Here is a 99,148-nt window from a genome sequence, read left to right on the forward strand (position 1 = left end):
ATTCGCAGCGAGAATCCTCGCCGCAGTCAGGCAGAAAATCCACTCAAGCCACTGTCCGAATTTCCGAGGCCGGCTCTACATCGCGCCCCACGGCATCCCGACCCGCCGATCATATACCATCGCTTCTCCGCCGAATTGGCGCGACCGGATCGAGATTACGGTGAAGCGTGAGGAGCACGGCTTGGTGTCTCGCTGGCTCCACGACGAGCTGCAACCTGGCGACCGCATCAAGGTCGAGGCGCCAAGCGGCACGCGCTGGACGAGGTCGATGGCCAGTCGCCTCGGCCTGCGGCTCCCCTCGAGTTTGCGCCGCGATCTCACGCTCTGTCCACTGTGATTTTCGAGGCTGACGCCGCCTCGATCCTTATGCGGCCCTTATGCCCGACGGGGCAAATCCGAATAGCCTCCTTACACGCTCTGCAGGCATATCCCCACGCATTGTCGATAGGGAGACTGACCATGCTCGACCTCGTCTATCTCGGCCTCGGCGCCTTTCTCTTCGCGCTGATGGGCCTTTATGCGCGCGCCTGCGGGCGGCTCTGAAAAGGACGCGAATAATGTTCGAACCGATCGTCGGCTTGGGCGTCGCCGTGCTGCTCGGCGCCTATCTCGTCTACACGCTCCTTCATCCCGAGAAATTCTGAGCCGAACGTCTCGGGCTCCGTAAAGGAAACGATCATGAACGCCTTTGGTTTGGCGCAAATCGCCCTCGTGCTGGCGGCCGTCGTCTTCGCCGCTGTGCCGCTCAGCGCTTTCATCGCGCGCGTCCTCGCCGGCGAGCGCAATTTTCTGACGCCCGTTCTGCTTCCCGTGGAGCGCGTCTTCTACAAGCTCTCCGGCGTCGATCCAGCGCGTGAGCAGAGCTGGCTCGTCTATACGATCGCCATGCTCGCCTTCAGCGTCGTCGGCTTCTTGTCGCTCTACGCGCTGCAGCGGCTGCAGAATGTGCTGCCGCTCGATCCGCAGGGCTTCGATCCCGTGCCGCCGGATCTCGCCTTCAACACGTCGATCAGCTTCATCACCAACACCAATTGGCAGAATTACTCCGGCGAGACCACGATGAGCCATCTCGTGCAGATGCTCGGGCTCACCGTTCACAACTTCCTCTCGGCGGCGACCGGCCTCGCAATGGCCTTCGCGCTGGTGCGCGGATTCGCGCGCGCGGAATCGCCGACGGTCGGCAATTTCTGGGTCGATCTCACGCGCGGAACGCTCTATGTGCTGTTGCCGCTGTCGATCGTCTTCGCGCTCGCGCTCGTGGCGCTCGGCGTTCCGCAGACGCTTTCCGGCTCTGTGGAAGCGACGACTCTCGAGGGCGCCAAGCAGGCGATCTCGATCGGTCCGATCGCGAGCCAGGAGGCGATCAAGGAGCTCGGCACCAATGGCGGCGGCTTTTTCAACGCCAATTCGGCGCATCCGTACGAAAGCCCCAACGCCATCTCCAACCTTCTGGAGATATGGGCGCTGCTCGTCATTCCCTTCGCGCTCGCTTTCGCCTTCGGCCGCGCCGTGCTCGATTTTCGTCAAGGCCGCGCGATCGCCATCACCATGCTCATCGTGCTCGTCGCGGGCGTTCTCATCGCCTATTGGGCCGAGGCCGGCGGCAATCCGCTGCTGACGTCGATCGGCGTCGATCCCTCGCCCGGCAATATGGAAGGCAAGGAGGTGCGCTTCGGCGTCGCCACCAGCGCGCTCTTCGCCGCAGCGACGACGGGCACCAGCACAGGCGCCGTCAATGCGATGCATGATTCCTTCATGCCGATCGGCGGCCTCGTGCCCTTGTTCAACATGCTGATGGGCTCGATCGCGCCGGGCGGCGTCGGCGCGGGCCTCTATGGCTTTCTCGTGCTCGCCGTCGTCGCCGTCTTCGTCGCCGGCCTCATGGTCGGACGCACGCCGGAATATCTCGGCAAGAAGATCGAGGCCCGCGAGATGAAGCTCGCCATGCTCGCTGTGCTGATCTATCCGCTCTGCGTGCTCGGCTTCTCCGCGGCCTCCGTGCTGCTTCCGGGCGCGCTCGCGAGCCTCAACAACGCCGGGCCGCACGGGCTGTCGGAGATCGTCTACGCCTTCGCCTCGACGACCGACAATAATGGCTCGGCCTTCGCCGGATTGTCCGGCAACACGCCTTGGTACAATACGACGCTCGGCGTTGCGATGGCGCTCGGCCGCTTCGCCTATGTCATTCCCGTGCTGGCGATGGCGGGCTCCTTCGCGGCGAAGAAAAAGGCGCCGGCGTCGCGCGGGACCTTCCCGACACATGGGCCGCTGTTCATCGGCCTGCTGCTCGGCGTCATCGTCGTGCTCTATCTGCTGCAATATTTCCCGGCGCTCGCGCTCGGTCCCGTCGTCGAGCATCTTCTGCTCGCCGCCGGCAAGACCTTCTGACCGGAGATCAACGCAAATGTCGTCCAAAGTCGCTGCTCCTGGCCTGCTCGATCGGGCCATTATCGGCCGCGCGGCGATCGACGCTCTCATCAAGCTCGATCCGCGCCAGCTGGCGCGCAATCCGGTGATTTTCGTCACCGAGGCCGTCTCGGCCGTCGTCACGCTCTTATTCGTGCGCGATCTTTTCGCGCATGACGGAACCGCGCTCTTCTCTGGGCAGATCGCGGCTTGGCTGTGGTTCACGGTCCTCTTCGCCAATTTCGCGGAAGCGGTGGCGGAGGGGCGCGGCAAGGCGCAGGCCGATGCGCTGCGTCGCACGCGCACGGACACGAAAGCCAAGCGAACCAAAGGCGGATCGCGTGACTACGACCTCGTCTCCGCGCTCGAGCTGAAGATCGGCGATGTCGTGCTCGTCGAGGCCGGCGAGCTCATTCCCGGCGATGGCGAGGTCGTCGAAGGCGTCGCTTCCGTCAACGAGTCGGCGATCACCGGCGAGTCGGCGCCGGTCATTCGCGAGGCGGGCGGCGATCGTTCCGCCGTCACCGGCGGCACGACTGTGCTGTCCGATTGGGTGAGGGTGAAGATCACCGCCGCGCCCGGCTCCACCTTCATCGATCGCATGATCGCGCTGGTCGAAGGCGCCGAGCGGCAGAAGACGCCGAACGAGCTCGCTCTCTCCATCCTGCTGTCAGGCTTGACGATCATCTTTCTGATCGTCTGCACGACGCTGTGGCCGCTCGCCAATTATTCGGGAACCGTGCTGCCGCTCACCGTGCTCATCGCTCTGCTCGTCTGCCTCATACCGACGACGATCGGCGGGCTCCTGTCGGCGATCGGCATCGCCGGAATGGATCGCCTCATCCGTTTCAATGTCATCGCGACGTCCGGCCGCGCCGTGGAGGCGGCCGGCGACGTGGACACGCTGCTGCTCGACAAGACCGGCACGATCACTTTCGGCAATCGCATGGCGGATGAGCTTCTCCCCGTCGGCGGCGTCGGCGAGCATGAGCTCGCGGAGGCCGTGCTGCTCGCCTCTCTCGCGGACGAGACGCCGGAGGGGCGCTCCATCGTCGCTCTGGCCAAAAGCCGCTATGGCCTCGCCGCTCCCGATATCGGCGCCGATGCGCGCGTCGTCCCCTTCTCGGCGCATACGCGAATCTCGGGCGTCGATCTGCCCGGCCGCGCATTGCGCAAGGGCGCCGTCGACGCCATTCTCGTGCAGACGCAGTCCATAACGGGCCATGCCGACATCGGCGGCGCGGGCGCCGAAATTCTCGAGCGCGCGGCCGTCGCGACATTGCGCGCGCCGGAGGATTTCACCCGCGCGGTGGAGCGCATCTCGCGCGCCGGCGGCACGCCGCTCGCCGTCAGCGAGAACGGCCGTCTGCTCGGCGTCGTGCATTTGAAGGACATCATCAAGCCCGATATAAAGGCGCGCTTCGCCGAGCTGCGCGCCATGGGCATAAAGACGGTGATGGTGACGGGCGACAATCCGGTCACGGCGGCGGCCATCGCCTCGGAAGCGGGCGTCGACGACTTCATCGCGCAGGCGACGCCGGAGGACAAGCTCACCTACATCCGCAAGGAGCAGCAGGGCGGCCGCCTCATTGCAATGTGCGGCGACGGCACCAATGACGCGCCGGCGCTGGCGCAGGCGGATGTCGGCGTGGCCATGCAAACCGGCACGCAAGCGGCGCGCGAGGCGGGCAATATGGTCGATCTCGACAGCGATCCGACCAAGCTCATCGAGATCGTCGCCATCGGCAAGCAGCTGCTGATGACGCGCGGCTCGCTGACGACCTTCTCCATCGCCAATGACGTCGCCAAATATTTCGCCATCATTCCTGCGCTGTTCGTGGCGACTTATCCCGAGCTCGGCGCGCTCAATGTGATGAAGCTCGTCTCGCCGCAATCGGCCATTCTTTCCGCGGTGATCTTCAACGCGCTGATCATCATCGCGCTGATCCCGTTGGCGCTCAAAGGCGTCGCCTATCGGCCGGTCGGCGCTGACGCCTTGCTGCGGCGGAATCTGCTGATCTACGGCCTTGGCGGCGTCATCATTCCCTTCGTCGGCATCAAGCTGATCGACATCATCGTGTCGATCCTGCATCTCGCATGAAGGAGCTTCTCATGCTCTCCCAAATTCGTCCTGCGATCGTGATGATCGTTCTCTTCACCCTTCTCACCGGCCTCGCCTATCCTCTCGCGATCACTGGACTGGCGCAGCTCGCTTTCCACGATGCGGCCAATGGCAGCCTCATAGAGCGTCAGGGCGTCATCGTCGGCTCGCGTCTGATCGGCCAGAACTTCGTGGCGGATCATTACTTCCACGGCCGCCCTTCGGCGACGAGCGCGCCCGACCCCAATGATGCGAGCAAGACGATCGACGCGCCTTACAATGCGGCGAATTCCGGCGGCTCCAATCTCGGCCCGACCTCGCAAAAGCTCGTCGATCGCGTGAACGCCGCGATCGAGGCGGAGTTCGCCGCCGGCCGCATCGACATGGTCGCGGCGGATGCGGTGACGACATCCGCTTCCGGTCTCGATCCGCACGTCTCGCCGCAATATGCGCTGGCGCAGGCGCCCGCCGTCGCAGCGGCGCGCAAGCTTCCCGTGAGCCGCGTGCGCGCGCTGGTGGAGAGCCAGATCGAGCAGCGCATGGCCGGATTCATCGGAGAGCCGCGCGTCAATGTGCTGGAGCTCAATCTGGCCTTGGACGAGCTGCGCTGACGCCCGTTTCCGAGAGGCGTCGATAATCTCTCTATTCGAGGCGCGACGGCTCGTCGCGCCTCGCGCATTTTTCACATTGGCTCCGCCACAATCGCCGCTTCATCATGAGCGTCGGATCGCGCGTCTCATCGATCGCGACGCGCGTTGCTGCGTGGCGGTTTGCTCAGAGCGTATCCGCGTCGGCGAGAATCCGGGCGATCGGATGTGGCGTCTCCGAGCGTCACCAAAAGACCTGTGCGCGCGCCAGAAACAGGCTCGGATGATCGCCGTTGAGAAAGGCGCGATCGGCGGGCGCGATCAGCGTCATGGCGCGCGTCCAATTGGCCTGCAGGCGCACGCCGCGAACCGGATACCAGTTCAGCGCCACCGTGAGATTCTCTTGCCTGCCGCCGAGCGTCGCCGTATTGGCGACGGCTTTTTGCGCAGCAGAGCCCGTGGCTGTCGCCAAATAGACGAAGCTCGCAGGGACAAGCCCCCCATTGTTCAGATCGATCCCCTCATAGCGCGCCGCCACCTCGACGGCGCCATAGCCGCCTTTGCTCAGAGGGCTCTTGATCTTCACATCGGCGAACGTGCCGGGCGCGCTCCAATTCTTGTCATAGCCTTCATAAGATGCGGCGCGCGATTCCCCAGTCAGGAACAGAGATGCGGCGACATGATAGGCGCTGTAATGCAGCTGCGCGCCGCCGCCATTGGCGTAGAGGAAGGCGAGCGTTGCGTCGCGTTGATATTGGGCGCCGACATATTCCGCCTCGACGGAGACCGGACCATAGGCGGCGGCGGCCTCAAAGCCATAATTATAGGAATATTTCAGGCAGCTCGGCCGCTGCACGAAAGGAGCTACCAGCTGGCCGGCGCCGGTCGTCGCGACGTTGAGCGTCGCGGCCGATGCGGCGCAGGAGAGATCCTGCGCCGCCGGCACGCGGACCGTCGCCCCGCCCGCGCCGAGAATTCCAGTGAGCTCGCGCTCGAAGCCCGAGGCGCCGGGCGTCAGATTTGTGGCGTCGGTGGCAGCGGTCGTCCCATTGGGACGATGATAGACGAAGGAGCCGCCGAGGTGGAGCAGCGCATCCTCTTCGTGGATCGGCGCATAGACGGCGCGCGCCGAGGCGTCCCAATATTGCGCATTTCCAACGGGCGGGGCGGTCGCCGTATCCTGCGGGCTGGTCGAGAAAATGCCGCCCTTGAGCGCCCAGCTCGCATCGCCGACGCCGACGGCGGCGCCAATGTGGCGGGCAGGGCCGAGATTGGCCGTCAAGCTGCGCTCGAGGAAGGTGATGTGCTTGTCCGAATCCAGCGTTTCGCGGCCGAATGGCTCATGGAAATTGCCGATCTGGAAGGAAGCCGGCTGCGCGACGATCCACTCGGGCAAGACTCTCGCGCGATAGGCGAGATAGGCGTCGCGAATGCCGGCGACGCCGCCGGCGGTGGTGGCGAAATCATATTGGAAGCGATAGATCCAATTGCCATAGGCGCGTCCCGTGACCTCGAGCTCGGCGCGGCGGAACCCGACATTGCTGCGCCTTATCGTATCCGCCGAGCTGGCGAAGCCGCCGTCCGTGTGGATGCGTCCGCCGAGCTTGAAATCGAAGCTCTTGTCCTCGCTCTCGACATAGAGGCCGTTCTTGAAGCTGACGAAAACGGCCGGCGGGACCGCAGCCGCCTGGGGAGCCTTCGCCGAATCGTCGCGCTCCTTTGTCGCGCGACCCGCTCTGGATTGGGCGTCGAGCCGGGCCTCCAGACGTTTCAGTTCCGCTTTCAAAGCTTTGATCTCACGCGCCGTATCGGCGAGGCTCGGGGAGGGGCCGCCCAATGCCGCAATGAGCATTGCGCCTGCGACGCCTTTTCGATCGGTACGACTCCCGCCTTTGCCGAACATTCGCATTTCCTCCAGCAGCCCGAACCGCCAGTTGATCACGACTTGCTCGAGCAAGCCTTGCGTCGGTCGGCGGAAGGAGGAATGCCGCGCTCTTCACGCTTCGATGATCGACGTTGGGGGCCGTCGGAGAAGCCGCGCCGCCGCCCGATGCGAGCGGGGCTGTCGGCCTCGACCGAAACAATGGTTTTTTAGTTCGAGGCGCGAGGATTTTTGCATTGCATTAGCCCGCGCTCGTCTCCTCGCCTGGCTGTCCGGGGAAAATCCGGCGTAGGCGTTTCTGGCGCGCGCGAAATCAATGTACGCTAAAGCCGAGCTGGGCAAAAAGTGAAAGAGAAACAGTACAAATTCAAGAGCGTCCATCTCGCGAATGAGCGGGCGGTGTGGGTGCGTGAGCCGGAGCATAGGGCCACGAATGTGACGGTGTTTCTGGATGCGGAACTTTATCGAGACCGCGTCGGCGCGACCTCGATCATCGACGCCCTCGACGCCAATGGCGACATTGATCCTACGCTTTTTGTCTTCGTCTCTATGGAAAGCGCCGCCTCCCGGTGGGTAGAGTGTCCCTGCTATTTTCCATTCGCTCGGTTCATCGAAGAAGAATTATTTCCCTGGCTGGAAAGCGCCTATCCCTGCGCGCTCGAAGCCCAGGAACGTGTGATCGTCGGTCTCAGCTATACCGGGTTGGCCGCGGCTTATGTTTCGATGATCAATCCCTCCAGATTCACGAAGGTGATCGCCCAGTCCGGCTCGTTCTGGTCGAACGATTGCTGGATTATCGGCTATTTCGAAAAACTGGCCCCCAAGCCGAAAGCCGAATTTTACTTGGATGTGGGTTTGCAGGAGACGCAGGACAACGTTCTGCACAAAGAAGACGTTTTGCAGACGATCTCCCAGATCGAGGCGGTGAAGAAATTTCGAGACGCGCTGCTTCGGCACGGCTACCAACCTCATTATGTCGAATTCGACGGAGGACACGATTTCACAGCTTGGCGAATTATGCTGCCAGATGCATTGCGATGGGCTCTGCCTTCTACAAAGGAGCGAGCCTGACTTGCCGCTATCGATGCAGTCCAGTTGCAGCGATAGCGGCCGCCTCTCAACGGGCGTCCGTTCATAGGCCAGCAGATCCGTGTGGTTCCGAGGGCGCTCAGCTCCGGGCTTCGAGCGGCTGCGCTTGGCTACTCGGCAGGCATCGCCTCCAATGACGCGCCGGTCCTCGCGGCGCGCGCCTTGTGAGTCAGCCGCGCTTTGCGCCCCTCGTGCGATGACAAAGCGGGAAGGACAATGTCTGTCGGTTCGATTTCAGCGCCACCAAATTTTGGTGAGCTCGGAGGAGCGATCGCCGCGTATCGCTTTTTGCCGGCCTTCGTCACGGCGGCGAAATCCTCTCGATTACGCGATTTTGCGGAAAATCTTTCGGACGAAATGGTTGAGAATTCTTCGCGAGCGCTTGGTAAGTGATCTTATAATCGAGTTATATTCAATATGTTGGCTGGGCTCTCCGGCGCATGGTTTATGTTTCCTTGCCGATGCCGCTCGAGTTGCATTACCGCGGCTTAATGGCCGTTAGAGCGTCGCCGGCAATCTGATCCTCAACGACGAGGCCGAGCCCGATAACCAGGGCTGCCTCGTCAGACCAGAGAGAGGATCAGACCCATGTTCTCCGCTTCGCTCGGCGCCTTCGTCGCTCCCCGCATCGCCAAGCGCGCCGCCATCCTCGGCCTCGCGGGCTTCGCCGCTTTCGCCTCGGCGCCCGCCAAGGCCGATCTCTTCTCCGATTTGTTCGGCTCCTTCGACAATGGCTATTCGAGCCGGGGAGCCAGCTCGAGCCGCCACAGTTATTCCCGCCGCGCCGATCTCGCTGGCGGCTACACGCCGCGCGCCGATCATTCGAGCTATGACCGCGGCGGCAATGTCCTCGACTATTATGAGCAGGTCCGCTCGGCCAATGTGACGCGGCGGACAGTCGCCATCGACGGCTACTGCGCGTCCGCCTGCACGATGAAGCTCGGCGCGCGCCATGCCTGCGTCTCGCCGGAGGCGACGTTGCGCTTCCATTCGGCGCGGACGAGCGAGGGGGAGACGTCCTGGGGTGGCAACACGATTATGATGAGCGTTTATCCGCCGGCGATCCAAGCCTGGGTGCGGCGTCATCAAGCCTTGGACAGCCTGGCCTTCACGGAAATGTCCGGCCGCGAGGCCATCGGCCTCGGCATCCGCGCCTGCGCATAGGCAATGAGCGATTGTCGTTCGGAAGCGTCCGCGGACGATCAGCGACGCCGGCGCTTCCGCCAATAGCCGAACGCCTCCTCGTGGATCTCGACATCCAGCTCGGCTATGCGGGCGTGTAGCCTTTGCTGCACATCCTCGACCGCCTTGTTGTAGACAATCGGCCCGATCTCTTCCACGAAGAATTGGAGCAGGCCTTCCGCTGCGAGATTGCCGATCTCATTGTCCATATTCTCTTTGAAGTAGCGTTGAAGCGACAAGACCGCTTCCTTCGCAGAATCCTTCGGTATATCGATCGGCATCGCGGTCCTTTCGTCGCAGGCGATTAGCCATCGATCAGCGCGCTGCAGGCCCTGCGAGCTGGCCGATCTCGCGTGTGAACACCTTGCGCAGGAAAGGGCGCGGCGCCGTCAGCTCAGAAATTTCGCGCTCTTCGAGCAATAGCGGCGATCGATCTCAGCGTCTATCGATGTGAAAATTTGACGTCGTAGCTCGACGCTATTTCCAGCGATGACGATCGAAATCGCGCGCGTAATCGAACTCATGCGACTGTCGCCAACTCCAGTGCGGGAGAGACGCTTTTATTCTCGAGGAACCAGCGATAGGAGCCCGCAATTCCGTCGTCCAGCGGGATTTCAGGCTCCCATCCGAGTGCTCGAATGCGGCCCGAGTCCATCAGCTTGCGGGGCGTGCCATCCGGCTTCGACGTGTCGAACACGAGTTCGCCGGAAAATCCGACTGCTCTCTGCACGGTTTCCGCGAGCTCGCGGATCGTGATCTCCGAACCTGCGCCGCAATTGATGTGCTCATAGCCGTCGTAATTGTCGAGGCAGAAGACGACGCCGCGCGCGAGGTCGTCGACATGCAGGAATTCTCGAAGCGGCGTGCCGGTTCCCCATACGACGACTTCCGCCTTCCTCGACTCCTTCGCTTCATGGAATTTGCGAATGAGCGCGGGCAGCACATGGCTCGTCTGGAGATCGAAATTATCGTTCGGGCCATAGAGATTGCAAGGCATCACCGAGATGTAACGCCGGCCATATTGCTTGCGATAGGCTTGGCATAGCTTGATGCCGGCGATCTTTGCGATCGCATACCATTCATTGGTCGGCTCGAGCGGACCGGTGAGCAGCGAGTCCTCGCGGATGGGCTGAGGCGCGAATTTCGGATAAATGCAGGAAGACCCGAGAAAGACGAGACGGTCGACATCCGCGGCGTGGGCCGAATGGATGATATTCGTCTCGATCGCCAGATTGTCATAGATGAAATCTGCGGGATAAGTGTCGTTCGCATAGATGCCGCCGACTTTCGCCGCGGCGAAGATGATGGCGTCGGGCCGATTTTGTTTCAGCCAGACTTCGACGGCGATCTGATTGCGGAGGTCGACGACCGAGCGATCGGCTTTCAATACTTTGTCGCCTCGCGCCTCGAGATAACGTGTGACGGCCGAACCGACCATGCCTCTATGACCGGCGACCCAAATACGACGAGTGCTCATGGACATAATACCACTTCTCGAGACAATGCTTTGGCCCCGCATTGCGAGGCCTGAGCGGTAATTAGGACTTATTTTTTGCAATGTGCAACAAAATATTTAGATTTATGCCTTGCGCGGGCCTTCGATGGTAAACGCGGGTTGCTGAGGGGCGGTTGCGGTTCGAAGAACTGGTTGGGCTGGCTGATATTTAGACGGATGCCGAAGACATCGGCGCTGCATTTCTCAGAACCTTCTCACGATGTCGGCTCTACCTGACAGTCGCCGCAGAGCGGGCGTCGCCAGCGTCACGGAGCCGACGCCGATGACATCGTCGCCGAAACTGAAGAAGATTCCACCGCCGTTGCTGTAGACATTATTCGCCGCATTGCCGATCGCAACCGAGCGCGTCAGAGATATTGTCCCCGCGGAGACAAATCCACGGCCGCCATTTTGGCTGACGTTGACGTTTTTGGCGAGCCGTGTCGCGCCATTGTCGCCATAGACGAGTCGGGCGCGGGGAGGCGGCTTTTGCATTCCGCTCGCCCTCCGGCGCAATTCCTTCTTGACGCTTGCGCTTTCGCCTGTCTCCTATGGCGTCATGGCTTCGTCACCGGCGCAATTCATCAGGCTGCGGACCGCTCTCGCCGCGCTGCTCGGCGCATGGCTGGCGCTCGTCTCGCTTCCCTTTATGGCGCCGAGCCACGGATGGACCGCGGCCTTCTCGGCATACGGCCTGTCGATCAACGGGGACGGCGGTCCGCTATGCGATGCGCGTGGCGACGATGGCGCGCCCGTGAAGCACGGCGGCGAGCATTCGCATTGCGCGCTCTGCGCCTGTCCTCGAGATTCGGCGTCTCTCGCATTCCTCGCCATGTTCTTTACGGCGCTCGCGCCGCGCTTCGACTCGGGGCGAGTTTCGTCGGTCGATCGCGAGCAAGCCCGCGCGCTCATCGGCCGTCCGAGCTATTCGTCCTCCCGCGCGCCCCCGTCGATCGGCTGATCGCTCCTTTCACCCTCATTTTTCACCTCCGGTCTCGACGGGCGCGCGTCGCGCGTCGCGATCGTCGCGGGCGCCGGCGAATGTCGGAAAAGAAAACGCGTTTCATTCGCGACCTGTTCGAGCGCAACAGGCGCGCGCTGACGGCCTATCTGACGCGTCGCGTCGGCGCGGAAGACGCGTCCGACCTGCTTCAGGAGACCTTCGTGCGCGCGCTGCGGCACGAGCGCCTCGACGATGTCGCCGATCCGCCGGCCTTTCTCCAGCAGATCGCCGCCAATCTCACGCGCGACCTGGCCCGGCGCCGGCGGACGGAGCACAAATATCTCGCCTTCGATCAGCTCCTCGGCGAGCGGCCGAGCAGCGAGGCGCGGCAGGACGAGATCGTCGACTATGAGCGCCGGGCGCGCCGCCTCCGCGAGGCGATCGAGGCGCTGCCGCCCCGATGTCGCGAGGTCTTCGAGCTCTGCGCTTTCGAGGATCTCTCCTTTCGCGAGATCGCCCTGCGCCTCGGCGTCACCGAGCGCATGGTGCGCCAGCATATGAGCATCGCCATGCAGCGCTGCTGGGCGGCGCTGGGATGAAAGATTTTTCGCCGCGCGACCTTCCTTTTTCCCCTATTGGCGCGTCGTATTCGGCGGACGCGGAGGGCGATCCGCATGCAGGGAGCGACGGTGCGATGGGAATGGGGGAGGGCGACGCCGCCCATGCGGCGGCGATCGACTGGTGGATCAGGGAGAAGGCGGGCGACCTCGACCAGGATCGCGCGGCCTTCGACGCCTGGCTCGCCGCCGATCCGGCCCATCGCCGCGCCTATGCCGATGTCGCCGGAATGTTCGAGGAGGCGCGCGCGCTGCGCCCGGCGCGCCGTTCTCGCTCCCGGGGCGCGGCGTCGCGACGAGTGGCGACGGTGGGATTATCGGCCGCCGCCTCCTTGGCCTTTCTCTTCTTCCTCGGCGATCTCGCCCAGGTCTGGCGGTCGAACTTTGCGACGGGCGTCGGGGAGCGCCGAACGGCGACCCTCGCGGACGGCTCGCGCGTGGAGCTCGACGGCGGCTCGGCGATCGAGGTCCATTTCGAAGCCGGGCGCCGGCGCGTGCGCCTGCTGTCCGGGGAGGTATGGTTCGAGGTCGCGCCCGATCCCGCGCGTCCCTTCGTGGTCGAGGCGGCGGGCGGCGAGGTGACGGCGCTCGGCACCGCCTTCGACGTCGCGCTCACCGAGGAAGGCGGCGCGCGCGTGGCGGTCGGCGAGCATTCGGTCGCTGTCGCCAGCGGCGGCGCGCGCGTTATCGTCGAGGAGCGGCAGCAGACATTCTATGAGGCGAACGCCGCCGCGCGGCCTCCGGCGAGCGCCGCCGCGGAAACGATCGCCGCTTGGCGACGCGGCGCGCTGGTCGTGGAGGACAGGCCGCTCGGCGAGGCGCTGGCGACGCTCGGCCGTCATCGCCATGGCTATGTCTTCTGCCTGCGCGCGTCGACTTGCGCGCGGCGGGTGAGCGGCGTCTTCTCGACCGCGGAGCCGCTCACCTCTCTGCGCGAGATCGAATATTTCCTCGGCCTGCATTCGATCCATCTGACTGACTATCTCATTCTGCTCACGGAATGACGGGCGGCGCCGGCCACATCTTCCCACGCAATTTTTTTCGCATTGGACATTCCGAATTCGACGCGAGGGCGTCGAGTTGGTCACGGACGCCGTCTCGCGTCCGAGAATCCAATTCGACGGAAAGCGGCGATGGCGAAAAGAGGTCTGCGTTACGAGGGTGCGGCTATGGGCTCGACGGTTGCTGCGATGGCGTTCGGCGCCTTTGCGATGGGAGGAACGCCAGCCGAGGCGTCCCTCTCGCCGCAAGAGCGCAGCGGCGTCGTCATGGTCTATGACATACCGGCCGGATCGGTGGCGACGGCGCTCAACGCCTTCGCCGTGAAGAATGGACTCCATCTTCTCTATCAAGCGCATGTGACGCGCAGCTTGCGGACGACTGGACTTTCTGGAGCCTTCTCGGTGCGCGATGGGTTGGATCGCCTTCTCGACGGCACCGGGCTCTCTTATCGCTTCGGCGGTCCAGACGCGAAAGCCGTGTCGATTATTTTGGCGCAGAACGATACGGGCGTGCGCAGCGACGCGGGCGGCGCGGAGGCGCTGCCGCGAATCGACATCGGCGCTGAAAAGCGTGACGAAAAGAAAGCCTATAGCGCCGATCGCGGCGCCATAACGGAAGGCACGGGCTCCTATACGACGCCGCTCGTGACCGTCGCCGGCAAGGTTCCGCTGCCGCGCAAGGAGGTGCCGCAGTCTGTCTCCGTGATGACGCGCGCGCAGATCAACGACATGCAGCTCAACACGGTTCAGGACGCTATGTTCTGGATTCCGGGCGTCTCCGCCATTTCCAACGACGTGACGCAAGGGCAGCCGGCGTCGCGCGGCTATTTCCTCGATGTCGCCTATGACGGCGTTCCGACCTATAGCGGCCTTGGCGGCTATCAGCAGCTCGATCTCGCCGTCTACGACCGTCTCGAAGTTCTCAAAGGCCCCGCGGGCTTGCTCTCCGGCTCGGGAAGCCCCGGCGGCATCGTCAATGTGGTCCGCAAGCGGCCACAGGATGAATTCAAGCTGCGAACGGAATTCAACGCCGGCTCGTGGGACAATTACCGCGGCATGATCGACGTCACCGGGCCGATCAATGAAGAGCGGACATTGCGCTATCGCGCGCTCGTGCTGCACCAGGACAAGCACTTCTTCTTCACGCCGGCGCAGCCCGAGAACAAATGGCTCGGCTATGGCTCTCTCGAATACGACATCACGCCGAACACTCTGGTGAATGTCGCCTACACGCGCCAGAGAACGAGCGACCCCGATTACACCGGGCAGCCGGTCGCCGCCATTTCCTATTTCGGCAACACCAGTCCTTATTTCCTGAACGTGTCCAGGTCATGGAATCCCTATCCAGATTGGACGCAATACAAATGGGATACGGAAGATAAGAATGTTCGCCTCGAGCATCGCTTCGGCGACGACTGGGTTGCGAAAATCAACTTCAATCGACGTGACATAGAAAATGAGTTCAGCGACGCCTATCCGAACAGCGGCGTCAGCCCTTCTGATTGGACGGCGCGGTATGCTCGCCGCCACTTCTTGTACTATTATCATCGAACCGGCATAGACTCCTATCTTTCCGGCACGTTGCCCTTTGTCCCGATCAAGAACACATTGACTGTCGGCTATAACTATGACCGCTTCACATATGAATATAAGCGTGCGCCAGCGGTCAATGTGAATAATATCCCGGTCTTTTGGCCAAATGCGATCGGTCCCAATCTAAACCCCTTCACGGTGGGCGGCCAAAATCAGACCTTGCAGCATGGGGCCTATAGCCAGCTCCGATTGACGCCGGTTGATCCGCTGACTTTCGTACTCGGCGGACGGCTGACGAATTTCTTCGCGAAGAGTCGCGCGGTCCTGCCGAGCATGCCCGCGAACTGGTCTTATGGCGCGAAATCCAGCCATCGCTTCACGCCCTATCTCGCAGGCATCTTTCGCCTCACCGAGGAGATCAATCTCTATGGCAGCTACTCCGACATTTTCATTCCGCAGACGGACCAGAAGGCTGACGGAACGACGCTCGATCCAGAGGTGGGCGGACAATTCGAAGCCGGCGTCAAAGGCGAGTTCCTCGACAAAAAGCTCAACGCATCAGTGGCGTGGTTCGATATCAAGGATCGTAATCGCTCTTACGCCGATGCCGCAAATCCAGGTTACTATCTCCAAGCTGGAAAGGCCGAGTCCCACGGCGTCGAGGTCGAGTTCTCCGGCAAGCCCTTCGCCGATCTCGATCTCCCGTTGGTCTCGCGTGCTCTACCGGGGCTCGATATCGTCGGCGGCTACACCTATCTCAAGACCGCGCTGCTGGCCGATAAGAACAATCAGGGCCGCTCGATCAATTCCTGGTATCCGACCCATTTGTTCAAGATCTGGGGCAAATACGACTTCGACGGCTTTCTGCAAGGCCTGACTGTCGGCGCCGGCGTCGTCGCGCAGAGCGGCCTCTCCGGCCCGGTCAACTCCTGGAACGAAGCGCGGCATGCGTCGGCCTATGCCGTTCTCGATGCGATGGCGTCCTACAAGATCAATGAAAATCTGAGCTTGCAGGTGAATATCAACAACATCGCCGACCAGAAATATTACACGCGCGTCGGCGGCGCCAACACCTACAACACGCCGGGGGATCCGCGGAACTTCATGGTGACGTTGCGCGGCGAATTGTGATCGCTCGCGATCGCGGTAAGAAGCGCCGCCGCGCCGATGAGGCGCGACGTTCGCATCCGGGATCTGCGATCCGCGGCGCCGATTTGTTCTACGAACGCTGCGACCCCGCAGCGCGGGGGCGGCGCTGTCGCCTGCAACAGATGCGCGGCGATCGCCGAGAGGAAATCGCAGGCCGCCTTTGCTCCCTCGGCGGCGATGTGGCTCGAATGGGCGTTCGGCGCGCCTTCGCCTTCTGGTGAAAGGAGAGGCCGGGCTTTTCCAACTCCTCCTCTATGAGATTTCGCTCGATCGGCGCGAACTCTCGATTTTCGAGTGGATGATTTGCGGCGTTTCAGGCTGAGCAGGGAGGATTCTGAGCCAAGCCGCAGCCGATTCGCAACCTTCTGAAAATGCCCAACGTCTCTTTGCACTCTTTTCGCTGTGTAACACCCATGTGTGGCGCCCAGCAAGCACAGGGCGAGTCGCTTCTCGCGGGACGAGGAGGGAGGGGCGGCTAGCGATCTCTCGAGGCGCCGAGACGCTCACGGCCCATTCGGGCGCGAGGCAGCCGCTGTCGCCTCCGCTCCGGTGAGACATCGCCTCTCCTGCAATCGGTCGGCGATCATGAGCACGGCGTCCCGTCGCTCGCGAATGAGATCGAGCGCGTGATCATAGATGCGGGCAAGATCCTGCTCCACGGCGGCGCGGAGCGCGCCGTCGCACGCCAGCAGCGTCTCGATCGGCTCGCCGCGGTGGAGGAGGCTGTCGCCGAGCCCCTGCCGCGCCCGCGCCTCGGCGAGCAGCCGCGTCGCCTGGGCGAGATCGCCGACGGCGCCGGCGGACGCCTCGCCGAGCAATTCCTGCTCGGCGGCGCGCCCAGCCAGCATGGCGAGGGCGATATCGTCTATATCCCGCCGCCTCGGCGCGATGGTCGGCGCATGCGCGATCGTGCGTCCGCCGGATTCTCCGCGCGCGATCAGCGAGACCTGCGTGACCTCGCGCCCAGCGGCCAGATGCGCGACGACGTGTCCGGCCTCGTGGATGGCGGCGATCCGCAGATCCTCCGGCGACCGGTCGTCCTCGGGCGCGACGACGGCGAGGAGATCGTCGAGCTTCAGCGGCCGTCCGGCCGCGCGGGCGCGGCCCGTCGCGGCCTTGGCCCAGCCGGCGGCGTCGGCGGGAGTGGAGCCCGGTGCCAGACGAGCGACGGTCTCGAGATCGGCGTCGGCGAGCGCCGCGCCGAGATGATAGCGCAGCACGCGTCCGAGGACGGCGGCGTCCGGCGGCACCAGCGGGATGATGCGGTCGAAGCGTCCGGGCCGGATGAGCGCCGGATCGAGAGATTCGGGGTGATTGGTCGCCCCGATGACGATGATTCCTTCGCGGGGCGTCGCCGCGCCGTCGAGGAGCGTTAGCAGGAAATTGACGATCGGCTGCCACCAGTCGCGCCCGCGCGACGACAGACTGCGGCGATCGGGAATTCCGTCCAGCTCATCGATGAACAGCAGGGTCGGAGGCTGCGCTCGGGCCGCGTCGAAGGCAGCCTGAGCAGCCTGAATGACGTCGCCGAGATTGCCGTCGCGCGCGGTGAACCATTCGCCACAGGAAGTCGACACGATCCGCACATCGAGGGTTCTGGCGATGGCCCGTGCGAGCAGCGTCTTGCCGGTTCCGGGCGGACCGCTCAGAACAATGGAGGAGGCGATGCTGCCCCACGGCAGGCTTTTCGCGCGCCAGGCGGCGACATCCGCGACGAGGCCGAGCGCCCAGTCGCGCGCCGGTCCCTCATAGCCGGGGAGCTCCGCCAGGCTCGGCGTATCGTCCACCGCGCCGCCGCGCGCCTTCGCCGCCGCGAAGGAGGCGAGATTTTCCAGGAACTGCGCGGCACCGACATCCGGTCGGAAGGCGGCGACGATTTCCGAAAAGCTCAGCGTGTCGGCGACGCCGGGCGGAATGCGCCCGCGCAGAGGCCGACCGCGGAGGCTGCGAAAGACCCGCCGCAACACGGCGGCATCGGGCGGCGCCACGTCGAGACGCGTATCGGCGACGGTCAGAAGCGTGGCGGGCAGATATCGCTCCGGCTCCTGCGAGACGCCGATCGCACAGTGTCCTTCGGACAGCGCCTCGGCGATGTCGGCGCCAGCCGAGTGCGGCCGCTTCGCATGTTTGGAGCCGCCGCCATCGGTGAAAATCTCCGCATCCGTGACGAGCCGCCTGGCCGCGCCGGCGAGGGGCGCGATCCAATCGGCGCCCGGAGCCTTTATGATGAGCGTGAATGTGTCGCCGCGTCGGATGCGCTTACGCAGCCGCAGCGTCAAAGCCGCGTCGAGGCAGGCCGTGGCCAGCACATCCGCGGTCGATGGGCGGCCATCCAGCAGATTTCCGAAGCGATCGTTTTCCGTATCATAGGGGTCGCCGTCGGCGATCGTTGTCGCGGCGAGCTTCTTCCTGCTCATGGCAAAATTCCTTCGTTCGCGCCCTATGCAGGCGCGCTGGCTCGCGAGGGAAGGGGGAGCGCGGGCGTCGATAACGACGGACGCCCGCGCGCTGCGTCAGAACAGGGGGAGGCGGCCCCGAGATTCTTCACCTACATCGCGCCAGAAGCGCGTGAGCGAGGATCTATTGCCCACGACGAATTTGGCCGCCGCGTCGAGCGAGGTGACGCGCAGGTCGCAGAGCAGCACCATTGCGCCCGGATGATCGGGAGACGGCTTCAACAGGCCGGAGCGCAGCAGCCTCGCTCGAGTCGTGACATCGGAGCGTCGCGCCGACGGTTGCGTCCTGTCGCGGATTTCCGAGCCCGCGAGCAAAATCCACTCGCCATCGACGAGGGCGGCCGCCGCACGCAAGGCGCCCTTCTCGAAGACGGCGATGCGCTGGGCGCCCTCAGGCGCCTCATAGGGCGCCAAAGGATCATCGTCTTCCTTATGACGGTCGACGTCGCGATCCTCGAACCAATCCTCGCCGAGCGCGCTGACCAGAAGGCGTATCTGCTCAAAGAGGGGGCGGGACTTCGTCAGCACGGAGCGCGCCGGCGACTCGGCGTCGGCGCCGGAGCCGAGCCGACAGCGCTTGAGCTTCAACAGGCGCTCATGCGCGAAATATTGAAGAGCGAGCGCGCGCGTCTTGTCGATTCCCGCGCCATAGACGATCAGCGCTCGATCGCACCAGTGGAGATTGGCGTCATGCAGATGCGTGCGCATGCGTCCTTCGACGTCGCAGGTCTCGCCGGGCCGCAAAATGGGCGTCGTCGCATGCGAGCCGATCAGCACGTAGAACGCCGGCGTCCGCAGCGGCAGCCTGCGGCAGAGCGTCGACAGGTCGGATCGATCGCACATAATGGCCGTGGGGCCATCATTTCCAAAGCCGACGATTTTGAACTTGAAGACTTCCGGAGCCGGCTCAACCGGACGGAGGCGCATCATGGTTTTGATATTCAAAGTAAAAACTCCCCTAGCTTGCCGAGGCGGCGCCAAGCGCCAGCGACAATCGGCGTCGATGTGCAGGTTCGGATGGCAGGCGCAGGCGATCAGCCGGCGCGACGCTTTCGGGCCTGGAACGGGCTAGGGGAGGGTGCGCGCAATCTGGTGGGGCGCGGGGATTCCGCCGGGGACGGCGGCATGATAGTGACGTCGATAGCCATGGTTGATCCTCCTACGATCGCTGTGGTCAGGCCGTCGTTCGGGAGCGGCAACTCCCTGCGACGGCCGCGCGCTCGATCAGTCGAGCGAATGTTATGAAGCATTTCGAGCCCGCGTCGTTTGGTCAAGGCGGTTCAATCAGTCATAGTAAACGGCCGATTCAGATCTTTCGCTTGCCGTCGCCGCAGGAGCGAAATCCTCTCGATTACGCGGTTTTGCGGAAAATGTTTCGGACGGGATGGTTGAGAATTCCCTGCGACCGCTTGGTAAATAGTCTTATAATCGAATTATATTCAATATGTTGTCCGGGCTGTCCGGCATATGGTTTCCATATTCTTGTCGATACCGCTCGAGTTGCATTACCGCGGCTTAATGGCCGTTAGAGCGTCGCCGGCAATCTGATCCTCACTGAAGAGGTCGAGCCCCTCTACTCCATGGGGCCGCCTCATCTGACTAGAGAGAGGATCATCCCATGTTCTCCGCTTCGCTCGGCGCCTTCGTCGCTCCCCGCATCGCCAAGCGCGCCGCCATCATCGGCCTCGCCGGCTTCGCCGCTTTCGCCTCGGCGCCCGCCAAGGCCGATCTCTTCTCCGATTTGTTCGGTTCCTTCGACAATGGCTATTCGAGCCGGGGAGCCAGCTCGAGCCGCCACAGTTATTCCCGCCGCGCCGATCTCGCTGGCGGCTACACGCCGCGCGCCGATCATTCGAGCTATGACCGCGGCGGCAATGTCCTCGACTATTACGAGCAGGTCCGGTCGGCGAATGTGACGCGGCGGACTGTCGCCATAGACGGCTACTGCGCTTCGGCCTGCACGATGAAGCTGGGCGCGCGCCATGCCTGCGTCTCGCCGGAGGCGACGTTGCGCTTCCATTCGGCGCGGACGAGCGAGGGGGAGACGTCCTGGGGAGGCAACACGATCATGATGAGCGTCTATCCGCCGGCGATCCAGGCGTGGGTGCGGCGTCATCAGGCTCTCGACAGTCTGGCCTTCACCGACATGTCCGGCCGCGAGGCCATCGGCCTCGGCATACGCGCCTGCGCATAGGGCGCGGGGAGCATTCGCCGAGGACCCAGGCTCGGCAAGACGCGGCGTCGCGCCCTCTCTCGCGACGCCGCGTCTTTTCCGCGAGAGAGGAGTGTATGTCGATTGGCCGATTTCCGAAAAGTCAGAGCGCTTTTCATGTCGCCATCGCGCCCGAATCCAGGTTGTATCAGCTCGACCTTTGCGATATTGCTCGTTCAAATAGAATTGAACGGCAAATAGTTGCGGTCGATCGTGTCTTTGATCGAGCCGATGCGTCGGAAGCGAAATGCGGGATCGGCACGATCATAAAATTTCTGGCCAGCACGGCAGGGCTCGAAGCGAGAGAACCCCTTGGCTCGCGCCTTCCCCCGAAGAGGGCGACAGCGAAGAAGCATCGCCAGAAACCGCGGCTCCGAGAGAATCCGAACGGCGCCTGTCGCGCGTCTCGGCTGCGCTGAACGACCTAATCTTCTTTCTCTTTCTCGCCGCTCTCGGCTGGGCGCCATACTGGTTCGGTTCCGATCGCTCATTGGCATGGGGCGTCAATGCAATCTGGTTCGGCGGGCTGGTGATCGCATTCGAGCTGGTTCGAATTATTTCTGGACGGCGCCATCCTGTCGCGCTTTACCGAATCTGGTTTCCGGCGACGGCCTGCTTGGTCGTTTTCGGATGGACGCTGATCCAGATCGCCCATTGGATCCCGGCCGGCTATCACAATCCGATCTGGCAAATGGCGCGCGAGGCCTCGGGGCGCGACATTGCGGGGAGCATCACGGTCAATCGTGACGCCACCGTCCTCGCGGCGACGCGTTTCCTCACCTGCTGCGCCGCCTTCTGGCTCGCTCTCCAACTCTGCCGCTCCTCGGCGCGGGCGCAATCGCTAGTCCGCTTTCTGGCGCTGGCGGGGTCGGCTTATTCGGCTTACGGAATCGTCGCATTTTTCGTCTTTCCGAACACGATCTTGTGGTTCGACAAGGTCACCTACAATGATTCCCTCACCTCGACCTTCGTGAATCGCAACAGCTATGCGACCTATGCGGGGCTCGGTTTGATGAGCGCCCTCGGGATCCTGCTGAACTTCTATATTTCCCGGGGGGAGGGGAAGGCCGCAGCAATCTCACGTCGCCTCGCCGGACTATTGGCGCTGACCGTCGCAGGTGGGGCGCTGTGGATCGCCGTCGTTCTGGTCATCGGAGCAGCGCTCGTCATGACGGGGTCGCGCGGCGGAGTATCGGCGAGCCTCGGCGGTCTGCTGACGATCCTCGTGCTCGCTGGCGTGCGTGGACGTAAGAACGCGATAGGTGCAGGCTTCGGTTTACTGATCGGCGGCCTTGCTATGGGCGTCACGCTGTTCAATTACGGCGACTTTCTCGCCGATCGCCTTACCATCAATGGATTTGCATCGGATGACCGTCTGGCAGTCTATGGATTGACGTGGCGTTCTATCCTCGACGCGCCACTGTTCGGCTTCGGCGACGGAACATTCTCGGAAGTGTTCCCGATGTATCGGGATAGCACGATAGGTCCTTTCGGCGTCTGGGACATGGCGCACAATAGCTATCTGGAAGCCTTGCAAGGCCTGGGCTTGCCGGTCGCTGTTCTGTTGTTTCTAGGGTTAGGCTTGCTGTTCGTGCGCTGCGTTCTCGGAGCGATCGCCAGGCGACGCGCCGCGTCGGCCCCTCTCGTCGCCTGCGCCGCCACAGTGATCGTGGCGCTCCACGCCTTCGTGGACTTCAGCGTGCAGATGCAAGCAGTCGCTCTGACTTGGGTCGCGCTGCTGGGAGCGGGGGTCGCACAATCGTGGAGCGGATCGGTCGCAACGGATCGCTGAGGAGGTTTCGCGAGCGAGCGGCTTCGCAAACGGCTACGAATATGCTAGGCCTTGAAACATCTAAACCTGTGCGTTGGCCCTATAGGGATATTCAATTCATGCATGGCCAGATTTCCAAGGCTTTGATGCAAGTGAACGCAGACGGTGGGGAGAGTGACGCCATTGATCTTCGTAAATTGCAGGATTTTTTCTGGCGCCGCTGGAAGGTGATAGTCGCCACGGCCTTCGTCGTCATGGCGGTGGTGTTCCTCGCGCTTTTGATGGTCACCCCGCGTTTCACGGCTACTGCGCAGATCCTTCTTGAGCCGCGGAAAGAAAAAATCTTTGGCGCGGAGCAGATCCTCCCGGAGCTCAATCTCGAGACCTCCAACGTCGATAGTCAGGTCTCTGTCATCCAGTCGATCAATCTGCTTCGAAGGGTCGTCGAGAAGGAGAAACTGACGCAGGATAAGGAATTTGGACAGTCGCAAAAAATCGGGCTCTTCGGTTTCCTGACGGGGCTTTTTTCTACGTCCGAGCCACCGAGCAAAGTCGAGCCTCAAGCGGGCGATCCGATCCCGCCCGATGTCTTGGCCTCTATCAAGAGACTTCGCGATGCGCTCGATGTCCAGCGCGTGAACAGAACCTTCGTCCTTTCAGTTTCTGTAACCTCTGATGACCCGGGAAAGGCGGTCCGGCTGACAAACGCCGTCGCCGACGCTTTTGTCGTCGATCGGCTTGACGCCCGCTATGACGCCGCCAAGCGTGCTTCCAGTTGGCTGGCCGAACGTATGGAGTCGATGCGCGAAACGCTGCGACATTCGGAGGAGGCGGTCGCCGACTTCCGCAAGGAGCACAACCTCGTCACCACCAATGCGGACGCCAAGGTCACCATTTCTGAGCAGCAGCTGTCGGAGCTGAATGGAAAACTCATCACCGCTCGCGCCGAAACCGCCGAGAAGCGCGCCAAATATGAGCAGGTCGCCCAAGTAATGCAGAAGGGCGGAAATTTGCAAGCCATCCCGGACGTCGTTCGTTCCACCGTGATTGCCGAGTTACGAAAGCAACAAGCCGAAGTCGCGAGAAAGGAGGCCGATCTCATCGCACGCTACGATGTTCAGCATCCCTCGCTGATCAACACGCGCTCGGAAAAGCGGGACATCGAGCGCTCAATCGCCGCGGAAGTGCAGCGTATTCTGGCGAATCTGAAGAATGATTACGACGTCGCAAAGTCCCGCGAGGAGTCGCTTGAAGTGAGCTTGAAACAGGTCAGTGGCGAAACCGGTATCGACGGCGGCATCGGTGTGAGGCTACGCGAGCTCGAACGGATCAACGCCGCGAATAAGACACTGTTCGAAAACTTCCTGTCGCGCGCCAAGATCACCCAGGAGCAGTCGACCTTCGAAGAGAATGAAGCCAGAGTCATTTCTCCCGCGATCAAGCCGGGAGCGCCGTCTTTCCCGAAAAAAGGGCTTGTTCTTTCTCTCGCAGGCGTCGTCGGTTTTCTGATCGGCATTGGCGGCGCCGTCGCTCTCGATATGCTGAATTCCGGCTTCCTCTCTTCGCGCGAGATCGAGGAAAAGCTCGGCACGCCGGTGCTCGCGTCGCTTCCGCTGCTCAGCGCCAAGGATCGGGAAGTCGAAGGCAAGGTGTTGGAGCCGGCGCGCTATGTCGTCGCCAAGCCACTGTCTCGCTACGCCGAGTCGATCCGAAACATTAGGGTCGGCATACAAATGGCCGATGTTGACAATCCGGCTAAGGTGATCCTGGTGACCTCTTCCTTCCCCAGCGAAGGCAAATCGACGCTCGCCCAGTCGCTCGCTTGGTCCGCTGTGAAAGCTGGAATGCGCGTCATGTTGATCGACGGGGACCTGCGCCATCCATCCATCAGCAAGCAGTTCGGCGCGGAGGCGAAGCCGGGCTTGGTGGATTTCTTGACGAGTGCCGTTCCGTTGGAACGAGCCGTCATTCGTCTCGATGACCTCGCAGTTCTGCCGGCCGGTTCGAAATCGCAGAATCCGCCGGATCTCCTAGGGTCGGAACGCATGCGCCAGCTCATCGAAAAGCTGCGTGATCTCTTCGATTATATCGTCGTCGATTCACCGCCGGTCGGTCCGGTCATCGATGCGAAGGTCTTGGCCAGTCTCGCCGATAAGGTGGTCTTTTCCGTGCGCTGGCGCATGACTCCGCGGGAAACCGTCGCGGAACACATCCAATATTTTATGCAGCAGCATAAGCTGGCCGGTGCCGCCTTGAGCCTGGTGGACGAGAGCCAGGCGCCGAGATACGGGGCCTATAGCCAGTACTATGGGCACTATTACAAGAAATACTACCAGAATTGAGTTCTGCGGCATGCGGTTCCGTTCGATTGCAATATCTGTCTGCGCGATCGGCCTTTCGACTATTCTCATTCGGCAGGGCTTCATCCTCCTTGAGGGGGAGCGGGTCGTCGACCGCTTTGATAAGCAAATGGAAGCCAAGGCACGTTCGGCGCCCGAGCCCACGCATCAGCGCGCCGACGAAGAGCTGCTCGCCGAGCTCGCGACGTTCCAAGACTTAGATGGCGTCGCGACGAGATTGCTCGATCTCCGAGCGACGCTGCTCGGAAATGTGGAAGATGACGATCGTTTTTCCAGAGGCATTGTCGATCTCCTCGGCCGGGTTCCGACGTCCGGAAAGGCGTGGATGGAACTCGCAAAATTTCGATGGCGGCGCGGCGCGCCTCTAGAACGAACGCTCGAGGCATTGGAAATGTCGAAAGTCACCGCGCCGCATGAAGCGCGCATCATCGAAAGCCGAGTTTTATTCTCGAGCGCGATTTGGGAGTTTCTTCCACCGGAAGGGAAACGTTCGGTCGTCAGCCAGTTGATCGAGCTGAATGGACGGATGGATGAACGTATTCGACGCCGACTCGTGGTTGTTCTCGGGACGAAGCCGGAAGCGACTCGGGAAGCGATCGTCAATGATCTGCGGATGCGTGGGGCAGCGGGCTCCGCCTGGGTCCGCGCAATTGGGCTCGGGCTATGACGATCAAGACCGAGTCCTCCTCGTTCGAGACGTTTCTGGCGTGCTGCTAGTCTGTGCTCGGAGTGCGCAGCGTGGCGGGCCGGGGCGAACGCCGTGAAAAACTTTTGGTGGGGTAATCGGAATGGACGGCGGCGACAAAGCTCGTCTCAGGGACGACCTCGAACTGGCGCACGGAGAGCGCTGGTACCTGGCTCATACGCTGCCGCATAAGGAGAGTTCGGTGGAGCAGCGCCTCAGAGTGCAGGGGTTTCGTCATTTCATGCCGAGGCGGATCAAAACAGTTCGTCATGCGCGACGAATGCGCAATGTGCTCGCGCCCGTATTTCCGCGCTACATTTTCGTGGCGCTCGATCTCGATCGCGACCGATGGCGCAGTGTCAACGGCACGATCGGGATAGCGAATCTTTTCATGGCGCAGGATCGTCCGGTTCCGGTGCCTCACGGTGTTGTCGAGGCGCTGATCCAATCCTCCGACGATCGCGACCAACTTCGCTTCGAACATAATTTGCAGCTTGGTCAAAAAGTGAGGCTCATCAGTGGCCCATTTTCCGAGGCGCTCGGCCTGCTCGAACGCCTGGACGACTCGGGTCGCATAGAGGTGCTGCTCGAAATTATGGGGGGACATGTTCGCGCAAAGCTCAGACGAGAACAGGTCGAACGGGTCGGATGAGCAGGGCTCACACCGAAACGGCTGTCACCTTCTCGAAAGCCTCACAACACAGCGAGTATTTCAAAGGGGGCGCTGAGCGATCAGGATACGCCTTTCGAAACCATATCAGTTCGTGCCCCTCTAGATGCTGTAATGGCCCCCGACCCGAGCCTGACGGCGAAGGACAGCGGCTTGTCTTCCGTATCATGGTGGGGCGGGGCTTTGGCCGCGGCCGGCCCCCGGGCATGCGGGGCGGAGACAGGATATGGAACATTATGTCGGAATTGACGTGTCTTTGGAACTCTCGAGCGTTTGCATCGTCGATGTCGGCGGCAAGATCGTTTCGGAGGCGAAGGTCGAAAGCCATCCAGATGCGATCGTCGCTTTCTTGCGTAAGCTCGGGCATTCGATCGAGCGTATCGGGCTGGAGGCCGGGCCGCTGTCGCAGTGGCTTCACGCTGGCCTGACCAAAGGCGGTTTCGAGACGGTGTTGCTGGAGACCCGTCACGTGAAGGCTGCGCTTTCGGCTATGACGGTCAAGACGGATCGTCGTGACGCGCGGGGCATCGCGCAGCTTCTGAGGATGGGCTGGTCCCGCCCCGTCCATTGCAAATCGCCGGGATCTCAGGAAGTGCGAGCATTGCTCGTGGCGCGAAAGGAGCTGCTCGGTAAGCTGTTGGATATCGAGTTCAGCATCCGCGGCATTCTTCGCGGCTTCGGGCTGAAGATGGGCGTGGTGACGCGCACCGGCTTCGTGGCGCGCGTTCGGGAGCTGTGCGCCGGCCAAGTATGTTGGAACAGATCGCCGACGCGGTCCTGGCTGCTCGCACCGCTCTGCGTAGGGAATATTAGAAGTTGCACAAGGCGATGCTGGCGATCGTCCGGCGGGACGAGGTTTGCCGCCGGCTGATGAGCGCGCCGGGCGTCGGCCCGCTGGTAACGATCACCTTCAAGACGGTGACCTGCTCCCGAAGTTTCATCCAGCGATGTCTTCGGAAGAACTCCCGCAATTCACGAAGAGTCGATCGAGTCCTCTCTCAAGATGTCCTCACTAGCTTCGTGCATATGTCGGCATCCGTCCCCTCATGTCAAAATCCAAGAAAACCCGTACCGAGGCTGCTGCCTGCTTGAAGCGCGCCGAACTTTCGTGTCTGGCCGAATCTGTGATCCCAATTCGCGACTCGTCGACCATCCATCTGATTCATCACGACAATCGAGCGAGAGTATAGCCGATGTTGCTAAGGACTGAAAGCGATAGAATGAACTCTCTCTGGGAGCATGGGTTTGCCTTGCCGTTAACGGTGCATCGCAGGCAAGACCACCTTTTTCTTGTCGTCCAAGTTAGCGGTGATTATAAGATGCACCTGTAGCTTGTCGGAGTCGGGCGGCGAGAGCGAATCCGATTCCGCGTTCAATTTGGGCCGAATCGAGCGATTCACCCGAAGTGCGGCAGCTATTCAAGAGGTGAGCCGCCGAGGGCGCCACTCGTTCCCTTTTGTTGAGAAAGATAAGAGATTTCTGGACTGTCCGAAATGCGGCGGTCAGGCAGCCCGATCAGTGTTTCATAGAGCATCGTCCGAGCATGGCGATTCACTAAAGCGGGACGGATTCCCATATCTCGAGCGGAGCGCTGATCGGGATTGAGCGGCGCGAGCGGCTGGGAGGGGATCATGGCGCTGTCGATGGATCTTCGCGAGAAGGTGATGAAGGCGATCCGGGGCGGGATGTCGCGACGACAGGCGGCCGCGCGGTTCGATATCGGTCCGGCGACCACCGTGCGCTGGGCCAAGCGGGTCGAGATCACCGGCGAGGTGGCCCGACGCTCTGCGCAGGAGAGATCGTGGCGCTGGACAATGTGAGCACCCATAAGGTCGTGGGCGTGCGGGAGGCAATCGAAGCGAAAGGCGCGAAGCTTCTTTATCTTCCGCCGTATTCGCCGGACTTCAATCCGATCGAAAAATCCTTCTCGAAGATCAAGTCGGTTCTCCAGCGCATCGCGGCGCGCACTGTCGATGCGCTCGACGCGGCGGTCGCCCAGGCCCTGCGAAGCGTCACGCCGAGCGAATGCACGAATTACTTCGCGGCGTCCGGCTATGACGCAGCTTGATCGGATTCCGCTCTAATGTCCACCTTTGGGTTTTAAAAAGAGCCGTTGCGATGAATAGGGTTGGTCCGGCCTTTGAAAGGAAAAGCGCTTCTAAATTAGAAGTCGAAGATAGATTATATAATAGTATGTGCTGCTATGATGTTGCACATACAGAATCGGCCCTAAAAATCTTGATTCATGCCATCAATTTCACGCCGGAATTGATTGGGTGTGGAAAATACACCACCGAGTTGGCTCAGTTTCTCGAATCGAGAGGCCACGAGATCGAGGTCGTCACCGCTCCGCCTCACTATCCTGGCTGGTTCGTGCGCGCACCTTATCGTGCGGGTGTTTACGCAAAGGAATTTGTCGGATCGATCCGAGTGACGCGATGTCCGATCGCGACGAGGGCAGGGGCTCCCGGTCTGTGGCGACTGTTGGCTCCGCTGAGTTTTGCCGTGGCTGCGGCGCCGGCGGTCGCATGGCGAATCTTTTGCTTCCGACCGGATGTCGTGATTTGTGTCGAACCGACGCTGATGTCTGCGCCGGTCGCCCTGCTGGCGGCAAAACTCGTCGGAGCGCGTAGCCTGCTCCATGTCCAAGACCTCGAAGTAGATGCGGCATTCGAAGTCGGCCCCCTGAAAGGCGGCGCCGTTCGGAAACTGGCAAATGGGGTCGAGCGTTGGCTTCTGGACGGGTTCGACAAAATTATAACGATTTCCCACAAGATGAACGAGGCGCTAGTCGTCAAACGACTGTCGCCGGGAAAAATATCGGTCTTGCGCAATTGGGTCGACACCACGGCTATTTCGCCGGCGGCGGAGACTTGCAGTCCTTTTCGTGAGGAACTCGCTCTACCTGTAAACGCTTTCGTCGTGCTCTACGCTGGCAACCTAGGTTCCAAACAGGGGCTTGAGGTCCTGATCGCGGCGGCGCGAAGGCTCGTATTAGAACATGATATATATTGCGTCTTCGCGGGCGCTGGTCCTATGCGTGAGACGCTGCAACGACAATCTGCCGACCTCCCCAATGTTCGCTTCCTACCAATTCAACCGGTAGAGAGAATGAATGAATTGCTTGCTCTTGCCAATTTGCATGTGTTGCCGCAGTCGAAGGGGGCTGCCGACCTCGTCCTGCCATCCAAGCTTGGCGGCATGTTGGCGAGCGGCCGCCCTATTATCGCAACCGCCGATTCCGACACGGAATTGCATGACCTGCTCTCGGACATCGCGCTATTGACGCCGGCCGGCGATAGTGACGCCCTTGCCGACGGCATACTGGCTGCTCGCGAGCTCGATTGGACGCAACGCGTTGAAAGAGGATTGCGCCTCGTCGAGACCATGAGCGCGCGAACGCTGCTGCCGCAATATGAAGCTTTGATGTTGGCCCGCTGACTTTTTGGCGATGCTACCCGAATAATCTATTGACTACGGCAACGGGTGTTTGTGGGTGCGATAATGGGCGTTGTCGCACGACGGTCGCATAGCGGTTGAGCCAAGTAATTCGTCGCGTGGAACGGCGATGATGGCGAATCGAATCTAGCAAATTGATGACGCTCCGGGTGTCTAAGTATCTCTTCAAAAACCGTTGTGGATCTAGCTCCAATGCCGATGATGGAAAAGGTTTCTCTGGCCATTGAGGAGCGTGTGGGTGGCTCATCAGAGCGAGACGCCTCACGCGAACATCGCGCTTTGGCGTCGGCGGCCGCCGCGGCATTTGCGAAGTTGGTCACGGTAGGGACAATGCTCGTCTCGGTCCCATTGACCCTCCGCTATCTCGGCCCGGAGCGCTACGGTCTCTGGATAGCGATGAGTTCCGTGATCTTTGCTCTTTCCTTCGCCGACCTTGGCACAGGAAGCGCCCTGCTGACTGTTGTCGCGGACGCTCATGGGCGTAGCGACTTCCGAACCATTCGAGAGGCGGTCTCCACGGCGATAGCTATTTTCATAGCCCTCGGCCTTGCGATATTGATCACGTTTTTGACAATTTTCCCCGTCGCACCGTGGGAAGCGGTTTTCAATGTTCAGTCGCAAACGGTGCACTCAGAGTTGAGGCTGAGTCTGCTTGTACTCGTCTCGTGCTTCGCTCTTTCTGTGCCATTGAGCGTGACGCCACGACTCCAGGGTGCTTTGCAGGAGGGTTACCGGGCCAACCTCTGGAGCACGCTCGGCGCCCTCCTGGGCCTCGTTGGGGTTTTGCTGGCCATTTCCTTTGATGCGGGATTACCCTGGCTAGTGTTTGCTGTCTCGGGGGCACCGCTTGCAGCCAATCTCATCAACGCGATCGTCTTCTTTGGGGAGAGAGGGCGGGGTCTTATCCCCAGCCCGCGCCTTGTCTCCATTTCCGTCGGTAGGCGCATTTTTCGGCAAGGGTTCGCGTTTCTCGGGCTGCAAATCATCGTCGCGATAAATGTCGCATCCGACAACCTCATCATCTCTCACCTCCTCGGTCCCCATGCAGTGACGGATTTTTCGATACCGGAGCGGATGTTCGGCTTAATTCCAATGCTCATCCATCTTGCGCTACAGCCACTTTGGCCAGCTTACGCCGAAGCTCGGGCGCGGAACGATCACGATTGGGTGAAAAAGACGCTTCAGCGCTCCTTCACGACCGCGCTGGCCGTCTCGACGACTTTCTGCGTGGGACTTGTTTTCGTCGGAGGCTGGGCTGTTGAGCTGTGGTCGGGCGGTGAAGTCGTCCCTGGAGTGGCGTTGCTTACCGGCCTGGCGCTGTGGAAGGTCGTCGATGCGGTAGAGTATTCTCTGACCCTTTTCTTAAACGGCACGGGCACTTTGAGACCGCAAGTCCAATTCGGTTTTTTGGCCATGGTGGCTTCGTTTTCAGGCAAGATGCTCCTGATACCGCTCGCGGGCCTGTACGTCGTTCCATGGGTTAGTGCGACCGCGAGAATTTCATTGAGCTTGATACCACTATATTTGTTCGTTGTTTATCGAAACAAAGCAGACAGCTAACCGCGGAATAGCTGATAAGGTCGGAGTCTTTCTTTGTCTATCTCGACACAGAACAGAACAGCTGGTACAAATATAACACCTGTGTTCATAATGTACTTGATAATGTTCGCCGCAACCTTCAAGCCTGTAGTGTTGCGCTTTGAGGGGCAAGAGTTCTCACTTGACATTCCGACCTCAGCGCCGATCGAGTTTCTTGAGAAAAGCTCATATCTTCTATTGCCGCTCGCGACCGCTGTATTCTTTTATCATCTTGTTAAAATGCGTCGGTGGCAGATGCTATTTATGCCGATATCGTCAATTATGTTGATAATGTCTATCTACACAGCGATCCGAGCCATCGCATACGATATAAACGACGGAATAAGGTTTGGGTTTCAATCAATCCTATATGCAATGCTATATGTGTATATTTCAATTATAGAAAGAAGAGCGCGTGGGTGCGCAAAACGATATATATCCAAAGCTTTGCTGGCAACATCGGTGACAATCGTTTTATTTAATGCATATAACTATGGTGCCGGGTTCGGATTTGCAGAAAATGTTCCAAGATATTTTGGAACTACGAACCATCCAAATTTTATGGGGACACAACTTTCTTTGGCCATTATTTCCATATTTTTTGCTGTCGAACACAAGGTGTTTTCAGGGCATTATTCTCTGCTAAGGTTTTTATCTTTAGGTGCGTGTCTACTTTGTGGCGCTTTTTTGCTTTACAATACGGGGTCTCGAACAGGACTTCTGATCGCATTGGTTGGCCTCTCAACATTTGTGTTAGTTACAAGAAACGTCACGCAGATTGTTTCGGCGGCTGTTTTTGGTGGCTTGGTAGGCTTGTATCGACTGAGCTTCGATAATGGATATGACACGTATTCGGACGTGTACGACCGCGGAGGCCAAAACACTAGATACGAGGCATGGAATACAATGTTCAATGAAATAATGGAGTCTCCGGTATTTGGTGCTGGGCACTTTCCGTCATTTTCAGAAAACTCATACCTGCGAGGCTGGGCTGCATTTGGAATATTATTTCTCATCGCAATGGTATTTGTGGAAGTAGCAATGCTTGTAATTATAGTCTCGCATTCAGTTGGCGGGAAATGTGAGAGAGAAGATGCATTGGTATGCTCTTTAGCTATTGGGCTATTTTTAGGAAGTTTGCTAGAGGGATTTCTCTTGGATGCATTCAGTCTTCCTGGCGTCGTCAATTTTTGTCTAGCTATGGCCTTCGATTGCATCGTCAAAGAGAAACAGCGGAGAGAAATTGGCCTGAATCAAGTGGCTGTTGCCGGAGATGCAGACTCATGATCGAACGCTCCGTTTGGCTTCCCCGATCTCGCGTCACATGTACCGTGGCGGTCTCGATTTGCGTTTTCTGCGGGCCTGCGTCTTCCGCCCCCGCTATCTTCTGGGTTAGCAATCCGGTCGCCCCAACGGAGACCGCTCTGATCGTCGGCCACGAACTCGACACGGTAAAAAGCGTTGAATTCGAATTGCTGCACGATTTGCCAATGGCCCCGAGCCGGGAGGTCGAAAGGCGAACAACCATCGTTCCGTTGCGCCAGTCGCCACAGACCCTCTATTTTGCACTACCACCCGATTGGCGCATGGGAGTCTATCGTTATGAGTTGAGCGGTCCCAACGGCACGGCCGTTGGACTGCTTAACCGCCCGATCCTTTACTGGGTGCAGGGAGAGGGGGGCGCTCGGCCCACAATGGGAGGCGAGCTACGGCTCTTCGGGCGTAACCTTGGGCTTGCGCCGCGCGCGCTGATCGAGTTCAAGACGCCCGACGGGCACGTGGTCGCGCGTCAGCCTTTGCAGAGGGCGTCCCTTTGGGCGGCGCAGACGATCGCGCCTCCCACACTCGCTCCGGGACCCTACGTGGTTTCGGTCTGGAACGGGCGCGGCGATGCGACGGCTTGGTCTGAAGGGCTGCCGATCGAAATTGCGCCGCCTCCGGCGTCCACATCAAAGCTGCAACTGTCGGCGAAGGATTTTGGCGCAAAGGGAGACGGTGCGACCGACGATGCTGCTGCGATAGAGACTGGTTTGGCCGAGGCCGGCAAGAAGGGCGGGGTGCTCTTGCTGCCCCCAGGGCGCTATCTGCTGAAGCGAGCGATTCGGCTCCCTGAAGGTGCGACGCTGCGCGGCACCGACCGCGATCTTTCAAGCCTACTTTGGCCCGATTTCGAATTCCCTCCCGAAAGCCTGATTCGCGGGGCCGGTCATTTCAGCGTTGAGGATTTGACGCTTTACGCTTCTAATCACCAGCATGTGCTGAGCGGGGGCTTCGACCCGGGAATCGCCGCCAAAGGCGACATTCACATCCGCCGCATTCGGATCCGCGCCTCCGCCTATCGGGGCCACATCGACGTGGACGAGGTTCATCGGCGCGAAGCGGCACTTGCGGCTCGCGGTGGCGGCCCCAATGGCGGTGCCGGCATCCGCCTCCGAGGCGATAATCTCGAAATCACGGACAGCGATGTTTACGCTTCGTCAAGTGCACTCTTCGTGCTCGATTCCCAGAACGTTTCGATCACCGGCAACCGACTGTATAACGGCCGCGGCGGCTGGTATTCATTCTCGGGCTGCAAAGAAGCGATCATCGAGGGCAACGAGTTTGTCGGCGCGGATCTCGGGGCTTCCGGCGGAGGCGTAAACACTCTCTTTTCTTCACGCGGCGCATCGGAAAACATCTGGCTCGCCAACAATAAGTTCAGGTTGATGCATGGCTGGGATCGCGAGGCGATGACCGCCGATGGCCCGGGCGGAAGCTTTTACGGGCATGTTGTCGAGGTTTCAGGACGCCATTTGAAGCTCGATGGCGCGTTGATGCCCCACACGCATTCCCCAATCGGCCAGGGCGTGTTCATATTGGATGGGCGGGGGGCCGGGGAATTCGCGCAGATCGCGAAGGCCGAGAACAGTACCGTCATGCTCGATCGGGACTGGAGCGTGCTGCCTGATAACGGTTCATTAATTACGATCGTTCCAATGGCCCAGCACTATCTGATCGTGGGCAATGAATTTTCCGACGCCGGCGCCGCGGTGCAGTTCTATGGAACTTCGGTCGAACATGTGGTCGCCGAAAACACTTCGGCGCGAACGGCCGGTTTCATCAATCAGGGCCGCTGGTACCACCATTTCCAACCGAGCTGGTATATTCAATATCTGAACAATCGCATCAACGATGGAACCGTCTATCGTGGCGGTCCTGACAATTCGATCTTTTCCGGCGAGGCAGTGATCGGTGCCTATGGCTTGCGGCAAAAGGAAAACTCCCCGCCGTTGGCGCTCGGCGTCGTGATGCGAGGCAATTTCCTTGCCGAAAATGCGCACGTCGAAATCGGCGGCTGCGGTGGCGCGGCACCGATGATGCGCGGGGTACTGGTTGAAAGCAACAGTATCTCAGACAGCAGCGCGCCTATCCGAGGTGCCGAGGACGATTGTGACGCGGTCGTGCGGGCCAACGGCAGTGCGGCCAAGTGAGGCGCTTCCCCCCCTGTACCATGCGAAGAGCGCCGGACAGCCTCTGGGCTGGTTAGGTTAGTTTTTCAGAATTGAACCGTCGGTACCGCATAGCTCCTTCACGAAAGCGCAATCGCGCGGGTTAAAGAAAGCCACTCTTCTTATAGTATAGCCTACTATGAAGCATAGAGGTGGCCGCTTCAAAATTAAAGGAGATGAGAGTGAGTTCAAAAGAGAGGTTTTACGACGAATATCGTGATTTCAAGAGCTGGGGTGAGGAGCCTTCCAGATCAGATGAATTTAATGGTATTTTCAAAAACATTCTAGATAAAACATCTAGCAAGATACTCGAAATCGGGTTCGGACCTGGATATTTTTTGGATTGGGCTCGTGAAAGAGGGCACACTGTATGTGGTATCGAAATTATTTTGGAGGCAATCTATTCCGCAAATAAACGTGGACACAGCGTTTACACTTGGAGTGAATGGAACTCGATATCCGTGCCGTTTGATATTATCGTTGCACTAGATGTATTTGAGCACATTGAACCTTTTAAGCTTCAAGAAATACTTGAAAAACTGAAAGAAGCGTTGACTGATGACGGGAAAATGGTAATAAAAATTCCAAATGGAGAAAGTCCATTCGCCGGAAAATATTTGTATACAGATATGACTCACGAAAGACCTATGACTGCCGACTCTCTACGTCAAATTGGACAAACGTGCGGTCTAAAGCTGCATTCAGTATACAACGCTCGCGCTCGGCCTAAAAAATTAAAAAGGCGATTCGTTAAGTTTCTAGTGCATTTTTTAAGGGACATAATCGAAATTATATTTGGATATTTGTATTTTGGGTGTAGATCTCCTCTTGACCCAAGTATTGTTGTGGTTATGATCAAAAAAGGTTGACGCAAATGGAGCACTTTGTTGCTTTTGAAAGGCAGAAAAAATTGGGAGATAGTCCTTGGACGTTTCGGCAGCGCTTTCTCATGGCCTCCTGGCTTTTTGCCTGGGCCGTGCTCTGTTCGTGGACGCCAAAGCCGTTAAACTCATGGCGCATTCTTATACTGAAATTGTTCGGAGCTCGGATTCACGGAAAGCCATTTGTGCATGCGGGGGCCCGTATCTACATACCGTGGAACCTCATTTTACGGGATGGCGCATGTATTGGTGATCGTGCAAATGCTTATTCTCTTGGAGAGATTGAGCTAATGGAATTAGCTACCGTTGCACAGGAAGCCTACTTGTGCACAGGGACTCACGCGTTCGATATGCCTTCTCAAAAATTGATCGTAGAAAAAATAACAATAGGGCCAGGATCATTTATTGGAGCGCGGGCATTTCTGATGCCGGGAGTGCAAATAGGGAAAAAAGCAATCATTGGAGCCTGTGCAGTTGTTACTAAAGATGTGGGCGATTATGATATGGTTGCTGGAAACCCTGCAAAGTCCATAAAACAAAATCTGCATCAGGGTTTGCGACCAGATGGCGGAGATCAGCTCTCGTTTTCTCCAAGGTGATTGTTAGAGCGTCATCCGAGCATGGCGATTCAATAAAGCGGGACGGATTCCCATATCTCGAGCGGAGCGCTGATCGGGATTGAGCGGCGCGAGCGGCTGGGAGGGGATCATGGCGCTGTCGATGGATCTTCGTGAGAAGGTGATGAAGGCGATCCGGGGCGGGATGTCGCGATGACAGGCGGCCGCACGGTTCGATATCGGTCCGGCGACGGCCGTGCGCTGGGCCAAGCGGGTCGAGATCACCGGCGAGGTGGCGCCGGGCAAGATGGGCGGCGCCGCCGCTCGCAGCGCATCGAGGCGCACGCCGATTTCATCCTCGCGCAGATAAAGGACAAGCCCGACATGACGGTCATGGAGCTGCGCGACAAGATCAGGGAGAGCCATGGCCTCGCCGTCGGCTATGGGACGGTGTGGCGGTTCCTCGCGCGCCATGGGATCACGCGCAAGAAGAAGACCGGCCATGCCGCGGAGCAGGACAGGGAGGACGTCGCCGAGGCCCGAGAGGAATGGTTCGAGGGGGAACTCGATCTCGACCCGGAAAAGCTGGTTTTCCTCGACGAGACGAGCGTCTCGACGAACATGGCGCGGCGCTTCGGCCGGGCGCCGCGCGGCGAGCGTTGCCGTGCGTCGGTCCCGTTCGGACATTGGGAGACGACGACGCTGATCGACGGCGCGCTCGATGGACGCTCGTTCCTGGCCTATGTCGAGCAGGTTCTGGCGCCGACGCTCTGCGCAGGAGAGATCGTGGTGCTGGACAATGTGAGCACCCACAAGATCGTGGGCAGGCGGGAGGCGATCGAAGCGAAAGGCGCGAAGGTCCTTTATCTTCCGCCCTATTCGCCGGACTTCAATCCGATCGAAAAATCCTTCTCGAAGATCAAGTCGGTTCTCCAGCGCATCGCGGCGCGCACTGTCGATGCGCTCGACGCGGCGGTCGCCCAGGCCCTGCGAAGCGTCACGCCGAGCGAATGCGCGAATTACTTTGCGGCGTCCGGCTATGATGCAGCTTGATCGGATTCCGCTCTAACACGCACGAGTTCATTCGCGCTCATCGCCTGCAAATAAACCGCGCTGGCCTGAAGTTGCCCTGCACGCCGTCCTAATCGGGACTGTGGAGGAGATTCTGCATGGGATCGATTCGACCGCCTTGGAGGCGCCGTTTTGACGCTACGCCGCGAGCATGCCGAAGCCGCTCGACGTGGAAGGACTGCCCCGATTGCCGGCGACGGGAAAACGCTGCGCGGTAGCTTCGACGGATTCAGCGATCGCAAGGCCGCGCATATGATGTCGGCGCTGCGCCACGCTGAACGAATTGTACTTGCACATATGACGGTCGCCGAAAAGAGCAACGAGATTCCCACCGCGCTGGAGTTGATCGAAGTGCTGAGATTGAAGGCATGCCTGTTCACGCTCGACGCCGAACATTGTCCAATAAACTGTTCGAAGGCGTGATCGCGTCCGGCAATCACCTGCTGACCCAGTTGGAGGACAATCAGCGGCGCCTGCGTCGCCTGCTCGAGTTCGGCCCGGCGGGCCGGAAGCCGAGTGGCTCCGCGTCGGGGCGGTTGAAAGGTCGCGCCCGCTGGGAGACACGAAAACTCTCGGTTTTTCCAGTGAAGGCCAGGTTCAACTATATGCCGTGGGAGCCGCTCATCAGGACCGCGCTGTGGCTGGAGCGCGCGATCTGCCGCCGCGATCCGGTGACCAGTCTGCAAGATTGCGACCGTCTATTGGGTATCCTCGGCGGCCGGCCCGCCGCCAGAACGCGCGCTGCTCTCGATATCCAAGGTGTCCTCGAAATATCTGCGGTTCATTAAGAACTGAACAGGCCTGACTGAACGCCTCCGCGGTGATGGCGTCATTCTCGCCGTGCTCGACATAACGCTCTATGCGGGACGCGCCGAGCGGCAAGCCTCCATGCCCCGTGCATTTGCGAGCGTCTGATCTCACACGTCACGGCCGCTCAGTCTTCGACGAGGCAGCCAGTTCGCCTCGAAATAGTACGTGGCCAAGTCGACGGCGGCCCTCATAAACTCTCCCTCTTTGTTCCGCTCTCGGCAGCCGCGTTCCAATGCGCCGAGGAGAGGCCGACCCCTATATCCTTCGCCGGTGACAATTTTCGCCGCCTGCTGGCTTGGCTCGTACTTGTAGGCAGGGCTGTTTAGTTCTCTGATCTTTGGTGGCGGCTTTGCGATTCCCATCACGGCAGATGTGTGAATCTATAGGTGACAACCCGAATCAGAGGTTGTCGCATGCAGGTGTCGCTGCTGGAGATTTTGCAGGAAATTCCTGACCATCGTCGTCTGGAGGGCAAGCGGTTCGATCTTTCGACCGTGCTGCTCTACGCGATCCTCGCCATGGTCGCCGGGGCCAATTCCTATCGGCAGATGCATGAGTTCATTCGCGTGCATCGTCTTCGATTGAACGACGCCTTCGGCCTGAAGCTGCCCTACACGCCGTCTTACACCGGCCTGCGGCTGATCCTGCAAGGCGTCGACCCGGCAGCGTTGGAGGCGGCGTTTCAACGTCATGCCGCGAGCATGCCGGCGCCGCCCGCCCTGGAGGGGCTGACGGCGATCGCCGTCGATGGAAAGACGCTGCGCGGCAGCTTCGACGCATTCAACGACAGGAAAGCCGCGCATATGATGTCGGCTCTGCGCCACGCCGATCGGATCGTGCTCGCGCATGTGATGGTCGCCGAAAAGAGCAATGAGATTCCCACCGCGCCGGAACTGATCGAAGCGCTGGGATTGAAGAGCTGCCTATTCACGCTCGACGCCGAACATTGCCAAAAAAACTTTTCGAACGCGTGATCGCGTCCGGCAATCATTTGCTGACGCAGGTGAAAGACAATCAGCCGGGCCTGCGTCGCCTGCTCGAACTGGGCGCGGCGGGCCGCAAGCCGAGAGGTTGTGCAATGAGCCGGTCGAAAGGCCGCAATCGCTGGGAGACGCGCAAGCTGATGGTCTTTCCGGCGAAGGCGTGGTTCCGCCATACGGCGTGGGAGCCCTTCATCAAGACCGTGCTTCGGCTGGAGCGCACAATCTACCGCCGGGATCCGGCGACCGGTCTTTTGAAGCAGACGATCGAGGTTGTCTATTGGGTGTCCTCGGCGGCCGGTCCGACGCCCGAGCGCTGGAACGAATGGCTCAGGGGCCCATTGGCGCATCGAGAACGGCAGCCATTACGTGCGCGACGTGGCGTTCGCGGAGGACGCTTCACGCATTCGCAAGAACCCCGACATCGTCGCGCGGTTGCGTTCCTTCGCCTATAATCTCCTGCGCGCCGACGGCTGCCACAACATCAAGAACGCCAGATGGCGCGCCGCTCTCGATATCCGATTCGCCTTAGAAACAGCAGGGTTTTATTGAGAACTCAACAGCCCTGTACTTGTAGGCCCTCTCGCTCGCCGACCACCTTCCGTGCAAGCCGATAAAAAATCAAAGCTTTACCGCCTGAACGGCGTTCTTCACGCGCGACTTATGCGAATTCTGAGTGAATGGCAGGTCGCACGTTATAGACGTAACTACGGAGTTGCCCCGATGAGGCGTCCTCTAAAAATTGCGATCGTCGACACATATATTCCAGACAAAAGATTTAGCATGCAATTATTTGCGCGCCTCCTTGGCTCCGAGCTTCCAAAGCACCATGGGATCGAGACTGTTTTGATATCTCCGAATCAGAACCGATGTCATCTGGGGCTGAAAATTATCCGAAAATATGTATCGTTTCCAGCTAAAATATTGTATGCATCATTATTTACAGATATAGTTCATTTTTCTGATACATCTCACGCTATTTTTTTGAATTTTCTTCCATTAAAAGCGATCGTAACCGTGCATGACCTCGGAGGATTAAACGATCCTACCAATTCTCATTCTTTTTTGAAATCAGTATGGCAAAAGTTAATCGCAAGGGGACTAGGAAAGGCCACTAAGTTGGTATGCGTAAGTTCGCAGTCTGCGGATGAAGCAAGAAAGCATGTAAATATATCTGACGAACGTATTAGTGTAATACTGAATTCAACATATCAGTTGTTTCCGTGCCTATCAGATTCAAGTGCTGCAAATATTTTAGATAAATACGACAAAAATATAAGAAATAGACCATATATACTACATATCGGCTCGAATGAGCGCCGAAAAAATCGGATCAGTGTTGTAAAAACGTTACTCGAATTAAGGAAATTCGGGGATTACCAATTGGTTCTTGCTGGATACCTCCCGAACGAGGAGCTGCGTGACTTTATTTATCAGAATCAATTAGGTAATCATGTTATTTCTGTCGAGATGCCGTGCATTGATGCTGTTGCTGCGCTCTACAAATTTGCAGAAGCGCTTGTCTTTCCTTCGTATTACGAGGGATTTGGTATTCCAGTGGCGGAAGCACAGATGAATGGATGTCCTGTTGTCTGCAGTAATATTTCGCCACATTTGGAAATATTAAATGGAACTGGAATGGTTGCGGAGCCAGAAGATGCAGTGAAAATGTCACGGTTTGTTGCATCTCTAAGTGATCAAACGGTTAGAAATAGAATCATTCGTAAAGGTATCGAAAATGGTAAACGATTTACAATTGAACGAGCGTTGTCCGAATATGCTCAGCTTTATCGGAATCTCGACGAGTTACATTTCTAAACAATATTATAAATAAGTCAGGAAAATGCGATGCGCATAACTTGTGTGCTTGGACCTTACTTGCCGGTTCCACCACTTCGTGGCGGTGCTGTCGAGCGCATCTGGCTGAACTTGTGCGATGAGTTCGCTCGTCAAGGCCATGAGATAACGATTATTTCTCGTCGTTTCGGAACCTTGCCGAAGGAGGAAACGCGCGACGGTGTGAAACATATCCGACTACCCTCGATCGATGCGCCGCGATCGAGGATATTGTATCGGCTGTTCGATCTCATTTATGCGGTGCGCGTCAGCTTGGTTCTGCCCCGTTCCGACGTCACTGTAACGAACAGCGTCTCCTTGCCAATCATTATTCCGCGTAGCCGTGCCAACAAGATTTACGTCAGCGTTGCGCGTTTCCCCAAAAATCAAATGGCATTGTATTGGCGAGCAGATCGGCTTCAGGCCGTGTCCAGCGTTGTTGCCTCGGCAATCGGGGAACAATCACCGGGATGCGCCAAACTCGTTAAAGTAATTCCGAATTGTTTGCCGCTCAGCTTCACAGAACGCCGGACGACCGCGCGCGGCCCGCGGGACAAGGAAATTCTTTTCGTAGGTCGGATTGCGCGCGAAAAAGGGCTCGATCTTCTCGTCCGTGCATTTTCGCGCCTAAAAGCGAATGACGAATGGCGGCTGACTTTGCTGGGGCCTAGTGAGATTTCACATGGCGGTGACGGCTCCGCTTATCGCGATGAGCTTTTGGAGATAGCTGAGCAAGCGCGCGTCGTCATCCGCATCGAGGAACCAATATTCGACGAACAGCGTCTCATTGAGCGCTATCGCGCGGCGGACATATTTGTGTATCCCTCGGTATCCGAAACGGGAGAGTCGTTCGGCATGGCGCCGCTGGAGGCGATGAGTTGCGGGTGTGCGGTAATCGTTTCTAAACTCCCGTGTTTTGAAGATTTTCTTAAGGATGGCGTGAATGGCTTCGTTTTCGACCACCGGGAGGGCGATGGAGAGGCGCTTCAAGGCTTACTTACCATGTTGATCGAAAATGAAAGTTTGAGGGAGACCGCGGCAATGGAAGCAATCAACACAACAAAACGCTTTGACGTAGAACTGGTTGCTCAAGAGTTCATCGAGGATTTCGCCTCTTTAACGTCTTAAGTGATACAGGCGGGCAATGACAGAAACCCAGCACATGTCGAATTTGACTATCATCATTCTGACCTTCAATGAAAGCACGCACATTGAAAGGATTCTCAGGAATATACGGCCGTTGTGCGCGAGAGTTTTCATCGTGGATTCCTTTTCAACCGATCGAACAGTCGAACTTGCCCGCGCCACCGGGGCCCTTATCGTTCAACATGAATTCTCGCATCAGGCCCAGCAATTCCAGTGGGCGTTGGACAATCTGCCGATCGAAACCGAGTGGGTGATGCGGCTCGACGCCGATGAGACTTTGACATCGGATCTTATTGAAGAGATTAAACAAAAACTGCCACTGCTTCCGCGGGGCGTGAACGGTGTCCATCTCAAACGCCGGCATATCTTTATGGACCGCTGGATCAAGCACGGTGGACGCTATCCGCTCACTCTCTTGCGCATCTGGTGCAAGGACTCCGCGACGATCGAAGAGCGTTGGATGGACGAGCATATGGTGCTACTGCATGGCCGAGCCGTGACTTTCGAACATGACTTTTGTGACCACAATGTCAACAATCTTGCCTTCTTTACCGACAAACACAATAAGTATGCAACGCGCGAAGCGATTGACCGGCTGAACGCCGAATTCTGCCTCATTCCGCGCGACGAAGCGGTGGTGGAGGGCGCGAGCAGTCCCCAGGCGCGGTTGAAGCGCCTGATCAAGGAGCGGCTCTACAATCATTTGCCTTTCGGCCTTGGTCCACTGGCCTATTTTGTCTGGCGCTACTTCTTCCAGCTTGGTTTTCTCGACGGGCGTGAGGGTCTGATCTATCACTTTTTGCAAGGCTTTTGGTATCGCTTCCTTGTGGAAGCGCGCGTGTTGGAGTTGCGTCGCGCAATTGCTAATCTCCACGAAAAGGAAGCCATCAAGTCCGAACTGAGCCGACTGACCGGGCTTGCCATCAAATAGCCTCGGCCGATATCGGCTGTCACTGCGCCGGCTCGTGCGCGCACGTCCATAGAAATATCCTTGTGCACGCCAACGTCGGTCAACGAGATTCGGGCTCGCTTATGACCCCTGAAAAACTCCACCAGCATCGATTGGAGTCCGGCCGATTGCAGGACGGACACGATGAAGAAGAAACGGTTCACGGAAGAGCAGATCATCGGGATTTTGCGGGAGCAGGAAGACGGCGCGAAGGCGGCCTACCTGGCGCGCAAATACGCGGTTTCGGAGACGACTACAATTGGAAGGCCAAATTCGGCGGCATGGACGTTTCCGAGGCCAAGCAGCTGAAGGCGCTGGAGGAGGTAAACGTGCGTCTGAAGAAGCTCTTGGTCGATCAGATGCTCGATGCGGCGGCGCTTCGCGAGTTCCTGGCAGAAAATGGTAGGGCTCGCCGTCAAGCGCGAAGCCGTCGCGCACCTCCAGGCCGTCATTGGTCTGTCGGAACGTCGGGCCTGCCGGATTGTCGCGATCGATCGCAAGACGGCGCGCTACACGTCGACGCGCCCGACCGACGCCAAGCTTCGACCTGAGGTGCGCGATCCTGCCAATGCGCGGCGACGCTTCGGCTACCGGCGGCTGTTCGTCTTGCTTCGTCAGCGGGGCGATGGCTCGGGCAAGAATCGCATCTATCGGCTCTACCGCGAGGAAGGGCTGACGGGGAGGAAGGGGAGTGTCAGGAATTTCGTGTGTGGGCGGGCGGGTTGAACATCGTCAGACCATCGCTCTTGTGAAGCGCTCGCCGAAGAGGATGGCGAATTGCGCCTTGGCCAGGCTCCACTCACGAGCCGGCATCGTCCACTCTTTCTCGGTCCGGTTCAAGACCAAGAACAGCAGCTTCAGCGCGGCCTCGTCGGTGGGGAAGTGTCCCCGGGCGCGGACGGCGCGCCGCAGCTTCGCATTCAGCGCCTCGATGGCATTCGTGGTGTAGATGAGCCGACGGACCTCCTTCGGGAAGGCGAAGAACGGGACGACCTCGCCCCAGGCGCGGCGCCAACTCTGGGCGATCGCCGGATATTTCCGCCCCCATTCGCTCGCTTCGAAGGCGCCGAGGGCCGCAACGCAGGCCTCGTCGTCGAGCGCCTGGTAGATCGGCTTCAACTCGGCGACCACGGCCTTGCGATCCTTCCAGGATACGAAATCGAGGCTGAGCCGCAGCAGGTGGACGATGCAGGTCTGGACCGTCGTCTCGGGAAAGACCGCCAGGAACGCATCGGGAAAGCCCTTCAAACCGTCGACGACGGCGATCAGGATGTCCTCGACGCCACGATTGCGCAGTTCGTTCATGACCCGCAGCCAGAATTTGGCGCCCTCGTTCTGCTCCAGCCACAGCCCGAGGATCTCCTTGACGCCGTCGGCCCGTACGCCGAGGGCGACGTGGACCGCCTTGTTGCGGACCAGGCCCTCGTCGCGGATCTTCACTCGGATCGCGTCGAAGAAGACCAGCGGATAGGTCGTCTCCAGCGGTCGCGCCTGCCAGACGGCGACTTCGTCGAGAACGGCGTCGGTCACCGCGCTGATCAGGTCGGGCGAGACGTCGACGCCGTAGAGTTCGCGCAAATGGCCGACGATCTCCCGCGTGCTCATGCGGCGCGCATACATCGAGATGATCTTGTCGTCGAAGCCGGGGAACCGCCTCTGGTATTTGGCGATCAACTGCGGATCGAAGGTCGCCTGCCGATCCCGAGGTATCTCCAAATCGATCTTGCCGGTGTCGGTCACCACCGACTTCCGACCGTAGCCGTTCCGGCTGTTTGCCGCCTCGCCGGTCGCAAGGTGGTGATCCATCTCGGCGTTGAGGGCGCGCTCGGCCAACGCCTTCTTCAGATCGTCGAGCAGGCCGTTCGGGTCGAAGGCCGTCTTGGGATCGGCCCCGGCCAGCAACTGGTCCAGAAGCGCGTCAGGGATGCGGGGCTCTTTGCGTCGGGCCATGGAAGATCTCCTTCTTCTCCATCATGCCCGCCCACACACGAAATTTTTGACACTCCCGGAGGAAGCGCCGCGCGTGCCGCCGCGCTGTGGGAACACGGGCGCCGATTCTCGTCGAGGCGAAGCCGAATGCCCGATGGTCTCTCGACTTCGCGCACGACCAGCTCGCCAGCGGCCGACGATTCTGCATCCTGAACATCGTCAACGACGCGACGCGCGAATGCCTGGCGGCGATCCCGGACACGTCGATCTCCGGCAAGCGGGTGGCGCGTGGTAAGCGTTCGCCCGGCGCCATTCTGGCGGCGCGTATCGTGGAAGTGGTAGCGGTTGCACATGCATAGCAACATCTATGTCTTCGCCTATGCGCAGAACTGACACGAACCAGTTCATCGAGGTCCGCGCCGAACGTCTCGAAGGAGCGCCGGTCGGAGAACGCCGACGTTGGTCGGAGGAATTCAAGGACCGAGCGATCACCGCGTCGCTGGAGCCCGGCACGAATGTCTCGGCGCTAGCGCGTTCGCTGGATATCACACCGTCGCAACTTTTCGGATGGCGACGCGCTGCCGCTCTCCGCGCGGAAAAGATCGAGCGTCAGGCGCTGGCGGAGCCGCTCCCGTCCAAGTGCGATAACGTCAGTTAGGGCAGCCGGACTCGTGCACAACGCTACTTGAATGACTCTCTCCGCTAACCTCCCATGCCAACAAATTCAATAGGTCTATCGCGTTTTTTTCGAGATCGTAGCGGGTGAGAAAGCTGCTGCGTCCTTGCGCTCCCATGGCGTCGCGTTGCGCCGGCGTGAGCGCCAGCATCTGCTTGAGGCCGATCGCGACCGCCTCAGCGTCGTCATTGACCACGATTCCACCCGCGTCGGCTTTGACCTCCCGCCAAATATTCACCTTGTTGGTGATCAGCACCGGTCGCGACAGTGCCATCGCCTCGGCGACGACAATGCCGAAATTTTCCTGATGCGACGGCAGCACGAAGAGCTCCGCCGCGCGAAAGGCGCCCCATTTGGCGTCGCCGCTCAACATGCCCGGCCAATGCACACGCTTGTCGAGGCCTAGATCTTCCGTGCGCTTTTTCAAGGTTGCCTTAAGGCCGACCTGATCCGGCCCGGCGATCACGAGGTCGAATTGGGGAAATTCATCCGCTACACTCGCAAAGGCGTCGATCAGCAGATCGACGCCTTTTTTTTCGTGAATACGGCTCAAGAACAGTATGAGCTTCCGCCCGCGCGCCGTCGGGAGCACTTCGAAAAAAGCGGCGCGCTGCGCTTTGGGGTCGCCTGAGATATCACGCGTCCCATATCCGACGACGAATTCCCGCGCCTTGTAAGGCGAGAACGACTCCGCCGCCAATTGTCGCTCCTCCTCGCAAGTGAAGAGGACCCCGCGCGCATCGCGTAACACCCTATTTTCGAACAGCTTCCAAAAGATCGATTTGAAAATTGTCTTTCTGGGATAGGTGTGGTTGAACCACGGATCGAGCATGCCGTGCGTGAATACGAAATACGGAACCGTCAAACCATGCAGGGCGCGCCAGCTTCCAAAGGAAGCGTAATTCCATAAGCCATTGATGATGATCGCGTCGTAATTATTGCCGTAGCACCTCAGCCATTTCACGAGATACGGCGAGTAACCATAGCCGAGCCAGGGAATGAGCCGGCGAAGAAAGGCTTGGCCGCGGCCTGGAACCCCGACAGCAAAGGTCGTCACTGGCGATTGGGCGACCCAAGGGGCGTCTGGCGGATCGAGACAGAGAATGTGCCGTTGATGGCCATGACGAAGCCAAACCTGGGAACTTGAGAATACGCCTTGAATCGGACCGCCGCCGCGCGGGTCGACGGATGCAATGACATGTAGAACTCTCACGGATGGTTATCCTTGTGCAGGGAAGAGGTCTATGGAATGAAAAGGCGTAACCGGCTGTAATCCACGCGCATTGAGAATTTTCATGACTGAGTCAAGGGCAAACTGTCCATTTTGCGGAGCGTCGCTTCGTGTTGCACAAACAACGTGTTCCGATTGTCATCTTGTTTTCCCAACCTACCGCGAGGCCGATGGCGTATCGACGGTCGAGATTGCCCGGCGCTCCGCAAAATGGTACGTCTCAGACGCCGCTTTAGTATGGCTGACGGTTCTATCCACAACGATGGTGGCGTTTCGCCTCTTGATTGATGCTCGAGAAGTCTTCGTGGTCAATTCCTTTGTGACGGTATCGTTGATGGTGCTCGCCGTGAGGTGGGGCGGAGCCATCGCGTTGGCGATCACTATACTCACTCTGCTCGCCACCGATTTTTTTCTCGTGGATCCGGTTTACAATTTCGGCGTGAGCACTTGGCACGGCGCACTATCGATTGCCGAACTTGGGGCAACGGCGGCATTGGTAGGTATCCTCGTTTCTCGCCTCGTGTTTAACCGACACAGGCTTCGTAATCGGTAGTAATGTCTTGCCCAATGGCATAATAGCGCCGACGCGAGATCTTTTCCGGTCTCCCGCTGACGCTTGCACCAATGGCGCCGAGTCGTTCTCTTCACGAATGCGCCGCGGCGAGCTCGGGCATCGTCACCATATGCCGGTATCTAATTCGCCAGATATGCCCTGGAAGCGGCGTGGCGTGAAGATCACCGCCGCATCGGCAAAGGCGACCAAGCGGAAGGCGTCATCGGATTGGCGATGGGTCTTGGACCATCCATCGACTTTTGCCGCTATTGGCAGCGGGCGAGGGCTGGCTAAATCTCTCGCCATATCGCGATCCCGGCCGCATCGCTTCGTTCGATCGTATCCTTCGCCTGGTTCGATGAGCAGAGCACGGTCTTGGGAATCAAGTCGCGGGTAAGAACGTCGCGTCCGGTAGACGCTTCGCCTTCATTACTCCTACGACGACCTCGAACGTCGTCATCGGCACCGTCGCATCACGCAGAACGTTGCGGACGCGCTGGCGGCAACCGCCTGGACGAAACCCTAGTTGTTGTGCGTTCGTGGCACGGTCTAGCGGCTCGCCTCGTCTTCGATGCTTGGGTCGAACAGCCGTATCGTCGCGTCGAAATGCCCGAGATCGGCGTGCTGTCGATCGACTTGACTCTCCAACTGCGCGATGGCGTCAACGAGTTCCGATCTCTTGCATCCTAGGCCGAGATGATTTCCGTCGCGCTCATAGGGGCTTCCGTCATCGAAAAATGATGAGCCGCAAGCATAGCAGCTCAGCATCCGCGCCAGTAGAGGAAGCCGATGGTTGCTGCCAAATATAACGCAATCAATGCCCGCTGACGCTGCCGCCGCCCGAGCCGCCGCCGTAATTGCCACCGTTGCCGAAACCGCCGCGACCACCCCGTCCGCCGCCTTCTCCGCCGTCGTCCGAGGCGACCACCTGGCTCCTCTCGGTCTGGTAGGCCGCCAGCGTTTGCTCGTCTGACGCGTCTGCGGCACTCTTCACCTTATTGGCTGCGGACGTGTTACCAGCGTCCGTCAGGGCCTTCTCTGCCTGCGCTAGCGCCTTGCCGGCGGCGACCTTTTGGTCCTGATTTGCGTTTTTGGACGCTGCCGTGACGTCGGCTGCGAGTTCCGGATTCGTCGTAAGAAGCGCCTTTAATTCGGCGGTCATTGCGTCGCCGCCATTCGCATTCGCAGATTTCGAGAAGATCGCTGTGACGCGCGAGTCGATCGACTGTTGAGTGGTTGTTCCCTGCGACTGGTTGGCAACGCCACTATTGGGGTTGGGGACTGCCATCGCAGCTGTTGTCCCGCTCAAAAGGACAGTCGCCGCAAAAATCGAGAGCTTTTTCATTTTCGTTGCTCCTGTCGGAATTTCAATATTTGTAGGTAGCGCCGAGCGTGAAGACATTGCGCGTAAAGGCCGCGCCATCCGAGTTGGAGAATACGCGCGTGAACGCATATTCGAAAGTCGCATTCAAATTGCGCCATATCTCATAGTTCAGAGTGGCACCGGAATTCCAACGGCTATCGTGACGACCGCCTGAGATGTAGGCGACGTCCGTATACTGCCCATTGACCGTCGCGGACCAACTCCGGGCGAGCTTATAGCCGATCCTCAAATTCGCCGAGGTGGCGCGCGCCGCGCTTCCTGACGCATTGCCCACCGTCGATAAGGCGGAGTCCTGGAAGGTTTCGTCGAGGCCCGCCTCGATCGTCCATGCGCGCGTCGGATACCAGTAAAGCTTGCCGCCATACACCGGGCTGTTTGCGGATGGGAACAAGCCGCTGAAGTAGAATTGGCTCTGATAGCCTCCGAAAATCTCGCCACGAATTAGCCCGATGCGGTCGGTTCCGACGCCGCCGACGAAGCGATAGCCTTCCGAATTATAGGTCGGGTCTCGGAAGTCCCGGAAGTTTCCGCTGGCCTCGGTGAAGACGAAGACCAGCGGCGTCGCATAATAGCCTAACCGCCCGGTCACGCCGGTCACGAGATTGTTGCGATAGGTCTGACCTAGGGCGCCAGTCGATGTGTAGAGCGTGTCATATGTCGTCGCCCGGGCGGTGCTCGACAGGCCAATGAAGAGACGGTCAAAGGATTTCTGTGCAGCCACCGAACCGATGAATTCATTGTAGCGCTGTGGGCTGGCTTGCGTCCCGCGATAGGTGACGCCGCCGAGCACGAACGGGTTTATCACCTGCCCGGTGTTGTACATGTCCGTTCGGCGCGTGTATTCGCCGCTCGCCGAAATGACGAGGTCCTTGCGCGCTTCCCAGGTATGATTGAAGCCAGTATCTACATTAACCGTATTGCCGGTGGCGAGGTCCGGGTAGATGCGGAAATCGCCGATCGTATAGACCGTCGTGTGATGGAGGCCATTGTCCCGGTCAGCGATTACGCTCGGGCGCAAATGCGTGCCAGCGGCGCCCTTTCGGTCTGACGGCGCCTGGAAAGGGTTGTCGTCATAAGTTCCCGCGACGAGAAGGCTCGGATAGAGCACCCAGCCGCCCAGAAGCAGGCCTTGATATTCTCGCGTCGGAGTGTCGCGCAGACTTCTGACGCCAAAACTATTGGGAGTTACGACGGTTTGAACTTCGCTCGGGACATTCTGCGCGAAGGATGGCGCAATTTGAAGCGCGCCCAGTCCTGCGAAAAGGAATGTCAGGGACGGTCCACGAACAAAGGGCTTTCTCGACCGCGACATCAAACCGACCTCGAACAGCAACCGGCAGTAAAATTACGCCCGTAATTGCCGAAAACTCTAGCCGAGCTTTTCTTCCGCCACAAGCCTGATTGTAAACGGGGGATGAACCAATTTTTGAGTGTTGCTGCGGCGCAACAGTGATTCGACTGCTGTCGCGCGCTCTCAGAAATAGCGTTCAGGAACGCGGATCAGATCGCCGGGGAAGACGAAGACATTGGGGGAGAACGGATATTCTTTGAAACCGTGCTCTCCGGCGCGCTGTATCAGCACGCGAGACAGGCTCGATCGGTAGGTGTTGCCGCCCGCCACGGCGACGGCGCTGACGACATTCAGCCCGCTCTCATAGGGATATTTGCCGGGCTTCTCGACCTCTCCGAGCACATAGAAGGGGCGGAAATTGGCGATGTCGACGGTAACTTTCGCGTTACGGAGATATTGCTCGGCGCGGAATTTCTTCGTCAGCGCCTGCTCGAGCTCCAATTTCGTGAGACCGGCGGCCTGAACAGTGCCCGCGAGGGGCAGGGAGACATAGCCGGCGGGGTCGATTTCATATTCGCCGCTCAGCTTGTCTTCGCCGAAGACGGAGACTTTCAGCTTGTCGCCCGCCTGTAGGCGCAATCCGCCGCCAGCGGTGGAAATGGGGGCGGAGTCGGCTCCGCCGATCGATGTCGAGCCTGCTGGGAAACTGTCGCACCCGCTGAGGCCGAGGGCGCAGGACGTCGCGATAACCAATGCAAAAACAGCCTTCGAATACATGAACCTATTCCCGACGCGCACGCTTTCTTTTTTGTATGCCACTAGACGATTTCGAATTCAAGATTGCACGTAGGGGCCAATAGAATATGATTAATCCCGGTTCGGAATTCCGGCGCGGATCGCCGAACGTCTTTCTTCCACGATTCGTCAGGAAAGCGCCGCGGAACGAATTCGATGAGACGTCCATTTTTCTGCGGGATCGAAAGCCCTTGATGCGCCCGTCATTATGGAGGCGTCTCGTCTTCCCGGCGATTTTCGTGGCGCAGGCGAGCATCGCTGCTGCCGAATCGAGTCGTGGAGCCTATGTTTATTCGGACGAGAAAAGTTGCCTGGCCGGCGGGCGGGTCGACGCGCTGATCTGCGCCAATGCCGCCGCCAATGCGCGCGCCGAGTTCGACGAGAAGGCGCCGCGCTATCCGACACGGGAGGCTTGTGACCGCGTTTTCCCACGCGATCGTTGCAGTCTGGGCTTTTCCGGCGCGGATGGTTGGGCGGGCAAACGATCCGCCATTTATTTTTCGCCGCGCATGTTCGGTTTCCGCGTCAATATTCTCTCGGAGCGCGAAGCCTATGTCACTCCGATGATCACGGGCCCCGGAATCTCCTTTTCTCGGCGGACGGCGATGCGGCGCGACACGGGCGTCGATTTTACTTTGGCGCGTCAGGCGCGACGCAATTGGCGACCCGACGCCCAACCGGCGAGCGGGGGAGGGGAGAGCTTCGGCGTCGACACCCCTCCGCCTGGAGACGGTTCTGGACCCGTTCCGCGCCCTCCGATCGATCCGAATTTCGATTGCGCCGCAGTCCTGGAGCCCAATGCGCGCGGCGACGCGGCGACGGGCTGCTATCCCGTGCCCGGTCGACACAGGTGATCGGCTCCGGGTTTCAGGTCGACAGAAAGCGGCGCGTCGCGCCCTCCAAGACTAGGCCCGTGAGCCGTCCGGTCGCATAGGCTCCTGTGTCGAGATTGATTCGATGCGGCAGCTCTTCCGGCTCCGGCGCCGGAGTATGGCCATGGACGACCACTTTGTCCCATGAGCCCGAGAAAGAGAGAAACTCTTCCCGGATCCAAAGCAGAGCGCCTTCCTGCTGGCGCGCGAGCGGCACATTCGGTCGGCATCCGGCATGGCAGAAAAAATAATCGCCGAGCGACCAGGACAGTTTCGTATCTTCGAAGAATCGTCGATGCGCCGCCGGCAGCTTCTCTCGCAATTCCGCTTGTGCGGCGCCGAAGCCGCGGCCGCGCAGCACCTCTTTGATGTCGACGCCATATGAAAGAAGAGTCTCCATCGCGCCATAGCGTCGCCAGCTGTCGAGGACATTCTCGTCCTCGAGGAATTGCAGCAAGATCGCCTCGTGATTGCCTCGGAGCGCGATGACAGGAGCCGGCGTCCTTCCAGACACGATCCTCTCGACGACATCGGCGGATCGAAGGCCGCGATCGATATAGTCGCCGAGAAAAACGACGCTCGTGCGCTCGCTGGGCGTTTCAGCCATATCCTTTACGATGGCGCCGCAAAGGACATCGAGGAGATCGTCTCGACCATGCACGTCGCCTATGACGTAGAGTCTCGTTCCGTCGGGAATGCGGGGCTCCGCTCGCTTCTGCTCCGGTCTCGGCTTGCGAAAGCTTGAGAAAAACATGCGGTCCCTGGGTTTTCGAGCGCTCTTTTCCAGCAAATCCCATTCCATGGCAATCGATGCTCCGACGCTCCGTTCGAGAGACGAAGCTGCGTCGCGCGCCGATCTCCGTATCAATTCGTAGAAATTTTTGTGGAAATGCGGTTGAGAATTCCCTGCGACCCGCAGTGAACAGAGCTATAAAATTTTCAGATTCAATCTGTTGGCTGGACGCTTCAGCCTATGGTTCAAATTTTCTTGCCAATGCTGCTCGAGTTGCATTGCCGCGGCTCAATGGCCGTTAGAGCGTCGCCGTCAATTTGATCCTCAACGACGAGGCCGAGCCCGACCGCTCCCCTGGGCCGTTTCGTCCGACTAGAGAGAGGATCTATTCATGTTCTCCGCATCGCTCGGCGCCTTTGCCGCTCCTCGCACCGCCAAGCGCGTCGCCATCCTCGGCTTCGCCGCCTTCGTCGCCTTCGCCTCGGCGTCGGCCCAGGCGGACCTCTTCTCCGATCTCTTTGGCGCCTTCGACGACGGCTATTCGAGCCAGGGAGCCAGCTCCAGCCGCTACGGCTATTCCCGCCGCGCCGATCTCGTCGGCGGCTACACGCCGCGCGCCGATCATTCGCTATGACCGCGGTGGGAACGTTCTCGACTATTACGAGCAGGTCCGGTCGGCCAATGTGTCGCGGCGGACTGTCGCCATAGATGGGAACTGCGCCTCGGCCTGCACGATGTAGTGGGGCGCGCGCCACGCCTGCGCTTCGCCGGACGGAGGCGACGCTGCGCTTCCATTCGGCGAGCGCGGACACGGGGGAATCGGCTCGACGCTTTGACGCTCCTTATCGGCAAGGGGTTACAAAACTAAGTCATTGATTGTTCGTGAATACGCTTGCGGGTTCAGCGCCGATCCCGGGGCAATTCGCCGCGCCGAACAAAATTCAGCGTGACGAACAGCGCAACTTCAAATGCAAAAGCAGACATATCAATGGATATAAGACATGCGCATTTCGCACGCCCGTTCCCGCGCTCGGATGACGCTGCCGAGGCGGCCCTCTGGCAGCCCGGTGGCGAAACATTCTACCCCGAGGCGTTCGCCGATATGGTCTCGCGGGATGCGGCGCTAGGGCCGTGCGGCCGATGGACGACCTTCATTCCGACGACGTGGTCGGAGGCCGAAATCGGCGGCTTTTCTAGCGCCAGTGTCGCGGTGGGCCACTCTATCGATGACCCGCGTTTTTCGGCGATCGCGGAGCCGGTGATCGAGGCGGCCGTCGCCCAGATGATCGAGAACCGGTCCTCGCACGGACGCATCGTGATCGCACGAGTGGTATATGAGTTTCACGTCCGCGATGGCGGGCGTCTCGAAGTGGCCGGTGGTTGCGCGACGTTCGGAGCGCAGGTCGACGAGGCTTTGTCGGATCGGACGCTCGACTGGCTTTATCGCGAACTCGTCGATCGCGTCGGGGCGCTTGTCGGTTGAATCGCCATTCTCGACATCCGAGATTGGAGCGCGAGCCGATGCCGTGAACTTTTCTCGGATTTGATCAGAACAAAGACGCGCGCGGCAAGCGCGCGTCTTTGTCGCCTCGCAGGGTAGGAGCCGATAGGGCGGCCCTGGAAAAGATCATGCCCCGTTCGAGCACGTCAAAGCCCGGCCGAACCTCCTTCGCGTCGAAGAAAGGCGTGGTCGGGCCGCCGCCAAGATGCTCCGCGAGGCGGCGCGCGACGCGGGCTGCGACATTCATCTCTCGCTGCTTACATTGAGGAGAGCGGCTGGCTATTTGTCTCGCCGCCGCCGGGGCCTCGGGCAAGGGCCTGAATTCGAAGACCACTGCTGGTCGACGCGACGAACGCGGCGCTCGAACGGCTCGCTGCGCGCGGAGTCGCGCCGGGCCGGGCCGGAAGAGACGCCGGGCGGGGGACCTTCGGACAGTCGTTCGGTCGGCTCGGCGCCGCCGCCCGTCGAGAAATTCTCCGGGCGCCTCGGCCGGCTGCTCGTCGCGTGCCGGGAGAATGGCGCTTTCTCGGAATGGCGGCTCGCTGGAGATGCGGACTATGGGACATCCTTCGGCTTCGGCTCGACTTCGGATGTGCTGTCCGACGCAGAGTCGACCGCGTCGGCTTCGTGAACGGAGCCTTTTTTCTTGTGCGTGGTTTTGGAGGGCAGGGCGGCGGCGAATGATTTGCGCTGCTCCTCTTGAAATGCTCGCCAGATGCGCCCGCCTTCCTCTCGTGCCTCCTTCGTCGCGTCCGCCTTCCGTGGAGGTTCGGGAAAGCGATCGAGCGTCGGCCCCTCGGACGACGCAGGGACGTCAGCGTCCTCCGCGGCCTTGTGATCGGCGATCGAGCGTTCGGCGGGTGGCGTCGCCGCGGCCGGAGCCGTGTCGTGCGGATCGTCACGCTCGGTCGACCGAGGCGCTCTTTCGGCGTCTTCATGCGCTCGAGAAAGGACCGTGGGTCGCGGCGCGATGATCTCGTGCATACGAGCGACATCGCCACAATCCGGGCTAGCCCGCTCGTCTAGAGACCCTATCGGGAGGGGCTCGCCTTCGTCCGACGTCCCCTTCTCATCGACCTCATTCGCCGGAGGCCTTGGATTTGCGGCGATTGTCGGACCCTCGATGGAGGCGGCGGGGCCCGTGTCGAGCGTGATGGACGGCGCGTCGGCGTCGTCGCTCTCGGCCGATCGCGGCGACTCCTCGGCCGCGTCCGCGTGATCTGTGATCGTGGTCTCCGCGAATTCCGCGGCCGGAGTCGCGTCATGGAAGCATTCGAGCTCGCGCGAGGGAGCTTCTTTGCTGGCCTTCTCTTTGGCGGCCTCCTCGTGCACCCGTGACAACGCCGCAAGTCGCGGCGCGACGATCGCGCGCACACGAGCCACGTCTCCAGGATCCGGGGTCGGCAGCGAGATGTCGCGCGCGCCTGATTTCGTGACTCGGCCGTAATGGGACTGCGCCGTCCTGTCGACGCTGTGGCCGACGAGCGCCGCGATTTCGACGGGCGAATAGGCCCTTTTCGCTTGGGCGATGAATTCGCGCCGGCATGAATAGAGCGCGAAATGCTTGGCGCGATCAGGCCACAGGCGACGGCTCACGGAGCCGAGCAAATTTTGCAGGGCTTTGCGATGGGCTTCGTATTCGGCCGCGGAAGGGGATTTCCGCGCGATCGCAATGGTCCGCGAAATCGCGCCCAATGTCTCCGGCGGCAGATGGCGCCAATGGAGCGTCCGGTGTGGGCCATGCGCGCGGCCGTTCGTGGCCTTTGCATTAGTGACGACCAGTCGGACAGAGCCGTCCGAGGACACCTCCAGAACGGCGCCGCGCCACTCGGTCGGGCGCAGGCCCGTCGTGCATGTCGCGCGTATAAAGTCGACGAGCTCCAGCGCCCGGTTGGATCGCCCGAGTCGGAGATCCGCGAAAATCCGCTCTCGCTCATTGGCCCCGAAGCGCGTCGCCTTGGCCGCCGACGTCTGGTCGGTCTTTTTTCTCGCGCCGGTCTGTGTCGCTGCGCCCAGCTCCGCCATCGCGCCGCACTCGTCCGGGTGCTCCCGCTTCATGACCTCGATGACCGAGCGCTTGTAGGTCCGCCATGTCGACCGGCTCCACCGAGGTCGCTGCGCAATGAGCCACTCGACGAGACGCGGCCAGGTCAGCGTGGCGAGGTCGATCATGAGCATGCTGGCGCATTGCCACCGCAATTGCGCCGTGCGGACCGTATAGGCGGAGATAGTCTGCTCGCTGACCGCCACGCCGATTTTCCTATTTCAATGTCGCGCCGCCATTGGCGCGATCGGATCTACGACGACGACCGCGGCGCGGTTCGGGAATAGGGGTTGCGTCCATGGATCCGGCCAAAAATAAAGTCAGTGATGCTAAATATCATATGATTAAATGTGTTTAATTTGTGTTCAGTTTTGTGCTTTGTGCCGACGAAAATCAAAAAAATCAACGTTTCGATGGTGGCTCGATTCGTGGAGATCGAGGAGGAAAAGTCATGTTATGTAACGGATTTGTCCGCGGACAATTCCGTTACATAAACGGATAAATCCGTTTCATAGCCATGGAGTAACACGGCACCGACAGGTCCATGTGGAGCGGTCTCCATAACCGTCCTGTAAATTTCTCTCGAGGTCTGATCCCCTAGCAGAGCCGTTATGCGAGATCGATCACGTAATCAGTAGCGCTATTGCCGGGACAGTTCGAATCTTGGCGATTTGGCGCCTTTGGAGCGCTCCAGTTTCAGCGTGTCCGTAAATCTAGATGGCGCCTAGAGGAACGAATGAATCTTGCAATTCGAGGGGGCCAGCGCTTTCTGATAGCTACCTCGAACAACGGTGGTGGGATTCCATAGCTCTTATGTGCGCATGCGTACACATTTCGAAATCATGTCGGGGTTGTCGTCGGGATTATCGCTCATAGCTCGGGAAAATCCTTGTGAAAGTCGTATGAAAAATTCGCTTGACAAATGTAAATGCTCGAGTGAGCCTGTGATATAGCTTAATCGTTCAGCTTAGCGAGGTGCGTGATGATCATCCCCGATTTGGCCACGTTCGCCCAGGTGTCCACCGAATATCACGCTGCGCTCGCCTCGGTGACGAAAGCTGAAAAGACGGCTTGGCGCCAGACGTTGCAACTCGCGATCAAATCGCATCTCGCGGAGCCGCTGTCGGACGTGACCCCCCAAATGCTCTATGGCGGGTGCGACCTGCTGGCCGAATTGCTGGCGGACCCGAATCAGCGCCGTATGCTCCATCAGCGAGGCGCTGCGACGTTGGAGTTCGCGAAAGCGCCCGACATGCGGCCTCGCGATCTGTTCGTGATGCTTCGGGAGCGAGAGCCGGAGCTCGAGCAGGCGCTCACGGCGCAGGGGCTCATTCGTCACACGGATACACGGAGACGTGGCATCGTCTGCTGGATTTGGCACGGCGTCGCGGCGCCCTCGGTTATCCGCGCCATCGTCGGAGCTTCCGGCCAGGTCATGGTGACTCCGGACGCGGACTCCTCGGGCGCTGGCAATGGAAAAGGCGCCGAGACCACGCAAAGCGGCGACGACGCGAGCGCACACGACCAGGAGACGGAGCCGAGCGCCGCCGCCCCTTCGGCCGCGATGGCCGCGTCGGAGACGGTCAGCGAGGAAGCCAAAGCGAAGGTCGATCACGATGCCGAGCCCGACAGACCGCCGCTCGATGGCGCGGACAAGCGTGGGAGGGCTTCTTCGGGCGCGCCGACGCGCGGACGCAGCTCTCCCCTGCGTGGTCATTCCGCGGCGCCTCAGCAGGCGGAGGGTGAGCTGAAGGCGGGGCCGGAAGAGCAGAAGGCGGAATTGAAGGAGGATGGTCCGGCCGAGCGCGTGACGGAGGGAGCGGCCCAGGACGCCGAGGCCTCGACCGCGGAGAGCCTCGTGTCGAATCTGGACATTCCGGCGTCCGGCGCGCCGGACGGGGGCGCCGGAAGAGGCGACGACAACGCCGCCGATCTCCCCGAGTTCCTCCGCGGGGACTGAGCGACGCATCGAAATCTGACGCCGCGCAGACCGGAGACGAGGAGATCGTGCGCATTTTCGATAAGGGCGTACGTGCCCGGGCGATTCGCTCGAAGTGTCCGAAGCGGATGGGCGCCGAGGACGCGATCGCCTGATTCTCGCTTCGTGACTTAATAACCGATCCGCGGCGGCGACCTTCTTATCCAATATCGCAGGATCGAGGCCGGTCTGCGGCGGATGTTGCGTCCCGTGTCGCGCGCGGACGCCTTGCGTCGCTCGCTCCGGTTTTCACAAAGTATGCCCCTCTCGTGAATCCAATCTTCAAACGACCGTGCCGAAAATTTTCCCGATGCCGGCGGTGAGGGCCATCGCCAACGCGCCCCAGAATGTCACTCGAGCCGTCGCGCGCAGAACATCGGCGCCGCCTGCTCTTGCCCCGATGGCGCCCAAGAGCGCGAGGAAGGCCAAAGACGCGACGGACACGATGGGGACAAGCGCGCCGACAGGCGCCACGACGACCATGAGCAAGGGCATGGCGGCGCCCAGCGAAAACGTCGCTGCCGATGTCAGCGCCGCTTGCACCGGACGGGCGGTGGTGATCTCTGAAATTCCGAGTTCATCGCGCGCGTGGGCACAGGGCGTCTTTCGCCATCATTTGCTCGGCGACTCGAAGCGCAAGCGCTCGATCGACGCCGCGTGTGACATAGACGTCGGCGAGCTCATCGAGTTCCAACTCGACGTTGTCGCTCAACTCTTTACGTTCACGCTTGAGATCTGCTCGCTCGGTGTCGGATTGCGAGCTGACGGAAACATATTCGCCAGCGGCCATCGACATGGCTCCGGCCACCAGTCCGGCGACGCCAGCGATTAAAATATCGTTTCCGCGGCGCGGTCGCCGCGGCTACGCCGACGATCAGGCTCGCGGTCGAGACGATCCCATCATTGGCGCCGAGCACTGCGGCTCTCAGCCAACCGATGCGATCGACGAGGTGCTTCTCAGCGTGCAGGCGAAGACGACTCATCCGCCCCCATTCTCGCGACGTCTGAGCTGGCGCGAACAAGTCGTCGCACGCTTCCGTTCATGTGGCGCCGATCGATTTGCGGTAATCGGCGGTCTCGATCAAAGCCGTCCTGTCATTTGATCCACCCGAGGCTCAGAACTCCCGATACGATCAGAAAGATCGCGACGATGTAGTTGAGGAGCCGAGGGATGATCAGAATGAGAACGCCGGCGAGCAGCGAGACGATCGGCTGGAGGTGCGCGATGCTGATGTTCATAGGCCTACTTGTCGATTTCCGTCGAGATTTGACCCAGGATTTCCATTGAGAAGTGACCCGGGTTGAAGATGGCTTGCGGGTCAGTCGGTCGTCAAGTTTTGGTCTTCTCCTTTGCTGGTTTGTCCGCCTTCGCCGAGCTGTCCTTGAACCGGAAGCTGTCGTTCCCGGTTTCGAGGATGTGGCAGCGGTGAGTGAGGCGATCGAGCAGAGCCGTCGTCATCTTGGCGTCCCCGAAGACGGCGGCCCATTCGCCGAAGCTCAGATTCGTCGTGATGATGACGCTGGTTCGCTCGTAGAGCTTGCTCAGCAGATGGAACAGCAGCGCCCCGCCGGAGCCGCTGAACGGCAGGTAGCCGAGCTCATCGAGGATGACGAGATCGGAATGAACGAGCCGCGCCACGACTTGGCCCGACTTGCCTTGGTGCTTTTCGGCTTCGAGCGCGTTTACGAGCTCGACGGTGGAGAAGAACCGGACGCGCTTTCTGTGATGCTGGATCGCCTGGACGCCGATTGCTGTCGCCAGATGCGTCTTGCCCGTACCAGGTCCCCCGACCAGGACGGCGTTATGCGCATCCTCGAGGAACTCGCAGCGATGAAGCTGGCGCGCGAGCGCCTCGTTGACCTCACTGCTGGCGAAGTCGAAGCCGGCGAGATCGCGATAGTTCGGGAACCGCGCGGACTTGAGCTGGTAGGCGATCGATCTCACCTCCCGGTCGGCGGTTTCCGCCTTCAAGAGTTGCGACAGGATCGGCAGCGCGGCCTCGAAGGCCGGGGAGCCTTGCTCGGTCAGCTCGCTGACGGCTTGCGCCATGCCGTGCATTTTGAGACTGCGCAGCATGATGACGATGGCGCCGGCGGCAGGATTATGACGCATGGCGCGCCTCCCGACCCTTGCGCAGCGCGTCGTAACGCTCGACATTGGCCTGCGGCTCGGTGGTGAGCGTCAGCGCATTGGGCGGCTTCACGGGCGGCGCGTCGACCGGCTTGCCGTCCACCAAGCGATGCAACAGGTTCAAGATGTGCGTCTTGGTCGGCGCGCCGGCCTCCAGCGCCAATTGGACGGCGGTCAGCACGGCCTGCTCGTCGTGCTGTAGGACCAGAGCCAAAATCTCGACCATCTCACGGTCGCCGCCCGGCTTCTCGAGCATGCGCTGTTGCAGCGTCCGAAAGGCGACCGGCAGCTCGGCGAAGGGCGCGCCGTTGCGCAGCGCGCCCGGCTTGCGCTGGATGACCGAGAGATAATGCCGCCAGTCGTAGACCGTCACGCTCTTGTCGTTATGCGACCGGGCGAAGACGCGGGTGTGCTCGCACACGATCTGCCCCTCGGCGGCGACGACGACGCGCTCAGGGTAGACCCGCACGCTGACGGGGCGATTGGCGAAGGAGGCCGGCACGCTGTAGCGATTGCGGTCCAGATGGATCAGGCACGTCGGCGTGACCCGCTTGGTGTGTTCGACGAAGCCGTCGAATGGCCGCGGAGGCTGCATCAGTTGCGGAACCTCCTCGCGCCAAGCCTCCGCGATCGTCCCCGGCTGCGCGCTGTGCGGAATCTCGGCCCACAGCTCGCGGCATCGCGCCTCCAGCCAGTCGTTGAGCGCCGCCAGCGACGGAAAGCTCGGGATCGGCTGCCAGAGGCGATGACGAGCATCCTGAACGTTCTTCTCGATTTGCCCCTTTTCCCAGCCGGACGCCGTGGCGCTCTTTGCCGCGCCCGAGCTTGTCGATCGCCGTGCGCATGTTGTCGTAGACGCCTCGCCGGGGCACGCCGCCCAGCACGCGGAAGGCGTGGTTGTGGGCGTCGAACAGCATCTCATGCGTCTGTTGCGGGTAGGCGCGGAGGAAGAATGCGCGGCTGTAGGAGAGCTTGAACTGGGCGACCTGCAACTTCGTCCGCTCGCCCGCGATGATCGCCCAATCCTCCGACCAGTCGAACTGGAACGCCTCGCCGGGTAGAAACGTCAGCGGCACGAACGCCCCGCGCCCGCAGGTCTGCTGCTCCCGATGCCGCGCCGCCTTCCACTCGCGCGCGAAGGCCGCCACGCGATTGTAGGAGCCGTCGTAGCCGAGGGCGACCAGATCCGCGTGCAACTGCTTGACCGTCCGCTTCTGCTTGCGCGACTTTGCGGTCTCCTGACGCAGCATGTGCGCCAGCTTGTCGGCGAACGGGTCGAGCCGGCTCGGTCGATCGGGTGTGACGAACCGCGGCTCGACGCTGTCCGAGCGCAGGTATTTGCGCACGGTATTGCGCGACAGCCCCGTGCGGCGCGCGATCTCCCGGATCGAGAACTCCTGCCGATATCGCCAGCGTCGGATGACGCTCAATAACTCCATGTGGATCACTCCCAGGTCCCCCGCGACGGTCGAGGGGGAAAGGTTCGAACATGGGTCAGTTCTCGGTGGAAAAACTCGTGCTGCCTGGGTCAGCTCTCAGTGGAAATCAACACGTCGTGCAGGAGGTCGGGAGCGGCCTCGCGTCCGACCTTGCGCGTGAAGTAGCGTAGCATTGCGCGATGATTGCGCTCGAAAAGATCGCGAATGAGCGACTTCTTGTCGTCGAACATCGGTGGCTCCGGTCGGAGCGGAGGAAATTCGAGTCCGCGCGGCCGCCCGACTCGGGCAGAGCGTTCATGCGCGGACGACGGATGATGGGATGGCGATTATGAAAGGCCCGGAGGCGCGCACTGCGACCACGAGCTGATCCAGCCGAGCGGCGGCGTCGTGTCCGCGCCTGGCAACATGTCGACGCGTATGATGTCGCGGTGAGGCGAGAACTCGAAGTTCTCGTGCAGAAGCGATAAATGCCCTGCCGAGCCGTCGATTTGAAAGCCCCGACAGGGAATGCAACATGAGCAAGTAGGGTGCGGTCCGTGCGAATGCCGGTGGTTGTCGGCTTCGCCCGCACAATGCTCGAGACCTTCAGCGGAGACGGCGACGGCGCGGGATGATGCGGCGGCCGTCGCCATTCCTTGGAGGACTAAGGCGCACGCCAAGAGGCCCGCGATCAATAGGCGGGCGATCCCCTTCGGCCAGAGCGCGAACGTGTCCATTTCTCACACCGAACGCCCGGATGCGATGCGGAGTCAAGATTGAGAAATCGTCGGCCCGACGAAAGCCCTTTCTCTGTGGCGGAATTACAACATGGCGCGAACGCCGACTCGTTTTTCAGTCATTCTTTCCGACAAAGGCGAAAGCTGTTGCGTCTTCCGCTGGCGGATATGCTCTGTAGCTGCCGAGAGACGGTGGATAGACGCGCGGCTCCAGCAATACGCCCAATCGTGAGCCGCTGGTCGTCGGCCGACGCTCGCTCACTCCGCGTTGCGCGGCTTCACGTCACGCCTCGCGGCCGATGCCGAGCAGGCGCGAGACCTTACAGCCGACGCTCAACCAGCTCTATTCGATCGCCTTCACGACCAAGACGGGTCCTGTCGGCGTGCTTCATCACGACGCTGGACCCCCTCAGGCCCACTACAGCATGACCACATCCGCCGCATCGCGCAGCGTGTCTCTCGCTATATCGGCGACATGGCGGTGATGGGTGAAGAGGATCGCCTGGCGCGCGCGGCCGAATTCGGCGAGCAGGCCGAGCGCGCAGGCGACGCGCGCTTCGTCGAAGCTCGCCAGCAGATCGTCGCCGACGAAGGGTAGGGGCTGACCGTCGCGCAGCTCGAGCAGAGCGAGGCGCAGCGACAAGAATAATTGGTCGCGCGCGCCCTCGCTCATTCCGGCGACCGGCACGCGTACGCCGTCTGGGCGCAGCCCCGCCAAGGTCGGCGCGTCGCCCTCGTCATAATCGACGCAGAGTCCTTGGAAGGCGCTGGCCGTCGCCAGCGCGAACAAGGCGGAGGCGCGGAGGATCAGCGGGTCCTGCACCGCGGCGCGATGGCGCTCTATGGCCCGCGCGGCGAGGCGAGCGGCGGCGGCGCGCGTGATCCAGCGCTCGGCGATGCCGAGCAGCTCCGCGCCGGCCTCGGCTTTCTCATGCGCGGCGGCCTCGGCGTCCCGTCCCGCTGCGAGCCGCTCGCGCGTCGCCTCCGCCTCGTGCCGAAGCTTGGCGGCCGCTTCTATATCGGCGAGGAGCTGGCTTTGATCGACGCTCAGGCGCTCGATCTCCGTCGGCAGCAGATCGGCGTCGAGACCATCCTGCTCGGCGCGCAGCGCCTCTTCGTCATAGCCGTCGCCGATCTCGACGAGATCGCGACGAATGGATTCGATCTCTTTCGCCACGGTCTGCCGCCGCTCGAGACGCGGCAGCGCGGCGGCGAGGGAGGCCGGAGAGTCGAGGCCGAGCGCGAGGCGCGCCCGCTCCAGAATCGCGTCGATCCTGGCTTTCTGCGTCATCAGCGAGGCGCGCGCGACCTCGCGCTTGTCGATCGCCGCCGTCAGCGCGTCGCGACGGCTTTGCATCGTGCGCGCCGTTTCGAGGCGCGCGATGACGGCGTCGAGAGCCGCCAATGGCGTGCTGCTGTCTATGTCCGGCGCCGTCGCCGCGACCAGGCGAGCGACATCGGCGGCGAAAGCCGCCATATCCTCCTCCATCCGGGAGATGCGGCGGCTCAATTCCTCGAAATCTTTCTTTTGCACGGGCACGTCGCGCCAGATCGTCAGCGCCGCCTCGGCCTCGGCGATCGTCGCATCGGCGGCGAGCCCGATCGCGCTCATTCGCGCCGGCCATTGCGCGCGCGCCGTCTCGAGCGTCTCGAGCGCGCGCGCTTTCGCGGCTTCGCGTCGCTCGACCTCCTCCTGCGCATGCTGGCGACGTATGGCGCGTTCGCGCGCGCCGGTCCAGAGTCGTTGCAGGCGGGCGAGTCGGCTCGACGCATCCTTGTGCAGCAGCTCGATCGGCATGGACGGATCGTCGACGCCGCCGAGGTCCAGAACGAGCCGCGCCAATGCGCCGCGATGCGCCGCGAGCTTGCCCTCGATCGCCGCCGCCTCGCATCCGCGATCCGAAAGACGTCGCCGCCGCTCCGTCAATTCGCCGATTTGCGTCAGCCAATGCGCCATCGCCGCGGGCGCGCGCGGCGTGACGCCGCTGCGGCTCCACAATTCCATCCAGGCGGCCTGGGCCGCGGAGTTTCTCGCGTCGAGCGCCGCCTGCGCGTCGAGCAGCTCGGCGAGCTTGCGCTGCTCTTGCGCGCGCCGCTCGCGTGCGGTTTCGAGACGCGAGGCGCGATCGGCGTCGGAAAGGAGGACGTCGGTCACCGTGTCGATGTCGCGCGTCTCGGCGCGCAGCCCGCCGAAATTCTCGCGTCGCTCGGATGGCGCGCCGTCGAGAGAGGCTTCGAGCGCCATAGCGGCTGCGTCGCGCCGCGCGCGCGCCGCGAGCAGATCGTCGCGCGTCGCCGCGGCGCCAGCGCGCGAATGCCGCTCGATCTCGCTTTCGATCTCGGCGAGCGTCGCGCGTGAGGTCGCAATGTCGGCGGCCGAGCGCTTCTCTTTCTCGGCGATATCGGCCGCCGTGACGCGCGCCGCCTCTATCGCGGCCTCGTTCGGCAGCGGACGGCGCGCGATGTCATCGAGCGCGCTCGCGGGAGGGTCGAGCCGCGCCGCATCCTCCGCGATGCGCGCCTCCTCGAGCGCGTCCTGCGCGCGGTCGCGGCGCAGCCGATCGGCGTCGCCGACCACTTCGGCGAAAGCCTCGAAGCGTCGCTGGAACGGCTCTGGATCGGCGGCATAGGCTCCGTTCTCCTCGGCGCCTTCCAGCTCCCGCTGCTTCTGCCGCGCCCGCTCCAGCTCGCCCAGCGCATCGGCGCATTTCTCCTCGGCGCGCCGGCGGTCGTCGACGGCCTCGCGCGCGGCGGCCAGGGCGGGATCGGTCGGCATGCGCGCGAGCAGCTGCTCGAAGGCTGCGAAGCCGAGCCGGCGCGCCGTCTCGGTCAGCGCGTCGCCGGCGATCCGCTGCTCGCTTTGGCGCTTCGGCAGATCGGACTGCGCCTTGCGCACGGCGCCGAGCCGCTCGCGCAGCTTCTGCGCTTCGGCGTCCTGCGCTAGCAGGGTTTCGTCCACGGCGAGGGCGGCGATCGTCGCCCGATCCTCGGCGTCTTCGTCGGCATAGGCGGCGAGCTTCTCGCCCAGCGCCTCGGCGTCCTTCCAGGCGGCGCGCCAGCGCGCCGTCTCCTCGGCGGCGACCGGGGGGAGGTCGACGAAATCCGCCAATTCCTCGCTCGAGGCGGCGAGCCGCAGCAGGCGCGGCCGGGTGCGCGTCGCGCGCCGGCGAAGGGCGAGGGCGCGGCCGATCTCCTCATGCGCGCAGCGCAGCGCATCGCATTTGCGCCGCGCCTCCTCGACCGCTTCGTCGGCGGCCTTCAGAGCGTCCGAGGTGACGATGGCGTCGCGCAGACGCTTCTCCGCCTCGCCGAAGCGAGACTCGGCGATATAGAATTCCTTGGAGGAAGCGCGGCGCGCTCCGAACAGCGCCTCCGCCTCCGCGTCGAGCCGGGCGCGCAGCCGCGACAGGGCCGAGAGCTGCGCGGAGGAGGCGGCGAGCGTTTCCGCCAGACGCCCGCCCGCCTTCAGCAATTCCTGGCCGCCCTCGCGCAGCGCGCGGGCGGTGAGGCCGAATTCGGCGAAGAAGCTCTCGCGCGTCGTGGCGCCCAGCAGCGGCGCCAGCAGCTCGTCGTCGAGCGGCTTGTCGGCCTCGTCGAGAAGCGTGTTCTTGTCGCCCTTGCGGCGCCGGAAGCTCAGCGCCGCGCCGTCGACGAGACGCAGACGCGCCCCGATCCGCAGCGTCCGGCTCTCATGCAGAAAATCATAGGCGGTGCGCTTGCCGAAGCCGAACAGAAGATCGCCTATGCCGGCGAGCGCCGAGGTCTTGCCCGCCTCATTGGCGCCGAGCACGATATGCAGCCGCGCGTCGGGCCGGAAGGTGAGCGCGCGGTCGGTGAAGGCGCCATAGCGCTCGAAACGCAGCTCCTCTATCCTCACGCAGCGTCCTCCTGCTCGAGCGCGCCCAGCACAAGATCGCGGGCGGTCTCGGCGAGCTGCGCCAGCGCGGCCGGATCGGCCGGAAATTCGGCGCGCAGGCCGCGCGGCAGCTTGTCGCCCAAAAGCTCCGCCAGCTCGGCGAGCGTCGCCTCGAAGCCGGGGTCGGCGGCGGCCTCGCGCAGCAGCGTCTCTATGTCGAGCGCGTCCGGCGCGGCGGGCGCTCGTGCGCGGGCCGGCGGGCGCGTCGCGATCTCCAGCTTTTCGACCCAGCAATCCTCGGCGAGACGGAATCCGAGCGCGCGCGCTTCCTGCTCCAGCGTCTCGCGCCCTGCGACGAGGCGCTCGTGCAGCGGCGTCGCGCCGACGAGGCGGATGCGGGCGGCGAGCGGCCGCGCCTCGGCCTGCGCATGAACGGCGCCGAGCCGCGCCTCTATGCGGGCGAGCGCTGCGGCCTCGTCGGCGCAATCGTCGATCTCGATGCGCTCATGCGCCCAGCGGGCGGCGTCGAGCGAGACCGGCGTCGCCTCGACGATGCGTCCGTCGTCGACGGTGATCCGCATCGCGCCCTTCGCGCCCGTCTCCTTGACGCTCCGCCCCTGAATATTGCCGGGATAGACGATCCATGGATCGCGCGCGACGATCTCCGCCGCATGGACATGGCCGAGCGCCCAATAATCATAGCCGAAGCGTGCGAGATCCTCGACCGTGCAGGGCGCATAGGCGGCGTGGCCGCGCGAGCCGTCGAGCGCCGTGTGCAGAACGCCGATGTTGAGCCAGCCCTCCCGCCGCTCGGGATAGCTCGCGATGAAGGCGCCGTCGACGAGACGCGTGCCGAAGCTGCGGCCATGCAGAGCGACGCGCCGCTGCTCGACGAGCAGCGTCTCCGCGCGCGCCGAGGAGAAGATTCGCACGCTCGGCGGATAGGGCAGGGACTTCGACATGAGGCTGTCGGCGTCGTGATTGCCCTTGACGATGAAGGTCGGAATTCCTTTGCGGTCGAGCCGGCCGAGCGCGCGCGCGAAGAAGAGGCCGGTGGTCACATCCTTCCAATCGCCGTCGAAAATATCTCCCGAGATCACAACGAAAGCGGCGTCGGCCGAGATCGCCTCGTCGATCAGCGCCTCGACGGCGCGCCGCCCGGCCTGGGCGAAGCGCGCCGCGACGGCCGGGTCCTTGACGCCGAGACCGGCGAGCGGGCTGTCGATATGGAGGTCGGCCGCGTGAAGAAAACAGAACCGCATGAGGGACAAATCTCGGATTTGGGAGCCGGGCCGAACGAAGCATGCCTTTGTGGCGCAGACGAATCCGCGGCACCGCATCATCCTAGCCGATCCGCTTCAATGCGTCACACAGGACGCGGCTCAGCCGACGGAGCGGCGCGCGGCAGGAGTCGTTCACAACCGGTGCACGGCCGGCCGGACGTCCGTGTTCTGTCGACGACGTCCCCGTCCGGTCGCTCGGCGACGCCGGGAAGCTCGTGTTGGGCAGCTTGCGCAGCTTGACGCGCGCGTGGGAAGAGAGCCGCTCGATCGCGGGAGAGTTCGCATGCTGAAACATCATTCACGTTCCGACGAATTTATTTTCGTCAACGCAGATAAGATCATAGTCTTGCTGCTTCGCGTCGCGCGCGCCTAGACGAATGCGCACGTCACTCGCCGACTCTCGAGGCGCATCGCCTTCGCCATGCGTGCGAGAAGGAAGCCCTCGCGTCAGCGACGGTCGGACGGGGCGCCTGCCGTTCGTTGGTTCGCGTCCTGCTTCAATTGTCGGCGCCGACTTCATCCGAGCCGGCTACGACTTGGCGCATGAGACCGAAGACGTCGCCGGCGTCGAACACATTGGCCAATCGACAGTGGCGGTCCGAGCCCCGGCGACGCGGACATACGCATGTGGGATGGCACTCACCGCGCATTCAGCGAGCGCGGTGGCCGAGTGGCGGCGCACTCATCTGGAGCATGCCGCCGAAGGTGGCTCAGAATTCTACGCGTAGCGAGCCGAGGAAAGTGCGGGGCGTTCCGGTCTGTATCGTGTAGCGATCGGTCGAGGAAGGATAATAGACCACATCAGTTATGTTCCTGACATTGAGCTGAGCGGTGACGTTGTAGCCCTCGATTCTTGTCGTATACGCGATCATGCCGTTGAGCAGTGCATAGCCCGGCAAGACGAAAGAATTGGCGTTGTCACCGAACGAGCTTTCGGAGACGAACACTCCCCGTCCGAGGCTCAAACCGCGAAACGCTCCGTCCGCATCATATTTGATCCAGAGATTGCCGTAGTTTCGTGGACTTCCCGCGAGCTTGAAGCCGGCGACCGGACGTTGCGTCGTTATTTCCGTCAGGGGATTCAGTGGCGATCCGATGACCGTGCGCACATCGTCATGCGTGTAGTTCGCGATGATGCTCCAATTGTCGTCGATGCGTCCCGTGAGATCGAATTCGAAGCCTTGGCTGCGCGCCTTGCCGATCAGCAACGTGTTGCCGGCGATGGTCGGGTCCGGCGTCGGAATATTGGTTTTCGTCAGGTCGAAATAGGACATGGTCAACGAGAGGCGCTTGTCGAAGAATTCGGCCTTGAGGCCGCCTTCATATTGCTCGCCCTTTTGTGGATCGAGAGCCGTGACGCCCTGGTTGAAGCCGTTGTTCGTGCCGAAGGACTGGCTGAAATTGCCGTAGAGCGTCAACCATGGCGTCGGCTGATAGGCAATGCCGACGCGCGGACTGAACGCCTTGGCGTATTGGAGCGCATAGGTCGCCTGCGCCATATACGGCGAGGTGGCGTTGGAATTGATTCCGTATTCGGCCCAGTCGTATCGCCCTCCGAGCAGAACATGCACGGAGTCGTCGAGGAAGGATATCATGTCCTGACCATATATCCCCTTCCAACTCTGACCGAGCGCTCGAAATGTCTGCCCTCGGAAAGGATTCTCTATATTCCAATAGCTTGGTGAGTAGATGTTTATCGGGCTGATGCTATAGGAGTACACGTTGTAGAGGGGCGTGGACGTGTTAAAATAATCGAGACCTACCAATATCGAATGGCTGAGGGGACCGGTTTCGAATTTCCCTTTGAGGTCGAGGCTCGTCACAAAGTTCTTGGTGGTGTTTCCGGCGAAGTAATTCATCGTGCGCGTCAGCACGCCGGTGGCCGGATTGAAGTTCGAGCCGAAACTATCAGTGAGACGATAACCGAAATTCGAATAGGCGAGCTTGCTCGTCAGACTCCAATCCTCGTCGAATCGGTAGCTCCAGTCGTAAGCGATGCGTCTGCGCTCCACATTGTCGTGCAGCCATGTGGTGAGCGAAGGCTCCTGGAGATAGCGGTCGAGCGGGAGATAGGCAGGCCCTCCACCCACGGCCGGCAGCAAGGCGTAGTCGTCGACATTGTCTCGCCGCTGATATTCGAAATCGATATTCATCCGAAATTGTTCGATCGGATGGAGCGTGATGGTGGGAGCGATGAAGAAGTTCTTGTCAGTGACGAAATTTCGATAGGAATCGATGCTGTAGTATTCGGCATTGAGGCGATAGAGCACACTCTTGTCGGCGATTACGGGGCCGGTCGCGTCGATCGTCGTCCGCGTGCCGCTGAAGGACGCCACCTGCTGCTGGACGGAATAATACGGCGTTTCGAGCGGCCGTTTCACGACGAGATCGATGATTCCGCCGGGCTCCACGCGCCCATAGAGCATAGCCGCCGGGCCCTTCAACACATCGATCGACTGGAGATTGGTCGTGTCGAGGTTTCGCATGCCGTATTCGAGCAATCCATTCTTGTAGGAATTCGCCGCGTTGGCGAAACCGCGCACCTTGTACTGTTCGAGGAAATTCGGCAGCAGTGTTACGCCGCTGACGTTGCCAACAATCGCATCCTTCACGCTGATCACCTGCTGATCGTCCATCGTCTGACGCGTCACGATCTGGACAGATATCGGTGTCTGGAGGAGCGGCGTGTCTGTCTTCAACGTCTGCGACGCGCTCTGAGAATTATACCCAGTGTAGCGGTCGCCCGGCCCCTGCGGCGCGCCGCCGGTGCCGCGCACGGGCCTCTCTTTCTCCGCCGCGCCCACATCAATCGTCGGCAGCGGCGTCGCGCCAGAGGCGTCGCTGCGCACGCCATTGTCCGCCTGCGCGAGGACAATCGTCACGGTGCGGCTAGTGGCGGCCATGCGATAGGAGAGACCGGAGCCCGCGAGCAGACGCTCCAACCCGTCCTTCACGGAATAGGCGCCGGAGAGCCCCTCCGTCTTCAGCCCCAGCGTGGCCGAGGAGTCATAGAGCACATGGAGGCCGTTTGCGTCGGCGAAGCTGTTTAGCGCCGCGGCCAAGGGCCCGGGCGCGATCCGATAGCTCTGCACCCAGCCGGCCCGTTCCTGCGGCGAAACGGAAGCCTGCGCCGGCGAATCCGACGCTCCCGCCCCGAAGGCAAAGACCCCCATGGCTGTGATCGCCAGAGTTGATCCCATCGCTCCTTTGCCCGCGCCCTGGATCTCGTTCCGCAGTCCCGGTTTCGACATTGCCGCATCCCCGCATTTCGCTTGGGGCGAAACGCCCCTCACTGGGATTGACGCAGCAATCGGGAATCGGGGCAGTCGATCGTCGAAAAAGGAGAAAAAATTTTCGCGGGCGTGGCGAAGCAAGCGGCGCCAGCGCTCAGCGAAAGTCACTCATAAATAAGTATCAGGTAGTTGGTGAGATTCACCGCATGTAGTCCGAGCGAGGCTTCGACTTCCTCTAGCGCCGAGAGCGGATCGTCCGCGCCGAAAATGCCGGTGACGCGGCGCGCCCGCAGCGCCGGATTGGGGAAATAGACGAAGCCGTGATGGTAGCGTCCGAGCGCCTCGATCACCTCGCCGAGCGGTCTGTCCTCGAACATCAGCCGGCCGCGCCGCCAGGCGGTGGCGCGCTCGACATTGGCGGGCTCCGCCGGCTGCGCCGCGCCGTTCGTCGCATAGGCGCTCTGCTGACCCTCATCGACGATCACCTTCCGCCCCCCGCTCGCGACCGACACGCGATGCTGGGTGACTGTCACGCGCGCCTGCGCGTCTGCGACCGCGACGTCGAAAGCCGTGCCCAGCGCCGTCGTCGAGCCGCCGGCCGCTTCGACGACGAAGGGGCGGGATCGATCGGGCGCGACCTCGAACCACGCTTCCCCCGCGAGAAGGGCGAGGCGCCGCTCGCCGGCGCTATAACGAACCGCGATCGCCGATCGGGAGTCGAGCTCGACGCGCGAGCCATCCTCGAGCGTGATGCGCTTGGTCTCTCCCGTTCCGGCGCGATAATCGGAGCGCAGGAACAAGGACAAGTCGTCGAAGAAGACCGCGAAGGCGACCGACGCCGCGACGAGCGCCGCCGCCGGGAGACGCCAGCTCCGCCCCGTTCGGACGCCGGCGAGTCCTTTGGAGCGAGCGGGATCCATGTCGATCAAATGCCCGCACATGTCCGAGATATCATCGAAAGCCGCCCGGTTCGCGGTATCCGCTGCGAGCCAAGCCTCGAATTCCGTCTGCTCGCAGCTCGTCGGCGCACGGTTCTTTCTCCGCAGCCACCACTCGATGGCCGCGTCGCGCGGGTCTTCACCGCGTGAATTGCCGTTGCTTTCGTTCATCTCGACGACCGCCCGATCGGCTGCGCTTCGCCACGCGCTCTGCGCGTGGGGGAAGCAGACGCTCGCATATAGTGCGAAGCGTCGGCGGGGAAAAAGGGCGGTCTCATGGAAAAATCAATCCAAGGCCGCGCGGCAGCGCTGAAGGGCGAGGCGCATGTGCTTATGCGCCGTATTTCGGGCGATCCCCAGTCTCGACGCGATCTCCTCCACGGGCAAGCCTTCATACATGAACAGCACGAACACTTCCCGGCATCGTGGCGGCAGCGTTTCCACGGCGGCGCGCAATCTGCGCTTCTTTTCTTCCAGCGCCAGTCGTTCGTCGGCCGGGACGGCGCCGGACGGCGCCTCCACCGGCGCATCGCCGAATTCGAGGCATGCGGCCTCGGTCGAGCGGCGCCGCGCAAAATCACGGGTGAGATTGACCGCGACCTGTCGCAGGAACGCCGGCGGATCGGCGATGGCGTCGAATTCGCCGCGTCGGAGCGCGCGAACGAATGTCTCCTGCAACAGATCGGACGCGTCCTCGCGGCCCACCCGGCGCGTCAGATATCGGAGCAATCCATGCCTGTTACGCAGGAACAGCTCGTGGAACCAAGCTGATTTCTTATCCGGCATATGGGGTTTCCGGCGACATATCGAATCGCTAGCCGAGGTCGGGCGTGCGACCGTCGATTCAGCGCTCCGAGGGGCGGGCGGATATTCAAAATGAGAAGCGGCCGTTTGCTGAGGCCAGCAGGCGCTGGGATTGCCTCGCGCAGTCAAACCATCGGCGGAGCGCGCGACGACCAGGAGCTGATCCAGCCGGCGGGCGGCGCTGCTTCGACGATCGGGAGCGCGCCGGCGAGAAAGACTTCAGGGGCCGGAAATGAAAGGCCGACGTCCTTCGGCAGGTCCGAGAGAAAGCCGGTGAGCTCGTCGAGATGGCCAGACCGGCAAGGAATGCAGCAGGAACAAGAGGCGTGCGGCCCTCGAGAATGCCGGTGCTCGTCAGCGCGATCGGCGGCGACGCAACGGTCGAGGTTTCCAGAGGCGACGCCCACCACGCCGGCTCGGGACAAAGCGGCTCCCGCCGCGCCTTGCATGACGAGGGCCCATGCCACGAGCCCCGCGAGCAACGCGCGGGATATCCCCTTCGACCAGGGCGCGAGCTTGTCCATGCGCCCACGGAACCGCTGAAGCCCATCAGGAGTCAAGGCAGACAACAGGAAGCGAGACGAAAATCCATTCACTGTGGCAGAGCCGCAACAGCGCTTGAACGGCGAGGGAATGTCTGCCGCCGAAAAACCGGTCGTTCGCCATTCGAGCGCGACGGGCCCGCTTTGGGTCCAACTTTCACGTTCGTTTACTGTAAGGATGCGGAGGAGCGGACGTTCGAGCCGAGGCGCCTCCGCTATAAGCCTATTGCCTCACCTTTCGCTCCGTAGCAAGCCGATTGCCGCGCCGAACAGGCAGAGCGCCGACATGTAATAGATGGGCGCCATGGCAAGGGCGCGCTCTCCTACCAGGAACGCCATCAAAGGCGGCGTCGTTCCGCCGATGACGGCGTAGGCCGTGTTGTAGGACAAAGCGAATCCCGTGAATCGCAGTTCGGGCGAGAAGCTGCGGATGATCAGATAAGGGGTGAGCGTGATCGTCCCGATCGCGAAACCGCCGATCGCATAGAGATGCAGACTCCATGCGCGGCCGTTGCCGAGGGAGAAGCCGAGCGCGGCGACAACCGCCGCCATCGCAGCGCCGCCGATCGCATAGGCTTTCCCGCCGCCGATGATGTCCGTCACCCGACCCACGAAGACGCTGCCGAGGATCAGTAGCGTTATGGACCAGCAGTTGGCGGTGAAGACATCCGCAGCCCGATAGTCGAATTGCGACTGAAGATAGGTGGGCAAATAGAGAAAATAGGTCACGAAGACGCCGGCGAATACCCAGGTCGCGGCCATGGAGACGAGAACCTCGCTCTTGCAGCGCGTGAAGACGAGCGAGATCGGCAGTCCGGCGTCAGCGACACGCCGCTCGCGAAGCGCCTCGAAGACCGGCGTCTCTCGCAAATGCTTCCTCAGATAGACCGAGATCAGGCCGAAGACGCCGCCGAGGATAAAAGGAATGCGCCAGCCCCAGGCGACGAGATCATCGGCGGCGAGGCTCGCCGTCAGTATTTTGGCGGTGAGCGCGCCCATCAATATTCCGCAGCAAAGCCCGCCCATCAGCAGCCCGCAGGCGAAGCCCACTCGGGATTTGTGGACATGCTCGGCGCAGAAGATCCATGCGCCGGGCACTTCTCCGCCCACCGACAGCCCTTGCAGCAGCCGGCAGAACAGGAAGAGGAGCGGAGCGGCGAAGCCGATCGTCTGGTAATCGGGCGTCAGGCCGACGAGCAGCGTGGGAAAGGCCATGAGGAAGAGGCCGAGCGCGAACATTCTCTTGCGGCCGACGCGGTCGCCGAAATGCGCGAAGACGACGCCGCCGATCGGACGCACGAGATAGCCGGCGGCGAATATGCCGAAGACCTGGAGCTGCGAGAGCCATTGCGGGCTGTCATGCGGGAAGAAGACCGCGGCGAGGGTTTTGGCGAAGAAAACGCCGACGATGAAATCATAATATTCGAGCGCGCCGCCGAGAGAGGCGAGCGCCAGCGTCTTCGCCTCGTCGCGTGAGAGGCCGCGCTGCGCTTCGATTTGGGCGGACGCAAGAGGCTGGAATTGGACTGTCATGGGTCTGTTCCGATCAATCGATGTCGCGCGCCGCGCTCGAAGGCTTCGTCGCCGTCACCAGCATATCGACGCCCTCGCGATAATTCGACCGCACATCGGCGAATCCGAGAGCGCGCATTGTCGATAGAGTCGCCGAAGAATACATGAGACGACTGGCGGATTCGTCGCTGAAGAGATGCACGATCCAATCCTCGAGGAGATCGTAGCGCTTCGCCTCGCCGAAGACCTTGAACATGTTGCGGACGTCCGCCTGGGTGGATGCGAGCTGAAGAGCGTGATCATCCAGCGCGAAACGATCGCCGTTGACGAACAGGCCGCCCGGCTCGAGGACTCGCAGGATCTCCGCGAAGAGCTCGCGCCTGTAGCGATGATCGAAATTATGGATGGCGTAATTGGAGGCGACGAGGTCGATGCTCTCGTCGGGCAGCGCTCTCAGATAGACGAGCGCATCGCTCTCGATGAATTCGACGCGGCCGGCGCGGGCATAGGAGGCGAGATTTTCGCGCGCCTGATTCAACATCGCCGGCGAGGCGTCGACCGCCAGAAGGTTCAGATCATCACGCTGCGAGAGCAGCGAGCGCGTGCTGGTTCCCGTGCCGCAGCCGATCTCCAGTCCCCGCAGGGCGGCGCCAGGCCGCCAGGCTGCGACAGTCGCGCCGAGATTCGTCGTCACCGTCACGATGTTGGGGCAGATCATCGGAAGGAAATCATATTCCTCGCCGATAGGGCCGGTAAAAAGATTGTTGTCGCCCGCCGAAGCCATGATCGTCGTCCCTTTTGCCCGTCTGCTTCTGCCGCAGACTCCTCCCGATGTTTTTTCTGCCCGATCGCGGTGAGCCAGGATGCTCGTTCGCGAGTCGTCTCGATATCGACTCCCCATGCGAGGCGTCGACATTCCATTCATCAGCTGATAGGATCATCCTATGTTTATCTACCGCCGTCAAGCTCGCGACCGCCTCGTCATCTACCGGGGAGGACCGGCGCCTTCTGATATGAGGCCGAATATGTCGTCCCCGACCACGATTCCGCAGGCGCCTCGGCGTTCGCTCGTCGAGTCCACGATCGATCTGATCCGCGCTCAGGTCGTAAGCGGCACTTGGAAAGTCGGCGCGAAGATCCCCAACGAGCAGGAACTCGCCGACATGCTCAATGTGGGCCGGAACACGGTGCGCGAGGCGATCCGCGTTCTCTCCCACGCTGAGGTTCTCGAAGTCCGCCAGGGCGACGGCACTTATGTGCGAACGAATGTGGATGCGGCCGAGACCATGCGCCGGATCGGCCGCTCCAGCCTGCGAGAGCATTATGAACTGCGGGCGATGCTAGAAGCCGAGGCGGCTCGGCTCGCCGCGACGCACCGCTCGGAGGCCGACGTCGCATTCTTGAGAGAGCTGCTGAGCCGGCGCGGCGAACGCAGGGACCACGTGGCGCGCGAGGATTTCGTCGACGCCGACATAGAGTTCCACGGAGCTATCGCGCGCATGTCGGGCAATGCGGCGCTCGCCGAGCTCTATCGCTATTTCGCGGGCTCCGTGCGCGTCTATATGTCGGAGGCGCTGGACGAAGGCGATCTCCCGAATCCGGGGCTCGACGTCCATGCCATCATCATAGACGCGATCGAGCGTCGCGACGGCGACGCGGCGGCCGCAGCGGCGCGCGCGGTGGCGACTCCCGTGATCGCCGCGCTTTCGATGGAGCGGACGAAGCCCTCGAAAGGATGAGGGTGCTTCGGGACGAGTGGAAATTGACGTTCCGCTGCCTCTATACGCTTTCGAGCGGCCGAGGCCACGCCCGTAGTGATGGCAAGGTCCGCTTGGGTCGGAGTTGCACGTTCACCGTCCCGAACGGCTACGTGGCGCCAGAAGCGGACGTTCGAAGAGACCCGCCCCATGTCCGCTTCCGCAAGATAAAATGGTCATTCGTTCAATATTCGGCAAGCTGATACAGGCAAGTCAGATCTGACTCGCTCGTGTCAACCATGTTACTCCGGTTCCTTGTACAAGGCGTATCGCCGTGAGAGCCGAAAACGCTTTGGTTCGAGAAGCGATCCACATAGAAGCGCCAGCAAGCATGTCGGCAGCATTGTTTCAGGGCAAGTGATTGTCGCGACGAGCTTGCTTCTACGGCGCTGAAAAAGCTGCGTAATGCTGGCGCGCCTCCCGCGTGTCGCAGACGTTATCGACAATCTCAGATGCGTCGCCTGCATTTGGGCAGCATCGTTGCCGGGTCTGCGCGCTGTAACATTTTTTTCGTGGCCGCGAATCTTTTTTCGAAATCCCTCCCTCCTAATCGGTCGAGGACGATCGATCCTCTGACCACACGGGAGAACGAACGATGTTGTATGTGAAAAATGTTCCGAGCTGGGAGCGCGTCGCCAGAGCGGTGGTGGGCCTTGGGGGCGCGACCGCTTCGTTTGCCTATTACGGCGCGACGCCGGCCGGCTGGGGCGTCGCCGCCATGGGCCTCATGGTGGCGATGAGCGGGGTGCTGGGCTTTTGCCCTGCTTGCGCCATGGTGGGTCGTCGGCTCGGTCACTGAGGGGAAGGCGATGGCGGCTTGCTCGCACGATCTCGTCGTCCGCGCCCAAGGAGGCGACGCCGCAGCGCTGGACCGTCTGCTCGCCCAGTGCCGGTTCGACGCGCGCCGCTACGCCACGCGCCATTGCATGACCAGCGAGATCGATGACGCGGTGCAAGAGGCGCTTCTGATTGTCGTGCAGCGAGTGAGTACGCTGAGAACGGCGGCCTCTTTCGCCGGCTGGCTGTTCACGGTCGTACGTCGCGAATGTCGACGATTGTCGCGACGGATGATCGCCCACGAGGAATTGGACGAAGACAGGATCGCGGAACGCCTCGCGGCTCGTCCGATGGACGAGCTACGAATGGAATTGGCCTTCGCGCTCGAATCCTTGCCGGCTCATTATTTGGACGTGATCCTTTTGCGTGATTTCGAGGAGCTGACGATCGCCGAGATTTGCGAGCGTCTCGACATCACCGTGCAAACCGCCAAAGCCCGCTTGCGTCGGGGACGCTTATTGGTCCGAGAATATCTCATCGGCGCCGACTCGTCAGCGGCCTATCCCGCGCAGGATCGCCTCTGACAAGCCGAATACAATTCGGGACTGGGCTTTCGCATCGAGAGCCGCTCGAAGCTATGGGCTCGATTTCGAGCCGAACCAAAAAGGATAAAGCTATGAAGATAAAGGTCGCATACGGAGCGTCGCTCGCCATCGCCGCGGTTGCCCTAGCTATCGATGGCGCGTCGACGAGCGCGCTCGCTAAGACGGCGGCGAATCCTGTGCATTGCGTTGGCATCAATTCTTGCAAAGGATTGAGCGCCTGCAAAAGTGCGAACAACTCCTGCAAGGGCCTGAACGCCTGCAAGGGTCAGGGGTGGGCGCCCGCCGACTCCGCCGAAGCTTGCACAGCGCAGGGCGGCACGGTTGCCGAGATGTGATCGTCGGGACCGACTACTAGGCCCTGGTCCTGCTCCTCGCGACAAGGATCGGGCATCGCCTCGCACGATCGCCCGGTCTTTGAAGCACATCATGGCGGTCCGGCTGTCCCGCGTCGCCATGGTCGCTACTCTTCTCGGCGCCGTTTCGGCGAGCGTGGCCGCAACGGAGTCAGACGCTCCGCCGTCACTAATGTCGGCCAGGTCGCAGTTCATCGAACTCTGGCCGCAGAAAATGGCGCCGCCCGTGACGTTCGAACGGATCGATGGCAAGCTTGTCGATCTCCAATCGCTTCGAGGAAAGCTCGTGCTGTTGAGCTTTTGGGCGACCTGGTGTCCGGCATGTCGTCGAGAACTGCCTATGCTCGAGCGCCTGTCGCGCATCGAAGGGGCCGATATCGAAGTGGCGCCGGTGTCGGTCGATCGTGGGGGAAAGTCGGCAGTGGCGCCTTTCCTCGAGCGTCTCGGGGTCGCGCATCTCCTTTCGTTCCTCGACTCCGAGGGCCGCATCGCGACGCCATCGTTCGAAACGCGAGACGCGCCCTTTATTCTTCGCGGCATGCCGATTTCCTACGTGATCGATCCTCGAGGGCGTGTGGTCGGCTATATCGCGGGCGAAGTGGACTGGACGTCGCCGGACGGAGCTGCGCTCTTGCGCCATTATTCAAAAGCTCGCTGATTTGGCCGTCTGGCGGCGGATCGATTGGCTACGCTGCGTCGGTAGAGCTCGTCTCGATCGGTCGTGGCGCCAGCCAGGGGCTTCCCATCGCGTCTGCGGTCTCCGGCGCCCTTGCGCCGGGAATCGAGAATCCGTAACAATTTTACCGGTTGCGCGAATAGAGCTTGCAGGCCGGTTTCGGCTCATAAGAGGAGGCATTGGATGGATCGTCGTTCTTTCAATCTCGCGCTGGTGGGATCGCTCACCACGGCTCTCACCCTCTTGGCGTCCGCCGCTCCGGCGGAGGAAGAGGGCAAGGAGAAATGCTTCGGCGTCGCCCTCAAGGGTCAAAATGATTGCGCCGCCGGCCCGGGAACGACCTGCGCCGGATCGTCCAAGATCGATTATCAAGGAAACGCTTGGAAATATGTTCCGCGCGGGACCTGCGCTTCGATCGAGACGCCCTTCGGCAAGGGCTCGCTCGAGGCGCTCAAGCGGCGCACCTGATCTTCGCGATATCCGTGGCAGAAGCGCGTGGGGAGCAGCATGGACGAAACCGTTTCGACCTTTTCGTCCCGTCTTCCCGCTCTCGCCGGAGTCGGCTTCAAGCCGGCGCATTTCGATGCGATCCTCTTCGGCGCCCCATCTATTGGGTTCTTTGAGATTCACGCGGAGAATTACATGGGCGACGGCGGTCCGCCGCATCGCCAGCTCTCGCGTCTTCGCCAGGATTATCCGCTTTCGATTCATGGCGTCGGGCTTTCGATCGGCTCCAGCGAGCCGACCGATCGCCGACATTTGGAGCGATTGCGCGCACTCTGCGACCGTTATCACCCGACGAGCGTCTCCGAGCATTTGGCCTGGTCGACGCATGGCGGCGTCTTCTTCAACGATCTCCTGCCGCTGCCCTACACGCGTGAAACGCTGGAGCGCGCAGTCGACAAGATCGACGAGATCCAGAACGTTCTCGGACGGCAGATTTTGCTGGAAAATCCAGCGACCTATCTCTCTTTCGCGGAAACGGAGCTGCCCGAGCCGGAGCTTCTCGCCGAGATCGCGGATCGCAGCGGCTGCGGATTGCTTCTCGACGTCGAGAACATTTATGTGACGGCTACGAACAAGGGCTTCGACGCGGCGGCCTATTTGTCCAGATTCGCTTTCGCTCATGTGCGTGAAATCCATCTCGCCGGCCATTTCGAGACGCGCGGCGTGAGTGGCGAGCCTTTCGCGCTCGACGCCCATTGCGCGCCGGTCGCCGAGGCCGTTTGGGCGCTGTTCAGCCGAGCACTGGCGCAGACAGGGCCTGTCGCGACCCTTGTCGAATGGGACAATGAAACGCCCGAATGGGCGGCGCTCGCGCGTGAGGCGCAGCGGGCGCAATCGATCCTCGACGGCGCAGCGCAGCGGGCCGCATGAGAGAGGCCTCTCGAATGTGGGAGAGAACGCAGGCGCAGTTCGCCGTCGCTCTGCTCGACGCGCGCCAGGCGGCGCCGGCTTCGCTGGTTTCCGAGAGAGGCGCTCCCGCCGATCGTTTCGAGGTCTATCGCAATAGCGTCATCGGCGGGCTCGCGCGGGCGCTGGCCGCCCGCTTTCCCGCCGTGGAGCGTCTCGTGGGCGAAGAATTCTTCGCCGCAATGGCGCGCGAGTTCGTGCTCATGCGGCCGCCGACATCCGCTGTGCTGCTCGATTATGGCGAGGATTTCGCCGATTTCGTCTCGGGCTTCGCGCCCGTTTCGGAGCTGCCCTATCTCGCCGATGTTGCGCGGCTCGAGGATGCGCGCATCCGCGCCTATCACGCCGCCGATAGAGAGCCGCTGTCGCCGCAATCACTGGCCTCCGTCGATCCCGATCGTCTGGCGGCGCTCACTTTCGAAATTCACCCATCGGCCCACGTGCTTCGTTCTGCCCATCCGATGGTGACGATTTGGGCGATGAATGCGGGCGAAGCCGAGCCGGCGCCGCTCGAGCATTGGGACGCCGAGGACGCTCTCGTAACCCGTCCGCACATGCGCGTCGAGACGCATCGCCTCGCGCCCGGCGGAGCGGTATTTCTTCAGCGGCTCACCGCAGGCGCGGAATTCGGCGACGCCGTTCGCGCCGCGACCGCCGAAGAGCCGACATTCGATTTGTCCATGGCGCTCGTCGAGGCGCTCACGGCAGGATTTTTCACGGCAATCAGAGGTGACACATGACGAATTCCGCTCATGATGCGACACAGCCCGCATCGGGAGCCTCGCTCTGCATCCTCACGCAGCGCGTGATCGGAGCGCTCGAGCGCATTCCCTATTCCTTCATCGCGCTCGGCGCCCGCATTTTCCCGGCCGCTGTCTTCTGGCAATCTGGACAGACGAAGCTCGAGGGTTGGCGCATCTCGGAAAACGCCATTTATCTCTTCAAGGAAGACTATAAGCTGCCGCTGCTCGATCCTGTCGTCGCGGCGCATGCCGCCACGATCATGGAGCATGTATTTCCGGTATTGCTCGTGCTCGGTCTCGCGAGCCGGCTCGCCGCCGCGGCGCTGCTCGCCATGACGCTGGTGATCGAAATCTTCGTCTATCCAGACGCATGGCCGACGCATGGCGTCTGGGCGACCTGCCTGCTGCTCGTCGTCGCGCGCGGACCCGGCATCGTTTCGATCGATCGCCTGCTGCCGCGCCGCTGCGCGCGCCCGTGAGAACGGCGCGTCAGGCGGACAAGGAAATCCTCGCCACCAGACCGTCCGCGAACCATTGCGCTAGAAAACCGGCGGCGCGCTGCAACAGAGTCTCGTCATTGTTCTGAAACTCGAGCAGCGTGCAAATATCGCCGAAGCTCTTGCCGTCTCGCGCCTCGAGGAGCGCGAGACGCTCGTCCTCGCCGATCTCGCGATAGACGGGCTCATCGTCTCTGCGCCAGATGAGAATCGTTTCGACGCCTTCTTGGTCTGGGCACTCGGCGTCCTCTCCGTCGGCCAGCGCGCCAAAGAGGCGCGCAATCCCTTTGGCGAGGTCGAGCGTCGCGACGCTCGGATGAAACTCGAAGACCAGACGAGGCCAGTCCTCGGCCTTCGTGGCGGCCAGAGCGTCGATCGCGAGCGTCGGCGCATCCGCAGCATCGAACGCATCCGCCAAGCCTCTCTCGAACAGAGCGAGATCGCAGGCCGCTCGGTCGCTTCTCCACTGCGGGCTCTCGCGCATGAGCTCGGGAAGACGCCACGCATACCATCGCGCATTGCGGTGACGCGACGGCGCCGCGGCGATGTAGTCCTCGACCAGCGCGCCGAAGGCCTCCTCGCCCATGAACTCCCGAAGAGTCGAAAAATCATTTGAGATGAATTCGGCCAGACGCAGACGATAGGCGTCGACATAGACGCCGAACAACGTCCTGCGATCGGCTCGCGGCGAATCCCGAACCGAATCTAGAATCGCCGCCTCGCCGGATTCGAGCCCCGCGAGCACGCCGGCCTGAAAACGATCTTGCAGCTCGCGCAGCGTCATGCCGCGCTCCGCGCGCGGAACTCGTCCGCTCGGCGCGCGATCTCGCGCATGCGCTCCATCTCGGCGAGCAACTCCTCGAAGGGCGGATAATTGTCGTCCCGCTCGACCATGGCGGCAACGTCGCCGAAGCGGATTCGCGCGCGCTCATAGAGCGCCCAGACTTCCTCGCAGACGGGCTGGTCGTGCGTGTCGATCTTATGCGTTTCATAGCTCGTATGGCCGGCGAGGTGCATTTGCGCGACTCTCTCGACCGGAATCGAATCTATGAATTTTTCGGCGTCAAAACCGTGGTTGAAGCCCGACACGAAAATGTTGTTCACGTCGAGCAGGAGCAGGCAATCGGCGCGTTGCGCCATTTTCGTCAGGAACTCGCACTCCTCCATCTCGGACTCTTGGAAGGTCGCATAGGTGGACGCATTTTCGACGAGCAGCCGACGGCCGAGAAAATCCTGCACACGGCGGATGCGGTCCACGACATGATCGAGCGATTCGCGCGTATAGGGGATCGGCAAGAGATCATGCAGATTGGCGCCGTGAACGCCCGTCCAGGCCAAATGATCTGATATCCAAGCGGGCTCGATCCGTTCCGCCAGCGCCTTCAGCTCGCCGAGATAGTCGAGATCGAGCGGATCGGTGGAGGCGAGCGACATCGAGACGCCGTGCATCACGATCGGATAATCGGCGCGGATGCGATCGAGAATAGCGAGCGGCCGTCCGCCGGGAATCATATAATTTTCAGAAATGATCTCGAACCAATCGACGCTGGGCTTCTGCTCCAGAATGATCGGATAATAGGTCGATCGAAGCCCGAGCCCGAAGCCGAGCGATGACGGCGCGCTCATGCCGATCCTCCCGAGCGATAATGACTTGCGAAAAGGAAATCGGCGCGGGCGCGCGCATGACGGCCGCCCGCGCCGGCGCGATCACATTTCCGCGACTGTGCCGCCCTTGGCCTTGCAGGCCTTCGCCGATTTCGCCGGCAGCCAGCCCTGGCCCTTGCAGGAATTCTGCCCCTTGCAGGCGCTGCTCGCGGTCTTGCAGGCGCTCTCGCCCTTGCAGGAATTGATGCCGGCGCAATGAACCGGAGCCTTTTTGGCGAGCGCCGGCGTGACGGCGGCGCCGCTCACCACGAGGGCGACCGCCGCGGCGGCAATCGAGACGCCTGAAACGATATTGGTTTTCATACTTGTCTCCTTGGACATTCGGTCGCTTTGTGAGCGACCTCGCGAGCCCGGAAGCCCGAGCCCGCCTATAGCTTATACGTCCATTCGGAGAGGAAAATTACACAGGGAGCGCGGCTCTTGGAAAAATTCTTTTCACGAGCGCCGCGCGCCACGGCGGACTAAATTCGCAGACGAAGCGACATGCCCGCCTGCCAGTTCTTCATGATCTGCGGGCCGTTGAGATTCTGATAGACGGGAAGACCGGCTTCGACAGCGATCGTCGCATTGTCGACGCCGATGAATTTGCCGCTGATCGTTCCGCCGCCGAAAAGCTCGATCCGCTGTCCGCCGTAATATTGCGGATTGCCCGGCGCGGCCGGCCCCCGAATTTCGGGATCGAACCCGCGGATCGTGCCTTGCGTCGTCGCATTGACGCGGAATGTCGTCGTCAGGCCGGGGATCCAAGTGTAGCCGCCCCAGCCGTTGAACTCATGCAGATTGCCCCACAGATAACCCTGCGGATTCGGGCCGAGCGGCAAGCGCGCGCGATAGGACGCGCCCCACGACCATTGTCCGAGATGACCGGCGTAGACGACGCCCGGCATGATGTCGAAAGTGCCCGTGCCGGGCTGCATTCCGTAATAGCCGCGGACGTAGTTGATGGTTCCGTTCGGCGCCAGCAATCCGTTGAACACGGCCTTGTTGTTGCCCGTCGGGAAGGAGAAGCCGAGATTCATCTGGATGCGATTGACGTCGTCCTCATAGACTCGATAGACGCCACAGAGCGTGAAGTCGACGAGACCGACGGTTCCCACATGGCTGCGGCCGAGCGGGACGATGCCGGATGTTCCCGCGAAAGTGAGCGGCTCGACATTGCGCTCGCCCATGCCGGAGGTGAACACCACAGCGAATTCCTTGCTGACGCCATAGGCCAGCGCGACGACCTGCGTCGCGACGGAGACCTGCTGCGGAATGAGGCGCACCGCCTGCTTCGGATTGAGAAAGAACGGAACCTGCGTTGCGATATATTCGTTCGACACGTTTCGCGTGCCGATCCTCATGCCCGAAAGACTGGCGAAGTTCGGCGTGATCGAGAGCACGAGCTTCTCGGGCGGCGGCATATCGGCGCCGAAAACGCCCATGGGCGCCGGCGGCAGCGGCGCGGGGTTAGCGGCCGGCGCAGGTGGGGTCGTCGTTGCGAGCCAGCCGCTGGCGGCCGATGCGTCCTCCGCATGCGCGGCATGTGTCGACAAGGCGAGCGCCATTGCCGATACGACAGAAAATTTCTTCATTATTGCCCCCGTTCCAACGGATCGATGTGCGTCGATCCGCGCCCCGTAACGATGTAAATCGATCGCCGAGACTACGGGAGCGAATGCTCTGGCTTAAGTCTGAAATTCCATTTCTCGCGGGTTTCCGTAGCTATTTGCCGCAGGTGTGTCCTTTCAGCAACGTTCGCGCTCGACGAGCGCGCGCACCCATCGCGACGCCCGCGAAGAACAGGCGCGTCCAACGCTTTGGCGCTATGGTCTGGATCGGATCTCAAAGATCGACGACCAAAATTCCCTCGGGCCTCGCTCGACATGCGAGTATCAATCCGAGGCCGATGTCCTCCTCGGTGAGGCTATCCGTGCAATCATGGACGGCCTTTCCTTCGAGCGCAGTCGTCTTGCACACGCCGCATTGGCCGGCGCGACAAGAATTCGCCGCCTCGATTCCATTGGCGAGCGCAATGTCGAGCACATAATCGGCGCTCGTGCATTCGATCTCCTTGCCGCTCGTCGAAAATATGATTTTCGCCGGCGGCGCGTCGGCGGGCTTCGCCGATACGGCCGCAGGGCTCGGCGCTCCGCCGAAGCTCTCCTGCGCAAAGCGTGACATGTCGAAGCCGGCTTCCGTCAGGCCGACGCGCACGCTCTCCGTGAAGCCGTCGGGACCGCAGAGATAAACGGCTCGCGACATCATATCGGGCGCGAGCTGCGACAAAAGCTCGATCGAGAAGCGACCGACGGGGCCGCTCCATTCCTCCGGCGTCGCGCGCGAGCAGGCGAAGCCGCAACGAAAATTGGGGAAACGCGCCTCGAGCAGACGAAGCTCGCGTTCATAGACGAAATCCTCCGGCCGGCGCGCGAAATGCACGAAGCGAATGTCGGCGTCGGCGGCCGTGTCCAGCAGCCATCGCGCCATGGACATCACCGGCGTGACGCCGCTGCCGCCCGAAATGAAGAGATAGGGTCCGGCGGCGCCATCGACGCAGGAGAATTTGCCATAAGGGCCATCGGCCGAGAGCGTCATGCCCGCCCGCAAATGATCGTGCAGCCAATTGGAGACGAGGCCATTCTCGACGCGCTTGACCGTCACCGAGAGAATATGCGGCCGCGAGGGCGACGAGGAGATCGTGTAGCTGCGGCGAACTATCCGCCCGTCGATCGGCAGCTCCAGCGTGACGAATTGTCCAGGCTCGTAGCAGAAGAACTTCCGCGGCTCGGCGACGAAGTCGAAGGTCTTGACGTCATGCGTCTCGTCGATGACGCGCAGGCAGCTCAAGGACAGCTTGCCGCCTCGCCAGAAGCTATCGTCTCCGGCGAGCGCCAGATGCAGCGCGCCGTCGCTATCCGTCGGGACCGGCCGGGTCTTCGACATGCGATGCAGAGCGGCGGCGTGTCCACGGGCGGACGGCCGCCGGATCAGCTCGCCGAGAGCCTCGAAGGAAACATGCGCCTTCTGATCGGTCCTGAACCATCCCGCGTGGCGATCGGCGGCTTCGAGAATTCGACGCGAGAAGGACAGCAGGTCCTGCTCGAAGATGGCCTGCTCCTCGGAGGGAAGCTCGGCGAGCACGCTATCGAGCGCCGCTGCGACCGCGCCCGAATCGACCGCGAGATCGCCATCGACATAGCGACGCCACAAGGCGCCCTTATCGCGCTCCGTGAGCGGCAGCGACTGACGCAGCAGAGGCGAGCGGCACCAGTCGGGAGAGCGCAGCAGCGCGTCGAAACGCTCCATCTCCAAAGCCGACATCGCGCCGTCGCCATCGGCAATCCGCAGGAAGAGCAGCATCGGCAGCTCGACGACCGCCGCGGATTTGTCGTTCGTTGCTGTCATGATCGGCGTCCGCCAGCGGCTGTCATGATGTCTGCAATTCCTGTTTCGCTTTGGCCGATGCGGCGGCCATATTATCGAGCAGATAGCCCGTGACGGTCTTCAATATGCTCTGCACGGCGCTCGCATCGCGCCCGAGCAGATCATCGACGGCGCTGCGCGGAATCGCGACCACGGTCGCCTCGTCGCTCGTCACCTCGACCGACGCCGCGCGTGGCCGGCCGCTGATGACGCCGAGCTCGCCGAACACAGTGCCCGCGCTGCCACGACCGATGATCTCGCGGCCGTTCTTGTCGGCGACCCAGGCGATGGTCTCTCCGCGAACCAGCACGAACATGCCATCGGAGCTTTCGCCTTGACGGCAGATCTGCGTCCCTTTCGGATGGCGTTCGATCGTCGAGCGGCGAGCGATCTCGGCAAGCACCGACAGATCGACGCGCGAGAACACAGAAGAAACGAGGAGCTCCGCCATGATCAGCACAATGGGCGAGCGCTCGCCATGCTTGGCGCGGGCGACGATCTCCTCGGCGAGAGGCGGCAGAGCCTCGTCGTGAGCGAACATCTCACGGGCGAGAGCGGCGCCTTCCGCGGATTCGGCCGCGAGCGCGGAGACCGCGAGAGCGCGCACGAGCGCGTCACGATCGTCGAGAAAGGTCCGAAACACCACATCCGCCGGCCGCGACATTTCGATGATCTCGAAATAGGATGCGGAAGCCGTGGTTCTGGCGGCGTGAATAGCGTCGCGCAATGCGGCGGGCGCCGAATCGATCGTCTCCGCGAGGGCGGATTTTCCCTCCGTCCCGAGAATGAGCGCGATCGGCCGCACGAGCTCCGCTGCCCGCGCGGCGTCATCGAGCGTCGCGGCGAGATGGACGATTTCCCGCACCAGCTGAGCCTGCCATTTGACGATCGTCTTCGCCAGCAACGACGCCTCCGGCCGCTTCTCGTGCGAGAGCGTGAAGCGCGCGGCCTCGGTCCATTTCAGCGAATGCGACAGGGCCTCGATCCGCTCGGTCAGCCGCGTCTGATCGTTGGTCGCCTCGCCGACGATCTCGGCATGCTCCTCATCGGAGATATTGAACCAATTGCGCATCTGCCGGATCGAGACGAGCGTCTCCGCCCGCGCCAGCCAGGCCTTTGGAGCGACGCCGGCCGCGAGCCCCTTTTGGATGAGATCGATCACGAATTCGCGATAATTCCGACGTCGCGCATGTTCCTCGACAGTTCGCGCGAGATCGGAGTTGAACAGCGACGGATCCTCGACGCCGAGCGCATGGGCGATCGCGTCATGGTCGGAGTCGGAAAGGCCGAGCTGGACGCGTAAATCCCGCAGCAGCTTCAAGCTCTCCGACGAGCGCGTTTGGCCCGTCGCGAGCGCATCGGCGAGAATGGCGCGATAGGCGTTGCGCTTCTGGTCGACGGAGAAGTTCGGAAGCGTCTTGGCGAGCACATAGATTTCATCGGCGGACAGCTCGTCCAGCGAGCGGCCGTCCAGAAACGCCTCCGATCGAAAGCCCATGCGCGCGAGCTCCTGCCGCAGCGCGTGGCCGAGGCTCTCGTGCCGGTAGAGATCGGCGTTGCGCGTCAGCGAGCGAATGAGCCAGGCGACCGATGTCGCGGCGATGGCGAGGTCGATGAGCTTGATGGCGATCGGCGGCATCAGCTGAATATTCGGCCGGCCCGCGAAAGCGTAGAAGAAAGTGAAAGCGGCGAAGCCCGAAATCGTCATCATATGGTGCCGACGCTGCGCCTTGGAGAGCGAGACTCCGCGCGCCGCGGAGCACCAAGCGTAGAACCTCTCCAAAGCGACGAACAGTCCGAATGAGACGCCCATGCAGAGGAGAATATAGGCCGGCGCGGCGACGATCTTCGGAACCGGATAGGCGTGGCCGCCGATATAGAGGCCAGACTTCAGCAACGCGCCGAACTGGTCGCTCTCATGCGTCCAGTAGCCGCTCATATAGTAATCCCAAGTGCCGGAATAGATGAAATAGTAAGTGTAGAAGCCGAAAACGAGGCCAAAAAACAGATAATAGACGTTCCGCTTCTGGTCGAGATCAACGGCCTTCCAATAATTATTTTCGAGGTCGATGTCCGGGCAGTTCGTCATGCAGCCGACGCAAATGCTGCGGTCGGCGGCGTCGGTCGAAGCGCGACAGGAGGATTGCTTGATCGCCACGCGCTCGATGTGCGGCTTGGAATCGAAGAGGCCGCCGGGACCGGTGTAGATCTGCTGCACGACCGCCGTCGGACAAAAATAATTGCACCAGCTCTTGCCGCCATAGGTGAAGCCGACGAAGACCGCGAAAGAGATGATGAAGATGAAAGCCGCCGCGAGAGCGATATGGCTCGAATTGTAGAAGAGGATGCGGCCTGTCACGCCCAGCGTCAAAAACCCCAGCTGGAAATAGTAATGGTTGCGGCGTAACCAGGATTGCGACGGCAGCAGCGCCAATATGCGCTCGACCCGTCCCGTCTTGCGATTCAAGTTCGGCAGCTTGCGCTCCAAGCCGAACATGCGGGCGAATTGGCTGGCGTGCGAGAGCGGGCAGACACGGCGCCAGAATTCATGCCCGAGCAGCATGATCGAGAAGGGGACGAGCGGAACCGCCATCGTCCAGAAAATACGGTTCGTCATCGAATAGGGCGTCGAATAGCGCGGAACGCCCTGAATGACGACGGGATCCTCGCCGATCCGAAACGGACTGCCGGAATCGGGCTGCGTGAGCCATGCGGTCAGCGGATCGAAGAACAGCGCGGCGATCAGCGCGCCCCAGGCGATAAGCACGATGACTCTGACGTTCCGCATGGAACGCTCGGACGTCTGCGATAGCACCTATTCCCCCCCTGTTCAGTCGGCTCTTGCAGGCCGGCTGAACCGATAGATTAGCCGATTATTCGGCGCTGTGCTCTCGCGCAAGCGCCGCACTTGCTCATCGGCGTGCGCCCGACCTCTGGCATGAGCCGGGCAGGAACTCGCGGCCGTGCTGGTCGATCGCGCACAGCCGCAAGCCATCGGGGTCTGGATCGCTGGCGTTCGGAATCCACTGCGCCAGGCATTTATTGTTCTTGAGGCACGGATCGGTGAGGGATTTCAGGAAGCTCAAAATATCGGCGACCTGTCCGTCGGTCAGCTCGACATCACGAATGACTCCCGGCATCCCGTCCTCGCGCTGCGAGCGAAGCATGTCGAGCGCATTTTGCGTGTGGTCCTTGGCGAATTTCGAGTTGATCGGCCCGCCGCTGGCCGGGATCGTCTTGTAATCGAAGCTCGCGACGGCGCGCTCGACATTGAGATGATGCCGGACGATGTCCTCGAGCGTGTTGTAGACCCCGCTATGGCCGAAGGGCGCCGTCACCTCGACGCCGAGAAGCGTCGGCGTGCGATAGGCGTATTTGTCGTCGCGATGGCCGGTGATATGTCCGCGGCCCCAATCGTCGATGCCGTCCTCGATCGTGTTGAGGTCGGTCTTGCCGCGGCCGATCTGCGGAACCGCGAGCACCCAATATTTCTCGTCGGTGAAGAAATCGCCGGAATGGCAGGAGGCGCAATTGGCGCCGCCTTGCTCGGCCGTCGCGAAGAACAGACGCGCGCCGCGCTTGGCCGACTCGCCGATCGCATGGCTGTCGCCGCGCACATAGGCGCGCCAGGGCGTATGGGTGAAGGTCATGGTCCGCTCGTAATCGGCCATGGCGATCGAGATGTTGTTGGCCGTCACCAGCTGCTCGGGCGGCGATTGATAATCCTTGAAGCCGGCGCGGAACAGCGGCAGCCATTCGTTCTTGGCGAATTGATCGTTCGGATCGCCATAGCCGCCGAAGCGCGCCGCGAGATTTTGGCGCACCTCGAGATCGGTGGCTCCGGGCGTCTGCGGACTGCCGGCTCCCCCATAGGCCTTGCCGCGCATGGCGGCGTTGACCGCGGTCGGGAACATTCCATGCCCGGAGCTGATCGGCATGCCGGCTTTGAATTTCTCCTCATAGGAGATGTATTCCTGCCGCGGCAGCATGAAATTATTGAACATCCCCCGCACCGGCGGCGAATCGACCGGCGCGACGATGCGGCCGTCGACGCCGCTCATGCCGGGCGTGCCGGTCGTGCTGAACACAGTGCCGTCCCAAGTGATCGACTGGTCCCAGAAGGCGAGGCCGATCAGCGTCGGCGAATTGCGCGGCATGGCCGAATCGCCCGTTCCGAAAGGAGGGAATGTGCCCGGCCTGTCGACGCGCTTGCGGCCGGGGCCGAGCAGATCGGGATTATTGGCGCCGACGCCGACTGGCAGAGGCAGGGCGTCGCCGAAGCCGAGCATCGGATGATGGCAGCTGGCGCAGGCGACATCCTTTGCTGGGCTCATGCCCTTCGACCAGAACAGCAGCTTTCCGAGCCGCGGCAGCGGGTCCGACAACGCAGGGATCGGCAGCTTACGGCTATCGACGGCGTCGCCGGTGAGATGATGCTCGGCGATATAGGCGCGCAGCTCTCGATCGAGAGACGCGCCGCCGCGCCCGTCTTCACTCGCCGCGGCGCCGACAACGGCGCTCGCCGACAGAATGGCTCCCGCGAGAACGGTTCGGATGTCCATCGAATTCTCCCGCTCGTCCGAGCTTTAAATGTTGAGCTAGCGCGCCGCGAGCGCCTCTGCGGTATTGGAGGGCGCGGGCGCGGCGGGCGTGTAGATCGGGATGATGAACTGTATGCCGAGCCGCGTGTCGCGCGCCGTGTTCTTCGCATAAAATGTGTGAGACAGCTTGATTTGCGCGCTGATCTGATTGCCGATCAGATAGCCGTAGAGCGCGCCGAGCGCGACCGAGCTCTGTCGGTTCATATAGCCGACCGAAGGCTTGTCGAGATCCACCTCGCTGAAGGCGATGAAGCCCCATTCGGCGCGTCCGTCGCGCTTGATCGCCGTCAAATCGAAATTCAACGTCTGTGGCGAGCTGGCGAATGGATTGGTGTGCCCCGTCGCATAGAAGCTGTTGAGCGTGATGTTCCAATTGTCGCGCAAGTAGGTAATTGCGAGATTCTGCTGGAACGCCGTGAAATCAGTGCCGAGCGCGCGCGTCAGCGGGGAGCCCGTCGATATCCATGCGCCTTCGCCGATCGCGACATTGAGTCCGTGGCCGAGAAACCACGAAAACCATGAGCCGACATAAGAATTGTAAGTGCCGATTCGATGCAGGCCCTGCATGTTGACGTTGGCGACGACGAGCGGCACGGTCTTGAATTGCACGCGCGCGCCAGCGACCTCGAGCGGCGTGGAAAAATTAAGAAAGGCCGGCACGCCCATTGTCGAATTGAACTTTTCATCGGCGCCGGAATTGAAGGCCATGACGCCATAGAGCCCAGGCTCTGGAGCCCAGCCCTCCGGCAGGCCCGCCATTAGTCCCGGCTGCTGGATCGATCCAGCGAAAGATGGCGCGCTGCCCAATGCCGATAGAAGAATCGACGCTATGACGATATGAGCGCGCGCAAAAGTACCGGCGCCAAAGCGCCTCCAATTCAACATACGCCCGCCCCCGCGAAGCTTGACCGTATCAATAAACGATTAATCGTTGCGGTGAAGCCAGATGTCAATCCCGACCGGGAGTTGCAACTTTCGCGAGGGCCGGCCAGGCGCTTGCCCGAGCCGCCCCGACCTGACGGCTGACGCCGCATAGACATGCTCGCGATGAGGCGGACGAATGCGTTCGTGTCCCACCGCGATACTGGTTCGGTTCAAAGATCGACTTGCTCTGAAATGCTGAGAGCGTCGTCAACCTCTATGCCGAGATAGCGTACGGTGCTTTCCAATTTGGAATGCCCCAACAAAAGTTGGACGGCGCGCAAATTTCCCGTCTTTTTGTATATTTGAGCCGCTTTGGTCCGTCGCATGGAGTGCGTCCCGTAAACCGAACCATCGAGTCCGGCGCTCGCCACCCATTTCTTTACGATGCGCGCATATTGCCGGGTAGAAATGTGAGCCCGCGTCGTGAAGCGGCTCGGGAACAGATACTCCGCTGTCACGGCGGCTCGTCGGTCCAGCCAATCCAGGACCGATAGCCGAGTTTGCTCGGTCAGCTCGAACTGGACTGGGCGACCGGTTTTCTTTTGGATCACGACAGCGCGGTCGCGCACGCGGCCGCCGACGCAGACGTCGTTCACTTGCAGTCGCACGAGGTCGCAGCCTCGCAGCTTGCTGTCGATAGCGAGGTTGAACATGGCGAGGTCGCGCTTGCGGTCTTCGAGCTGCAAGCGAACCCGGATGGTCCAGACGTCCTTTGGCCTCAGCGGGCGCTTTTGGCCGAGCAGGCGTCCCTTGTTCCAAGAGGCATGATTGCGCAGGGTTCTGGTTGAATCGGGAGTCGGCATGATTGTCCCCGTCGGAGCCAACCCCTTCCTCCCAAAGCGCCCATGAAGTGGGCGACGCAGATATATGTCCGCCGAACTGGCTTTCCACATTCGGGAACGAACATTCTTATGAGACGGAAGCCTGGCGCGAATAGGATGCGCATTGCTCGGCCTTGGTCCCGGATAGCGCGAATGTCTGCTCTCTGGGTAACCGGACGCCGACCTCACGGGTTGAACGGTCTCCTTTGGGTCACAATTCCTCCTTCGCCATCGGGAAGGGGGAACTCGCGCCAGAAGTGGCCATTCGATCTGGACGATGTGAAGGTCCTCTTTCCCTGGATTTCGCGGACGTTCGCCACGCCGCATATCCCGTGGCCCGGTTGAAGGTCTATGCCCCCTGCTGATTGGGGGGCAAAGCGTCGAGCCGAAAGCTTCGCTTCAGTGATCTCGCTGCACCTCCGGCGTAGCGGGTTCGATCAATACGCAACCTCGCGAAACCTTATTATGGTTCGATGTTTCCTCGATGGGCGCGGCGCTTGCCGGGTGGCGCTCAGTTCTCGGCCGGCGAGGACAAGCGCTGCGGCAGCGTCATCGTCGTGGCCGAGCCGCCCTTCGCCCAGGCGATCAAGGGCGTCCGAGGTTCAGTTCTCTCGTGAGCTTCTCCCAGCTGTCGACGCCCGCGGCCGCATAAATCGCAGCGAGATGTTTCTTCAAAGCTTCGTTGCTGATTCCCGTTTCGGAGAGGCTGTCTCCGCGCGATCCCCCGAGAGCTGCGACAAGGGCGATTTTCTGTTGAAGCGGAGAAACGTCGAGTGCGAGCACACGATCGATCGTCTCGAGCCGTCGAGGCTCTTCCAGTTCGAGCGTGACGAGAACCTGCTCGGCGCCATTCTCCGGCGCTGGAGCCATCAAGCGACGCGCCGTCACCTCGAGGCGGCCGCCGGGGATCGGCAGCGTTTCGCGCACGATCGCTCGGCCCTGGAGCTTTGCGCACAATTCGCGCACGACGCGGGGCGGCGAGCGGATGGGTCCACAAAGGCGGATCTCCTGTCCCACGAGCGTGCACATCTTCAACAGCAATTCGGCGTCTTCATCGAGCATCGACAAGCGCTCGCCGGAGACATCGATCAGCATGTGTCCCCTTCTTGCGCTGCAACTCCAGACTTGTTCTGTCACAGCCGAGGCGATGGCCTGCTGCAAATAGGGCGTGACCTGCTCCAGCGCGGCCGCATCGGTCGTCTCGAAAGCGCGTTGACCGCCGCGAAACAGCAGCACGACGGCGCGCGCGCGACCCTCGAGGTCGATTCTCAGGTCGAGACTGTGATGATGGCCGCTCGCCCTGACCAATAGGTTGTAGGTGTTGGAGGAGAAATAGGCTTTGTCCGGCCGCGCGATGCGGCCGACGCGCGGCCCCGGCGTACGCGCCAGCGCCGTCACGTTCAATTCGGCCGGACCGATGAACAGCCGCTCGAATTCATTGACGAACAGATCGCGCGCGCTCTCCGGCGAGTCCTCATGGAAGAAGCCCTGGGGAAGGCCGTTTTCGTCGAGCCAGAAAATCGAGGCCGCATCGGCTCCGACCAGCTCGCGAATCTGGCGGCAGGCTGCGGGGGCGACCGGCGCAATCCCAGTCCCGGCGCGGCACAAAAGATCGAGCGCATGGAGTTTGCGCCGGGCCATGTTCTTCTTGGCGGGCATTCGCGCGGACCTCCCCGCGCGGGGAATAGCATTCGACAGTCTGAGCGCCTAGACCTCGCTTCCGGCAAATCGGGCGGGAGCAGGAATATGTCGAAACGCGAGTTGTTGTTTCCCGCGATCACACTGATCTCGCTGGCGCTCTACGCTGGATCGACCCGCGCCGCCGATGTTCGCGGATCGCAGGATCATCCTCTGGTCGGCCGCTATGCCGGCTCGGAGATCACGGCCTATAAGCAGTCGCAGTTCGGCGAAACGCGACTGCTCGACCGTCCGATGAATCTCAAAGCTACCGGCGACAAGCTGGCCGGCGTCAGCCTCACGCTGCAGGGCAGGATCACCGCCATACGGTATGACGGGCCGAAGGATCGCTCGGCCCTCGAAATCGAACAAAATTTCAAATCCTCTCTCGAGACGAAAGGGTTCGAAATTCTGTTCGAATGCGGCAATCAAACGTGCCTCGGCGGCGAAAATTCCTATTTTCGTCTCGGCGGGGAACTCGAAGGAGCCATGGTCAATGCGCGCTTCGGCTCAGGCGTGCGTTATGTGCTGGCCAAGCTCGCGCGCGCGGAAGGCGATGTCTACGCCGCCATATTGGTGGGCGAAAGCCGGAGCGCTCCGATCATCTCGGTCACGACCGCAGAACTGAAGCCGATCCAAGTCGACAAAATTGTCTTTCTCGACGCCGGCGCCATGGCCGCCGGGCTCGGCGCCTCGGGCCGCGTGGCGCTCTACGGCATATTCTTCGACACCGACAAGTCGGATCTGAAGCCGGAGTCGAAGCCGACGCTGGTCGAAATCGCCAGGCTGCTCGCGGCCCAGCCCGGCTTGAAGCTGATCGTCGCCGGGCACACCGACAATCAGGGGGAGTTCGCCTATAATCTCGGCTTGTCCGATCGCCGCGCCAAGGCCGTCGTCGCCGCCTTGACACGCGATCACGGCGTCGATCCCTCACGGCTCACATCTTTCGGCGCCGGCATGTCGTCGCCGATCGCCCTCAACAATAACGACGTCGGACGGGCCAAGAACCGTCGCGTCGAACTGGTCGAGCGATAAGGACATGAGAACCATGAAGAGAATGACATTCGTCACATTGGCGCTGTGCGCCGTCGGTCCGGCGATAGCGCAGGAACGTCTGGAGCCCGGCTTGTGGTCGGTGACCCCATTGCTACGGGGGCAGCCGATCGGCGCGGCCACCGAACGTTGCATCACCGCGGAAGAAGCCAAGAGCGCCAATGGCGATGAAAAAGGGATCGCCGCCGCCCTCGACGCGGAAAATCGGAAAGGCAAATGCACGATCAAGGATCTGAAAATCGACGGCCTGAGAATCCGCTTTGCCACTGTCTGTCAGGGCATGGCCATGGCGTCCGACCTCACTTACGCCAAGACGAGCTATGAAGGGACGATGACGATGTCGGGACCGGGAGGCGATCAGCAGGTCGTCGGGACCAGGGGCCGGCGCATCGGCGCATGTCCTTGACGGGAGGCCAGGGGTTGCACGCTCGGTTTTTCGTTCCGCTGGCTGTTGGCCTGGGACTCTCGTCATCCATGGCCTTCGCCGGCGAGGATGTTTTCTTTGAGCCCAAGCAGGGTTCGGCGGAACGCGCGGCCATCCTCGACGCGCTTCGCCCCTCCGCCGAGGCGGCGTTCGGCAAGCCGATCGAGTTTCGCGTCCTCTGGCTCCGCGTCGCCAAGGGCCATGCGCTCCTCCGCGCGCATCCGCAGCGACCCGGCGGCAAGCCCATCAAACTATGGGAGAGCTGCGAGCAATCGGCCGAGGAGTTGGAGCTCGAGGTTTTGATGCGGCGGACCAACGAAAGCTGGCGGATCGTGCTGCCGACAAATGGCCGGCCGAATATTTGCGGCGACGATGTCACGGTCACGGACTCTGCGTTGAAGGAGCTGGGGCTGCCGCCACAACTCGCTGGCCACGACAAATATCTCGCGGAGTGAAGCGCGGCTCGTCTGCGCTGACCTGCCGCTGAAAAATCCGGCTGTGGCGCAAATTTCACGAACGGCTATCTCGGAAACCGAGCTTACAGCGCAGATACCAACGCACGCAGCGAGAGATGATCTCGCAATCGAAATGGCCGCCTTTGAAAAGATCGTCGACGCTCGACATCACGATCACCACGGAAATATCGCTCCTCGTATTGAGCGAGTATGCCCGTGTCAGGAGCCATCGTGGCTTGAGAATATCCGAATCCGAATCGAAAAAGCCATTAAACATGACAATGTAGGACAATAAAATTCTCACGTTTGATGGTTCTTCCTCACTTCCTGTTGCGGTGAGCGCTACACAGGAAGCAAGCGCGCACGAAGGAGTTCTGGTTCTGTCGCAGATTTTTGTCGCGGGTCGTTTTGGGCTATGATTTCCAGCATCACGGCAGGCGGAATTGCGCTATGATCGATTTCAAGGGCAGCCATTTTGAACGAGACGTCATCCTTTGGGGCGTGTGCTGGTATGTCGCCTACTCGATCAGCTATCGGCAACTTGAGGAAATGATGGAAGAGCGCGGCGTCGAAGTCGACCATTCGACGCTCAATCGCTGGGTCGTCAAATACATGCCCGAACTCGATTGTCAGTTCCGTTCCCCCAAGCGCCCAGTCGGCTCCAGCTGGCGATTGGACAAGACCTATGTGACGATCAGAGGTCGTTGGAAATATCTTTATCGGGCCGTCGATAAATCCGGCGACACGGTGGATTTCCCGGTGATGGCCAAGCGGGAGGCCCCCCTTCATCGTCCGGAGCGGGGAGGTCGCGCCAAAAGGGGACCTTCGCCCTGCTCGAGCCGTAGGTCGGCTTTCTTTGGACTTCGCGGACGTTCGCGGCGCCCGATCGGCTGGAGGTGAGTTTCGTTCCCCCGATGACGGTCGCGGGGTCGCTATGCGAAGTCGGCGACGCGCGAACGACTGAAGTCGCGGCAATCAATTTCCAAAGCGACCTCCCGGGACTGACGACTTTTGGAGAAGATAATGCTGACCGCGGAAATTATCGATCACGTCCTGCCCATCGACAAAGCCGCCGCGAAGGCCTACGCCGTCATCGCGGCGAGCCGTCGGGCAACCATTCATGGAAGCCGATTGCCAGATCGCCAGGGAACCGCGGTGGCGACCCGAAATGTCCGTGATTTCGGGAGCTGCGACATTCTGATTATCGACCCTTTCCATGCTTCGCGAGCGTGAACCGCCTCTCGGGACTCGTTGCGCGGCGCGGATGATCAATGGAATGATGGCTGCTGCGCTATCGGGGACGCCTGGAAATCAAGATCATCGCATCAGTACGGACCACTTGAAATGAGCTACGAGCTCGCCAGGCAGCAAGCAAGGCGCCGGGGCTTCGGGAGAAAGGCGGATACACTCTTCGCTTGGTCAAGCGGCGAAGACAATCGATACTACGCGCCTATCGGTAGTAAAAAAAACGATGGTGGCGCTCGCGCTTTGGAATGGTTCTCCTCGTCATCTTGACCGGCCACAGCGCGACCAACCGACGGATCCCTGGCTCGGCGACGTCTTTTTTCCGCCGGCCCGCGGTCGCCGCAGACTTCGCCTGTCCATATTATGGCAATTACGGGTTCGGCGCACTCACAAACCCATTCACGACTCGACAGGCAGTTACAGACACGCTCCTGCCGACACCGAGTATGCCTATGCGTGCTTCCGTGCGATCGGTGGCGAGATGTGCCTGCTCTATGGGCCGACCGCAATGGGAGCGAAATGCTCGTGTCGAGCGCCGGCTGGGCGGGCATATTGATTAGTCGTCCGAATATCGCGCGATTTTGCATCGAAACCGCAACGAGTCGCCGCGAAATGAATGTCTGGACTTTGTTCGGCTCGACACGCTTTGCGCGCCGCGTCGCTTCCGGTCGAGTGAATAGCGCCGCCTCGAGGCGAAACCGCAGGGAGGATCGGCTGAATGATGGCGCTTCTGTCACGGGTGACATTCGGGATCGTGAGCGCAATGTTGATGCTGCTGGCTCTAGCGCTCGTCGCATTTGGCGCGCTCGAGCTGATCGCCGATCTGAAAAAGTCCTGGCACGAGGGCGGCAATGCGCTTCTTACTGCGATCGGCTATGTCGTCATCGCGATAGCCGTCTTCGACGTCGCCAAATATTTCGTGGAAGAAGAAGTCATACGACGCCCTGGGACGCTCACCGCGTCCGAGGCGCGGCGCAGCCTTGCAAAGTTTATCTCGACGATCGTCATCGCCGTGTTCATCGAAGGTCTGGTCATCGTATTCCAGGTGAGCAAGGACGTAGCGCAAATGCTCTCTCCGACAGCTCTGCTCGTGACAGCCGTTCTCATCGTGCTCGGACTTGGCGCTTACCAGCGACTGAACGTCGAGGTAGAGCGCCAAAGCGACCGAAAGGAGCAAAGCAAGAGCGGCGACGACAAAGACGAGCGGGTCGACGCTCGATCACGGCCACGCTCGACATGAGGCGCTGCGTGGAATTCGCTAAATGTGGGTCCGCCCCACGAAAACTGGAGCACGGCCATGAAACTTCGCATCGGCTATGAGCTTCGATACGACTTTCCGCAGCCGACGCCGGCCATTTTGATTCTCAACGTGCATTTCACACGCGTTTCCGATCTCTCTTGTCCCGACCATATTTCGATTACCCCTGCGGCTCCAATCTCGGGATACCGCGACAGCTTCGGCAATTGGTGTAGCCGCGCTGTTCTCGGGCCGGGCCGCACGCTCATCTCGACCGATACTCTGATCCGCGACTCCGGCTTGCCGGATATCGTCGCTTCGGGAACTTACCAATCGCCGGTAGAGAGCTTGCCGGAGGAAACACTGCTCTTCCTGTTGCCGAGTCGCTTCTGCGAGAGCGACCGACTTCTAGGCTCAGGACTCATTGATTGAGATAGAAGGCGACGGCGGCGGCGATACATATAGCCGAGAAGAAGGCGTGTGCG

Annotated in this window: 89 protein-coding genes and 7 pseudogenes; 58 read left to right on the forward strand and 38 right to left on the reverse strand. The window is 61.3% G+C overall.

The window, feature by feature from the left end:
- The 5 genes from ACT53T_RS22375 to kdpC form a co-directional block, all read left to right on the forward strand.
- The coding region (locus tag ACT53T_RS22375) for a ferredoxin--NADP reductase (RefSeq protein ID WP_476162912.1) at window positions 1-337 on the forward strand (337 nt) is incomplete at its 5' end.
- A 220-nt stretch (window positions 338-557) separates the two neighbouring features.
- Window positions 558-644, forward strand: coding sequence for a K(+)-transporting ATPase subunit F (gene kdpF / locus ACT53T_RS22380; RefSeq protein ID WP_371212327.1), 87 nt, complete (start codon window positions 558-560; stop codon window positions 642-644).
- 34 nt (window positions 645-678) lie between these two features.
- Window positions 679-2,388, forward strand: coding sequence for a potassium-transporting ATPase subunit KdpA (kdpA, locus tag ACT53T_RS22385; RefSeq protein WP_476162913.1), 1,710 nt, complete (start codon window positions 679-681; stop codon window positions 2,386-2,388).
- Between the two features lie 16 nt (window positions 2,389-2,404).
- Window positions 2,405-4,507, forward strand: coding sequence for a potassium-transporting ATPase subunit KdpB (gene kdpB, locus ACT53T_RS22390; RefSeq protein WP_476162914.1), 2,103 nt, complete (start codon window positions 2,405-2,407; stop codon window positions 4,505-4,507).
- Between the two features lie 11 nt (window positions 4,508-4,518).
- A complete protein-coding gene (kdpC, locus tag ACT53T_RS22395; protein ID WP_476162915.1) occupies window positions 4,519-5,118 on the forward strand; it encodes a potassium-transporting ATPase subunit KdpC in 600 nt (199 codons plus the stop codon).
- Between the two features lie 220 nt (window positions 5,119-5,338).
- Here the strand turns inward: kdpC and ACT53T_RS22400 are convergent, their stop codons facing one another.
- Window positions 5,339-7,051, reverse strand: coding sequence for an OprO/OprP family phosphate-selective porin (locus ACT53T_RS22400; RefSeq protein WP_476162916.1), 1,713 nt, complete (start codon window positions 7,049-7,051; stop codon window positions 5,339-5,341).
- 270 nt (window positions 7,052-7,321) lie between these two features.
- Here ACT53T_RS22400 and ACT53T_RS22405 point away from each other — a divergent pair, with 270 nt between their 5' ends.
- The 3 genes from ACT53T_RS22405 to ACT53T_RS22415 all read left to right on the forward strand — a co-directional run bounded on the left by ACT53T_RS22405 (window position 7,322) and on the right by ACT53T_RS22415 (window position 9,229).
- Complete coding sequence (locus ACT53T_RS22405) at window positions 7,322-8,047, forward strand: alpha/beta hydrolase (protein ID WP_476162917.1); 726 nt, start codon at window positions 7,322-7,324, stop codon at window positions 8,045-8,047.
- A 234-nt stretch (window positions 8,048-8,281) separates the two neighbouring features.
- Complete coding sequence (locus tag ACT53T_RS22410; RefSeq protein ID WP_476162918.1) at window positions 8,282-8,458, forward strand: hypothetical protein; 177 nt, start codon at window positions 8,282-8,284, stop codon at window positions 8,456-8,458.
- 195 nt (window positions 8,459-8,653) lie between these two features.
- Window positions 8,654-9,229 carry a hypothetical protein gene (locus ACT53T_RS22415; protein WP_476162919.1) on the forward strand — a complete coding sequence of 192 codons (576 nt, stop codon included), beginning with the start codon at window positions 8,654-8,656 and terminating at the stop codon, window positions 9,227-9,229.
- 38 nt (window positions 9,230-9,267) lie between these two features.
- Here the strand turns inward: ACT53T_RS22415 and ACT53T_RS22420 are convergent, their stop codons facing one another.
- The 3 genes from ACT53T_RS22420 to ACT53T_RS22430 all read right to left on the reverse strand — a co-directional run bounded on the left by ACT53T_RS22420 (window position 9,268) and on the right by ACT53T_RS22430 (window position 11,237).
- Window positions 9,268-9,528 carry a DUF2164 domain-containing protein gene (locus ACT53T_RS22420; RefSeq protein WP_036294405.1) on the reverse strand — a complete coding sequence of 87 codons (261 nt, stop codon included), beginning with the start codon at window positions 9,526-9,528 and terminating at the stop codon, window positions 9,268-9,270.
- Between the two features lie 239 nt (window positions 9,529-9,767).
- Window positions 9,768-10,730 (reverse strand): GDP-L-fucose synthase, encoded by a 963-nt coding sequence (gene fcl, locus ACT53T_RS22425; protein WP_476162920.1) that lies wholly within the window; start codon window positions 10,728-10,730, stop codon window positions 9,768-9,770.
- Between the two features lie 216 nt (window positions 10,731-10,946).
- Window positions 10,947-11,237 (reverse strand): hypothetical protein, encoded by a 291-nt coding sequence (locus tag ACT53T_RS22430; RefSeq protein WP_476162921.1) that lies wholly within the window; start codon window positions 11,235-11,237, stop codon window positions 10,947-10,949.
- 64 nt (window positions 11,238-11,301) lie between these two features.
- Here ACT53T_RS22430 and ACT53T_RS22435 point away from each other — a divergent pair, with 64 nt between their 5' ends.
- From ACT53T_RS22435 to ACT53T_RS22450, 4 genes are all read left to right on the forward strand, one after another.
- Window positions 11,302-11,703 (forward strand): hypothetical protein, encoded by a 402-nt coding sequence (locus ACT53T_RS22435; RefSeq protein WP_476162922.1) that lies wholly within the window; start codon window positions 11,302-11,304, stop codon window positions 11,701-11,703.
- An 80-nt stretch (window positions 11,704-11,783) separates the two neighbouring features.
- A complete protein-coding gene (locus ACT53T_RS22440) occupies window positions 11,784-12,284 on the forward strand; it encodes an RNA polymerase sigma factor (RefSeq protein ID WP_024878673.1) in 501 nt (166 codons plus the stop codon).
- A 95-nt stretch (window positions 12,285-12,379) separates the two neighbouring features.
- A complete protein-coding gene (locus ACT53T_RS22445; protein WP_476162923.1) occupies window positions 12,380-13,306 on the forward strand; it encodes a FecR family protein in 927 nt (308 codons plus the stop codon).
- Between the two features lie 129 nt (window positions 13,307-13,435).
- Window positions 13,436-15,967: a TonB-dependent siderophore receptor gene (locus ACT53T_RS22450; protein ID WP_476162924.1), complete on the forward strand. Its 2,532-nt coding sequence runs from the start codon at window positions 13,436-13,438 to the stop codon at window positions 15,965-15,967.
- 521 nt (window positions 15,968-16,488) lie between these two features.
- Here ACT53T_RS22450 and ACT53T_RS22455 read toward each other — a convergent pair.
- Both ACT53T_RS22455 and ACT53T_RS22460 read right to left on the reverse strand, forming a co-directional pair.
- The gene (locus tag ACT53T_RS22455) at window positions 16,489-18,402 is read right to left on the reverse strand and encodes an AAA family ATPase (RefSeq protein WP_476162925.1); all 1,914 of its coding nucleotides are present in this window, start codon (window positions 18,400-18,402) and stop codon (window positions 16,489-16,491) included.
- Window positions 18,403-18,498: 96 nt separating this feature from the next.
- Window positions 18,499-19,386, reverse strand: coding sequence for a hypothetical protein (locus tag ACT53T_RS22460; protein ID WP_476162926.1), 888 nt, complete (start codon window positions 19,384-19,386; stop codon window positions 18,499-18,501).
- 673 nt (window positions 19,387-20,059) lie between these two features.
- Between ACT53T_RS22460 and ACT53T_RS22465 the strand changes: the two genes are divergently transcribed.
- The 6 genes and pseudogenes from ACT53T_RS22465 to ACT53T_RS22490 all read left to right on the forward strand — a co-directional run.
- Entirely contained in the window at window positions 20,060-20,635 is a 576-nt protein-coding gene (locus tag ACT53T_RS22465; protein WP_476162927.1) for a hypothetical protein, read from the forward strand.
- Window positions 20,636-21,269: 634 nt separating this feature from the next.
- The gene (locus ACT53T_RS22470) at window positions 21,270-22,445 is read left to right on the forward strand and encodes an O-antigen ligase family protein (protein ID WP_476162928.1); all 1,176 of its coding nucleotides are present in this window, start codon (window positions 21,270-21,272) and stop codon (window positions 22,443-22,445) included.
- Between the two features lie 98 nt (window positions 22,446-22,543).
- Window positions 22,544-24,766 carry a GumC family protein gene (locus ACT53T_RS22475; RefSeq protein WP_476162929.1) on the forward strand — a complete coding sequence of 741 codons (2,223 nt, stop codon included), beginning with the start codon at window positions 22,544-22,546 and terminating at the stop codon, window positions 24,764-24,766.
- Window positions 24,767-24,776: 10 nt separating this feature from the next.
- Window positions 24,777-25,451 carry a hypothetical protein gene (locus ACT53T_RS22480; protein ID WP_476162930.1) on the forward strand — a complete coding sequence of 225 codons (675 nt, stop codon included), beginning with the start codon at window positions 24,777-24,779 and terminating at the stop codon, window positions 25,449-25,451.
- 121 nt (window positions 25,452-25,572) lie between these two features.
- Window positions 25,573-26,121 (forward strand): transcription termination/antitermination protein NusG, encoded by a 549-nt coding sequence (nusG, locus tag ACT53T_RS22485; protein ID WP_476162931.1) that lies wholly within the window; start codon window positions 25,573-25,575, stop codon window positions 26,119-26,121.
- 244 nt (window positions 26,122-26,365) lie between these two features.
- A pseudogene (locus ACT53T_RS22490) lies at window positions 26,366-27,057 on the forward strand (IS110 family RNA-guided transposase); the annotation flags it as partial.
- Window positions 27,058-27,553: 496 nt separating this feature from the next.
- On the opposite strand, the gene ACT53T_RS22495 reads toward ACT53T_RS22490, so the two are convergent.
- Window positions 27,554-27,772 (reverse strand): hypothetical protein, encoded by a 219-nt coding sequence (locus ACT53T_RS22495; protein WP_476162932.1) that lies wholly within the window; start codon window positions 27,770-27,772, stop codon window positions 27,554-27,556.
- Window positions 27,773-27,824: 52 nt separating this feature from the next.
- Here ACT53T_RS22495 and ACT53T_RS22500 point away from each other — a divergent pair, with 52 nt between their 5' ends.
- From ACT53T_RS22500 to ACT53T_RS22580, 17 genes and pseudogenes are all read left to right on the forward strand, one after another.
- Complete coding sequence (locus ACT53T_RS22500) at window positions 27,825-27,959, forward strand: hypothetical protein (RefSeq protein ID WP_476162992.1); 135 nt, start codon at window positions 27,825-27,827, stop codon at window positions 27,957-27,959.
- A pseudogene (locus ACT53T_RS22505) lies at window positions 27,917-28,207 on the forward strand (transposase); the annotation flags it as partial. The gene ACT53T_RS22500 and the pseudogene ACT53T_RS22505, both read left to right, overlap by 43 nt.
- Window positions 28,208-28,377: 170 nt before the next feature.
- The gene (locus tag ACT53T_RS22510; protein WP_476162933.1) at window positions 28,378-29,580 is read left to right on the forward strand and encodes a WcaI family glycosyltransferase; all 1,203 of its coding nucleotides are present in this window, start codon (window positions 28,378-28,380) and stop codon (window positions 29,578-29,580) included.
- Window positions 29,581-29,790: 210 nt separating this feature from the next.
- Window positions 29,791-31,158 carry a lipopolysaccharide biosynthesis protein gene (locus tag ACT53T_RS22515; protein ID WP_476162934.1) on the forward strand — a complete coding sequence of 456 codons (1,368 nt, stop codon included), beginning with the start codon at window positions 29,791-29,793 and terminating at the stop codon, window positions 31,156-31,158.
- 102 nt (window positions 31,159-31,260) lie between these two features.
- A complete protein-coding gene (locus ACT53T_RS22520; RefSeq protein WP_476162935.1) occupies window positions 31,261-32,463 on the forward strand; it encodes an O-antigen ligase family protein in 1,203 nt (400 codons plus the stop codon).
- Complete coding sequence (locus ACT53T_RS22525) at window positions 32,460-34,646, forward strand: glycosyl hydrolase family 28-related protein (protein WP_476162936.1); 2,187 nt, start codon at window positions 32,460-32,462, stop codon at window positions 34,644-34,646. The genes ACT53T_RS22520 and ACT53T_RS22525 overlap by 4 nt, the downstream gene beginning before the upstream one ends.
- Before the next feature lie 200 nt (window positions 34,647-34,846).
- Window positions 34,847-35,533: a class I SAM-dependent methyltransferase gene (locus tag ACT53T_RS22530; protein ID WP_476162937.1), complete on the forward strand. Its 687-nt coding sequence runs from the start codon at window positions 34,847-34,849 to the stop codon at window positions 35,531-35,533.
- 5 nt (window positions 35,534-35,538) lie between these two features.
- The gene (locus tag ACT53T_RS22535) at window positions 35,539-36,144 is read left to right on the forward strand and encodes a DapH/DapD/GlmU-related protein (RefSeq protein ID WP_476162938.1); all 606 of its coding nucleotides are present in this window, start codon (window positions 35,539-35,541) and stop codon (window positions 36,142-36,144) included.
- A gap of 109 nt (window positions 36,145-36,253) precedes the next feature.
- Window positions 36,254-37,155, forward strand: a pseudogene (locus ACT53T_RS22540) (IS630 family transposase).
- A 150-nt stretch (window positions 37,156-37,305) separates the two neighbouring features.
- On the forward strand, window positions 37,306-37,596 hold the full coding sequence (locus ACT53T_RS22545) for a hypothetical protein (protein ID WP_476162939.1): 291 nt from the start codon (window positions 37,306-37,308) through the stop codon (window positions 37,594-37,596).
- The gene (locus tag ACT53T_RS22550; RefSeq protein WP_476162940.1) at window positions 37,569-37,961 is read left to right on the forward strand and encodes a hypothetical protein; all 393 of its coding nucleotides are present in this window, start codon (window positions 37,569-37,571) and stop codon (window positions 37,959-37,961) included. The genes ACT53T_RS22545 and ACT53T_RS22550 overlap by 28 nt, the downstream gene beginning before the upstream one ends.
- Before the next feature lie 435 nt (window positions 37,962-38,396).
- On the forward strand, window positions 38,397-38,957 hold the full coding sequence (locus ACT53T_RS22555; protein ID WP_476162941.1) for an ISAs1 family transposase: 561 nt from the start codon (window positions 38,397-38,399) through the stop codon (window positions 38,955-38,957).
- Window positions 38,954-39,418 (forward strand): hypothetical protein, encoded by a 465-nt coding sequence (locus ACT53T_RS22560; protein WP_476162942.1) that lies wholly within the window; start codon window positions 38,954-38,956, stop codon window positions 39,416-39,418. Before ACT53T_RS22555 ends, ACT53T_RS22560 begins: the two co-directional genes overlap by 4 nt.
- 148 nt (window positions 39,419-39,566) lie before the next feature.
- A complete protein-coding gene (locus ACT53T_RS22565) occupies window positions 39,567-40,781 on the forward strand; it encodes a glycosyltransferase family 4 protein (protein ID WP_476162943.1) in 1,215 nt (404 codons plus the stop codon).
- A gap of 60 nt (window positions 40,782-40,841) precedes the next feature.
- Window positions 40,842-41,927, forward strand: coding sequence for a glycosyltransferase family 4 protein (locus tag ACT53T_RS22570; RefSeq protein ID WP_476162944.1), 1,086 nt, complete (start codon window positions 40,842-40,844; stop codon window positions 41,925-41,927).
- A 16-nt stretch (window positions 41,928-41,943) separates the two neighbouring features.
- A complete protein-coding gene (locus ACT53T_RS22575) occupies window positions 41,944-42,876 on the forward strand; it encodes a glycosyltransferase family 2 protein (RefSeq protein ID WP_476162945.1) in 933 nt (310 codons plus the stop codon).
- 162 nt (window positions 42,877-43,038) lie between these two features.
- A pseudogene (locus ACT53T_RS22580) lies at window positions 43,039-43,608 on the forward strand (transposase); the annotation flags it as partial.
- Window positions 43,609-43,626: 18 nt separating this feature from the next.
- On the opposite strand, the gene ACT53T_RS22585 reads toward ACT53T_RS22580, so the two are convergent.
- Window positions 43,627-44,844, reverse strand: a complete 1,218-nt coding sequence (locus tag ACT53T_RS22585) for an IS256 family transposase (protein ID WP_476162946.1) — start codon at window positions 44,842-44,844, stop codon at window positions 43,627-43,629.
- 59 nt (window positions 44,845-44,903) lie between these two features.
- Between ACT53T_RS22585 and ACT53T_RS22590 the strand changes: the two are divergent.
- Window positions 44,904-45,113, forward strand: a pseudogene (locus ACT53T_RS22590) (IS3 family transposase); the annotation flags it as partial.
- A gap of 89 nt (window positions 45,114-45,202) precedes the next feature.
- The gene (locus ACT53T_RS22595) at window positions 45,203-45,481 is read left to right on the forward strand and encodes a transposase (RefSeq protein ID WP_476162993.1); all 279 of its coding nucleotides are present in this window, start codon (window positions 45,203-45,205) and stop codon (window positions 45,479-45,481) included.
- Here ACT53T_RS22595 and ACT53T_RS22600 read toward each other — a convergent pair.
- A complete protein-coding gene (locus ACT53T_RS22600; protein ID WP_476162947.1) occupies window positions 45,474-46,712 on the reverse strand; it encodes a glycosyltransferase in 1,239 nt (412 codons plus the stop codon). The genes ACT53T_RS22595 and ACT53T_RS22600 overlap by 8 nt on opposite strands.
- Before the next feature lie 82 nt (window positions 46,713-46,794).
- On the opposite strand from ACT53T_RS22600, the gene ACT53T_RS22605 reads away from it, so the two are divergent.
- Window positions 46,795-47,283 (forward strand): DUF4118 domain-containing protein, encoded by a 489-nt coding sequence (locus ACT53T_RS22605; protein WP_476162948.1) that lies wholly within the window; start codon window positions 46,795-46,797, stop codon window positions 47,281-47,283.
- Window positions 47,284-47,406: 123 nt separating this feature from the next.
- Here the strand turns inward: ACT53T_RS22605 and ACT53T_RS22610 are convergent, their stop codons facing one another.
- From ACT53T_RS22610 to ACT53T_RS22625, 4 genes are all read right to left on the reverse strand, one after another.
- Window positions 47,407-47,589, reverse strand: coding sequence for a hypothetical protein (locus tag ACT53T_RS22610; protein WP_476162949.1), 183 nt, complete (start codon window positions 47,587-47,589; stop codon window positions 47,407-47,409).
- A 508-nt stretch (window positions 47,590-48,097) separates the two neighbouring features.
- Window positions 48,098-48,628: a hypothetical protein gene (locus tag ACT53T_RS22615; protein WP_476162950.1), complete on the reverse strand. Its 531-nt coding sequence runs from the start codon at window positions 48,626-48,628 to the stop codon at window positions 48,098-48,100.
- Window positions 48,629-48,650: 22 nt separating this feature from the next.
- Window positions 48,651-49,979 (reverse strand): outer membrane beta-barrel protein, encoded by a 1,329-nt coding sequence (locus tag ACT53T_RS22620; RefSeq protein ID WP_476162951.1) that lies wholly within the window; start codon window positions 49,977-49,979, stop codon window positions 48,651-48,653.
- A gap of 162 nt (window positions 49,980-50,141) precedes the next feature.
- Window positions 50,142-50,735 carry a polysaccharide biosynthesis/export family protein gene (locus tag ACT53T_RS22625; protein ID WP_476162952.1) on the reverse strand — a complete coding sequence of 198 codons (594 nt, stop codon included), beginning with the start codon at window positions 50,733-50,735 and terminating at the stop codon, window positions 50,142-50,144.
- 212 nt (window positions 50,736-50,947) lie between these two features.
- Between ACT53T_RS22625 and ACT53T_RS22630 the strand changes: the two genes are divergently transcribed.
- Window positions 50,948-51,607 (forward strand): DUF1190 domain-containing protein, encoded by a 660-nt coding sequence (locus ACT53T_RS22630; RefSeq protein WP_476162953.1) that lies wholly within the window; start codon window positions 50,948-50,950, stop codon window positions 51,605-51,607.
- Window positions 51,608-51,620: 13 nt separating this feature from the next.
- Here ACT53T_RS22630 and ACT53T_RS22635 read toward each other — a convergent pair whose 3' ends face one another.
- A complete protein-coding gene (locus tag ACT53T_RS22635; protein WP_476162954.1) occupies window positions 51,621-52,379 on the reverse strand; it encodes a metallophosphoesterase family protein in 759 nt (252 codons plus the stop codon).
- Window positions 52,380-52,749: 370 nt separating this feature from the next.
- On the opposite strand from ACT53T_RS22635, the gene ACT53T_RS22640 reads away from it, so the two are divergent.
- Both ACT53T_RS22640 and ACT53T_RS22645 read left to right on the forward strand, forming a co-directional pair.
- Entirely contained in the window at window positions 52,750-52,992 is a 243-nt protein-coding gene (locus tag ACT53T_RS22640; RefSeq protein ID WP_476162955.1) for a hypothetical protein, read from the forward strand.
- Window positions 52,993-53,346: 354 nt separating this feature from the next.
- Entirely contained in the window at window positions 53,347-53,841 is a 495-nt protein-coding gene (locus tag ACT53T_RS22645; RefSeq protein ID WP_476162956.1) for a hypothetical protein, read from the forward strand.
- Window positions 53,842-54,414: 573 nt separating this feature from the next.
- On the opposite strand, the gene ACT53T_RS22650 is transcribed toward ACT53T_RS22645, so the two are convergent.
- Window positions 54,415-56,109, reverse strand: a complete 1,695-nt coding sequence (locus ACT53T_RS22650) for a hypothetical protein (RefSeq protein ID WP_476162957.1) — start codon at window positions 56,107-56,109, stop codon at window positions 54,415-54,417.
- 776 nt (window positions 56,110-56,885) lie between these two features.
- Here ACT53T_RS22650 and ACT53T_RS22655 point away from each other — a divergent pair.
- Window positions 56,886-57,863 (forward strand): hypothetical protein, encoded by a 978-nt coding sequence (locus ACT53T_RS22655; RefSeq protein WP_476162958.1) that lies wholly within the window; start codon window positions 56,886-56,888, stop codon window positions 57,861-57,863.
- A 300-nt stretch (window positions 57,864-58,163) separates the two neighbouring features.
- Here the strand turns inward: ACT53T_RS22655 and ACT53T_RS22660 are convergent.
- From ACT53T_RS22660 to ACT53T_RS22720, 13 genes and pseudogenes are all read right to left on the reverse strand, one after another.
- Window positions 58,164-58,864, reverse strand: a pseudogene (locus ACT53T_RS22660) (VIT1/CCC1 transporter family protein).
- A 112-nt stretch (window positions 58,865-58,976) separates the two neighbouring features.
- A complete protein-coding gene (locus ACT53T_RS22665) occupies window positions 58,977-59,120 on the reverse strand; it encodes a DUF3096 domain-containing protein (RefSeq protein WP_476162959.1) in 144 nt (47 codons plus the stop codon).
- A gap of 91 nt (window positions 59,121-59,211) precedes the next feature.
- Window positions 59,212-59,994 carry an IS21-like element helper ATPase IstB gene (gene istB, locus ACT53T_RS22670; protein WP_476162960.1) on the reverse strand — a complete coding sequence of 261 codons (783 nt, stop codon included), beginning with the start codon at window positions 59,992-59,994 and terminating at the stop codon, window positions 59,212-59,214.
- Window positions 59,984-61,451 (reverse strand): annotated as a pseudogene (gene istA, locus ACT53T_RS22675) (IS21 family transposase). Before istA ends, istB begins: the two are co-directional and overlap by 11 nt.
- A gap of 89 nt (window positions 61,452-61,540) precedes the next feature.
- Window positions 61,541-61,681, reverse strand: a complete 141-nt coding sequence (locus tag ACT53T_RS22680; RefSeq protein ID WP_476162961.1) for a hypothetical protein — start codon at window positions 61,679-61,681, stop codon at window positions 61,541-61,543.
- 904 nt (window positions 61,682-62,585) lie between these two features.
- The gene (locus ACT53T_RS22685; protein ID WP_476162962.1) at window positions 62,586-66,044 is read right to left on the reverse strand and encodes an ATP-binding protein; all 3,459 of its coding nucleotides are present in this window, start codon (window positions 66,042-66,044) and stop codon (window positions 62,586-62,588) included.
- Window positions 66,041-67,285 (reverse strand): metallophosphoesterase family protein, encoded by a 1,245-nt coding sequence (locus ACT53T_RS22690; protein WP_476162963.1) that lies wholly within the window; start codon window positions 67,283-67,285, stop codon window positions 66,041-66,043. The genes ACT53T_RS22685 and ACT53T_RS22690 overlap by 4 nt, the downstream gene beginning before the upstream one ends.
- Before the next feature lie 731 nt (window positions 67,286-68,016).
- Window positions 68,017-70,506 carry a TonB-dependent siderophore receptor gene (locus ACT53T_RS22695; protein WP_476162964.1) on the reverse strand — a complete coding sequence of 830 codons (2,490 nt, stop codon included), beginning with the start codon at window positions 70,504-70,506 and terminating at the stop codon, window positions 68,017-68,019.
- A 197-nt stretch (window positions 70,507-70,703) separates the two neighbouring features.
- A complete protein-coding gene (locus ACT53T_RS22700; RefSeq protein ID WP_400767117.1) occupies window positions 70,704-71,648 on the reverse strand; it encodes a FecR family protein in 945 nt (314 codons plus the stop codon).
- A gap of 114 nt (window positions 71,649-71,762) precedes the next feature.
- A complete protein-coding gene (locus ACT53T_RS22705; RefSeq protein WP_476162965.1) occupies window positions 71,763-72,410 on the reverse strand; it encodes an RNA polymerase sigma factor in 648 nt (215 codons plus the stop codon).
- Window positions 72,407-72,805 (reverse strand): hypothetical protein, encoded by a 399-nt coding sequence (locus ACT53T_RS22710; protein ID WP_476162966.1) that lies wholly within the window; start codon window positions 72,803-72,805, stop codon window positions 72,407-72,409. The genes ACT53T_RS22705 and ACT53T_RS22710 overlap by 4 nt, the downstream gene beginning before the upstream one ends.
- Before the next feature lie 249 nt (window positions 72,806-73,054).
- On the reverse strand, window positions 73,055-74,356 hold the full coding sequence (locus ACT53T_RS22715) for an MFS transporter (protein WP_476162967.1): 1,302 nt from the start codon (window positions 74,354-74,356) through the stop codon (window positions 73,055-73,057).
- Window positions 74,357-74,369: 13 nt separating this feature from the next.
- Window positions 74,370-75,119 (reverse strand): class I SAM-dependent methyltransferase, encoded by a 750-nt coding sequence (locus tag ACT53T_RS22720; protein WP_476162968.1) that lies wholly within the window; start codon window positions 75,117-75,119, stop codon window positions 74,370-74,372.
- Window positions 75,120-75,360: 241 nt separating this feature from the next.
- Here ACT53T_RS22720 and ACT53T_RS22725 point away from each other — a divergent pair, with 241 nt between their 5' ends.
- The 9 genes from ACT53T_RS22725 to ACT53T_RS22765 all read left to right on the forward strand — a co-directional run bounded on the left by ACT53T_RS22725 (window position 75,361) and on the right by ACT53T_RS22765 (window position 81,138).
- On the forward strand, window positions 75,361-76,074 hold the full coding sequence (locus ACT53T_RS22725) for a FadR/GntR family transcriptional regulator (protein ID WP_476162969.1): 714 nt from the start codon (window positions 75,361-75,363) through the stop codon (window positions 76,072-76,074).
- Between the two features lie 613 nt (window positions 76,075-76,687).
- Window positions 76,688-76,891: a YgaP family membrane protein gene (locus ACT53T_RS22730; protein WP_476162970.1), complete on the forward strand. Its 204-nt coding sequence runs from the start codon at window positions 76,688-76,690 to the stop codon at window positions 76,889-76,891.
- A 10-nt stretch (window positions 76,892-76,901) separates the two neighbouring features.
- Window positions 76,902-77,453, forward strand: a complete 552-nt coding sequence (locus ACT53T_RS22735) for an RNA polymerase sigma factor (protein ID WP_476162971.1) — start codon at window positions 76,902-76,904, stop codon at window positions 77,451-77,453.
- Window positions 77,454-77,545: 92 nt separating this feature from the next.
- Window positions 77,546-77,809 (forward strand): BufA2 family periplasmic bufferin-type metallophore, encoded by a 264-nt coding sequence (gene bufA2, locus ACT53T_RS22740; RefSeq protein ID WP_476162972.1) that lies wholly within the window; start codon window positions 77,546-77,548, stop codon window positions 77,807-77,809.
- A 79-nt stretch (window positions 77,810-77,888) separates the two neighbouring features.
- Window positions 77,889-78,485, forward strand: a complete 597-nt coding sequence (locus ACT53T_RS22745; RefSeq protein WP_476162973.1) for a TlpA disulfide reductase family protein — start codon at window positions 77,889-77,891, stop codon at window positions 78,483-78,485.
- A 201-nt stretch (window positions 78,486-78,686) separates the two neighbouring features.
- Complete coding sequence (locus ACT53T_RS22750; protein WP_476162974.1) at window positions 78,687-78,971, forward strand: BufA1 family periplasmic bufferin-type metallophore; 285 nt, start codon at window positions 78,687-78,689, stop codon at window positions 78,969-78,971.
- 39 nt (window positions 78,972-79,010) lie between these two features.
- Entirely contained in the window at window positions 79,011-79,880 is an 870-nt protein-coding gene (gene bufB, locus ACT53T_RS22755; protein WP_476162975.1) for an MNIO family bufferin maturase, read from the forward strand.
- 14 nt (window positions 79,881-79,894) lie between these two features.
- Entirely contained in the window at window positions 79,895-80,656 is a 762-nt protein-coding gene (locus ACT53T_RS22760) for an HvfC/BufC family peptide modification chaperone (protein WP_476162976.1), read from the forward strand.
- Entirely contained in the window at window positions 80,653-81,138 is a 486-nt protein-coding gene (locus ACT53T_RS22765; RefSeq protein WP_476162977.1) for a DoxX family protein, read from the forward strand. Before ACT53T_RS22760 ends, ACT53T_RS22765 begins: the two co-directional genes overlap by 4 nt.
- Before the next feature lie 10 nt (window positions 81,139-81,148).
- On the opposite strand, the gene ACT53T_RS22770 is transcribed toward ACT53T_RS22765, so the two are convergent.
- From ACT53T_RS22770 to ACT53T_RS22815, 10 genes are all read right to left on the reverse strand, one after another.
- Window positions 81,149-81,940 carry an HvfC/BufC family peptide modification chaperone gene (locus ACT53T_RS22770; protein WP_476162978.1) on the reverse strand — a complete coding sequence of 264 codons (792 nt, stop codon included), beginning with the start codon at window positions 81,938-81,940 and terminating at the stop codon, window positions 81,149-81,151.
- Entirely contained in the window at window positions 81,937-82,782 is an 846-nt protein-coding gene (gene bufB / locus ACT53T_RS22775) for an MNIO family bufferin maturase (RefSeq protein ID WP_476162979.1), read from the reverse strand. Before bufB (ACT53T_RS22775) ends, ACT53T_RS22770 begins: the two co-directional genes overlap by 4 nt.
- A gap of 81 nt (window positions 82,783-82,863) precedes the next feature.
- Window positions 82,864-83,124 (reverse strand): BufA2 family periplasmic bufferin-type metallophore, encoded by a 261-nt coding sequence (gene bufA2, locus ACT53T_RS22780; RefSeq protein ID WP_476162980.1) that lies wholly within the window; start codon window positions 83,122-83,124, stop codon window positions 82,864-82,866.
- Between the two features lie 158 nt (window positions 83,125-83,282).
- Window positions 83,283-84,395, reverse strand: coding sequence for an alpha-amylase (locus tag ACT53T_RS22785; RefSeq protein WP_476162981.1), 1,113 nt, complete (start codon window positions 84,393-84,395; stop codon window positions 83,283-83,285).
- Window positions 84,396-84,645: 250 nt separating this feature from the next.
- A complete protein-coding gene (locus tag ACT53T_RS22790; protein ID WP_476162982.1) occupies window positions 84,646-86,208 on the reverse strand; it encodes an FAD-binding oxidoreductase in 1,563 nt (520 codons plus the stop codon).
- A gap of 22 nt (window positions 86,209-86,230) precedes the next feature.
- Window positions 86,231-89,014: a cyclic nucleotide-binding domain-containing protein gene (locus ACT53T_RS22795; RefSeq protein WP_476162983.1), complete on the reverse strand. Its 2,784-nt coding sequence runs from the start codon at window positions 89,012-89,014 to the stop codon at window positions 86,231-86,233.
- Window positions 89,015-89,138: 124 nt separating this feature from the next.
- Complete coding sequence (locus ACT53T_RS22800; protein WP_476162984.1) at window positions 89,139-90,788, reverse strand: cytochrome-c peroxidase; 1,650 nt, start codon at window positions 90,786-90,788, stop codon at window positions 89,139-89,141.
- A 36-nt stretch (window positions 90,789-90,824) separates the two neighbouring features.
- Window positions 90,825-91,586 (reverse strand): transporter, encoded by a 762-nt coding sequence (locus ACT53T_RS22805; RefSeq protein ID WP_476162985.1) that lies wholly within the window; start codon window positions 91,584-91,586, stop codon window positions 90,825-90,827.
- 335 nt (window positions 91,587-91,921) lie between these two features.
- On the reverse strand, window positions 91,922-92,554 hold the full coding sequence (locus ACT53T_RS22810) for a tyrosine-type recombinase/integrase (protein WP_476162986.1): 633 nt from the start codon (window positions 92,552-92,554) through the stop codon (window positions 91,922-91,924).
- A 603-nt stretch (window positions 92,555-93,157) separates the two neighbouring features.
- Window positions 93,158-93,970, reverse strand: a complete 813-nt coding sequence (locus tag ACT53T_RS22815) for a hypothetical protein (RefSeq protein WP_400767141.1) — start codon at window positions 93,968-93,970, stop codon at window positions 93,158-93,160.
- A gap of 348 nt (window positions 93,971-94,318) precedes the next feature.
- On the opposite strand from ACT53T_RS22815, the gene ACT53T_RS22820 reads away from it, so the two are divergent.
- From ACT53T_RS22820 to ACT53T_RS22850, 7 genes are all read left to right on the forward strand, one after another.
- Complete coding sequence (locus tag ACT53T_RS22820) at window positions 94,319-95,284, forward strand: OmpA family protein (RefSeq protein ID WP_400767144.1); 966 nt, start codon at window positions 94,319-94,321, stop codon at window positions 95,282-95,284.
- Window positions 95,285-95,297: 13 nt separating this feature from the next.
- Window positions 95,298-95,708, forward strand: coding sequence for a DUF3617 domain-containing protein (locus ACT53T_RS22825; RefSeq protein ID WP_476162987.1), 411 nt, complete (start codon window positions 95,298-95,300; stop codon window positions 95,706-95,708).
- 68 nt (window positions 95,709-95,776) lie between these two features.
- Window positions 95,777-96,181, forward strand: coding sequence for a hypothetical protein (locus ACT53T_RS22830; protein ID WP_476162988.1), 405 nt, complete (start codon window positions 95,777-95,779; stop codon window positions 96,179-96,181).
- Between the two features lie 450 nt (window positions 96,182-96,631).
- Window positions 96,632-97,081, forward strand: a complete 450-nt coding sequence (locus ACT53T_RS22835; protein ID WP_400767152.1) for an IS6 family transposase — start codon at window positions 96,632-96,634, stop codon at window positions 97,079-97,081.
- Between the two features lie 123 nt (window positions 97,082-97,204).
- Window positions 97,205-97,414 carry a hypothetical protein gene (locus ACT53T_RS22840; protein WP_476162989.1) on the forward strand — a complete coding sequence of 70 codons (210 nt, stop codon included), beginning with the start codon at window positions 97,205-97,207 and terminating at the stop codon, window positions 97,412-97,414.
- 730 nt (window positions 97,415-98,144) lie between these two features.
- The gene (locus ACT53T_RS22845) at window positions 98,145-98,666 is read left to right on the forward strand and encodes a GNAT family acetyltransferase (RefSeq protein WP_476162990.1); all 522 of its coding nucleotides are present in this window, start codon (window positions 98,145-98,147) and stop codon (window positions 98,664-98,666) included.
- 57 nt (window positions 98,667-98,723) lie between these two features.
- Window positions 98,724-99,095 (forward strand): hypothetical protein, encoded by a 372-nt coding sequence (locus ACT53T_RS22850; protein ID WP_476162991.1) that lies wholly within the window; start codon window positions 98,724-98,726, stop codon window positions 99,093-99,095.
- Window positions 99,096-99,148: the final 53 nt, after the last annotated feature.

Source organism: Methylosinus sp. DMC45 (assembly GCF_056313885.1).

Coding starts and splice junctions, on each gene's coding strand:
- ACT53T_RS22810 (WP_476162986.1), bottom strand. CDS start 92,554: ATGCCGACTCCCGATTCAACCAGAACCCTGCGCAATCATGCCTCTTGG.
- ACT53T_RS22730 (WP_476162970.1), top strand. CDS start 76,688: ATGTTGTATGTGAAAAATGTTCCGAGCTGGGAGCGCGTCGCCAGAGCG.
- ACT53T_RS22765 (WP_476162977.1), top strand. CDS start 80,653: ATGACGAATTCCGCTCATGATGCGACACAGCCCGCATCGGGAGCCTCG.
- ACT53T_RS22430 (WP_476162921.1), bottom strand. CDS start 11,237: ATGCAAAAGCCGCCTCCCCGCGCCCGACTCGTCTATGGCGACAATGGC.
- ACT53T_RS22420 (WP_036294405.1), bottom strand. CDS start 9,528: ATGCCGATCGATATACCGAAGGATTCTGCGAAGGAAGCGGTCTTGTCG.
- ACT53T_RS22585 (WP_476162946.1), bottom strand. CDS start 44,844: ATGGCCCGACGCAAAGAGCCCCGCATCCCTGACGCGCTTCTGGACCAG.
- ACT53T_RS22850 (WP_476162991.1), top strand. CDS start 98,724: ATGAAACTTCGCATCGGCTATGAGCTTCGATACGACTTTCCGCAGCCG.
- ACT53T_RS22845 (WP_476162990.1), top strand. CDS start 98,145: ATGATGGCGCTTCTGTCACGGGTGACATTCGGGATCGTGAGCGCAATG.
- ACT53T_RS22465 (WP_476162927.1), top strand. CDS start 20,060: ATGTTCTCCGCTTCGCTCGGCGCCTTCGTCGCTCCCCGCATCGCCAAG.
- ACT53T_RS22770 (WP_476162978.1), bottom strand. CDS start 81,940: ATGACGCTGCGCGAGCTGCAAGATCGTTTTCAGGCCGGCGTGCTCGCG.
- ACT53T_RS22475 (WP_476162929.1), top strand. CDS start 22,544: ATGCATGGCCAGATTTCCAAGGCTTTGATGCAAGTGAACGCAGACGGT.
- ACT53T_RS22825 (WP_476162987.1), top strand. CDS start 95,298: ATGAAGAGAATGACATTCGTCACATTGGCGCTGTGCGCCGTCGGTCCG.
- ACT53T_RS22630 (WP_476162953.1), top strand. CDS start 50,948: ATGCGCCCGTCATTATGGAGGCGTCTCGTCTTCCCGGCGATTTTCGTG.
- ACT53T_RS22665 (WP_476162959.1), bottom strand. CDS start 59,120: ATGAACATCAGCATCGCGCACCTCCAGCCGATCGTCTCGCTGCTCGCC.
- ACT53T_RS22595 (WP_476162993.1), top strand. CDS start 45,203: ATGCGCAGAACTGACACGAACCAGTTCATCGAGGTCCGCGCCGAACGT.
- ACT53T_RS22750 (WP_476162974.1), top strand. CDS start 78,687: ATGGATCGTCGTTCTTTCAATCTCGCGCTGGTGGGATCGCTCACCACG.
- ACT53T_RS22640 (WP_476162955.1), top strand. CDS start 52,750: ATGTTCTCCGCATCGCTCGGCGCCTTTGCCGCTCCTCGCACCGCCAAG.
- ACT53T_RS22415 (WP_476162919.1), top strand. CDS start 8,654: ATGTTCTCCGCTTCGCTCGGCGCCTTCGTCGCTCCCCGCATCGCCAAG.
- ACT53T_RS22725 (WP_476162969.1), top strand. CDS start 75,361: ATGTCGTCCCCGACCACGATTCCGCAGGCGCCTCGGCGTTCGCTCGTC.
- ACT53T_RS22435 (WP_476162922.1), top strand. CDS start 11,302: ATGGCTTCGTCACCGGCGCAATTCATCAGGCTGCGGACCGCTCTCGCC.
- ACT53T_RS22605 (WP_476162948.1), top strand. CDS start 46,795: ATGACTGAGTCAAGGGCAAACTGTCCATTTTGCGGAGCGTCGCTTCGT.
- ACT53T_RS22710 (WP_476162966.1), bottom strand. CDS start 72,805: ATGGACAAGCTCGCGCCCTGGTCGAAGGGGATATCCCGCGCGTTGCTC.
- ACT53T_RS22735 (WP_476162971.1), top strand. CDS start 76,902: ATGGCGGCTTGCTCGCACGATCTCGTCGTCCGCGCCCAAGGAGGCGAC.
- ACT53T_RS22690 (WP_476162963.1), bottom strand. CDS start 67,285: ATGCGGTTCTGTTTTCTTCACGCGGCCGACCTCCATATCGACAGCCCG.
- ACT53T_RS22615 (WP_476162950.1), bottom strand. CDS start 48,628: ATGAAAAAGCTCTCGATTTTTGCGGCGACTGTCCTTTTGAGCGGGACA.
- ACT53T_RS22720 (WP_476162968.1), bottom strand. CDS start 75,119: ATGGCTTCGGCGGGCGACAACAATCTTTTTACCGGCCCTATCGGCGAG.
- ACT53T_RS22800 (WP_476162984.1), bottom strand. CDS start 90,788: ATGGACATCCGAACCGTTCTCGCGGGAGCCATTCTGTCGGCGAGCGCC.
- ACT53T_RS22535 (WP_476162938.1), top strand. CDS start 35,539: ATGGAGCACTTTGTTGCTTTTGAAAGGCAGAAAAAATTGGGAGATAGT.
- ACT53T_RS22760 (WP_476162976.1), top strand. CDS start 79,895: ATGTGGGAGAGAACGCAGGCGCAGTTCGCCGTCGCTCTGCTCGACGCG.
- ACT53T_RS22555 (WP_476162941.1), top strand. CDS start 38,397: ATGCAGGTGTCGCTGCTGGAGATTTTGCAGGAAATTCCTGACCATCGT.
- ACT53T_RS22625 (WP_476162952.1), bottom strand. CDS start 50,735: ATGTATTCGAAGGCTGTTTTTGCATTGGTTATCGCGACGTCCTGCGCC.
- kdpF (WP_371212327.1), top strand. CDS start 558: ATGTTCGAACCGATCGTCGGCTTGGGCGTCGCCGTGCTGCTCGGCGCC.
- ACT53T_RS22695 (WP_476162964.1), bottom strand. CDS start 70,506: ATGGGATCAACTCTGGCGATCACAGCCATGGGGGTCTTTGCCTTCGGG.
- bufB (WP_476162979.1), bottom strand. CDS start 82,782: ATGAGCGCGCCGTCATCGCTCGGCTTCGGGCTCGGGCTTCGATCGACC.
- ACT53T_RS22455 (WP_476162925.1), bottom strand. CDS start 18,402: ATGAGCAGGAAGAAGCTCGCCGCGACAACGATCGCCGACGGCGACCCC.
- ACT53T_RS22620 (WP_476162951.1), bottom strand. CDS start 49,979: ATGTCGCGGTCGAGAAAGCCCTTTGTTCGTGGACCGTCCCTGACATTC.
- bufA2 (WP_476162980.1), bottom strand. CDS start 83,124: ATGAAAACCAATATCGTTTCAGGCGTCTCGATTGCCGCCGCGGCGGTC.
- ACT53T_RS22700 (WP_400767117.1), bottom strand. CDS start 71,648: ATGAACGAAAGCAACGGCAATTCACGCGGTGAAGACCCGCGCGACGCG.
- ACT53T_RS22610 (WP_476162949.1), bottom strand. CDS start 47,589: ATGGCGAGAGATTTAGCCAGCCCTCGCCCGCTGCCAATAGCGGCAAAA.
- ACT53T_RS22635 (WP_476162954.1), bottom strand. CDS start 52,379: ATGTTTTTCTCAAGCTTTCGCAAGCCGAGACCGGAGCAGAAGCGAGCG.
- ACT53T_RS22785 (WP_476162981.1), bottom strand. CDS start 84,395: ATGAAGAAATTTTCTGTCGTATCGGCAATGGCGCTCGCCTTGTCGACA.
- ACT53T_RS22500 (WP_476162992.1), top strand. CDS start 27,825: ATGTCGCGACGACAGGCGGCCGCGCGGTTCGATATCGGTCCGGCGACC.
- ACT53T_RS22480 (WP_476162930.1), top strand. CDS start 24,777: ATGCGGTTCCGTTCGATTGCAATATCTGTCTGCGCGATCGGCCTTTCG.
- kdpA (WP_476162913.1), top strand. CDS start 679: ATGAACGCCTTTGGTTTGGCGCAAATCGCCCTCGTGCTGGCGGCCGTC.
- ACT53T_RS22790 (WP_476162982.1), bottom strand. CDS start 86,208: ATGACAGCAACGAACGACAAATCCGCGGCGGTCGTCGAGCTGCCGATG.
- ACT53T_RS22805 (WP_476162985.1), bottom strand. CDS start 91,586: ATGGCGGGCCTGCCGGAGGGCTGGGCTCCAGAGCCTGGGCTCTATGGC.
- bufB (WP_476162975.1), top strand. CDS start 79,011: ATGGACGAAACCGTTTCGACCTTTTCGTCCCGTCTTCCCGCTCTCGCC.
- ACT53T_RS22440 (WP_024878673.1), top strand. CDS start 11,784: ATGTCGGAAAAGAAAACGCGTTTCATTCGCGACCTGTTCGAGCGCAAC.
- ACT53T_RS22495 (WP_476162932.1), bottom strand. CDS start 27,772: ATGATCCCCTCCCAGCCGCTCGCGCCGCTCAATCCCGATCAGCGCTCC.
- ACT53T_RS22835 (WP_400767152.1), top strand. CDS start 96,632: ATGATCGATTTCAAGGGCAGCCATTTTGAACGAGACGTCATCCTTTGG.
- ACT53T_RS22830 (WP_476162988.1), top strand. CDS start 95,777: ATGGCCTTCGCCGGCGAGGATGTTTTCTTTGAGCCCAAGCAGGGTTCG.
- ACT53T_RS22795 (WP_476162983.1), bottom strand. CDS start 89,014: ATGCGGAACGTCAGAGTCATCGTGCTTATCGCCTGGGGCGCGCTGATC.
- kdpC (WP_476162915.1), top strand. CDS start 4,519: ATGCTCTCCCAAATTCGTCCTGCGATCGTGATGATCGTTCTCTTCACC.
- ACT53T_RS22680 (WP_476162961.1), bottom strand. CDS start 61,681: ATGTTCGACGACAAGAAGTCGCTCATTCGCGATCTTTTCGAGCGCAAT.
- fcl (WP_476162920.1), bottom strand. CDS start 10,730: ATGTCCATGAGCACTCGTCGTATTTGGGTCGCCGGTCATAGAGGCATG.
- nusG (WP_476162931.1), top strand. CDS start 25,573: ATGGACGGCGGCGACAAAGCTCGTCTCAGGGACGACCTCGAACTGGCG.
- ACT53T_RS22450 (WP_476162924.1), top strand. CDS start 13,436: ATGGCGAAAAGAGGTCTGCGTTACGAGGGTGCGGCTATGGGCTCGACG.
- ACT53T_RS22410 (WP_476162918.1), top strand. CDS start 8,282: ATGTCTGTCGGTTCGATTTCAGCGCCACCAAATTTTGGTGAGCTCGGA.
- ACT53T_RS22840 (WP_476162989.1), top strand. CDS start 97,205: ATGCTGACCGCGGAAATTATCGATCACGTCCTGCCCATCGACAAAGCC.
- ACT53T_RS22645 (WP_476162956.1), top strand. CDS start 53,347: ATGGATATAAGACATGCGCATTTCGCACGCCCGTTCCCGCGCTCGGAT.
- ACT53T_RS22445 (WP_476162923.1), top strand. CDS start 12,380: ATGGGAATGGGGGAGGGCGACGCCGCCCATGCGGCGGCGATCGACTGG.
- bufA2 (WP_476162972.1), top strand. CDS start 77,546: ATGAAGATAAAGGTCGCATACGGAGCGTCGCTCGCCATCGCCGCGGTT.
- ACT53T_RS22575 (WP_476162945.1), top strand. CDS start 41,944: ATGACAGAAACCCAGCACATGTCGAATTTGACTATCATCATTCTGACC.
- istB (WP_476162960.1), bottom strand. CDS start 59,994: ATGCGTCATAATCCTGCCGCCGGCGCCATCGTCATCATGCTGCGCAGT.
- kdpB (WP_476162914.1), top strand. CDS start 2,405: ATGTCGTCCAAAGTCGCTGCTCCTGGCCTGCTCGATCGGGCCATTATC.
- ACT53T_RS22520 (WP_476162935.1), top strand. CDS start 31,261: ATGTTCGCCGCAACCTTCAAGCCTGTAGTGTTGCGCTTTGAGGGGCAA.
- ACT53T_RS22515 (WP_476162934.1), top strand. CDS start 29,791: ATGCCGATGATGGAAAAGGTTTCTCTGGCCATTGAGGAGCGTGTGGGT.
- ACT53T_RS22715 (WP_476162967.1), bottom strand. CDS start 74,356: ATGACAGTCCAATTCCAGCCTCTTGCGTCCGCCCAAATCGAAGCGCAG.
- ACT53T_RS22820 (WP_400767144.1), top strand. CDS start 94,319: ATGTCGAAACGCGAGTTGTTGTTTCCCGCGATCACACTGATCTCGCTG.
- ACT53T_RS22655 (WP_476162958.1), top strand. CDS start 56,886: ATGATCATCCCCGATTTGGCCACGTTCGCCCAGGTGTCCACCGAATAT.
- ACT53T_RS22525 (WP_476162936.1), top strand. CDS start 32,460: ATGATCGAACGCTCCGTTTGGCTTCCCCGATCTCGCGTCACATGTACC.